The sequence below is a fragment of the Pseudomonas sp. PDM17 genome, assembly GCF_014851985.1.
GTDB lineage: Bacteria > Pseudomonadota > Gammaproteobacteria > Pseudomonadales > Pseudomonadaceae > Pseudomonas.
The window spans coordinates 112,145-226,757 of sequence record NZ_JACVAT010000005.1; the positions used below are offsets into that span (position 1 = coordinate 112,145).

The window sequence follows — 114,613 nt, forward strand, 5'->3', positions numbered from 1 at the left end:
GACGGGCGGTTGCGTTTTCGCCTTGCGGTGAGCGCCTGCTGTACAAGACTTTTTGCGTGGATCAATCCGCAGGAGGTGCAGCACATGAATCTGCAGGAACTGACCAGCCGCTCCGTCGCCGGCGACATCGACGAGATCAACCTGGTGTCGCTGGAAGGCGATATCTACGTGCTGGAGGCGCGGATGGGCGCGCGCTTCTATCCGGTCCAGGACGAGGCCGGGCATGTCATCAGCGTGCGTTCGGTCGCCCATGCGCGGGAGATGCTCAAGGCGCTGCCCAACGTCCCGTTCCATCTGGTGCATGCGGTGGTGCATGACGAGATGTGCGGCATGGACGACGAGCGCGACATCGGCGCCGGCGTGACCATCCCGTTGCACTGAGTCTGTTGCGCGGCGCGCTGCGCGGGGCTCGCGCGGTGGGGGAGGCGGTGCATCTGTGCTAGGCTGGCGGCCCTTTTTTGAACCCCCAGCGGAGCGCCGCCATGAGCGAACTCAACCTTTCCACCGACGAAGCCCGCGTCAGCTACGGCATCGGCCGTCAGCTGGGCGACCAGCTGCGCGAGAACCCGGTTCCGGGCATGACCCTGGACGCCATCGTGGCCGGCTTGTCCGACGCCTACGCCGGCGCTGAAAGCCGCGTTCCGGGCGAAGCCCTGTCCGCCAGCTTCCAGGTGATCCGCGAGCGCATGCAGGCCGAAGCCCAGGCGAAAGCCGAGGCCGCCGCAGCCGTAGGCCGCGAGTACCTGGTGGAAAACGCCAAGCGCGAAGGCGTGACCGTCCTGCCGTCCGGCCTGCAGTACGAAGTGCTGACCACCGGCGAAGGCGCCAAGCCGTCCCGCGAAGACACCGTGCGTACCCACTACCACGGCACCCTGGTCGACGGCACCGTCTTCGACAGCTCCTACGAGCGCGGCCAGCCGGCCGAATTCCCGGTGGGCGGTGTGATCGCCGGCTGGGTCGAGGCCCTGCAACTGATGAACGCCGGCAGCAAATGGCGCCTGCATGTGCCGAGCGAGCTGGCCTATGGTGGCCAGGCCGTCGGCAGCATTCCGCCGCACAGCGTGCTGGTGTTCGACGTCGAGCTGCTGGAAATCCTCTGATTCCCGAAGGTTCGCTGCGCAGTGCCATCCCTGGCAACTGCGCAGGAAAAGGGGCGCTCAGGCGCCCCTTTGTGCATCCGCCTCCCGGGCGGCGGAGCACCGATGGCGCTTCCTGCGCCATCGTAAAGTGCGTCTAGCGCAGCGCGCGGGCGTAACAGAACAGGAACAGGTTGCGCACCAGCTCCTTGAGCACCAGCGGTTCGCTGGTATTGAGCTCGGACAGCTCCAGGCCGCCCTGTTCGCGCAGTTCGTCCAGCGCTTCTTCTTCCAGCACTGCGCAGACTTCCCCGGTGTCCCGATGCAGGATGCGCAGGTAGGGATGCGGGCGATCCAGCCAGGCGTCGATCATGTAGGTCATGGCGTGTTCCTCCGTGCAGACCGTCTAATGAGAATAATTCTTATTATCTTAATAGCAAGCCTGAATTGGAAAAAATTTTACGCAGGCGACGATCTGTTGTTCCCGGTCAAAAGGCAGGCAACAAAAAGCCCGCCGCGGCGAACCGGGGCGGGCTTTGGTGAAGCGGCGGATCAGTGCGTGCGGGCGACGGCGAACTCGGCCAGTTCGATCAGCGCGGCGCGGTATTCGTTGTCCGGCAGCGCCTTCAGGCAGTCGATGGCGCGGGCAGCGTACTCGCGGGCCAGGTTGGCGGTGTAGTCCAGCGCGCCGGCGGCTTCCACGGCGGCGCGGATGCCTTCCAGATCCTGGCTGCCGCCCTGCTGGATGGCCTTGCGCACCAGTGCAGCCTGTTCCGGGGTGCCGTCGCGCATGGTGGCGATCAGCGGCAGGGTGGGCTTGCCTTCGGCGAGGTCGTCGCCGACGTTCTTGCCCAGGCTGGCGGCGTCGCCGCGGTAGTCGAGCAGGTCGTCCACCAGCTGGAAGGCGATCCCCAGGGCGTCACCGAACAGGCGCAGCGCCTCGGATTGCTCCGGCTGGGCGTTGGCCAGCGCGGCGGCGCTGTGGGTGGATGCTTCGAAGAGCATTGCGGTCTTGCCGCGGATGACTTCCATGTAGGTTTCTTCGGTGGTGCTGGCGTCGCGGACCTTGGACAGCTGCAGCACTTCGCCTTCGGCGATCACGCGGGTGGCCTGGGAGATGATGCGCATGACCGGCATGGAGCCCAGTTCGACCATCATTTCGAAGGAGCGCGCATAAAGGAAGTCGCCCACCAGCACGCTCGGCGCGTTGCCCCATTGGGCATTGGCGGTGGCGCGGCCGCGGCGCAGGCCGGAGGCGTCGACCACGTCGTCGTGCAGCAGGGTCGAGGTGTGCAGGAATTCGATGGTGGCGGCCAGCAGCTTCAGGTCATCGCCCGAATAGCCCAGGGCCTTGCCCGAGAGGAGCACCAGCAGCGGGCGAAGACGCTTGCCGCCGGCGGAGATGATGTAGTCGCCGATCTTTTCCACCAGGGGAACGCGGGAAGTGAGTTGGCGACGGATGATGCCGTCGACGGCGGTGAAGTCGTCCGCCACCACGCGATAGAAAGCCTGGGGTTGCATTAAAGACAGCGCTCCTCGTAGATTGCGCGGCATGCTAGGTGCCGCTGTTTGGGCTGTCAAGGCAAGGCCCCATGGGGCTTGATCCGCACCAGGGGTTTGCGTACAATCGCGGCCCCGAACTTCCCTGGCATATCCTGCCTTACGCAATTGCACGGGCGTCCTTTCCGGCCCCATGCAGCCATGCCGACCGATTCCTCTTTCTATAAAGCGTCGGGTGAGCAGGTCTAACGGAGACATCCAGATGTACGCAGTAATTGTTACTGGTGGCAAGCAATACAAAGTCACCGAAGGCGAATTCCTCAAGGTCGAGAAGCTCGACGTTGCCACCGGCGAAGCGATCAACCTGGATCGCATCCTGCTGGTCGCCAATGGCGATGACGTCAAGATCGGCCTGCCGGTGGTAGAAGGCGCGAAAGTGACCGCAGAAGTGGTTTCCCACGGTCGTCACGACAAAGTGCGCATCATCAAGTTCCGCCGCCGCAAGCACCACATGAAGCGTCAGGGCCACCGCCAGTGGTTCACTGAAATCAAAATCACCGGCATCCAGGCCTAATTCCTTTTTAGGGCTGCTTCCTGTTTTAGGAGAATTGACTCATGGCACACAAAAAAGCTGGCGGTAGTACCCGCAACGGCCGCGACTCAGAAAGCAAACGCCTTGGCGTGAAGCTGTTCGGTAGCCAGGCTGTGAAAGCAGGCAACATCATCGTGCGTCAGCGCGGTACCCAGTTCCACGCTGGCTACGGCGTTGGCATGGGCAAGGATCACACCCTGTTCGCTAAAGTCGACGGCGTGATCAAGTTCGAAGTGAAAGGCGCCTTTGGCCGTCGCTATGTAAGCGTCGTCGCTGCCTAAGCGAGCTCTCACTGAAAAAGCCCTGTCTCGCGACGGGGCTTTTTTGTTTCTGGCGTTTCCAGGCGAGGTGCTGCCGGTTCGGGCGTTTGCGCGGACTTGGCTGTATCCTATGCTCCTTTTCTTATTTTCAACCCGCAGCTGCTGCGGGAGGCGTTCGCAATGAAATTCGTCGACGAAGTATCCATCCACGTGAAAGCCGGTGACGGCGGCAACGGCCTCATGAGCTTCCGCCGCGAGAAGTTCATCGAGAAAGGCGGTCCCAACGGCGGTGACGGTGGTGACGGCGGCTCGGTGTACCTCGAGGCCGACGAGAACCTGAACACCCTGGTGGACTATCGCTACACCCGTCGTTTCGACGCCCAGCGTGGCGAGAACGGCGGCAGCAAGGACTGCACCGGCGCCAAGGGTGACGATCTCGTCCTGCCCGTACCGGTCGGTACCACCATCATCGATGCCAATACCCAGGAGATCATCGGTGACCTGACCACTGCCGGTCAGCGCATCATGGTTGCCCAGGGCGGCTGGCACGGCCTGGGTAATACCCGCTTCAAGTCCAGCACCAACCGTGCGCCGCGCCAGACCACGCCGGGCAAGCCCGGTGATGCGCGTGACCTCAAGCTGGAGCTGAAGGTCCTGGCGGACGTCGGTCTGCTCGGTCTGCCGAACGCGGGCAAGAGCACCTTCATCCGTGCGGTGTCCGCCGCCAAGCCGAAGGTCGCCGACTATCCCTTCACCACCCTGGTGCCGAACCTGGGCGTGGTCAGTGTGGGGCGCTTCAAGAGCTTCGTGGTCGCCGACATCCCCGGCCTGATCGAGGGTGCCGCCGAAGGCGCCGGCCTGGGTATCCGCTTCCTCAAGCACCTGGCGCGCACCCGTCTGCTGCTGCACATCGTCGACATGGCGCCGCTGGATGAGAGTGATCCTGCCGATGCCGCGGAAACCATCGTCCATGAGCTGGAAAAATTCAGCCCGGCGCTGACCGAGCGTGATCGCTGGCTGGTGCTGAACAAGATGGATCAGATCCTTGAGCCTGAGGAGCAGGAGCGTCGCAAGCAGGCCGTGGTCGAGCGTCTGGGCTGGGAAGGTCCGGTCTATGTGATCTCCGCCCTGGAGCGTGAAGGCACCGAGAAGCTGAGCCAGGACATCATGAAGTACCTCGACGAGCGCACCCTGCGCATCGAGGAGGAGCCGGCCTATGGCGAAGCCCTGGCGGCCCTGGATCAGCGCATCGAAGACGAGGCCCGTGCCCGTCTGCAGGCCCTGGACGATGCTCGTGCACTGCGTCGCTCCGGTCTGAAGAATGTCGATGATGCGGATGACGATGATTTCGAGGATGACGAAGACGACGGCGATGGGCCGGAAATCTTCTACGTGCCTTGATCGGAACGGCGCCCGCCGGTCCGGATGAAACGTGTGAAGCCTGACTTCTAAGGTTGAGGGTATGCGTGAGAAGGTCACTGGCGCCAAGCGCTGGGTAGTCAAGATTGGCAGTGCGTTGCTGACCGCCGATGGTCGCGGTCTGGATCGTGATGCCATGGCGGTATGGGTCGAGCAGATGGTCGCGCTGCATTGCGCGGGCGTTGAGCTGGTTCTTGTGTCCTCGGGCGCCGTCGCGGCGGGCATGAGCCGCCTGGGTTGGGTTTCCCGACCTAGTGACATGCACGAGCTGCAGGCGGCCGCCGCGGTGGGGCAGATGGGTCTGGTCCAGGCCTGGGAGTCCAGCTTCGGCGTACACGGCCTGCAGACCGCGCAGGTGCTGCTGACTCATGACGACCTGTCCGACCGCAAGCGCTACCTGAACGGGCGCAACACCCTGCGCACGCTGGTCGATCTCGGCGTGATCCCGGTGATCAACGAGAACGATACCGTCGTTACCGATGAGATCCGCTTCGGCGACAACGACACCCTGGCGGCGCTGGTGGCCAACCTGGTCGAGGCTGATCTGCTGGTGATCCTCACTGATCGCGATGGCATGTTCGACGCTGACCCGCGCAACAACCCCGATGCCGAGCTGATTTTCGAAGCTCGCGCCGATGATCCCGCCCTGGACGCGGTTGCTGGCGGTACCGGTGGTGCGCTGGGTCGTGGCGGCATGCAGACCAAGCTGCGCGCGGCTCGTCTGGCGGCGCGTTCTGGTGCGCATACCGTCATCGTTGGTGGTCGTATCGAGCGTGTGCTGGATCGCCTGCGTGTCGGTGAGCGGCTCGGCACGCTGCTGACTCCCGAGCAGAGTCGCAAGGCGGCGCGCAAACAGTGGCTGGCTGGTCACCTGCAGATGCGCGGCACGCTGGTGCTGGACGATGGTGCAGTGAAGGCCCTGTCGCAGGATCACAAGAGTCTGTTGCCGGTCGGCGTGAAGGCCGTGCAGGGCAGTTTCCGTCGCGGAGAGATGGTGGTCTGTGTGGATCAGCAGGGTCGCGAGATCGCTCGCGGTCTGGCGAACTACAGCGCTCTCGAGGCGCAGAAGATCATCGGCCAGCCGACCGATGCCATCGAAGGCATGCTTGGCTATGTCGATGGTCCGGAGCTGGTGCACCGCGACAACCTGGTGCTCGTCTGAGGAGATTCTTCATGCGCAAGGGATTGATGGCGGCGCTGATGCTGCTGCCGGCGCTGGCCCGGGCCGACGTGGTCGGTGAGGTGTCCACCGTCTTCAAATGGGTCGGGCCGAACGACAAGATCGTCGTCGAGGCTTTCGATGATCCGAAGGTGCAGGGTGTCAGTTGCTACCTGTCTCGCGCCAAGACGGGTGGCGTGAAGGGTGGGCTGGGGCTGGCGGAGGATCGTGCCGAGGCGTCGATCTCCTGTCGTCAGGTCGGGCCGATCCGTTTTGCCGGTGAGTTGAAGGATGGCGAGGTAGTCTTCCAGCAGCGCACTTCGCTGGTATTCAAGACCATGCAGGTGGTGCGCTTCTTCGACAAGAAGCGCAATGCGCTGGTCTATCTGGTCTACAGCGACCGGGTGATCGAAGGCAGTCCGCAGAATGCGGTGACGGCGATTCCGATCATGTCGTGGCCTGAGAAGTAAGAAAGAAAAGGGCGGGTGACCGCCCTTTCTTTTTGCCTGTGCAAAAGTGAGCGTGTGGATAACGCTGTGCTGAACAAATCGCAGGCAATAAAAAACCGGCCCTGAGGCCGGTTTTTCAAGAACGGAACGCTTACGCGGTGGCCAGGGCCTTCACGTGGGCGTTCAGGCGGCTCTTGTGGCGAGCGGCCTTGTTCTTGTGGATGATGCCTTTGTCGGCCATACGGTCGATGACCGGTACAGCGGCAACCAGAGCGGCCTGGGCCTTCGGCAGGTCCTTGGCGTCGACTGCTTTGACTACGTTCTTGATGTAGGTACGAACCATGGAACGCAGGCTGGCGTTGTGGCTGCGACGCTTCTCAGCCTGTTTGGCGCGTTTTTTGGCGGAAGGTGTGTTGGCCACCGTCGAGCTCCTCGAAAAAAACTTGGGATGTTGCGAATAAATTAAGGCCGCGAATAATGCCGTTGCATCAGGGCCTTGTCAAGGGTATGCGCGGCCTCCGACGAGTGGTGCGACGAGCGCACGCTGTCCGGCGGATGGGGTGATTTATTCCCCTCACGGCCCTACACTGCTGCGCTTCGCCTGACGGTCGAGCAATCGCTCTAGGCCAGGGCTGCACCCCGCAGGGGCGGCCATTCTACCAGTTCTGGACATTATGAACCTACTCAAGTCGCTGGCCGCGGTCAGCTCGATGACCATGATCTCGCGGGTGCTCGGCTTCGTGCGCGACACAATCGTTGCGCGCATGTTCGGTGCCGGCATGGCGACCGACGCTTTCTTCGTCGCCTTCAAACTGCCCAACCTGCTGCGCCGCATCTTCGCCGAGGGGGCGTTCTCCCAGGCGTTCGTGCCGATCCTGGCCGAGTACAAGACCCAGCAGGGCGAGGAGGCGACCCGTACCTTCATCGCCTATGTGTCCGGCCTGCTGACCCTGATCCTGGCGCTGGTCACCGCGCTGGGCATGCTCGCCGCGCCCTGGGTGATCTGGGTGACGGCGCCCGGCTTCGTCGATTCGCCGGAGAAATTCGAGCTCACCAGCGCCCTGCTGCGGGTGACCTTCCCTTATATCCTGCTGATCTCGCTGGCCTCGTTGGCGGGGGCGATCCTCAATACCTGGAATCGCTTCTCGGTGCCGGCCTTCGTGCCGACCCTGCTGAACGTCAGCATGATCCTCTTCGCGCTGTTCCTGACGCCGTACTTCGATCCGCCGATCATGGCGCTGGGCTGGGCGGTGCTGGCCGGCGGGCTGGCGCAGCTGCTTTACCAGCTGCCGCACCTGAAGAAGATCGGCATGCTCGTGCTGCCGCGCATCAATCTGCGCGATTCCGGCGTCTGGCGCGTGCTCAAGCAGATGGGGCCGGCGATCCTCGGTGTCTCGGTCAGCCAGATTTCGCTGATCATCAACACCATCTTCGCGTCCTTCCTGGTTGCCGGTTCCGTGTCCTGGATGTACTACGCAGACCGCCTGATGGAGCTGCCCTCCGGTGTGCTCGGCGTTGCGCTGGGCACCATCCTGCTGCCGTCGCTGGCCAAGACCTACGCCAGCGACGACCGTCACGAGTATTCGCGGCTGATGGACTGGGGTCTGCGCCTGTGCTTCCTGCTGGTGCTGCCGTGCTCCCTGGCGCTGGCGGTGATCGCCGAGCCGCTGACCGTCGCGCTGTTCCAGTACGGCAAGTTCAGCGCCCATGACGCCCAGATGACCCAGCATGCGCTGATCGCCTACGCGGTTGGCCTGCTCGGCATCATCCTGGTGAAGGTGCTGGCGCCGGGGTTTTATGCGCGGCAGAACATCAAGACACCGGTGAAAATCGCGCTGTTTACCCTGGTGTCCACCCAGCTGATGAACCTGGTGTTCATCGGCCCGCTCAAGCATGCGGGTCTGGCGCTGGCGATCAGCCTGGCGGCCTGTCTGAATGCGGGCCTGCTGTTCTGGCAACTGCGCAAGCAACAGTTGTTCGAGCCGCAGGCGGGCTGGGGCAAATTCATCGCCAAATTAGTCGTAGCTGTACTGGTGATGTGCGCGGTGCTGTTCGGCATGATGCATTTCATGCCGGCCTGGGATCAGGGCGGCATGCCGATCCGCCTGGCGCGCCTGGGCGCGCTGGTGGTGGCCGGTGTGGTCGCCTATTTCGGTATGCTGGCGATCCTCGGCTTCCGCTTGCGGGACTTCTCCCGCCGCGCGGTGCTGTAACCTTCGCGGGGCAAAGCATTGCATCGGTTTGCGGCGACGGCATTTTGCCTGTCGCATGGCAACGGGTGCAGGTATAATCGACCACTTTCTGAGCAATACGCGCGCTATGCAGCTGCTTCGAGGCCTTCACAACCTGCGGCCCCTGTCCGGGGGCTGTGTCGCCACCATCGGTAACTTCGACGGCGTCCATCTCGGCCACCAGGCGATCCTGGGGCGTCTGCGCGAGCGTTCGCTGGAGCTGGGTGTGCCCAGTTGCGTAGTGATCTTCGAGCCGCAGCCGCGCGAGTACTTCGCTCCCGATGCCGCTCCGGTGCGCCTGACGCGCCTGCGCGAGAAGCTCGAACTGCTGCGCCAGTACGGCGTCGACTTCGTGCTCTGCCTGGCCTTCAACCGCCGCCTGCGCGAGCTGTCGGCCGCCGAGTTCGTCCGCCAGGTGCTGGTCGAGGGTCTGCGGGTCCGCCATCTGGAAGTCGGCGACGATTTCCGCTTCGGCTGCGATCGTTCCGGTGACTTCGCCTTCCTGGTCAACGCCAGCGCGGAGCAGGGCTTCACCGTCGAAGCCGCGACCACCGTGGAAGTCGATGGCATGCGCGTGAGCAGCTCGCGTATCCGCAAGGACCTGGCCGACGGTGACCTGCACATGGTCGAGCGCCTGCTGGGTCGTCCGTACAGCCTGAGCGGCCGCGTGCTGCACGGGCAGAAGCTGGGTCGCACGCTGGGCTCGCCCACCGCGAATATCCAGCTCAAGCGCCGCAAGGCGCCGCTCAACGGCGTTTACCTGGTCAGCACGATGGTGGCTGGTCAGCGCCGCAACGGGGTTGCCAACATCGGCACCCGACCGTCTGTGAATGGCGACGGCCGGCCCCACCTGGAAGTGCATCTGCTGGATTTCGCTGGCGATCTCTACGGCCAGCATCTGGACATCACTTTCCACCAGAAGCTGCGTGATGAGCAGCGTTTCGCCTCGCTCGAGGCACTCAAGGCGGCCATCCTCGCCGACATCGCCGCCGCCCGGGCCTACTGGCTGGGCCAACCGCTTGATTGAAGATCCTGAACAGGCCCTGAGATGACCGATTACAAAGCCACTCTGAACCTTCCCGAAACCGACTTCCCGATGAAAGCCGGCCTGCCGCAGCGCGAGCCGCAGACCCTGAAACTCTGGAACGACATTGGCCTGTACCAGAAGCTGCGGAAGATTGGCGAAGGTCGCCCGAAATTCATCCTGCACGATGGCCCGCCCTACGCCAACGGCAGCATCCACATCGGTCACGCGGTCAACAAGATCCTCAAGGACATCATTGTCCGCTCCAAGACCCTGGCCGGCTATGACGCCCCCTATGTGCCGGGCTGGGACTGCCATGGCCTGCCGATCGAGCACAAGGTCGAGACCACCCACGGCAAGAACCTGCCGGCGGACAAGACCCGCGAACTGTGCCGCGAGTACGCCGCCGAACAGATCGAGGGGCAGAAGGCCGACTTCATCCGTCTGGGCGTGCTGGGCGAATGGGACAATCCCTACAAGACCATGAACTTCTCCAACGAGGCCGGGGAAATCCGCGCGCTCGCCGAGATGGTCAAGCAAGGCTTCGTGTTCAAGGGCCTGAAGCCGGTGAACTGGTGCTTCGACTGCGGCTCGGCCCTGGCCGAGGCGGAAGTCGAGTACGCCGACAAGAAATCCGACGCCATCGACGTCGCCTTCCCGGTGGAAGACGCTGACAAGCTGGCCGCCGCCTTCGGTCTGGCCAGCCTGCCCAAGCCGACTGCCATCGTCATCTGGACCACCACCCCCTGGACCATCCCGGCCAACCAGGCGCTGAACGTCCATCCCGAATTCACCTACGCACTGGTGGATGTCGGCGATCGCCTGCTGGTGCTGGCCGAGGAACTGGTCGAGTCGAGCCTGGCGCGCTACGGCCTGGAAGGCAAGGTCATCGCCACCGCCCAGGGCGAGGCGCTGGACCTGATCCGTTTCCGCCACCCGTTCTACGAGCGCTTCTCGCCGGTCTACCTGGCCGAGTACGTCGAGCTGGGCGCCGGCACCGGCGTGGTTCACTCCGCCCCGGCCTACGGCGAGGACGACTTCCGTACCTGCAAGCAGTACGGCATGAGCAACGACGACATCCTCAGCCCGGTGCAGAGCAATGGCGTCTATGTGGCCGACCTGCCGTTCTTCGGCGGCCAGTTCATCTGGAAGGCCAACCCGGCCATTGTCGCCAAGCTCGATGAAGTCGGCGCACTGCTCAAGCACGCCAGCATCAGCCACAGCTACATGCACTGCTGGCGCCACAAGACCCCGCTGATCTACCGCGCCACTGCGCAGTGGTTCGTCGGCATGGACAAGCAGCCGCAGACCGGCGCCACCCTGCGCGAGCGCGCACTGGAAGCCATCACCGAAACCGAGTTCGTGCCCAACTGGGGCCAGGCGCGCCTGCACGGCATGATCGCTGGCCGTCCGGACTGGTGCATCTCGCGTCAGCGCAACTGGGGCGTGCCGATCCCGTTCTTCCTGCACAAGGCCACCGGTGAGCTGCACCCGCGCACCGTCGAGCTGATGGAAGCCGTCGCCCAGCGCGTCGAGAAGGAAGGTATCGAGGCCTGGTTCAAGCTCGACGCTGCCGAACTGCTGGGCGACGAAGCCGCGCAGTACGACAAGATCAACGACACTCTGGACGTCTGGTTCGACTCCGGCACCACCCACTGGCACGTGCTGCGCGGCTCCCATGCCGAGTTGGGCCATGCCAGCGGTCCGGCCGCCGACCTCTATCTGGAAGGCTCCGACCAGCACCGCGGCTGGTTCCATTCCTCGCTGCTGACCGGCTGCGCCATCGACGGCCACGCGCCGTACCGTCAGCTGCTGACCCACGGCTTCACCGTGGACGAGTCCGGCCGCAAGATGTCCAAGTCCCTGGGCAACACCGTGGTGCCGCAGACCGTGATCGACAGCATGGGTGCTGACATCCTGCGCCTGTGGGTCGCGTCCACCGACTACTCCGGCGAGATCGCCGTTTCCCAGCAGATCCTCCAGCGCAGCGCCGACGCCTACCGTCGTATCCGCAATACCACGCGCTTCCTGCTGTCCAACCTGTCCGGCTTCGACCCGGCCAAGGACCTGCTGCCCAACGACCAGCTGCTGGCCCTGGACCGCTGGGCCATCGACCGCGCCCTGCAACTGCAGCGCGAGCTGGAAGAGGCCTACCGCGACTACCGCTTCTGGAACGTCTACTCCAAGGTGCACAACTTCTGCGTGCAGGAGCTGGGTGGCTTCTACCTGGACATCATCAAGGACCGCCAGTACACCACCCAGGAGAACAGCGTCGCCCGCCGTTCCTGCCAGACCGCGCTGTTCCACATCGCCGAGGCCCTGGTGCGCTGGATCGCGCCGATCATGGCCTTCACCGCCGAAGAGATCTGGAGCTTCATGCCGGGCGAGCGCGCCGAATCGGTCATGCTGAGCACCTGGTACGACGGTCTCTCCGAGCTGCCGGCCGACGCCGAGCTGGACCGCGCCTACTGGGATGAAATCATGGCTGCCAAGGCTGCCGTGAACAAGGAACTGGAGAACCTGCGCAGCGCCAAGACCATCGGCGGCAACCTGCAGGCCGAGATCACCCTCTACGCCGAAGACTCCCTGGCCAAGCGCCTGGAGAAACTGGGCAACGAGCTGCGCTTTGTGCTGATCACCTCCGCCGCTACCGTTGCGCCGCTGGCGGACGCGCCGGCTGATGCGGTCGAAAGCGAACTGCCCGGCCTGAAGCTGAAGGTGGTCAAGTCCGCCCATGCCAAGTGCGGCCGTTGCTGGCACTTCCGCGCCGACGTGGGCAGCCACGCCGCGCACCCGGAACTGTGTGGTCGCTGCGTCGAGAACATCGATGGCGCGGGCGAGGTGCGTCACTATGCCTAATGCCGATCGTTTCGGCCGCCTGCCCTGGCTGTGGATCACCGTGGTAGTGTTCGTCCTGGATCAGGTCACCAAGGCCTTCTTCCAGTCTGAGCTGACCATGTACCAGCAGATCGTGGTCATTCCCGACCTGTTCAGCTGGACCCTGGCCTACAACACCGGCGCCGCGTTCAGCTTCCTGGCCGACAGCTCGGGCTGGCAGCGCTGGCTGTTTGCGCTGATCGCCATCGTGGTCAGCGTCGTGCTGGTGGTCTGGCTCAAACGCTTGAAGCGCGGCGAGACCTGGCTGGCCATTGCCCTGGCCCTGGTGCTGGGCGGCGCGCTGGGCAACCTGTACGACCGCATGGTCCTGGGGCACGTGGTGGACTTCATCCTCGTGCACTGGCAGGACCGCTGGCGCTTCCCGGCCTTCAACCTGGCCGACAGCGCCATCACCGTCGGCGCCATCATGCTGGCGCTGGACATGTTCAAATCGAAGAATTCCGGAGAGACCGCCAATGGTTGATTCCTCTGACACCATTCAGCGCATCGGCGGCGACTCGAAGGTCACCCTGCATTTCGCCCTGAAGCTCGACGACGGCAACATCGTCGACAGTACCTTCGACAAGCAGCCGGCCACTTTCAAGGTCGGCGACGGCAACCTGCTGCCGGGCTTCGAGCAGGCGCTGTTCGGTCTCAAGGCTGGCGACAAGCGTACCCTGAGCATCGAGCCGGAGCAGGGCTTCGGCCAGCCGAACCCGGCCAACGTGCAGGTGATGCCGCGCGACCAGTTCGAAGGCATGGAATTGGCCGAGGGCCTGCTGGTGATCTTCAACGATGCCGCCAAGACCGAACTGCCGGGCGTCGTGAAAGAGTTCGACGAGCAGCACGTCACCATCGACTTCAACCATCCGCTGGCCGGTAAAACGCTGGCGTTCGAAGTGGATATCATCGACGTACAACCAGCCTGATTGGCTGCACGGCCCGCCGCTGGCGGGCCGTTGCGCTTCAGGCGAAGTATTCCTACCGGCCCCTTGTGGGCCGGCTTGCGTAGCACCCGAGGCCACCATGCAAATCAAACTCGCCAATCCCCGCGGCTTCTGTGCCGGCGTCGACCGGGCGATCGAGATCGTCAACCGCGCCCTCGACGTCTTCGGCCCGCCGATCTACGTGCGCCATGAAGTGGTGCACAACAAGTTCGTGGTGGAGAACCTGCGCAACCGCGGCGCCGTGTTCGTCGAGGAACTCGACCAGGTGCCGGACGACACCATCGTCATCTTCAGCGCCCACGGTGTTTCCCAGGCCGTCCGCAAGGAAGCCGAGAGCCGTGGCCTGAAAGTCTTCGACGCCACCTGCCCGCTGGTGACCAAGGTGCACCTGGAAGTTGTGCGCTACAGCCGCGACGGCCACGAATGCATCCTGATCGGCCACGAAGGCCATCCGGAAGTGGAAGGCACCATGGGCCAGTACGACGCCTCCAATGGTGGCGCCATCTACCTGGTGGAGGACGAGGAAGATGTGGCCGCACTGGCAGTGCGCAATCCTGAAGCGCTGCACTTCGTCACCCAGACCACTCTGTCGATGGACGACACCTCCAAGGTGATCGATGCCCTGCGCGAAAAATTCCCCGCGATCATGGGCCCGCGCAAGAACGACATCTGCTACGCCACCCAGAATCGCCAGGATGCGGTAAAGGACCTGGCCGATCAGTGCGACCTGGTGCTGGTGGTCGGCAGCCCGAACAGCTCCAACTCCAACCGTCTGCGCGAGCTGGCCGAGCGCATGGGCACCCCCGGCTACCTGATCGACGGCGCCGAGGACATGCAGAAGGAGTGGTTCGACGGCGTGCAGCGCATCGGCATTACCGCTGGCGCTTCGGCCCCGGAAGTACTGGTGCGCGGCGTGATCCAGCAACTGCGTGACTGGGGCGCGGAGCCCGAGGTGGAGCTGGATGGGAGGGAGGAGAACATCACCTTCTCGATGCCCAAGGAATTGCGGGTGAAGGCGATTTAACCGCGCCTGCTGGCCGACAATAAAAAACCCGCCTTGGCGGGTTTTTTATTGTCGGCATTCGGCCTAGAGACCTCGGCAGCTGCCCCAGGCGCCGGCCAGGTCTCCGGAGCCTCCACGCACACCGTTGGAGCTGAGGGTGATAGTGCCGCGACCTGCCAATACGCCTCCATTCACCGGCGTTGCGGTCAGGCCGTAGCTGGTGCCGGAACCGTCGATGGCGACGGCGATTGTGAAGATCGCGCCTCCGTCCACGGGGCTCTGGGCATAGGCTCCCAGCGTTGCGTTGCTGTAAGTGTTTCGTTGGGCGCGGAATCTTTCCAGTATCCCGGCGGCGCCGGTCAGGGTGCCTTTGGCATCTTCACATGCCGTTCGGCGTACGTAGCCCGTGTAGGAGGGAAGTGCAATGGCGGCGAGTATCCCCACCACCATGACGGCGATCATCAGTTCCAGCAGGGTGAAACCCTGCTGGGATTTGCGGGCCTTGGTGCTCAAAGGTTGTCCTCGTCAATCCAGTAGTACTCGTTGAGGTTCAGCTGCGGCGGCTTGCTCACCTGGGTGCCGTTGATCACGAAGCTGGTGCCGCCGATGCTGACCAGGGTCGGGTCTGGCAGCAGGCCGGTGGTTTTGACCACGTTATAGCGGGCCGAAGGCGAGGTGGAGTTGCCGGTGGTGCTGACCGGGGTCGCATCCGCCAGGTGCACGACGTAGGAACGGTTTACACCGACGCTGGCCTGGCAGGAGTTGGCGGCCGCCGTCGGTTCGTAGGTGTTGAAGTACAGATAGCCGTTCACTGTCAGGGAGCGGGTGAGGACCTTTTCCCCGCCGGCGCTGTTCATCTTGATCATCCAGCCGCCGGTGGTGGCGCTGAAGGCGGTAGTGGCATCGGCTTTCTCTGTGGCGGTGCCGGCCTGAATCAGGTTGGCGGTAGCGTCGTAGAGGCTGCTCTCGGTCAGGGTGCTCTCGCTGGTGGACGGTTTGGTCAGCACCGGGGTGCGGAAGGAGTAGAAGCGATCCTCCGTGAGCTTGTTGAGCGGGTGACCACGGTAGCCGGAGCCGATGTTGACTGTCAGTACCAGGGTGCCGTTGACGTTGACGATGGCCACGTCCGGTTCGTTGTAGAACCGGCGAATCTTGGCCTTGCGCTGGGCATCGGTGGTGTCGGCCGTGTCGGCCGGAACCACGTTGGCGAACACACCGTCGTTGCTGCTGCCGGCGGCAGTCACCAGGCCGGAACCGCTGCTGCCGTTGTTGATGTAGAAGCGCCAGACCTGGCCGCCCATGTCACCGACGAAGAACTGGTCGGCCAGTTGGTTTTCGTCGTTGGCCAGGGTGCCGTCGGTGTTCTGCTGCAGGTCGATGACGCGTACGGCGGACGGCATGCTGTAGTTCATCTTGCTCAGACGCAGGGTGCCGGTGGTCTTGCTGGCAGACCAGAGGCGTTCACCGGTACGAGCGTTGACGATGTAGATGGCATTGCCCATGGTGTCGGCGGTCTGGGTGCTGACGTTGTCCTGGTTCGGGTCGTAGCCGCCAGCGAAGATCAGTACGTCGGTGATGGTGCCGTTGACGTTGATGCGGGTCTTGATCGGTGCAGACCAGGTCTGACCCAACTGCTCAAAGCCCGTGGTGGTGCCGCCCTTGATCAGCCACAGCAGTTTCGGGTTGGAGCGGTCGGTAAGATCCAGCGCGTAGATGTCGCGCCCACCGCGACCCATGGTGCCGTAGGCGTAGACGAATTCGCCGGTGTTGAGCCCGGTGAGCAGGGTCGGCGTGGCGGCGCTGGGGTTGAGGCCACCGTAGAGCACGCCGTTCTTGTTGGCGTCGTTTACCCACAGGGTGACGGTGTTATCCATGCCGTAGGAGCGCGGCTTGGCACTGGTCGACTTCTGGTTGGCGGCCAACTGCGGGACATGCGCCAGCAGGGGTTCGGGCATGAAGGCCATCTGTTCCTGGCCGTTGCTGGTGTTGAACAGGTGCAGGTAGCCCTCATTGGTCGACATGACCACGCTCTGGTCTTCGCTGCTGCAGTTCTTGTAGGTGCTGTCGGTATAGGTGTTGCACGCGTAGGTGACCAGGCGCGGGGATGAGTGCAGCGGGTCGCCCACGCCCTTGCGCTGTGCGCCGGCAGCGGTGAGGCCGCGGATATAGTTGATCGCCGCGGTACGAGCTGCAGTGTCGTTGGCGTCACTGATGCCCAGCTTGGCGTTGGTGATGGTGGTGTTCGCCGAGTTGAGCAGGTAGTTGTTCTGGTTCAGGTTCACCGCAGCACTGGGCGAGGAGCCAATGAAGGTATAGAGCGAGCGAGTCGCCGCATCCGGCAGGTTGGATGCCGCACCACCATTGGCGGTGTTGTTGCCGTCGGCGCTGGAACTCCAGAAGCTGCGGGCAGAGCTTTTGAAGAAGCCGGTGAGCGGATCCACGGCGGCGGTGTTATCCGCATCGACGATCTGTGCGGTGGCGGTGTCCAGGCGATAGCGCTTCAGGTTGCCCGGCCAGGTGTCGGTCTCCTGCGGTTTGAATACCGAGAAGTAGAGCTCGTCCTTGTTGTCCTGGCGGTTGAAGGTGTTCACCGGGGCACTGGCGCTGACGAAGGTGCTGTCGGTAGCGAGGACCTGCTGGATGATGTCGTTGAACGCCTTGGACAGGTCGCCTGCGGTGGTGGCGGTGTAGGTCGAGCCGCCGCCGCGCGAAGCCAGGTCGGCGAGGAACTTCTTGATATTGGCACTATCGCTTGCGCTACTGGCATCCAGGGCGAAGCCCACGGTGTGGGTGGTTACCTGGTTGTCGCCATCGATGCTGGAGGCCTGGTCGTTGGCGGCGATCCAGCCGGCGAGGGTACGGGCGCACTTTTCGCCGTCATCGCTGGCGTCGCTGGTACAGGCGCCGGTCAGTGCGGCGATGCCATTCTTGGCGGCCGTGGTGTTCTGGTTGGCTTGACCGTCGGTCAACAACACCATGTGGGTGGTCTGGCAGGCGCTGTTGATGGGGCTGGCATAGCCGTCTGCACCGTTGCGCAGGTACTGCACTGCGTCATACAGGGTCGGCACGATGGGCGTGTTGCCCGTTGGCGTCATGGTTTGCGCCAGGCTGTTGAGCTGGTTGCGCACGGTGAACGGACTGGTGGTCATGCCGCCGTTGGCCAGCTTGATGCGCAGACGCAGGGACTGCGCCGGGTTGCTTTCGTAGGCCTGGGCATTGAGGCTGGAGTTCGCGCTCTGGGTCATGAACACCGTCAGTGCATTGCCGGGTGCCCAGCCGCTGCGGTTGAACACTGTCTGCAAGGAGGAAGCAAGGCCGCCACAGGCGAAGCTGGTGCCGGCGGTCCAGCCACCATTGGTGTTGTTGATGGTGCAACTGACTCCGGAGGTGCTGCTACGCGAACCGATGTTGCCGCTGCTCGCCTGCATGGCCGGTGAGCTGTCGGTGTTCTCGAAGCTGATCGAAGTGCTGACGTTCGGGCCGGTGACCGTGTTGTTCGGCGTGATGAACAGCTTGGCATCCAGCACGGTAGCGCCCTGGATGATGGGCAGGTTTTCGTAGCGGGCGGCGATGGAGCCCGAGTTCAGCGGCAGTGTGCTGTCGCCCAGGGTTGGCGTGTAGTAGTTGCGTCCCGGGGCGGTTTCGAAGCCGTCATTCTTCGCGTCGGTGACACGGGTTTCGATGATCGGGTTCAGGCAGCCGCCGCTGCCGCCAGTGTAGGTCACTGTCAGCGATGGCTGCAGGCCGATACCGCCCTCGATGCTGGTAGCAGTACGTGAGCCGGAGCCACTCTGCGGCGTGAGGATGATCGCAGCGGAGTTGTTGCCACACCAGCCGCCCTGGTTGACGATCTGCTGCACCACGTTCTTGATGTCCGGTCCTTCGACTGGAACGGGTGGGTTCTGTGCCGTCCATTCGGGAGCGGCCCAGTCGAGGTAGGCCGAGGTGGTGGCTCGCGCCGGGAGGTTTTCGGTGGCAGTGAAAGTGGTGGCGTCACTCGCCAGCTGGCCTTTGATCCGGAAGGTCACGGGGTCGCTGTTGGAGGTCGCCGGAACGAAGGACAACACGGCCTTGGTGACGGTCGCTCCTTGCGGAATGCCCAGGTTCTGGAAGCGCAGGGCGCCAATCCGGGTCTGCGCCACGGTGGAGGTGCTGGAGTAGTTCACCACCAGCGCCGGGGCGCTGTTGCCGCAGCTACGGGCGCAGAAGGTGTAGTCGGCCGCCTGGGTTGCGCGGAAACTCATCACCACGTCACCAATGTCACTGGTGGCGGGTGCTGTTCTCTGCAATGTCCTCAACTGGTTGGTGATGTCGATCTGCGCCGTGTTGCCGTTGATCCAGCTGGAAGCGGTGGATGTCGCGCTGCTGAATGTTCTGGTGCCTACCGGGCTGTTGTCGTTCAGGGCTGCCGGTGTTTTCGACAGCTCCATCTTCACATTCATTGTCGGCGGCGCGGTCCTGTTGGTGTTGGTAGGCACCAGCACCAGGTAGGCGCTCTGGATGGTCGCGTTGGCCGGGACGCCCAGTGAGCGGAAGTCGAACAGCGCCGTCTGGTAGTTGCTGTTATTGGTCGCGTTGACGTTCAGCTCGGTCATATTGCCGTTGGTGCAGACCGGTTTGCTCGGGCGGTTGAGGCCGGAAGTACGCATCCGGCACGCGTAGTCGGTGTTGCTCTGGGTGACGATGAAGAAGGCATCGTTCTGGACCAGCGTCGAGTTCGGCGTGCCAACCACCGTCGTGGTCGTGCTGGTATAGCCCATGGGCAGGCTGGATTCACCGATATCGCCGGTGCTGTTGGTGATGTTCTGGGTGGCGTCGTCGCTACCCTGACCGATTTCCGGGCTGCCGGCGTACTGGGTCGCGGAGCTCGGTATCACCGAGTCGATGTTGGTTACCGGATACAGCAGACGGTTGTCACCGTTGAGCACCATCAGGCCGGCGTTGATGCCGCTGGTGTTCTGGATGATGTCGGAGAACGCCTGCTTGAGCAGGGTCATACGCGATTGCTGGCCGCGCGAAGGGTTGCTGTTGCTGTCGGTGCGCCAGGCCATGGAGCCGGAGTTGTCCAGCACGAACAGCACGTTGGGGCGTACGTTCTGGTCGATGGACTGGCCGCCGAAGAAGATCTCGGTGTCGTCGGCATAGCTGAGGGTCGCGCAGGCTATGCCCGAGGTCAGCAGGGCACCACTCATCAGGCTGCGGAGGAAGGACTGTGGACGATTCATTCTGTGCACCTGATGCGTTAGAGGTGGGTGGCCTGGATGTAGCTGCGGCGATGCAGGGCACGCGCCTGGCCGTCCGAGCTGGTGACATCGCAGCTGCTCAGGTTCTTGCAAGCCTTGGCCTGGCTGCTCACCTGGTAGCAGGTGTATGTCAGGGTGCCGGCAGCGACGCTCAGGCTCTGCGCTGGAATGAACTTGGCGCATTCGATGAAGCTGGCATTCAGGTTCACCTGCGCCGAACCAGAGTTGCCCGACGTTGGTTCCACCGCGATGGAGGTGCCGTTGGTGGGGGCGACACCGCTCTGGGCGAACCGGTTCACCCAGAACTGCAGGCCGCTCTCCGCCGCCTGGAAGGCGATGTTCTGTTGCTGGGCGTTGGCCGAGACGCGCTGCTGCAGGGTCGAGTTACTGGCCATGGCAATCGCCAGCACGGTGAGAATCAGCAGTAGTACGAGGCTGACCAGCAGTGCCATGCCGCGTTGGGTCTTGGATGAAGTCATAGCCGGTTCCTCAGCTCGACGGTGCCGGTGAAATTGCGGGAAATGTTCTGCGCAGAATCGATGGCGGTGATGCTCAGTTGCACGCGATCGGCGCTCTGGGCTTCTGCGGTGCTGATGCTGCCTGCGGTTTTCCAGACGATCTTGCCTCCCGATTCGAAGCCCAGGGTGATGGCGGTGATGGTGGCGTTATCGACTATCGTCTGGTCGCCACCACTGGTGCTGGAGTTCATGCAGATCGAGGTGCCGTTGGCGCAGTTGCTGTAGGTGACGGAGTAGAGGTACAGCGTCTGGTTAGTGCAGGTTTTGTTGATGCCGGGCATGGCCACCGAGGTGGTGGTGGTCGTGGCGTAGTTGAAACGCACGCTGGTGTTCACACCGTTGGTGGTGGTGACCGCGTCGCGAGGGAACTGAACTCCATTGCTGACGGTCACGACGCTGCTGGGCAACTGGCAGCCCTGATAGCCCGCACGGCGGGCATCCATAGACACAAGGTCGAGGACGACCCGGCCACTGTCCTGCACACGGGTCAGCGCGCTGCTGGTCTTGTCCGACGCAGAACTGTTGCTGAACATCTGTAGTACGCCGAGCAGCAACAGCGAGCTGAGGAGCAGCGCCACCATCAGTTCGATCATCGACAGCCCTTGCTGCCGGTAGGAGTATTGCCTGGTAGTCATAGGTTCACCCGCAGCGTGAAGTTCTGAGCCTGAGAGCCGGTGCTGTGTTGCTGCGCGTCGGACTCGGTCCAGCTGATGACGACCTGGTACTCATTGGTGTTCGCTTTGGTGACGGTGACGCCGGAGCCGGGGATCGCGGCCTGCAGGTTGCCCCACCAGTCAAAGATGTCCTGGTTGGCCAGTTCCGAAGCCGTGCAACCAGCGGTCTTGGTGCGGCAGTCCGGGTTGGTCCGGGTCGCGCCGGAGGTCAGGCTGATCACATAGGGGGAGGTGGCCAGCAGCGCTTGAGCCGAGTTGCCACGCATCCGCTCCACATAGTCATAGGCAAGCATGCTGGCCTGGCCGCGCAGGTAGGCGCCCTGGTTGCTTTGCAGGCTGGTCATGGTCAGCGAGGCCATGCCCAGCAGCCCGATGGCCAGGACCAGAAGGGCGATGAGCACTTCGATGAGGGTGAAGCCACCCTCGCGACGTTGGGTCATGGGCATGTTCCGTTTGCTCCGCTGGTGGCAACGCCAGCGATGTTCAGGGTGACGGCGCGCGAGCTTTCAGTGCCTCGTGAGTCGCAGACCCGAAGCGTTGCAGCGGTGGTCAGGGTCCCGTTCGGATTGAAGGTCAGGGTGCCGCTGCTGCGCAGGGTCAGGCCGCTGGTGTTGGGTGGCAGTACACGGATCACGGCGGCCCGCGCGACTGACGTCGTTGTGGCGTCCGGGCTGCGGAAAACGATCGCGCCGGCCTCCCAGCTGTTGCTGTTGCAGCTAAAGATGTCCGGGTTGGTTCCTGCGTCGCTGCTACCGCAGGCGCGCACGATGCTGCGCTGGGTAATGGCTTCGCTACGCGCCGATTGCAGCAACCCGATCACCATGTTGGTCTGGCTGGAGATCTGGTTGTTCAGCATCAAGGTACGGAAACTGGGTATGGCGATGGTCGCCAGAATGGTGGCGACCGCCACCACGACCATCAACTCGATCAGCGTAAATCCCGCTGATGCCCTGGGGCGCGACATGGACGCATTCCTCACATTTTCGATAGCGGCGATGTTGCCTAGTCGTGTGGGAAATGTCTTTTTTCTATAGATGACCGTTCGTATTGGGGGGACGTTCGGTCATGCCTTCCGAGGTTATGTGAAACCCGTCGCGCAAGGTGTGAGAAGTCGGTCAGCGGGGGCAGTAGTCCTCGGTATTTCCGGACTCGGTGCGTATGCGCCCCGCCTTGTTGAACACGATGTGATAACTCGCTCGGCCCGCGCCGCAGAGCGTCAGCGTGCCGGAGTGGAAGGCGCCGTTGGGTTGGATGGCATTGCCGAGCGGGGTGAAGTGGAGGTAGCGCCGCGAGGTGCTGTCGGTGTGGATGTGGATACCGCTCAGGGGGCCGTGGGCTGCGAGTGGAAGTTGTTGTGGGGCGCGGACGCCGCTATTACCGGCATCGGCGAAAATTTCCCAGCCGGCGGCCCAGTCGCCGCCGGTTGCTGCGATGCTGATCGATTGTCCGCTGTGCGCGGCCGATTCACGAGCGAAGTCCAGGGCGTTGCGCAGTTCGTGGGTGGCCGTGCTTGCCCGCTGGTTCTGCAGCAGTTCGCTGAAGTTGGGGGCTGCGATGGAGAGTGCGATCGCCAGTATCGCGAGGGTGAACAGCAGTTCAACGAGGGTGAAGCCCATCTCCCTGATATTGGGTCGTTCCCTGGCCATGGTTCGCTTCCGGGTAGTTGAGGAGCGACAAGTATTGGGCGCCGGCTACGGTGTGCCTGTCAGCGAGTGGGGTAGGGGCTGTAGGAGCGGTCCGATGCCGCACCGACTTCCGTCTTGCTCCCTCGAAGGTTCATGCCCGGTATAGTGTGCGGCCGGCAATGGGCCGTTGATTTTCCTGTGATGTGGGGCGTGGTATGCCGGACATGATCGTGGTGGGCGGTGGAGTAGTGGGCATGCTGACTGCCTGGACTCTGGGGCAGGCGGGCGCCGAGGTGGTGCTGCTGGAAAAGGGCGAGACCGGGCGTGAAGCGTCCTGGGCCGGCGGCGGCATCGTCTCGCCGCTCTATCCGTGGCGCTACAGTGCTGCGGTCGCCAACCTGGCCCACTGGTCACAGGATTTCTATCCGCAACTGGGCGAGCAACTGCTCGCGGATACCGGCCTCGATCCGGAAGTGCACGTCACTGGCCTTTACTGGCTGGACCTGGACGACCAGGCCGAAGCCCTGGCGTGGGCCAGGACCCATGGTCGCCCGCTTTCGGAAGTGGATATAGGCGCTGTGCAGGAGGCTGTCCCGGTACTGGGACAGGGCTTCGAGCGCGCGGTGTACATGTCCGGCGTGGCCAATGTGCGCAACCCGCGCCTGGCCAAGTCGCTTCGCCAGGCGCTGGTTCAGCTGCCGAATGTGATCGTGCAGGAGCAGGTCGAGGTAACTGGTTTCCTGAAGCAGGGCGATAACGTGACGGGCGTCCGCACGGCGCAGGGTGACTTCACTGCCGACTCGGTGGTGCTGGCGGCCGGCGCCTGGAGCGGTGAGTTGCTGGCAAAGCTGGGGCTCGAGCTACCGGTTGAGCCGGTGAAGGGACAGATGATTCTTTATCGCTGCGCCCCGGACTTCCTTTCCAGCATGGTGCTGGCCAAAGGTCGTTACGCGATTCCGCGTCGCGATGGGCACATTCTGGTGGGCAGTACGCTGGAGTTTGCCGGCTTCGACAAGACTCCGTCGGCCGAGGCCCTGAGCAGCCTGCGTGCATCGGCGGAAGCGCTGATTCCCGCACTGTCAGGCATGGAGCCGGTAAATCACTGGGCGGGGCTGCGTCCGGGCTCGCCGCAGGGCATTCCCTTCATTGGCGAGGTTCCCGGTCACCCGGGGCTGTGGCTGAACACCGGTCATTACCGCAACGGCCTGGTGCTGGCGCCAGCGTCCTGCCAGTTGCTGGCGGACCTGATACAGAAGCGGCAGCCGATCATCGAAGCGGCGCCCTACGCGCCGGCAGGGCGTCTGGTCGCGACGCCCATCGTCTGAGACCGGTCGGGGATCAGTCGATCCCCAGTTTCTTCAGGCGGTAGCGCATGGAGCGGAAGGTCAGCCCCAGGCGCTGCGCCGCCGCGGTACGGTTCCAGCGCGTCTCTTCCAGAGCCTGCATGATCAGCTTGCGCTCGATGTCTTCGAGGTAATCCTCGAGGTTGTCGATCTGCGCCAGGCTCGCGTCACCACCGCTGTCCGCCGTGCTGGTTTCGGCCAGGCGCAGGTCATGAGGCTGGATGACATCGTCCTCGCAGAGCGTATAGGCGCGCTCCAGCATGTTTTCCAGTTCCCGCACGTTGCCGGGGAAGCGGTAGCTCTTGAGTTTCTCCAGCGCATCGGCGCTGACCGCCGCGGCGGCCAGTCCGCTGTCTCCGGCCAGGCGCTTGAGGACACGGTCGGTCAGCAGCGGGATGTCTTCGCGGCGCTCGCGCAGCGGCGGAACCCGCAGTTCGATGACGTTCAGGCGGTAGTAGAGGTCCTGACGGAATCGGCCAGCCGCCACTTCGGCGGCCAGGTCCTTGTGGGTCGCGCAGAGGACGCGCACGTCAACCGCGACCTCCTGCTGGCCGCCCACGGCGCGCACGGCCTTCTCCTGGATGACGCGCAGCAGCTTGACCTGCATCGGCAGTGGCAGGTCGGCGACTTCGTCGAGGAACAGCGTGCCACCGTTGGCCGCCTGGAACAGCCCTAGCTTGTCTTCCACGGCACCGGTGAAGCTGCCTTTCTTGTGGCCGAAGAACTCGCTTTCCATCAGCTCGGAGGGAATGGCGCCGCAGTTGACCGGTACGAAGGTCTGGGTCTCGCGCGGTCCTTGCTCGTGGATCAGTCGGGCCACCAGCTCCTTGCCGCTGCCGGATTCGCCGCTGATGTACACCGGCGCCTGGCTGCGGGCGAGCTTGGCCACCTGGTTGCGCAGGGTGCGCATGGGCGGCGAATCACCCAGCAGACGGCTATCCACCGGCGCCTCCTCGGCCTCCGGCGAGCGCAGGCGCAGGGCTGAATTCACCAGCTCGCGCAGGCGGGCAAGGTCCACCGGTTTGGTCAGGAAGTCGAAGGCGCCGGCCTTGAGGGCCTGCACCGCGGTGTCGAGGCTGCCGAAGGCGGTGATCATCGCCACCGGCATCTGCGGATGGCGCTGCTGGATGTACTGCACCAGGTCCAGGCCGGTGCCATCGGGCAGGCGCATGTCGGTGAGGCAGAAGTCGAAGGGCTCGCGGGCCAGGAAGTCGCGGGCTTCCTTGACGTTGCGGGCGCTGCGGGTGTCCAGCTTCATGCGGCCGAGGGTGATCTCCAGCAGCTCGCGGATGTCGGGTTCGTCGTCGACGATCAGGGCTTTTTGACGGCTCATGCTCTTTGCGTCTTCTTAGCTTTGTTTGCGCGGGTGAGCGAAGGTGAGGCGGAAGCAGCTGCCGCCTTCGTCACGCGTCTTGTAGTCCAGTCGGGCCTGGTTGCTTTCGCACAGCTCGCGAGAGATGTACAGGCCAAGGCCGGTGCCCTTGCTTTCGGTGGTGAAGAACGGCTCGAACAGCTTCCCCCGCTGATCGGCAGCGATGCCGGGACCGTCATCGAGCACTTCCAGAACAGGCAGGTCGGTCTCGCTGTCGCGGAACAGGCGCAGCCACACCTGGCCGGTGCCGTTCTTCTGCGTGCTGTACCGTAACCCATTCTGCACGAGGTTGGTCAGTACCTGCGTCAACTGATGCGGGTCCATGCGTGTCTGCACGGTGCCCGGGCCGGTTTCCACATGGATCTGCTGGTCCTCGCGCAGGCTCTCGCGCATCTCGCCGGCGTAGCGGTGTAGCCAGTATTTGAGGTCCAGCAGTTGCGGCTCAGCCTGGCGCCGGCGCGACAGCTGGAGGACGTTCTCGATGACCAGGTTCATGCGCCGCGACTGATCCTGAATGATCTGCGTCAGGCGCCGGTCGGGCTTGTCCAGTTCTTCGGACTCCAGCAGCAACTGCGCTGCATGGCTGATGGCGCCCAGCGGGTTGCGGATCTCATGGGCAATGCCCGCGGTCAGTCGGCCCAAGGCGGCGAGCTTGAGCTGCTGGGCCTGCTGGGCGATCTGCGAGATGTCCTCGAGGAACATCAGGATGTGCTGTTCGTTGTCGCGGCGAAGGGGGATGAAGCTTGGCTGCACGGTCGGGCCGGACTCCATGGGCTGCAGGCTCGGTGGGCGCAGGGCGGGATTCTGTTGCCACTGCTGCAGGCTGGAGACCAGTTGCGGGCTGTACTCGGCCAGTGAGTGGCCGGGAAGGTCATGCCCGCCCAGCAGGGTGGTGGCGCTCTGGTTGGCCAGCAGCACTCGGTGGCGATCGCCCAGCACCAGGATGCCGGTACGCATGCGCTGGAGGATCAGTGCGTTCAGCTCTTCGAGGTTGGCCACCGTGGTGGCGCGCTGCTCGGCAATGCTTTCGACGACCTGCTGGCGCCGTGCCAGGGCCTGGATCAGCAGGGCTGAGGCGAAGCTCAGGGCGCCGAGTCCGCCTGCCTGCACGTAATGGTTGATGGCCGTGGGTTGGCTAAGGCTCAGGTAGAAGGTCAGGTAGATCAGGCCGATGGCGGCGATGGCGGCGATGAGCAGGCCGATGCGGCCTCGCAGCAGGACATTGGCGATGGCCACGGCGACCACCATCAGGTTGCCGATGCCGCTGGGAATGCCGCCCGCAGTATAGAACAGGGCGCTGAGCAGGAGTATGTCCAGCGCCGCCAGGAGGAAGATCGGCAAGAGATGGCGCGGTGTTGGCATCAGCACCGCGATCAGGATGTTGAGGACCAGGTAGATCCAGCAGCCGACGTGGAACAGTTCGGGGTGAGCCAGTTTCAGCAGCTCATCGTCCAGGCTGCTGGAGATCAGCAGCACCAGCACCAGCCCGATGGTCAGGCGGTACAGGTGGTACAGGCGCAGGACCCGCAGGCCCTGCCCCGTGAGGGAGATGCCTTCAGCGACCACGGTCGTTGCGGTCCTGTTCGAGGTGCGCGCGGCTGCAGTACCACTGGCTCTCGTCCTGCAGGGCGTGGGTCTGCGGCACATGCACACCGCACTGCGCACAGCGGACCATCGGTGCGGCGGGGTCGTCGCCCTTGGGCTTCTTGACAGGGCGGGCCGGCCGGGTAGCTTTGCGCCACAACCACCAGCCGAAGGCGAAGAGGGCGATCCAGAACAGCAGACGGGTCATGGCAATCCCTTGTGCGTAAAGAGCGGCAGTTTATCCAAGCCACGCGGCGCCGCACAGTGAGCCCGTGCGCGCACCCGCCAGATCATGGGGCAGAGGCGCCGGTGCTTTGCCCGAATGAAAAAGGGAGGCCGAAGCCTCCCTTTTACTCGTATCTGCCGGTATCAGTCGAAGATGCCGAAGGTCATGTAGCTGAACCAGGAGCGGTCGCTGCTGCCGGCGTTGCCTTCGGACTCTTGCTGTTCTTCCTGCACGTCGCTCTGGTTCTCGGGCTTGAGTTCGGCCGGAATCTGCTGTTCGGCGTCTTCGTACTGCTTGATCACGTCCTTGGATGCCTGGGTTTCCATGTGCGGCGGGGCATCGTTGGTCTCGATCAGGCCCAGGGTGGCCTTGGCCAGCCAGGAGCGGTTGTCGGCTTCGTCTTCACGGGGAACGAACTGGCCATCCTTGAGGCTGGCGTTGTCCGGGTAGTTCGCCTTCAGGGTTTCCAGGCTGGAATCGGCCAGGTCGTTCAGGCCCAGGCGCTGATAGGCCTCGACCATGATCGCCAGACCATCGCCGACGGCCGGGGTTTCCTGGAAGTTCTCGACCACGTAGCGGCCACGGTTGGCGGCGGCGACATAGGCCTGGCGCTTGAGGTAGTAGTGACCGACGTGCACTTCGTAGGCCGCCAGCAGGTTGCGCAGGTAGATCATGCGCGCCTTGGCGTCCGGGGCGTAGCGGCTGTTCGGGTAGCGGCTGACCAGCTGGGCGAACTCGTTGAAGGAGTCGCGGGCGGCGCCCGGGTCGCGCTTGGTCATGTCCAGCGGCAGGAAGCGCGCCAGCAGGCCTCGGTCCTGGTCAAAGGAAGCCAGGCCCTTGAGGTAGTAGGCGTAGTCGACGTTCGGGTGCTGCGGGTGCAGGCGGATGAAGCGCTCGGCGGAGGCGCGGGCGGCCTCGGGCTCCATGTTCTTGTAGTTGGCGTAGATCAGCTCCAACTGCGCCTGCTCGGCATAGCGGCCGAACGGATAGCGGGACTCCAGCGCCTTCAGCTTGGCGACGGCGTTGGTGTAGCTCTTGTTGTTGAGGTCGTCCTGTGCCTGCTGGTACAGCTGGCTTTCGCTCAGGTTCTCATCCACCTTCTCGCCCTTGGAGGAGCAGGCGGTGACGAAGGCGAGGATGGCGATCAGCAGCAGGTGTTTCACTTGCATGGCGAGTTGCGTCCCTGGACGGTCGGCTGTCGCGGCCGCAACCGTCTGTTATGATTGGCGCCCCAGGGATACCCCTGGGACAAAGGCCCCGTATTTAACCACAGCGTGCTGCCGAACCAAAAGGCCGCGCGCCCTTCGTGTCCCGTCATGTCCAATATCATCCAACTCGCGGCAGAAGTGCCGTTCGACCTCGGTGGTCAGCGTCTCGACCAGGTCGCCGCCCAGCTCTTCTCCGACCACTCCCGCTCCCGCCTGGCTGGCTGGATCAAGGACGGCTGTCTCAAGGTCGACGGCGCCGTGCTGCGTCCACGCGACATCGTCCACGCCGGCTCGCGCCTTGAACTGGACGTCGAGCTGGAGGCCCAGGGCGAATGGGTTGCCCAGGACATCGAGCTGGACATCGTCTACGAAGACGACCACATCCTGGTCATCGACAAGCCGACCGGCCTGGTGGTTCACCCCGCCGCCGGCCACCAGGACGGCACCCTGCTCAACGCGCTGCTGCACCACGTGCCGCATCTGGCCAACGTGCCGCGCGCCGGCATCGTGCATCGCCTCGACAAGGACACCACCGGCCTGATGGTGGTGGCCAAGACTCTCGAAGCGCATACCAACCTGGTCGCCCAGTTGCAGGCGCGCAGCGTCAGCCGCATCTATGAAGCCATCGTCACCGGCGTGATCGTAGCCGGCGGCACCGTCGACGCACCCATCGGTCGTCATGGCGTGCAGCGCCAGAAGATGGCGGTGATCGAGACCGGCAAGGTCGCCATCAGCCATTATCGCGTGCTGGAGCGCTTCCGGGCGCACACCCACACGCGGGTGAAGCTGGAAACCGGGCGTACTCACCAGATCCGCGTCCATATGACGCACATCGGCCACCCGCTGGTGGGCGACCCCACCTACGGCGGGCGTTTCCGCATTCCGCCGGGGGCCAGCCCGACCCTCGTCGAGTCGCTGCGCGATTTCCCGCGCCAGGCACTGCACGCGCGCTTCCTGGAGCTGGATCACCCGGCCACCAACGTACGCATGAAGTGGGAGTCGCCGCTGCCGGATGACTTCACCTGGCTGCTGAGCCTGCTGCGGCAGGACAACGAGTCCTTCGTATGACCCCCTGGCTGACGCCTGACTGGCCGGCTCCGGCGAACGTCCGCGCCTGCGTGACTACCCGTGCCGGCGGCGTCAGCGTCGAGCCTTTCGACCGCTTCAACCTCGGTGACCACGTCGGCGACGAGCCGGCTGCGGTGGCCGAGAACCGTCGCCGGCTGACCGCCGAACTGGGCTGCCAGCCGGCCTGGTTGAGCCAGGTACATGGTATCGATGTGGTCGAGGCCGACCCGTCTGCCGTTGCCACCGCGGATGCCAGCTGGAGCGCCACGCGGGGAATCGCCTGCACCATCATGACTGCCGATTGTCTGCCGGCGCTGTTCTGCGACCGCGCGGGGACCCGTGTCGGTGCTGCCCATGCCGGCTGGCGCGGGCTGGCGAGCGGCGTGCTGGAGGCGACCGTGGACGCGATGGCCGTCGCACCGGCTGAGCTGCTGGTCTGGCTCGGCCCGTCCATCGGCCCGCAGGCCTTCGAAGTCGGCCCCGAAGTGCGTGAAGCCTTCCTGGCAGACCACGCCGAAGCTGCGCGCGCCTTCGTGCCCAGCGCCAACGCCGGCAAATTCATGGCCGACATCTACGAGCTGGCGCGCATCCGCCTCGCGGCGAAGGGGGTGACTGCCGTCTACGGTGGGGATTTCTGCACCTTCACTGATATCGAGCGTTTCTATTCCTACCGCCGCAGCCCGCGTACCGGCCGCCTGGCCAGCCTGATCTGGCTGGCCTGACAGTCTGTCTGTAGGAGCGAGCTTGCTCGCGAACAGCCGGATACCTTTGTGTCAGGCGAGGTTCACGACCAAGCTCGCTCCTGCCGGTTCAACTCCGTTCCGGAGGTCCTTTCGAAGGCACTAACTGACGGGTGTCATGGCCAAATGGCTTGAACCGACCAAAATCGTCCTTATCTATCTGGCATCCCGGCGGGTTAGTCGTGACCAGGGGCACTCATCGCTCCGGCCCGCTCTAGAAAGGAAGGACGACCCTCATGCGAATCGACCGTTTGACCAGCAAGCTCCAGCTTGCACTCTCCGATGCCCAGTCCCTGGCCGTCGGACATGACCACCCGGCCATCGAGCCGGTGCACCTGCTGTCCGCGCTCATCGAGCAGCAGGGCGGCTCCATCAAGCCCCTGTTGATGCAGGTCGGCTTCGATATCCCGGCGCTGCGTTCCTCTCTCAATAAGGAGATGGACACGCTGCCGAAGATCCAGAACCCCACCGGCGACGTGAACCTGTCGCAGGACCTGGCGCGCCTGCTCAACCAGGCCGACCGCCTGGCCCAGCAGAAGGGCGACCAGTTCATCTCCAGCGAGCTCGTGCTGCTCGCCGCCATGGACGACAGCACCAAGCTCGGCAAGCTTTTGACCAGCCAGGGCGTCTCCAAGAAGGCCCTGGAGAATGCCGTGGCCAACCTGCGCGGCGGCGAAGCGGTCAACGACCCGAACGCCGAGGACTCGCGCCAGGCGCTGGACAAGTACACCGTCGACATGACCAAGCGCGCCGAAGACGGCAAGCTCGATCCGGTGATCGGTCGTGACGACGAAATCCGCCGGACCATCCAGGTCCTGCAGCGCCGTACCAAGAACAACCCCGTGCTGATCGGCGAACCCGGCGTCGGCAAGACCGCCATCGTCGAAGGCCTGGCCCAGCGGATCGTCAACGGCGAAGTGCCCGACGGCCTGAAGGACAAGCGCCTGCTGGCGCTGGACATGGGCTCGCTGATCGCCGGCGCCAAGTTCCGCGGCGAGTTCGAGGAGCGCCTGAAAGCCGTCCTCAACGAACTGTCCAAGCAGGAAGGCCGGATCATCCTGTTCATCGACGAACTGCACACCATGGTCGGCGCCGGCAAGGCCGAAGGCGCCATGGACGCCGGCAACATGCTCAAACCGGCCCTGGCCCGTGGCGAGCTGCACTGCGTGGGCGCCACCACTCTGGACGAGTACCGTCAGTACATCGAGAAGGACGCGGCCCTGGAGCGCCGCTTCCAGAAAGTCCTGGTGGATGAGCCGAGCGAGGAAGACACCATCGCCATCCTGCGTGGCCTGAAAGAGCGCTACGAAGTACACCACGGCGTGACCATCACCGACGGCGCGATCATCGCCGCGGCCAAGCTCAGCCACCGCTACATCACCGACCGCCAGCTGCCGGACAAGGCCATCGACCTGATCGACGAAGCCGCCAGCCGCATCCGCATGGAGATTGATTCCAAGCCGGAGGAACTCGATCGCCTGGATCGCCGCTTGATCCAGCTGAAAATCGAGCGTGAGGCGCTGAAGAAGGAAGACGACGAGGCCACCCGGAAGCGCCTCGCCAAGCTGGAAGAAGACATCGCCAAGCTCGAGCGCGAGTACGCCGATCTCGAGGAAATCTGGAAATCGGAGAAAGCCGAGGTCCAGGGTTCCGCGCAGATCCAGCAGAAGATTGAGCAGGCCAAGCAGGAAATGGAAACCGCGCGGCGCAAGGGCGACCTGGAAACCATGGCGCGCATCCAGTACCAGACCATTCCGGACCTGGAGCGCAGCCTGCAGATGGTCGACCAGCATGGCCAGACCGAGAAGCAGCTGCTGCGCAACAAGGTGACCGACGAGGAAATCGCCGAAGTCGTCGCCAAGTGGACCGGCATTCCGGTGCCCAAGATGCTCGAAGGCGAGCGCGAGAAGCTGCTGCGCATGGAAGACGAGCTGCACAAGCGCGTCATCGGCCAGCACGAGGCCGTGGTGGCCGTCTCCAACGCCGTGCGCCGTTCCCGTGCCGGCCTGGCGGACCCCAATCGACCCAGTGGCTCGTTCCTCTTCCTCGGCCCGACCGGGGTGGGCAAGACCGAGCTGTGCAAGGCCCTGGCCGAATTCCTCTTCGATACCGAGGAAGCGCTGGTGCGCATCGACATGTCCGAGTTCATGGAGAAACACTCCGTGGCTCGTCTGATCGGCGCACCTCCGGGCTACGTCGGCTATGAAGAAGGCGGTTACCTGACCGAGGCCGTGCGCCGCAAGCCGTACTCCGTGGTGCTGCTCGACGAAGTCGAGAAAGCCCACCCGGATGTCTTCAACGTGCTGCTGCAGGTGCTCGAAGACGGGCGCCTGACCGACAGCCACGGGCGTACCGTGGACTTCCGCAACACCGTGGTAGTGATGACCTCGAACCTCGGTTCGGCGCAGATCCAGGAGCTGGTCGGCGACCGAGAAGCCCAGCATGCGGCGGTCATGGATGCGGTGAATTCGCACTTCCGTCCGGAATTCATCAACCGGATCGACGAAGTGGTGGTCTTCGAGCCGCTGGCCCGCGAGCAGATCGCCGGCATCGCCCGTATCCAGATGGGCCGCCTGCGCAAGCGCCTTGCCGAGCGCGAGCTGAGCCTGGAGCTGAGCGACGAAGCCATGGACAAGCTGATCGCCGTGGGCTTCGACCCGGTGTATGGCGCGCGGCCGCTCAAGCGCGCGATCCAGCGCTGGATCGAGAACCCGCTGGCGCAGCTGATCCTGGCCGGCAAGTTCAACCCTGGCACGCAGATCCACGCCAAGGTCGAGAACGACGAGATCGTCTTCTCCTGATCCATGCTCCACGAAAAAGCCCGCCAATTGGCGGGCTTTTTCTTTGGCTCTACTGTAGGTGCGAGCTTGCTCGCGAGCCGGGGGGCGCGCTCCTGCAGGTGGACTCCGGCAATCAGCCCGTCTCGCGGGCGCCGCCGAGCAGGACCAGTAGTTGCTCGATCAGCTCCGCCTGATCCTCGGCAATATCGATGATGTGGAAACCCGCCCAGCCCAGTTGGCCGTCAGTACCGGCGCGACTCCACAGGCAATCGGCGCCGAGCTGGATTTCGCCGATCTCGTCCAGCGGCGGCGCCGGCACCAGGTGGCACTCCCAGACCGAATCGGCCTCCGGCACGTCCACCCCGCAGAGCATGAACCCTTCGGCGGACAGGTCGGCGAGCCGGCCCAGGCTGCGCCCGGAGTGCCGGTCGAAGACTTCCACGGTCAGCCCGGTCTGCTGCCGGCTATGCTGGCGACGTTCACTCATCGACTGCTCCTTCAGGTCTGTGCCGGGCTGCGCCCGGAAGTAAAGCGTTGCAGGACGCGGTAGATCGCACTCAGCGCACGATCCATCAGCGGGGCGGACTGTTCCGTCGGTACCAGGCGGACCTTGCCGGCTTCCATCTCCTGGGCCAACTGCACTATCGGTTTGACCGCCACCCGCTGCCCGGTGTGGTCGACGAACATGTAGTTGCGCGTGGTCGGGCTGAACCACGACAGCTTGAGCCGGCGCGCCGGTGTGGTGTCGCTGAATTCGAACCAGGTGCCGAACTCCAGGTGGCTCAGCTCCTTCATCAAGACCCGCACGCGCTCGGACAGCGCCTCGCCGTTGGGCTTGATCAGGGCATGACCCTCGGCTCCGAGCATGGCGCCCAGCGGGCTCTCCGGCAGCTCCTGTTTCAGTTGCGCGGCGATCTGCGGCTGCTGCGCCTGGATCGCGTGCTGGCAGGCAACCAGATCCTGCAGTAGCCGGCGGATGCCGTCCTCGTGGTAACCGCCCAGCACTTCCAGGCCCTTGCGCAGCTCCTCCAGGAGGGCCAGGCGGATCGCTTGCAGATGATCGCGGCCGGCAGCATCCAGCGGCGTCACGCTCCAGGCCAGCTGTTCTCCTACTTCGCAGGCGCGCTTCCATTCGTCGCTGTGCTCGCCACTGCGTAGCACGATGAAGGTCAGAGCATCGCACCAGCTCATTTCCAGGAAGTTGCGTACCAGCTCTGGCAGGTCGCGCTCCTGTGTCACCTTGGCGATGGCGTCCAGCGCGTGCTCGCGGGCGGCCAGCAGGCGGTCGCGGCCACGGGCAGCCTCCATGGCGCGGCGTTCGCGTAGTTCGACCTTCTGTCGCAGGTTGGTGATGTACTCGTTGAACTCGCCCAGCAGGTTGTCGAACAACGACAGGTCGCCAACGAAATCCTGGATCACCCGCTCGACCACCCAGTGCATCTTCGCCAGCAGGGCGCGCTCCTCGCCCTCGCCGCCATACAGCACGCCGGCCTGGGCCATGGCGTTGAGCAGCTTGCGCGCAGGGTGGTGATGCTGGGTGAACAGCTGCTTGTCCAGTAGCGCCACCTTGAGGAAGGGCGTGTGCAGGTGGGAAAGGGTGGTCTTGCAGCTGTCGGGCAGGTTCTCATCATCGAGGATGAAGTCGAACACCATGCCCACCAGGTCGATGACGTCTGCTTCCTGGTCGGTCAGTCGGGTGTTGCTCGGTTGCGCGCTGCCGGCTTCCAGCTGGCGCTGCAGGTCGGCCTTCAGCGCATCGACCGGCTGCGGCTGGCGCAACCGGTGGGCCAATTCGTGGGCAGACTCGCGCTGCAGGCGGTTCAGCGCCTCCAGCAGTTCGTTGGCGCTATAGGTCGTAGTGGCCGAGCTCGGACCGAAGCTGACGATGCTCTGGGTGTTACCGAACAGCGTGGCCTTGTCGCCGCGCCGGCGGTGCTCGGCGAGCAGCACCGCGAGGCCGCCGAACAGGGCGTTGCGGTCGCCCGGAGGCATATCCGGCAGGTCACCGGCGGTGTAGGGCGATGGTGTTGCACTGCCGCCTTCCGTCGCCGCGGTGATTTTTTCGGTCGCTGCCGGGCGGTGAGTGGGCGGGGATGCCTGGCGCTGGCCCTGCGGCCGGTACTTCAGGTTCGGTAGTACGCCGCCGTCGGCCAGGCGCTTGTTCAGCTGTTCATATAAAGGTTGCAGGTGCTGCATGACCTGTTGATCGAACAGCACATAAAGGATGGTTTTGATCCGCAGCGGGAAAACGCTGCGCGCCAGGGTGTCTCGGAACGCTTGGGCGATGGCCTGCGGGCCGAAGGGGTTGCGGTCCTCGCCCAGCTTGCTGCCGTTGTTGAGCAGCGCCAGGCGCTGATCCAGCGCGAACAGCTGCTGGGCGCAGTGGGCGCGAACCTGGTTGACCATGTTGGTCACCAGCAGCGTCTCTTCATATTCGTCGTTGCCGACCAGGGTCAGCTGGTCCACGTCCAGTTCTTCCAGCGGCTCCACGAGGGGCAGCTTGCCTTCGAGGAAGTCGCTGAGGCCCTGGGCGATTCGCTGGTGGTAGGAGCGCTCGAGGTTCGGCCGCTCGCGGCGGACTTCGCGCATGGCGTCGAAGAACAGGGCCTGAACCTGATTGTTCTCGGCTTTCTCGGCGCACTCGAAGAGCGTGTCGTCCACCTGGGCGAAGACACAACCCAGGAGCTCGGCAAGATGATTCATCGCCAACTGACGACAGCCCTGCACCAGTTCGCCGAAGCGCGGCTGGATCATGCGGCTGGCGATGGGGGAGGGTGGTGGGGTGTCCTTGTTGCTCATGGCCATCCTGTGCGTGATCGTTCCGTTAGCACCCGCGGTGGATCACTCGTGTTTTTCCATGCAGATATAGCAATCAGCCCGGTCCCCTGCAAAGCAGAGAAAAACTTTTTGGATCAGAGTGTTGACAGACGTTTCGATATACGTAAAATGGCGCGCCTCTGATACGGGAAACCGGTGAAGCCGGAAGAAAGTAGAGGAGATTGAAAGGCTCGTCGTTCCGCGATAGCTCAGTCGGTAGAGCAAATGACTGTTAATCATTGGGTCCCTGGTTCGAGTCCAGGTCGCGGAGCCAACTTTCAAACGGGGTATAGCGCAGTCCGGTAGCGCGCTTGCTTTGGGAGCAAGATGTCGGGAGTTCGAATCCCCCTACCCCGACCAACATTTGGGTCGTTAGCTCAGTCGGTAGAGCAGTTGGCTTTTAACCAATTGGTCGTAGGTTCGAATCCTACACGACCCACCATATTAAAGGCGCCGGACAGCCCGGATGCCTGAAGCGGGATACCGCTTCACAGAAAAGGCCCACCCTTCAGGTGGGCCTTTTCATTTCTGCCTTTTCTTGATTCGCTCCGGTGCCATGCCATGCCATGCCATGCTCGCTCCCTTCCTTTTGCCCTAAAGCGGGGCCTTGACGGTCGTTGACCGGCACTTCCTACTGTCGAATTGGCGCAATCAGAAACCTCGCTCATCTAGTTGGATTGTTCCGACCTTATTGATTGTGGAAGAAAATTAATCTCACCCCCTCGAAAAAGTGTTCTTCTCGAGGTGGGTTGAAATGGCAATTGAAAGTATCGGTCTTGTAGCCGTCACCGAGAACGCAGCGAAGAAGCTGGCAGTCAAGGCCAGTGGGAAAATCAAGGCGCATACAGGTACCAAGTACCTGCTGCAAGTCGAAAACAGCGACGTCGCGCCGGAGATCGTAACAGTCAAGCGTGTCGGCAAGGATCTGCTGGTTCAGTTTGAGGGTAGCGACAAGCCCGACCTGACCATCGAGGATTTCTTCGCCGACGACATGGGCGGCCAGCTTTACGGCGTGGCTGAAGACGGCCAGCTCTATGCGTATGTGCGCACTGATGGTGAAGGCTTCGGCGGCCCGCTGTTGCTCGCCGACGGCGATGCCGCCCCAATCGCCGTGGGCGGGGATGTCCTGGCGAACGGCTCACCCTATCTGGCATCCAGATTTGACGATGCTACAGGTTTCGTCGTCTGGCCTTGGTTGATCGGTCTGGCTGGTATTGGCACCGCAGCCGCGATCATCCGTCACAACCAGGACAGTGGTCACCACGGCCAGTCGACCAGTCCTGCCCCGACCAACATGAGGGCAACAGACGACATAGGTCCGATCCAGGGGCGGCTGCAAAACGGTGACGTGACCGATGACACGCACCCGGAAATCACCGGTAACGGCGTACCCGGCTCGGTCATACATGTCTTCGACAACGGTAAGGAAATCGCTTCCACCACTGTGGCGGCAGATGGCACCTGGTCGTTCACTCTCGAATTCGGCAATGGTGCACATAGCATAGGCATCACTCAGGAAGCGCCTGGTCACAAGCCCAGCACTCCGGTCGACGTCGTCGACATCGTTGTCGATACCCCTCCGCTGACTGTACCGATCGCCGAGATCGAAGGCGCCAGGACCGACGACTCGATCCTGACCCTGTCCGGCGAGGCCGAAGTCGGTACCATCGTGACCGTCTACGACAACGGTGACAAACTCGGCAGCGCCACAGCCGACAAGAACGTCGACTGGAGCTACGCCCCCACCACGCCGCTGGGCGAGGGCGAGCAGAAGTTCACCGTCGACGCGACTGACCAGGCCAGCAGCACCCGCGCCAAGTCCGACCCGTTCCCCATCATCACCGACTACTCGGGGCCGGATGACAAGTCGATCCAGCTGACGATCGACAGCGTTACCAGTGACAACACCATCAGTTCGGTCGAGTCCAAGGGCAACGTCACCATCAGCGGCAAGGTCACCGGTGAGTTCGTCGTTGGCGACAAGGTGAGCTTCAAGCTCGACCGTTCCACCTACAGTGCCGTTGTGGATACCGGTGCACCCAGCGCGGCCTTCCCGATCCAGGGACAGAGTTGGACCAAGCTGGCGATCAATGACCTGAATCGTAACGTGACCAATTTCGGCAACGACCCGGTGTACCGGGGCGGCGGGGTGACCATTACCTCCAATACCACGCTCGCCCATTCAGACGCAGTCTCTTGCCGGAGTGCCCGTCTGCTCATGGACGGCGATATCAATCACTGCAAGCAGCTCAACTTCACCGTGCCGGTGTCGGATGTCGCGTTCAACATCAGTGCACTCCAGGGTGATCCGGGAGCCGCGCGCGTGGTGATTTACGACATCAGCGGCAACGTACTCTTCGATGAGAAGATTCCGGCGGATGGCAGCGCCGGGGTACCGGATTCAGCGAAGTTCAGTTATAGGGTCCCCATTGGCACGGACATCGGAAAAGTGCAGGTCTACGGCGATGGCGTCGGTGCGGGTACCGCTCTCGATACTCTGAAACTCCAGCAGATCCACCATGCGCCTGGATACGACGACACCCTCACCAACGATGTGGGCAAGACCGGCGCCTTCCACAGTGACGAAGGTCACTTCACGCTGTCGTCGAAAGGCACGATCTCCATCCGCAGCGCAACGCAGCACAACCTGGGCAGTCCGTACCTGTACATCGATCCGGTCGACAGCCCGATGAGCAATTCGGCGGCGATCTTCACCTTCGGCCAGCCGATGCAGTCCATCGCCTACCACCTATGGGACCTGGAAACCCAGAAAGCCATTGCCGAAAACGGCTCCTGGCTGGAGGCGTTTGACACCAATGGCAACCTGATCTTCAACCGCTTCGTGAGCAACAATGGCGGCAGTACCTACAGCTACGAGCAGATTTCCTGTGCAGTATCGGAAGGCACGAGTGTCGGCAAGGCAGTGGTCTATCGGGGTACCAACAACACGCTGCTGGATAACTTCATTACCACGCTCGCATCCAGCACCCCGTCGGGTCAGAAGCTGATCGACCACAACTGGGAAACCTTCTTCGACGAGGCCAGCGCTGCCAAGGCGGTTGAGTGGCATGGGCAGAGCTTTAGTACCCGCGCCTTCGATGACAAAGCGTCAATGGTTGGTTATCACAGCGCTGACGGTGGTTTCACCATTTCAGGACGTGCAACCAAGACTGCAGCCGGTAGCATTTGGGTCAATGCCATGCAGGGCTCGATGTGCGTGGGCGATGGCAAGACTGCTGTTGCAACTTTTGACACGGCTCGTTCGAAGGTCGAGGTGAGCGCCACTGGTATCGAGAAAGGCAATGCCGCGATCCTCAAGGTGTTTGATACCGACGGAAAACTGCTGGATTCGCTCAGTATCACCAACCCTTACGGGCAGACCGATATCCAGAGGGTCTACTACGAGACGGATGGCAACAAGATCGGTCGCATCGAGATCACCGGCGAGTCCGGGGGGACGCACGTTACGAGCATCTCCTCTGCGGAAACGCAGGTGACCGTGGAGCACGACGTCATCTCCATGGTCGTCGACCCGGTCGCCTACTTCGCCCAGGACTCGGCGCACATCCACGGCAGTTCCGGCCTGGATACGCTCGGGCTCATCGGCGCGGGCCAGGTCCTGAACCTGACCCAGCTCATCGGCGACAACGACCAGGCGAAGATCAGCAGCGTCGAGAAGTTCGACATCACCGGCACCGGCAACAACACGTTGAAGATCTCCCTCAACGACGTGCTGTACCTGGGCGAGACCGACCTGTTCCGCAAGGGCGGCAAGGTTCAGGTGATGGTCGATGGCGATGCCGGCGACAAGGTCCAGCTGGCCAACCTGCACGACCACGGCACCGCGCCGGGTGCCTGGCAGGCTGTCGGCACCACCTCCATCGGTGGCTCGACCTACCCGGTGTACAGCTACAGCAACCCGGATGCCGAAGTCCTGATCCAGCAGGCCGTGACTGTCGCCATCGTCTAACGCAGCCCCTGGAAAGGCAGGCGGGATGCTTATCCCGCCTCCCGCACCGCACCCTATTGCTCGCTCCGCCGCCAGCGGCGGAGCCAACCAGAGACACTCCAAATGACTTCTATCACTTGTGCAAAGGCCAAGGCGAAAGCCAAACGCCAGTGGCCCCTGGCCTTCGCGGCCCTGCCCGTCCTCACCAGCTTCCACACTCCGCTGAGCCTGGCCGCCACCGCCGCCGGCGACCGCGACATCTACGCCGAGACCTACCAGAAGGTGGAATCCATCGTTAAACAGCAGGCCCAGATCGTCATGTTCCGTGGCAAGGACGCCGGCAAAGAAGCCGCCCACGTGTACATCGACGGCCAACTGCACAGCGCCCTGATGCCCGGCGGCTACACCGTGTTCTGCATCCCCGCGGGAGAACACTCGGTGGAGTCCTACATTGGCGATGCGCCGCTGTACACCGGCAAGCGCAACCCGCAGAGCTACGCCAAGCTCGACGGCGGCCAGACCTACGTCCTGGAGGCCTCGCTCACCGGCAGCACCCCGATCGTACACACCGGCCGTGACGCCGAGCAGAGCCTGGAAGGTGTGCGCCAGCAGATTCACGTCATCAGCCGCTCCGGCTCCGTGGTGCCGTGCCTGACTGACCCTTCGCAGCGACATGCTGTTCAGGTTCGGCAAGAGTGACTACAACGACCGCACCGCTGAGGGCCATGCGCAACTGCGCCAGGTGGTGCAGGAGATCAAGGGCAAGAGCCAGAATGTCACCGGCATCGAGGTCGTCGGCCATGCCGACCCGATCGGCAAGGCCCAGGCCAACCCGTTGCTGTCGCAGCGCCGCGCCGAAACTGTCCGCAAGGTCCTGTTGGAGCTGGGCCTCCAGAGCCTGCTGGTCCACATCAGTGGCCGCAGCAGCTCCGAGCCGGTGGTGAGCTGCGGTACCACCCGAAATGCCGCGAACATCGCCTGCAATTCGCCCAACCGTCGTGTCGAGCTGGTGATTCAGGGGCAGCAGGGTGACTGGCAAGCCCTTCGCTAACTATTCCAACCTGTCCTTCTCGCCGGGGCCGCGCTTGTGATACGCGGCCCCGGCGATGTTTTTTCGCCCCCTGTCACCGTCTTCCTATAGTGGTGCAATGCGGCTAATCCGGTGTGGGAAGCGTAAGTCAAGCCAATCAGGCTTTTCTGATGCCGCACGGAAGGGCGCATTTCTAACATGCGCACAACTTCTCCCATGAAGGTGTGCTCATGAATCCCACTACTGCGCCCGCGACTGCCGAAGTCGATCTCGGCGTTTCTTCCCAAAGTGACAGCCTGCTGGCAGGGGTGCGCTGGTTGTGCGATCACTTCGAGCGCCCGACCACGCTCGAGTCGCTCTACGCCGGCCTGCCGCGTGACCACAAACTGCGTCCCAGCCTGGTGACGCGCATGCTTGAGCAGGCCGGCATCGGCGCTGGCTGGGTCAAGCGCCGTCCCGCCGAGCTGTCTTCCTATCTGTTCCCCCTGATGCTGCTGTTCCGTAATGGCGAGGCGCGCATCCTGGTCGCCCGCCATGGCGAGGAGTTCGAACTGGTGGTGCCGGAGGCCGGTGGCGGCAGCATCACCATGAGTGCGGCGGAGCTGCAGGAGAACTACCTGGGCTACGCGCTGCTGGCTCGCCCGAAGTCAGCGCCCGATGCGCGCACCGAGATCCCCAGGGCAGAAGAGGGCAAGGGTCACTGGTTGTTCTCCACCCTCTGGAACTACCGTCGCTTCTATTACAGCGCGGCACTCTCGACTGTCCTGATCAACATCCTGGCGCTGGCCAGCACCTTCTTCATCATGAACGTGTACGACCGGGTCGTGCCGAACCAGGCCTACGTCACCCTGTGGTCGCTGACGGCCGGCGTGGTCCTGGCGATCGCCTTCGAGTTCACCTCGCGGCAGGTCCGGGCTTACCTGATCGACAACGCCGGCAAGAAGGCCGACCTGATCCTGGGATCGATCCTGTTCCGCCAGTTGATGGAGGTTCGGCTCGAGCACAAGCCGCCATCGGCAGGGTCCTTCGCCAACCAGTTCCGCGAGTTCGAGTCGGTCCGTGACTTCATCACCTCGGCATCGCTGGCGACGCTGGCCGACCTTCCTTTCTGCCTGCTGTTCGTTTTCGTGCTGTTCGTGATTGGCGGGCCGCTGGCGCAGGTGCCTCTGGGCGCGATGATCGTCCTGCTCGGGCTGTGCGCCTACATCCAATGGCCGCTGTCCAGGCTCATGAAGGAGAACCTTCGCGAAGCCTCGCAGAAGCACGGCCTGCTGATCGAAGCCATCGAAGGCGTCGAGACGCTCAAGGCGGTCCGCGCCGAGGGCAGCATGCTGCGTCGCTGGGAAGACTTCAGCGCGCAATTGGCCGCCTCGGGGATCAAGACCAAGGCGCTGTCGAACATGGCCGCGAACTCGGTCTCGCTGATCACCCAGCTGACCACGGTGATCACCGTGCTCTGGGGCGTTTATCGGATTGGCGATGGCGACATGACCCAGGGGGCACTGGTCGGCATGGTGCTGCTCAGCGGCCGTGCACTGGCGCCCCTGGGCAGCTCGGTGGGCCTCGCGGTGCGTTACCAGCAGGCGAAGACGGCGCTGCACTCGCTGAACCAGTTGATGGAAATCCCCACGGTGCGTGACAACAGCCGCCGTTACCTGGATGCCCCGAAGAACGCGACGCTGTCACTGCGCAAGCTGAAGTTCTCCTACCCCGCGCCGCCGATGCAGCCGCGCCCCACGGTGCTGAACAACATCAACCTGAGCATCAAGCACGGCGAGCGCGTGGCCATCGTCGGCAGCATCGGCAGCGGCAAATCGACCCTGCTGCGCGTGATGGCCCGCCTTTACCTGCCGGGGGAAGGTCAGCTGCTCATCAACGGCATCGACGCCGAACAGATCGACCCGGCGGACTGGAGCTCCACGGTGGGCTTCGTCGGCCAGGATGCGCGGCTGTTCTTCGGCTCGTTGCGCGAGAACCTGATGATCGGCAACCCGGCGGCGAGCAGTGAAGAACTACTGCATGTGGTACGCCTGACTGGTCTGGACGCCGTGGTCGCCAACCATCCGCTGGGCTTCGACCGCCCGGTGGGCGAAATGGGTCAGGCCCTGTCCGGCGGTCAGCGCCAACTGGTCGCCCTGGCTCGCACGCTGTTGCTGCATCCGCAAGTGCTGCTGCTGGACGAGCCCACCAGCGGCATGGACATGCAGACCGAGCGCCTGTTCCTGCAGCGCCTGGAGGCGGCCACCCGGGACTGCACCGTCGTGGTGGTCACCCATCGCTTCTCGGTGCTGGAGCAGCTCGAGCGCCTGATTGTCGTGGACGCTGGGCAAGTCGTCGCCGACGGCCCGAAGGACGAAGTGCTGCGAGCCCTGCAAGCCAACAACTCCCCCGCGCCCGGCAAAGCGCCGGCCACTAACCGGTGAGCAGATCATGACTGATACCCCCAACACGGAAGCGGCGGTTCCGGCCGTCGTGGAACCGACCGCGGCACTGGTGCCGGCCAAGGTCTCGCCCTATGCGAAGGAAGTGGCGCGGCTGCGCGACAACGACATCGCCTATGTCTCGGACCTGCAGGCAGCACTGATTTCCCAGAAAACCACGGCGAGCACGGTGGTGCTGCTGCTGATCGCCGCGGTGGTCTCCGGCCTCATCACCTGGGCCTACTTCGCCCGCGTGGAAGAGATCACCAAGGGCGAGGGCAAGGTGATTCCCTCCAGCCGCGAGCAGGTCATCCAGAGCCTGGAGGGCGGCATTCTCGAGCAGATGAACGTCAAGGAAGGCGACGTGGTTGAGGCCGGTCAGGTCCTCCTGAAGATCGACCCGACCCGCGCCGGCGCAAGCTTCCGCGAAGCGCAGTCCAAGGCCCTGGCACTCAAGGGGCAGCTGGTACGCCTGCGTTCGGAGGCCTATGGCAAGCCGCTGGTGTTCCCGGACGACGTGAAAGCCATGCCGTCGATCGTCGAGGCCGAGACCGAGGCCTACAACGCCCGCAAGCACGCACTGGATGAAGCCGTCTCCGGCTTGCAGAAGAGCCTGTCGCTGGCCCAGGGCGAGCTGACCGTTTCCGAACGGCTGGCCAAGCAGGGGTTGATCTCCGATGTCGAGATCCTGCGCATGCGTCGGCAGGTCAACGAATTCAATTTGCAGATCAGCGAGCGGCGCAACAAGTACCGCTCCGACGCCAACGCTGAGCTGACCCGAGTGGAAAGCGAACTTGCCCAGTCGGTGGAGAACGCCGCGGGCCGTGAGGACGTGATGAAGCGCACCACCCTCACGGCGCCGCTCAAGGGCATCGTGAAGAACGTCCGCGTCAACACCATCGGCGGGGTGATCCAGCAGGGGCAGGACATCATGGAGATCGTCCCGCTGGAGGACCAGTTGCTGGTCGAGGCCAAGATCCGCCCGGCCGATGTGGCCTTCCTACGGCCTGGCCTGGCCGCCACGGTGAAGATTTCCGCCTACGACTTCGCCATCTACGGCGGCCTCAAGGGCGAGGTCGAGCTGATCAGCCCCGACACCATCAAGGACGACGAGTTGGCCCGCGCAGGCCGGCCGGATACCTCCTTCTATCGCGTGCTGATCCGCACCGATGAGGCCGAGCTGATCAAGGGCGACAAGCACTTCCCGATCATTCCCGGCATGACCGCGACCGCGGAAATCCGTACCGGGGAAAAAACCATCCTGGATTACTTACTCAAGCCCGCGCTGAAAGCGCGTGAGGCCTTCCGCGAGAGATGATTGAAATGAACAACCGTAGACTTTCCACAAGCAACAAACGTTGGCGGTTCTGCCACTCGGCATGGGTACTGGCCATGGCTTCACTGGGCTCCATGGCACAAGCCGATGACCTGGGCGGAGCCCTGAGCTTCTACTCCAAGCCCAGGCAGGCTTCTGCCGCATCGCTGACCGGTGGTGCATTGCAGGGTGAACTGGTGGTATCGACGAGCGCGCCGACCGTGCCCGTGGCGAAGGCGGCTCCGGCGCAGCCCGCTGCGATGCTGCAGGCTGCGCCGGCTGCCAAGATGCCAGCGGTGAAGCTGGCTCCCAAGCTGGACCTGAGCCTGCCGGCAGCGTTGAAGGCCGGTGCCGCGGCATCGGGCCTGGCCCCGGCGGAATCTTCCCTGGCCTACATCCGCGAAATGGTGAACACGGCGCTGCGCATCAGCCCGGAGATGAAACAGGCCGATGCCAACTGGCAGGCCGCCAAGGGGGATGTCGACCAGGCCAAGGGGGCGCGCTGGCCGCAGGTTCAGGTCAGCGCCACCTCCAGGCAATTGCAGAGTGGCAAGAGCGACTACGATAACGGCGGCACCACCACCGTACAGATGGTCACGCCGGTGTATGACTTCGGCGCCATCAGGAACAACATCGATAGCCGCAGCAAGACCGCGAACGCGCAGGAGGAGGCCAAGGGCCAGGCCGAGGTGTCGGTTGCCTACAATACGGCGTCGGGCCTCGTTGAGCTGGCTCACCAGCAGGAGGCGCTGGAGATCAGCGACCGCTACGTGGCGCGGATGCGCGAGCTGGTGAACATGCTGGGGCAGATCGCCGAGGTGGACCCTGGTCGCCGCAGCGAAGTGACCCAGGCGCGTGCGCGTCTGCTGCAGGCGGAAACCGCCCGCGACATGGTGCAGTCGAAGCTGCAGGAGCAGAAGACCACCCTGGCCAAGCTGGTCGGCACGGATGTGACGGTGCCGCAGAACGCCAAGTGGGACTGGTCGCCCATCGGCCTGGACCAGGCGCTGGAGCAGATGGGCGACCAGCCCGCCCTGCGCCAGGCCAAGTGGGAGAAGGAGGCGGCCCTGGCCAGCGCCGAGTCGGTGAAGTCCTCGCGCATGCCGAGGCTGAACTGGGTGGTGGGGCGCAACACCGGCAACAACATGCTCGACAACAAGGAGCCCTGGTCGACCGGCCTGGCTGTGGAGTGGCAGGCGTTCTCCGGCGGTTCGGCTTCAGCGGCTCAGCGTGCGGCCTATGCTCGCGCCGATGCGGCGGAGCAGAAGATGGAGGCGACCCGTCGTGAGTCGGAGTACCGCATCCGCAACCTGGTCGAGCAACGTGACCTGTCGGCTTCCCGCGTGGGCGACTACAAGGAGCTGCTGGCGGAGTCTGATCGCGTACGCAAGATGTTCTATGACCAGTGGTACCACCTGGGCAAGCGCACTCTGCTCGATGTGCTGATCGCCGAGAACGACTACTACTCGCAGCAGATCGCAGCTTCTGACACCTACTACAGCGCCAAGGCCTCGGACCTGCGCGTCCGTGCTGAAACCAGCGGCCTGCTGGCCTGGCTGGCGCCGGGCAGCGAAGCCGCCAGCCGCTGATCAAACGGTCGTCGCAACGACCTTCCCGCCTGTCCCTTTCTATCCTCCCGGCATGTCCGCCTCGGTGGCCATGGAGGCTCGTAACGTCTCTGCATTGAGACGGATATGCCGAGGAGAGAACTCTGGTCGTCCCGCACGATCGTCATAATTTGAATGACTTTGCCCCTTGCTAAAGTCGCTGTGCGTCGATGTGTCGCAGGGTGCGCAGGGGGAGTTCGCGACTTTCGCAAAGGTTCTTGATTGCCGTCATGGCAAGGTCTTTGCCAAAGGCGTTGAGGCGTTTTCGAAACCCTGGGAAAGCGTGCTGAAAGGCCCGTCCTTCATGGTTCTGACACATTCCCATGGCACGCCCGTGCAAGCCCCTGGCAGGGAGGGAATAACCCTGCACAACTCCTGTGAATTGGTTGTTTTGTGAGCGATTTTGTCCGGGACTGTTTCTCTGGCTGAGAAAATATCTTGTTAAAAATGGGCAGAATGGGCCTTGAAAGGGGTTTCTGAAATGCTTTGTAATACCCGCCGTCCATTTCCTACCCCCAAATCGCTGAGTCGCACTGACGTAGATCAAAGCCAGTGCTCACCCTTCGGTGCAGCGGCATAACAACAGGGGGCTGCCATCGGTGGGCTCCTGTCATCAAGACGAGTCGGGCAATCCGCTCGTGCATCCGGTGTGCGACGCGCGCGCTTCAACGAGCCGCCAGTCCAGACACCACACGCTGAATAACACGGAACGAATCAGCTGACGAAATCGGTTTCGCATCGCGAAGACCGGGCGAGCTCCCTTTGCCTGGAATCCGTGCGGCCGCGTTCGTGAATCCATGACAGCCCTGGCAGGCGGCTTGGAAAAGTCGCGGGTAACGAGTCGTCGAGCAATGCGTGGCGAAGGCTCGTGGGCGGTGAAGCGATTTTCATCCACTAAGGCCGCAAGATGAAAAAAGAGCAGTACACAGGAATTTTGAAGAGACTTGCGCTGCTGCCGATGCTGATGCTCGGTGGTTGCAACATGGCGCTGTTCGACCCGAAAGGGCAGGTCGGCGCTGACGAGAAGTCCCTGATCATCACGGCAACCCTGCTGATGCTGATCGTGGTGGTGCCGGTCATCCTGATGACCTTCGGGTTCGCCTGGAAATACCGGGCTTCGAACACCAAGGCCACCTACATGCCGGACTGGTCTCACTCGACCAAGATCGAGCTGGTGGTATGGCTGGTTCCCTGCGTGATCATCGCCATCCTCGGCTGGATCACCTGGGAGAGCACCCACAAGCTGGACCCGTATCGTCCGCTGGACTCCGAGGTCAAGCCGGTGACCATCCAGGCCATCTCGCTGGACTGGAAGTGGCTGTTCATCTACCCGGAACAGGGTATCGCCACCGTCAACGAAATCGCCTTCCCGAAAGACACCCCGGTGAACTTCCAGATCACCTCGGATTCGGTGATGAACTCCTTCTTCATTCCGCAGCTGGGCAGCCAGATCTACTCCATGGCCGGAATGATGACCAAGCTGCACCTGATCGCCAACGAAGAAGGCGTGTTCGACGGCATCTCCGCGAACTACAGCGGCGGCGGCTTCTCGGGCATGAAGTTCAAGGCCATTTCCACCTCCGAGCAGGGCTTCCAGGATTGGGTCGCGAAGGTCAAGGCCTCGCAGCAGACCCTGAACCTGGATCAGTACCCGGAGCTGGTCAAGCCGACCGAGAACGTCCCGGCGACCTACTTCGCAACCGTCAGCCCCGAGCTGTTCTCCCACGTGCTGAACAAGTGGGAACACGCCGGCCACGCGATGGCAAAAGCCCACGAAGCCAAAGAACAGGCCGAGAAGGGCGAGCACGGCGAAGCGGCACATGACGAGACCGCCATGGCGGGCCACGACATGAGCAACATGCAAGGCATGCCTGGCATGCAAACGAATCCGAGCCAGGAGTAACCGCAGATGTTCGGGAAACTGACACTGTCGGCCGTGCCGTATCACGAGCCGATCATCGTCATCACGCTGGCTGTCGTCGCCCTGTTGGGCCTCGGCGTGTTCGGCGCGATCACCTACTACCGCAAGTGGACCTACCTGTGGACCGAATGGCTGACGTCCATCGACCACAAGAAGATCGGCGTGATGTACATCATCGTCGCCCTGGTCATGCTCCTGCGCGGCTTCGCCGACGCCATCATGATGCGCGGCCAGCTCGCGCTGGCTGAAGGCGCCAACCACGGCTACCTGCCGCCGGAACACTACGACCAGATCTTCACCGCTCACGGCGTGATCATGATCATCTTCATGGCCATGCCCTTCATGACCGGTCTGATGAACCTGGCCGTGCCGCTGCAGATCGGCGCGCGCGACGTGGCGTTCCCCTTCCTGAACTCCCTGAGCTTCTGGCTGCTGGTCGTCAGCGCCATGCTGGTGAACGTCTCGCTGGGCCTGGGCGAGTTCGCCCGTACCGGCTGGGTCGCGTACCCGCCGCTGTCCGAGCTGGCCTACAGCCCGGGCGTGGGTGTGGACTACTACATCTGGGCTCTACAGATATCGGGTATGGGTACCTTGCTCACGGGTATCAACTTCCTGGTGACCGTGTTCAAGATGCGTACCCCCGGCATGAAGCTGATGCAGATGCCGATCTTCACCTGGACCTGCACCTTCGCCAACATCCTGATCGTTGCGTCGTTCCCGATCCTGACCGCGGCCCTGGGCCTGCTGTCGCTGGACCGTTACTTCGACATGCACTTCTTCACCAACGAGCTGGGCGGCAACGCCATGATGTACATCAACCTCTTCTGGGCCTGGGGCCATCCTGAGGTGTACATCCTGATCCTGCCGGCTTTCGGTATCTTCTCCGAAGTCACCGCGACCTTCGCTGGCAAGCGCATGTTCGGCTACACCTCGATGGTGTGGGCGAGCGCCGCGATCACCTTCCTCGGCTTCACCGTGTGGCTGCACCACTTCTTCACCATGGGGTCGGGCGGCGACGTCAACGGCTTCTTCGGCGTTGCGACCATGCTGATCTCCATCCCGACCGGGGTGAAACTGTTCAACTGGCTGTTCACCATCTACCGTGGCCGCCTGCGCTTCGACACCCCGATCCTGTGGACCCTGGGCTTCATCGTCACCTTCACCATCGGTGGCATGACCGGCGTTCTGCTGGCCATTCCGGGTGCTGACTACCTGCTGCACAACAGCCTGTTCCTGATCGCTCACTTCCACAACACCATCATCGGTGGTGCGGTGTTCGGCTACCTGGCCGGCTTCGTCTTCTGGTTCCCGAAAGCCTTCGGCTTCAAGCTGGACGAGAAGTGGGGCAAGCGTTCCTTCTGGTGCTGGCTGGTCGGCTTCTACATGGCCTTCATGCCGCTGTACATCCTCGGCTTCATGGGCATGACCCGTCGCCTGAACCACTACGAAAACCCGATGTGGCAGCCGTACATGGTGGTGGCGTTCTGCGGCGCCGTGCTGATCTTCTTCGGTATCGCCTGCCAACTGATCCAGCTGTTCGTCTCGATCAAGAACCGCGAGAAGCTGGCCGACCTGACTGGCGACCCGTGGGGTGGCCGTACCCTGGAATGGTCCACTTCCTCGCCGCCGCCGTACTACAACTTCGCCGAACTGCCGAAGGTCAACGACATCGACGCGTTCCACGACATGAAGCAGACCGGTACCGCGTACCGCAAGCTGCCGGCCTACGCGCCGATCCACATGCCGAAGAACACCGCCGCTGGCTTCTCCATCGCCGTGTTCGCCTTCATCTTCGGCTTCGCTGCCATCTGGCACATCTGGTGGCTGGTAGGTGTTGGCTTCGTCGGCATGATCGCTTCGGTCATCGCGCGCAGCTACGTCACCGACGTGGACTACTACGTCCAGCCGGATGAGATCGAGCGCATCGAGAACGCCAACTTCCAGAAACTCGCCACCGCGCAGCAGGTATAAAACCATGTCGACGGCAGTACTGAATCAACACGTGGTTGATGCGCACCAAGCGGCGCAAGACCATGCTCACCATGACGAGCACGCCCACGACAGCGGCGGCATGACGGTCTTCGGCTTCTGGCTGTACCTGATGACCGACTGCATCCTGTTCGCGAGCGTCTTCGCCACCTACGCCGTGCTGGTCAACCACACGGCCGGCGGCCCGAGCGGCAAGGACATCTTCGAACTGCCCTACGTGGCTGTCGAAACCGCGATCCTGCTGATCTCCTCCTGCACCTACGGCCTGGCCATGCTGGCTGCGCACAAGGGTGCCAAGGGCAAGGCCATCGCCTGGCTGGGCGTGACCTTCCTCTGCGGTGCCGCGTTCATCGGCATGGAACTCAACGAGTTCCATCACCTGATCGTCGAAGGCTTCGGCCCGAGCCGCAGCGCCTTCCTGTCGTCCTTCTTCACCCTGGTCGGCATGCACGGCCTGCACGTAAGTGCCGGCCTGCTGTGGATGCTGGTGCTGATGGCGCAGATCGGCACCCGTGGCCTGACCGCGCAGAACAACACCCGCATGATGTGCCTGAGCCTGTTCTGGCACTTCCTGGACATCGTCTGGATCTGCGTCTTCACCGTCGTCTACCTGATGGGGGCTCTGTAATGACCGCTGCTGCACATCATCACGACTCCCACGGTGCCGGCCACGGCGATCACGGCGCCGGTCACGGCAGCCTGGGCTCGTACGCCATCGGCTTCGTGCTCTCGGTGATCCTGACTGCGATCCCGTTCTACATGGTCATCGACGGTGGCTTCTCGCGTCACGCCACCCTGCTGACCATGGTGATCCTGGGCCTGGTTCAGGTCGTCGTGCACCTGATCTGCTTCCTGCACATGAACTTCAGCTCCGAAGGTCGCTGGAACGTCATGGCATTCATCTTCACCGCCATCATCATCCTGCTGGTGGTCGGTCTGTCGCTGTGGATCATCTACACCGCAGACACCCTGATGATGCCGATGCCCTGAGGGCCGATGCCGTGAAACTCAAGCGTTATCTCCTGGTCGCCAAGCCGGGCATCATCTTCGGAAACCTGATCGCGGTAGCGGGGGGATACTTCCTCGCCGCCCGCGGCAGCGTTGACCCGATGCTGCTGCTGGCCACCGTGATCGGCCTGTCCCTGGTCGTTGCCAGCGGTTGTGTGTTCAACAACTGCATCGACCGCGACATCGATCGCTTCATGGAGCGTACCCGCAGCCGTGTCACCGTGACCGGGCAGATCTCGCTGAAGGCCGCCCTGGCCCACGGCGTGGTCCTCGGCGCGGCAGGCTTCGGCCTGCTGGCGTGGAAGACCAACGTGCAGGCGACCCTGCTCGCCGCGTTCGGCTTCTTCGTCTATGTCGTGCTCTACAGCCTCTGGCTCAAGCGCAGTTCGGTCTACGGCACGCTGGTCGGCAGTCTCTCCGGAGCCATGCCGCCGGTGGTGGGCTACTGCGCCGCCAGCGGTCACTTCGACATGGGCGCGGCGGTGCTGCTGCTGATCTTCTGCCTCTGGCAGATGCCGCACAGCTACGCCATCGCGATCTTCCGCCTCAACGACTACCGCGCCGCCGGGATTCCCGTGCTGCCGGTGGAGCGCGGCATCGAAGCGACCAAGAAGCAGATCCTCTACTACGTCGTGGCCTTTGGTCTTGCGACCCTGCTGCTGACCGTGACCGGCTTCGCCGGCTACGGGTACCTGGTGGTGGCGCTGGCCGTCAGCGCCTGGTGGCTGTTCATCGCGGTGAAAGGCTTCAGTGCCGAAGACGACCGCCGTTGGGCCCGCCAGCTGTTCGCTTTCTCCATCATCGCGATCAGCGTGCTGAGCCTGATGATGTCCATCGACTTCCAGGCCATCCCGGCCCAGTCGATGCTGGCGGCGCTGTAAGGCTGCTCTGCTGCAACGAAAAAGCCGCCCTTCGGGGCGGCTTTTTTATTGGCTGTTCGCAGGAGCGAGCTGAACGGTACTGGGCAGGCCCGTAAGACGGCGTGGAGCGAAGCGATAGCCATCATGGCGGATAGCGCTGCATGTCTTGCGCCCTGCACCGGGATCCGCCCTGGCGTGGGGCGGATAACGGCGAAGGCGTTATACGCCGATGGGTTCAAGCCTCAGTGCAGCTTCAAGCGCGGCTCGGTGCTGCGCCCGATCCGATCCGCAATCATCAGCAGCGCCGTGCGGAACGGTCCGTACAACGCCATCTGGTGCATGCGGTACAGCGACACGTAGAACATCCGCGCCAGCCAGCCTTCGAGCTTCACGCTACCCATCAGGTTACCCATCAGGTTACCCACTGCACTGAAGCGCGACAGCGAGATCAGTGAGCCGTAGTCGGTGTAGCGGTACTCCGGCAGCGGCTTGCCCTCCAGGCGCGCGACAATGGCCTTGGCCAGCAGCGAGGCCTGTTGGTGCGCTGCCTGGGCGCGCGGCGGTACGGTGCGTTCGCTGCCATCGCCCATGGGGCAGGCGGCACAGTCACCGAAGGCGAAGACGTTGTCGTCGCGGGTGGTCTGCAGGGTAGGGCGGACCACCAGCTGGTTGATGCGGTTGGTCTCCAGGCCGTCGATCTCCTTGAGCAGGCTCGGCGCGCGGATACCCGCCGCCCAGACCTTCAGGCTCGCCGGAATGAACTCGCCCACCGCCGTACGCAGGCCTTCTGCGGTGACTTCCTGCACGGCCGAACCGGTGAGCACGCGCACGCCGAGCTTCTCCAGCGTCTGGTGCACCGGGCGACTGATGCGTTCGGGAAGGGCCGGCAGCACGCGCGGGCCGGCCTCGATCAGGGTGATACGCATGTTCTGTGGCTGGATGCCGGTCAGGCCGTAGGCCGCCAGTTCCTGCGCGGCGTGGTGCAGCTCGGCGGATAGCTCGACGCCGGTGGCGCCGGCGCCAACGATGGCGACGCTGATCTGGTCGTCCTTGTCCTGCCCGGCGTGGGCGCGCAGGTAGTGGGTCAGCAGCTGCTTGTGGAAGCGCTCGGCCTGCTCGCGGGTATCCAGGAAGATGCAGTGGTCCGCGGCGCCCTGGGTGCCGAAGTCATTGGTGGTGCTGCCGACGGCCAGGACCAGGGTGTCGTACTCCAGGGCGCGCGCCGGCACCAGCTCCTCGCCCTGCTCGTCGAGCGTGGCGGCGAGCTGGATGCGCTTGCCCGCGCGGTCCAGGCCGCAGAGGCGGCCGAGCTGGAATTCGAAGTGGTTCCATTTCGCCTGGGCGACGTAGTTCAGCTCATCCTCGGAGGAGTTGAGCGAGCCGGCGGCGACTTCGTGCAGCAGGGGTTTCCAGATATGGGTGAGGTTGGCGTCGACGAGCGTAATACGCGCCTTGCCTTTTTTACCCAGGGTGCGGCCGAGACGGGTCGCGAGCTCCAGCCCGCCGGCGCCGCCGCCGACGATCACGATACGATGGGACATGTTGCATTCTCATAGCTTAAGGAATCCTGTATCGGCCCGTGGCGGCACGGCGCTCACGCAAGGTAGGCCAGGAGGCGGCTCAGCAAACCCAGGGCGATGACCACAGCGAGCAAGGCTCCCATCATCAGCCAGGGTTTGAACGGCGCGCGTTGGACCTGGTGAACGGGAGAGCTGAGGTACTGATCGACCTTTTGCTGGTCTTCGGGGCTCAGGCGACTGGGCATGGGCGGCCTCCGTTTATAATGCCAAGCATTCTAGTAGGGCTTGGGCGGCCTCTCAATGCGCCGCCGATCAATGCAGCTTTGCGTCGGCGCCTATTTACAGGCCGACCCCCATGTCGAAAAGGATGCTGCGGCCCAGGCTGCCGCGCAGGAAATCCGGCGCGTCACTGTGGGCGAAAAGCACGCGGGCGAAGGTCGGGCCGACCACCGACAACGAGCGCCAACCCTGGCGCAGGTACTCGGTGGGTGGTGGAAAAGGGGTGTTGAAGTCCGGCGTTTCACGCTTGAGGCTGACGAAGGCCAGCAGGTCCAGCTCGCGTGGGTCGATGCCGCGCTCGGTGTAGTTGTGCGCCTTCTTGCGCAGTGTCGGCGCCAGGCGCGCCTGCAGTTCTGCGCAGGGAATCCGTCGCGGCCGCTGCTCACGGCGGATCAGCTGGTTGAGGCTCTGGGCCATGCGCCGGCGCAGCAGTTCTTCCTTCCATTCCTCGTTGAGCCTGCGGCCCTGGTCGAGCACGAAGAACACCTCGAAGGTGGCATCGCGGAACAGCACATCCGGCGGCTGTTGCGTGGGCGCGATAAAGTCTTCCTGGCGATACGGCACCTTCAGCGCCTGCAGCAGGCGCTGGCAGGCCCAGCACTCCCGCTCCCATTTGCGGGCGTTGGAGAGAAAGTCGTTGGCTTGTTCCGCCTGGCGCGTCAGCAGGCGCAGATAGTCGGACTCGTTCATGCCTCAAGCATAGTTGCTGGCAACCGCAGGCGGGCGACGATGGCGGTGTAGACTGTTGCCAATCATTGGCGATTCCGGGCAAGGAGGAAGCGTGAGACGAGTGCTGGGCGGGATGCTGTTGATGGTGCTGGCGAGCGTGGCGTTGGCGCAGGAGTCACCGGCCACCGGCTGGACGCTGCTGGATCAGTTCGATAGCCCCTACACCGCGAACGCCGACCTCAAGGTGCTGCTGGTCGCCCACGACATGGCCGGCTCGAAGCTGGTGAAAGCGGCATTGGCCAAGCGCCCGTCAGGCTATCTCGAGGCTCGCAAGGCGGCCTTCGTTGCCGACATCAGCCGCATGCCCGCGCCCATCTCGAAGCTGTTCGCCATTCCCGCCATGCGCGACTACTCCTACCGTGTGCTGCTCGACCGCGAGCCACGCGTGGCCAACCGCTTCCCGGCCCAGGCCGATGCGGTGACTTGGCTGCAACTCGAACAGGGCAAGGTCGTCTCGACCCATCAGCTCGACTCGGCTGAAGCGCTGCGTCAGGCGCTGGAGCGGGGCGCGCCGTGATCGCCGCGCAGTTGCTGTCCGCAGAAACCCTGGAGATAGGCTGGGCGATCTACCTGCCCATCGTCGCCTGGGCCATCTGGCGCGCACCTTGGCTGGAGCTGGTCAGCGACTTCCGCCGCCAGCACCTGGTGTTCGGCACCATGCTCGGGTTGTTCCTGCTCTGGCTGGTGCGGCGCGACTTCGCTTCCGGGGTGTCCTTCCACTTCATCGGCATGACCGCGGTGACGCTGCTGCTGGACTGGCCGCTGGCGGTGCTGGTCGGCCTGGTCGCGCAACTGGGGTTGTGCGCCATCGGCCGGCAGGACTGGGCCGCCCTCGGCGTCAACGGCATCCTGCTGGTGCTGATCCCAGTGGTTATCACCGAGCTGGCGGCGATCTTCGTCGAGCGCCGGCAGCCGCGGAACCTGTTCGTCTACATCTTCTGCTCGGGTTTCTTCCCGGCGGCGCTGGCGGCGGTGTGCAGCCTGCTGCTGGGCCTTGGCCTGCTGTGGATGGACGGGCTGTTCCCGATGCCGCCATGGATCGAGGACTTCATCGGTTACCTCTGGCTGATCATGTTCCCTGAAGCCTTCATCAACGGCACCATCGTCACCGGGCTGGTGGTCTTCTATCCGGACTGGCTGGAGACCTTCAACCGCACGCGGTACCTGCAGGCGCCGTGGAAGGATGACGATGAACCGCGCTGATGTTCGGCCATCTGCGAGGCCCATGGCCGCTGCGGTTTGATCCAGGTCAGTTCGGTAACCTCCCAGGATCAGGGAAGCTTGGCCCCCCATTCGCAAGGAGATTGCCGATGAGCATTCACAGCTGGGCCGAACAACGCCTCCACGAACTGCTGATCGAAGCCGAAGCGGCAGGCCAGGACCCGCAACTGGTCGTGCGTGCTCTGCTCAGCGCAGTCGTGCAGGCCAACGCGCAAGTCCGCACGCAGGAAGACCTGGGGCATGAGCTGCATTTCCTCGCCGATAACCTGGACGAGGAGCGGGACTACAGCTTCATGCGCCCCTGAACGAAAAAGGCCCGCAGAGGCGGGCCTTTTTACTGGTTTGGGGGCGCCGCTTCAATGTCCGCGCGGATTCTCCAGATCGCCGGAAAACAGCTCGTCCTCGAGATTGTCGCCGGGGATGGCGTGATCTTCCGCCGCCCAGGCGCCGAGGTCGATCAGCTTGCAGCGATGCGAACAGAAGGGGCGGAACTCGCTCTTGGCGCTCCACTCCACGGGGGCGCCGCAGGTGGGGCATTCCACGGTCAGGGGTTGGCTCATGGTTGTCCTCCACGCAGGCCTAGATAGAACTGATGCAGACGCTCGACCTGCTGGTGCAGGTGGCCGAGGTCGCCATCGTTGAGCAGCACGTCGTCCGCGTGCTTGAGTCGGTCGTCGCGCAAGGCCTGGGCCTTGAGAATCGAGCGGACCTGTTCTTCGGACACCTGGTCGCGGCGCATGGTGCGCTCCAGTTGCAGGTGTTCGGGGGTATCCACCACCAGCACGCGCTGGGTCATGCGGTGCTGCCCGGACTCCACCAGCAGCGGCGAGACCAGGATGGCGTAGGGCGATTGCGCCTGCGCCAGGTTGCTGGCGATCTCCTGGCCGATCAGCGGGTGCAGCAGCTGTTCCAGCCAGCGGCGCTCGTCTTCGGCCTTGAAGATGCGCTCGCGCAGAGCGGCGCGGTTGAGCTGGCCGTCCGGCAGCAACATGGCTTCGCCGAAGCGCTCGACGATCTTCGCCAGGGCAGGACGGCCGGGTTCCACCACCCAGCGCGCAGCGTGGTCGGCGTCGACCATGTGTATGCCCAGTGAGGCGAAGTGCTCGGCGGCGGCACTTTTGCCGCTGCCGATACCGCCGGTGAGGCCCAGGATCCAGGGTTTCATGGTTCTCCTTTCAGCCGGCCCGGTGGCCGTCCAGATGCGCCGAGGAGACTCGGCGCAGGAGAAGGCTAGCGGAAACCGGCGAACTGCAGATAGGTCGCGGTTATTTGATCACCCCAGAGCAGCGCAATCCAGCCGGCGATGGCCAGATAGGGTCCGAAGGGGATGGGCGTACTGGTTTCGGCATTGCGCAGACGCAGCATGATCACGCCCAGCACCGCGCCCACCAGCGACGAGAGCAGGATGGTCAACGGCAGCACCTGCCAGCCACCCCAGGCTCCGAGCATGGCCAGCAGCTTGAAGTCGCCGTAGCCCATGCCTTCCTTGCCGGTGATCAGCTTGAACAGCCAGTACACCGACCACAGGCTCAGATAGCCGAACACCGCGCCCCAGAGCGCGTCGCCCAGGTTGGTAAAGAGTCCGAAGTGATTGACGATCAACCCCAGCCAGAGCAGCGGCAGCACCAGGGCGTCCGGCAGCAACTGGTGATCGACGTCGATCATGCTCATAGCCAGCAGGCCCCAGGTCAGCAGCAGCATCGCGCCGGCCTGCCAGCCGAAGCCGTAATGCCAGGCGATGAAGGCCGACAGCACGCCACAGGCCAGCTCGACCAGCGGGTAACGCTTGCTGATTGGCGCCTTGCACGACGAACACTTGCCGCCCAGCGCCAGCCAACTGACCACCGGGATGTTCTCCCACGGTTTGATCTCGTGGGCGCACTGCGGGCACTGGGAGTTGGGCAGGACCAGATTGTAGGTCGGGAGCTTCTCGCCCTCCGGCAGGCCCAGGGTTTCCCGTGCCTGCTGCTGCCAGTCGCGCGCCATCATCCGCGGCAGGCGATGGATCACCACGTTGAGGAAGCTGCCAACCAGCAGGCCGAGGAGGGTGACGCACAAAACAAAGGCCAGCGGGGTGCTGGCCAGGAAGTCGAGAACAGGCATGAGTTAGACGACGTTGCCCAGTTGGAAGATCGGCAGGTACATGGCGATGATCAGGCCGCCGACCAGTACACCCAGGACGGCCATGATCATGGGTTCCATCAGGGTGGTCAGGTTGTCGACGGCATTATCGACTTCCTCTTCGTAGTAGCTGGCCACTTTGTCGAGCATGGCATCCAGCGAGCCGGATTCCTCACCGATCGCGGCCATCTGGATGGCCATGCTCGGGAATACGCCGGTGGTGCGCATGGAGAAGTTCAGCTGTGTACCGGAGGAAACGTCCTGCTTGATCTTGTTCACTGCGTTGCGGAAGACGACGTTGCCCGTGGCGCCAGATACGGAATCGAGGGCCTCCACCAGTGGCACACCGGCAGCGAAGGTCGTAGACAGGGTCCGAGCATAGCGGGCGACGGCGGACTTGAAGATGATATCGCCGACAATGGGCGTCTTGAGCAATCCCCGATCCACCGAGTCTCTGAATTTTTCTGAGCGTTGATGGGCTGCGCGAATGATGAACGCCACAGCGAACATGCCTATCAACACCACGAACCACCAGGCCTGAAGTACCTCTGACAGGGAGATGACCATCTTGGTGAAGGCCGGAAGCTCCGCGCCGAAGTTGGCAAACACCGACTGGAACTGCGGCACCACTTTAATCAGCAAAATTGCGGAAACGACGATGGCAACGACCACGACCGCAATTGGGTAGGTCATGGCCTTCTTGATCTTGGCCTTGAGCGACTCGGTCTTTTCCTTGTAGGTGGCTACTCGGTCCAGCAGGGTCTCCAGCGCGCCAGACTGCTCACCCGCGTCTACCAGGTTGCAGTAGAGATCGTCGAAATACAGCGGCTTCTTTCGCAGCGAATTAGCCAAGCTGTTGCCGGAGGCAACCTCTTGTTTAATCTCGTCGACGAGCTTGCGCATGTTGGCGTTGTCGAAGCCTTCGCCAATGATGTCAAAAGACTGCAGCAACGGAACACCCGACCCCATCATGGTCGCCATCTGCCGGGTGAACAGAGCGATGTCCATTGGCTTGATCTTCTTGCCCCGACCCAGCAACGAGATGCTTTTCTTGCGCACCTTGGTCGGATTGATGCCCTGCTTGCGCAGTTGCGCCTTTACCAGCGCAGTATTGGTGCCAGAAAGCTCCCCTTTGACTTTCCCACCCTTGCGGTCAGTGCCTTCCCAGGTAAAGACACTGGACTTCAATGCTTTTTCCGCCATGGATTAATCCTTGGTCACGCGGTTGACTTCCTCGAGGCTGGTAATGCCTTGCATGGCTTTCAGCAGGCCCGAGTTGCGCAGATCGTTGAAGCCTTCTTTGCGGGCCTGTTCGGCGATCTGAATGGAATTGCCTTCTTCCATGATAATCCGCTGCAGGGCTGGCGTGATTTTAACCACTTCATAAATACCTACACGTCCTTTGTAGCCGTTCTTGCAATTTTCACACCCTACCGGCGAATAAAGCTTGAAGGTACCGATTCTTTCTGCAGGGAAGCCTTCATGCAGAAGGGCCTCGTGCGGGACGTCATGTTCCTTCTTGCAGTGCGAGCAAAGCTTACGGGCCAGGCGCTGGGCGATGATCAGGTTGGTGGAAGTGGCCAGGTTGAAGGAGGCAACGCCCATGTTGAGCAGGCGTGTCAGGGTTTCCGCGGCACTGTTGGTGTGTAGGGTGGACATCACCATGTGGCCGGTTTGCGCCGCTTTGATGGCGATCTCGGCGGTTTCCAGGTCGCGGATCTCGCCGACCATGATCACGTCGGGGTCCTGCCGCAGGAACGCGCGCAGCGCCTGGGCGAAGTCCATGCCCTGCTTGGGGTTGACGTTGACCTGGTTGATCCCTTCCAGGTTGATCTCTACCGGGTCTTCCGCTGTGGAAATGTTGATATCCGGGGTGTTGAGAATGTTGATGCCGGTGTAAAGCGACACGGTCTTGCCCGAGCCGGTCGGGCCTGTCACCAGGATCATGCCCTGCGGTTGTTTGAGTGCCTCCAGGTAAAGTTGCTTCTGCGCTTCTTCATAGCCCAGGGCATCAATGCCCATCTGTGCACTGGACGAATCGAGGATCCGCATCACGATTTTCTCGCCCCACAAGGTCGGCAGGGTGTTGACGCGGAAGTCGATGGATTTGGTCTTGGAGACGCGCATCTTGATGCGACCGTCCTGGGGCTTGCGGCGCTCGGAGATGTCCAGGCCGGCCATCACCTTCAGGCGCGCCGATATGCGGCTGGCCAGCTGGATCGGAGGCTTCGCTACTTCATGGAGCATGCCGTCAGTACGAAAGCGCACACGATAGATCTTCTCGTAAGGCTCGAAGTGCAGGTCCGATGAGCCACCCTTGATGGCATCGAGCAGCATTTTGTTGACGAATCGAACAACCGGGGCGTCATCGGCATCGCCTCCGACAGCCTCATCCTTCTGTTCGGAGTTGCCGCTTTCGATGTCCAGACCGTCCAGATCGATGTCACCCAGGTCGTCCAGCCCACCGGTAACGCTCTCGAACAGTTTCTCGATGGCTTCACCCAGTCTGTCGTCGTCGACCAGGATGGCTTCGGTGGTCAGGCCGGTGCTGAACTGCACGTCGGTGATGGCCTGGTGGTTGGTGGGGTCGGAAAGGCCTACGAAAAGCTTGTTGCCACGTCGCCAGAGGGGGAGGACGCGATGCTGGCGGACCAGCTTCTCGCTGACCAGTTCCTTGGGAATTGACTCCTTGTCCAGGCTCGCGAGATCGAAAAAGGCTACCCCGAACTGTTCGGCTGCCAGCTCCGTCAGAGGGCGCGACTTCACCAGCTTGTTCTGCACCAGGTAGGTCACCAGTGGCAGCTTATTTCTCTGGGCTTGCTGCTGTGCCTGCTGTGCGCTCTTTTCATCGAGCAGTTCAGCGATAACCAATTGGCGGGCAAGTCCGGAAAGGATGACTTGGTCGTTCATGAGCATCAGGGCCTGGAGTAGATATAGGCAGCCTTATAACGCAGTTGCCGTGGGCTGCCAAATTGACACCTGTCAGGTGTCGTTTTTTGTCACTTCCTGCTGAAACCGCTCAGTTCAATCTTTGAAGTTTCCTTTTTTATAGCAGGAAACACAGTGCCTTTTATGTTGGCACGGATGATGCTTTTGTCAGATCAGGTCATAGGACCTCCATTACTGACTCTAGGAGTTCAAGCATGAATGCTCAGAAAGGTTTTACTCTGATCGAACTGATGATCGTGGTTGCGATCATCGGTATTCTGGCCGCCATCGCCCTGCCGGCCTACCAGGACTACACCGTCCGCGCTCGCGTTTCCGAAGGTCTGGTCATCGCCAGCGGCGCCAAAGCCACTGTTGCTGAAAACCTGGCTGCCGCTGCTGCCGACGAGTGCGCCGGTGTTAACACTGGTGTCACTGGTCGTACTACTCTGGCCTGCAACGCCGGCACCCTGTCGGTAGCGGTGGATGCCGGTAACAGCATCACCGTCAACCTGGCTCTGGCTCCCACTGCCAGCAGCACCGGTGTGACCTGGGCTTGCACCACCTCTTCCGATCTGAAATACGTTCCGGCCGAGTGCCGCAACGCCGCTACTCCGTAATCCGATGTCTCGAAAATGCGCCGCTTGCGGCGCATTTTTTTTGAGGTCACGAAAATGATGGTTCAACCAGCGCGCTGCTTCTTTTCTCCCATTGTCGACTTCATGATGATTGGCGGGTTGTCGCTGCTGGTACTGGCTCTGGTAGTTGCGCTGAATTTACAGGTATCTACTTTTGATATTTCCTTGCTGGCGTGGTACCTGGCGTTCTTCGTCAACGGCCCGCACTTTCTGATCAGCTACCTGATGCTCTATGGGGGGCATCGTGGGCGCCTGCTGAAGGACATTCGTTTTTTCTGGGCCGGCGTGCTCGCACCGCTTTTGTTGCTTGGTGCAGTGGGTTACGCGCTTATGACCGCGCGAATCGACGTACTTCGGGGCCTGCTGTACCTCATGCTCTTTACGGTGGGCTGGCATTACATCAAACAGTCCTACGGCTGTTTCATTGTCTATTCAGCGGGCCAGGGCGCTTTTTTCAGTCGCTCCGAACAGCTGATTATTCGCTATTCGCTGTTCCCGCTTTGGTGGGCGTCGTTTCTGCGTCTTTTCACTGGGCGCTATGACAATAATTTTGCGGGACTTCCGTATTCATTGCCGTCCGTTTTGAGCGACTGGATGCGAGAGTTGCATCTGCTCTCTTTGCTGGGAGTCCTCCCCGCTCTGGCGGTGTTTCTGTGTCGCTGGAAGCGCAAGGAGAAGTGGCCAGGGCTGATTGCGGTTACGCCCTTGCTGATGATCTACCTCTGGCTCTCACCGCTGCTGCGTAATGAATTCTTCCTGGTGCTCATTCCGCTGTTCCACTCCCTCCAGTACATGCTGTTCAGCGGCGCTTACACGCGAAGCAAGGTGCGGCGTTCCGGGCGCACCTGGCTGGGATATGCGGCTTGGTGGGGCAGCGCGTTCGTGTTGGCTGCCTTGTTGTTCAATTATTTACCGGTCTATCTGGATCAGTTGAGACTTCTGCCGCTGGCAATGCCGATCAATACCTTCATGCTTTGCTTCGTCCTCTTCATCAATGTCCACCATTACTTCATCGATAACGTAATGTGGCGAGGGGGAAATCAGGAGGTCCGAGAGAACATTGGTATGCGGACCTTGGGGCGAACTGCCGAGTCTGCCGGTCGTTCAGCCATTTAGAATGCTGGCCCTGCGGCCTTGGGGGCAGAAGCTCCCGATGATCAATGGTTTGATGGTTGCCATCCGGAGTTGATGAGCTCGTGATCCTCCTCTAGATGGCGATTTCTTCAGAGTGCTTATGACCAAGTTAGTACGGGTACTGCTTTCCCTGGCATTCTTGCTGCTCTACTGGGCTCCGTTGCTTCTGGAGCCTCGCGTATTGCCCATGGATGATAGGCACATCTATGCCTTGCTTCGCCAGGCCTGGATGTCAGGAACGGTGCGTGAGGGGGCGTCGCTGTTCATTGCCAGCAGTCTGGTGCTGTGCGCCGTGACCCTGTGGTTTTTCAGTTGGCTGGGAAGGTGGGTGGCGCGCCTGTTTGGCATTTCGCCCACGATTGGCCATGCACTGGCCCTGCTGTTCGGTTGGATGCTGTTGGTCTCGGTGAACCGCTGGTGGTTCCCTTACTCCAACTACTCCTATGCGCTTTCGCTGCTGGACTCGGTCATTCTGGGTAAGGTAGCGCTGAGCCTGCTGGCGATTCTGCTGCTAGTCATTCTTTATCGCGCGATTCCTGTAATGACTCGAGCGCAGCGCCTGGCGGGTATCTGTGTAGCCCTGGGGGGGCTGGGACTCTGGGCTATCAGCGGGGCCGCGCATGTAGAACCTCGCTCTGGGCGCAGCATTGTCATAGTCGGAGTGGACTCGCTCTCGGCGCATGCCTTTGCCTCGACCGCAGAGCAAACCCCGGTCCTCCATGGTCTGTATGCCCAAAGCATGAAGTACACTCGGGCTTACGTTCCCCTGGGCAGGACTTACCCTTCCTGGACCAGCATCCTGTCGGGCCAATATCCCCAGCAGCATGGTGCTGTTTTCAATCTGCGTGGTCTGGCGCATGTGGCCCCAGAGACGCTCCTTAGCACTCAATTGCAGAAGCGAGGCTATCGGACTGTTTTTGCCATCGACGAGCGCCGTTTCAACAATATGGATAAAGGCTTCGGATTCGACGTCATAGTTGGACCCAAGGCTGGCGTGTTGGACGTCGCCCTACAGAGCTTTGCCGATACACCACTGACTAATCTGTTGATGCAGACGCCGCTGGCCGGGTGGTTGTTTCCCTACGCCTTTGTCAACACGGCCATTCACGTAAATTACTCGGATACGGACTTCGTCCAGGCGATCCTGGATTCAGTGGGTGGCGGTGGTGATGTATTTCTTGCCACGCATTTTGAGTCCGCACACTTCCCCTACAAGACCCGGCACGCCCATGTGAAGGTGAAAACTGACAACCCTTTCTGGGATGCGCATGTTGAGGCGCTCAGTGTCGTCGATCACCAGGTCGATCTTCTGATGGATGGGCTCCGGCAAAAAGGAGTGCTGAACGATGCCTTGGTGGTGCTGCTCTCCGACCATGGCGAAGGGGTGGGGGAGATTGAGAGCGTTGTCGCTGTCGATGGTCAGCCCTTCGAAGTCACAGGCTACGGGCATGGCGCCAATGTCTTGAGTGATCGGCAGAACCGCGTGCTGCTGGCAACTCTGGTCTACAAGAACGGCAGAGTGGTCAGTGCTCCGGGAGAAGTGAGTGCCCAGGTTGGGCTGACGGATGTTCGAGCGGCCATGGAGCGCTATCTTGCAGGGCAAGAGCCACAGATCAGGGCGAAGGACGACTGCATGATGGTCGAGACAGGGATTCGTTTCTTTGCTGCGGAAAACTACAAGACACTCGATGAGGCCGCCCTTGCACAACAGGGGGCGGGATACTACGAGGTCACTGCTCAGGGCTTGATGCAACTGCGGGAAGACCGGATAGCGGAATTGGTGGCGACGAAGGATATTGGTGTGCGCTGTCTGGGACGCATCAGCTATTACGTTGCCGCCTCAGGGCGGGTCTATGGTTTCGCCCTCGACGCACAGGGGGTGCCGATCAGGCAGATCGTCCCGCCGGTCGATGACATCGCAAGGATCGAGGCATACAGAAATGCCTACCGGAGCCAGTTCCCTGCTTCATCTGCGGCGCCCGGGGTGGGTCACTGAGCAAGCTTTGCTTTGCGGCGTATGGTGCCGTCGCCCGTTGCCTCGAACCGGTGCCGGGCGGATTGCCATGTCGCCGGCCTAGTGCTAGCTTACGCCCGCCGCCGGTGTAGCTCAGTCGGTAGAGCAGCTCATTCGTAATGAGAAGGTCGGGGGTTCGATTCCTCTTACCGGCACCAGTTTCAACAAAAAGCCCCGCTTTCGAGCGGGGCTTTTTGTTTTCCGATTCAAGGAAAATTCAGGCGTAGCCGCTGGGGTTCTGGCTCTGCCAGTTCCAGGCGTCGCGGCACATGTCTTCGATGTCGCGGGCGGCGCTCCAGCGCAGTTCTGCGCCGGCCAGGGCCGGGTCGGCGTGGTAGCTGGCGATGTCGCCGTCGCGGCGGGGCAGGAACTGGAAGGGCAGTTCACGGCCGCAGGCCTTTTCGTAGGCACGGATGATCTCCAGCACGCTGTAGCCGCGGCCGGTGCCGATGTTGAAGGTCTTCGCGCCGCTGGCGCTATCGAGCCAGCGCAGTGCGCTGAGGTGGGCGTTGGCCAGGTCGACGACGTGCAGGTAGTCGCGTACGCCGGTGCCGTCCGGGGTGGGGTAGTCGTTGCCGAACACGCGAATGAATGGTCGTTTGCCGGTGGCGACCTGGGACACATAAGGCATCAGGTTGTTGGGGATGCCGTTGGGGTCTTCGCCGATGCGTCCGCTGGCGTGGGCGCCCACCGGGTTGAAGTAGCGCAGGATGGCCATGGTCCACTGCGGATCGGCGTGGGCGATGTCGCGCAGGGCGATTTCCGCCATCAGCTTGGACTGGCCATAGGGACTGGCCGGGCCGGTGGGAGCGTCTTCGCGGATCGGGCTTTCGGCCGCCAGGCCGTAAACCGTCGCCGAAGAGCTATAGATGAAGCGCTTCACGCCATGGCGCTGCATGACCTGGCAGAGCGTGACGGTGCCGGTGAAATTGATCTGGTAGTAGGCGATGGGGTCGGCCACCGATTCGGCGACGGACTTGACGCCGGCAAGGTGGATCGCCGCGTCGATGCTGTATTCGCTGAACAACCGGTCGAGGATGGCTTCGTCGCGGACGTCGCCCTTGACGAAGGGAATGCTCTGGCCGGTCAGCTGCTCGATGCGCTGCAGCGGGATGGGCGAGCTGTTGCTCAGGTTGTCGAGCACGACGGGCTGATAGCCCTGCTCGATCAGTTCCAGACAGATGTGGGAGCCGATATAGCCGCAGCCCCCGGTCAGCAGAATCTTGCCCGCCATTGCGCCAGTGCCTCCTTTCGCCAGCTGTAGGAAAACGCCTGAGGGAATTCAGGCGCTTGGCTGAAAGCGTAGGCAATGGAGGACAGGCGCGCCTGTCAGGGTGATTACAGGCTCAGGCGCATCGACAGATCCAGCGCCTTGACGTCCTTGGTCAGGGTTCCGATGGAGATGTAGTCCACGCCGGTCTCGGCGATGGTGCGCAGGGTGCTTTCGGTGATGCCGCCCGAGGCCTCCAGCTTGGCGCGTCCGGCGGTGAGGGCGACGGCGGTGCGCATGTCATCCAGGCTCAGCTCGTCGAGCATGACGATATCGGCACCGGCTTCCAGCGCCTGGCGCAGCTCGCCGAGGTCTTCCACTTCGATCTCCACGGGTTTGCCGGGAGCGATCCGCTGGGCCGCCGCGATGGCCTGGGCGATACCCCCGCAAGCGGCGATATGGTTTTCCTTGATCAGGAAGGCGTCGTACAGGCCGATACGGTGGTTATGGCAGCCGCCGCAGGTGATCGCGTACTTCTGCGCCAGGCGCAGGCCGGGCAGGGTCTTGCGGGTGTCGAGCAGCTTCACGCCGGTACCGTCCACCAGGTTGGCATAGTGACGGGCACGGGTGGCGGTGCCGGAGAGCAGCTGGAGGAAGTTCAGCGCACTGCGCTCGCCGGTGAGCAGGGCGCGGGCCGGGCCTTCCAGGGTGAACAGGGTCTGGTCGGCCCTGACCTGCTCGCCGTCGCGGACCTGCCATTTCACCTGCACGTGCGGGTCGACCTGGCGGAATACCTCGTCGACCCAGGCGGTGCCGGCGAGGGTGGCGTTCTCGCGGGTGATGATGCGGGCGCTGGCGTCGCGCTCGGCGGGGATCAACTGGGCGGTGATGTCGCCGCTGCCGACGTCTTCGGCCAGTGCGGCGCGGACGTTGGCCTGGATTTCCCCGGAAAGCTCGGCGAGGGTGAGGTTCGGCATGGAAGGCTCCTGTTCGCAGTGGCGCGATTATACGGGCGCCAGCGCGCAGCGTGCAGGGCGGGTTGTTTTTTGGACCGCCGTACAATCTGTCGGACGGACGGCGGGCGCTTCAGTGTGAATTTCTTCAAGAATGCGTGAAATGTCTCTTGGTTGTGTAAGAAGCTTCCCTATAATGACGATGAACCTTTCCGCTTTTTGACGCCACTAAATTGACGTTACGGATGACGCTTCGATGACTGTTGGTGCCGCCAGACGGGTCTGACGGCAGGAGACTTGCGATGCAGAACGACGCGAACGTAGTGCCGCTGAACAAGTCGGCCACGGAAACCTCGCAGACTTCGTTCGCTGGACGTGTTCCGGCGGGGCTCGTCGCTGTCCGCGATAAGGTCGCTGTTCAGCTGCGTCACGCCATGCAGGCCCTGTTCGACAACGCCGACGACACCCTGTTCGAGATGGCCGATCGCGCCGCCAACAATGCCGAGCAGAGTGCGTACTTCGAAGCCATGCGCGACCTGCGCCTCAAGCGCAAGGGCATTGAGCGCGGCTTCCTGCAGAAGGTCTTCGAGAATTTTGCCAACCTGAACCAGTATGAAATCGGCCGCGCGCCGGTGCTGGATACGGTTTCCTACGAAAATCTCACCCTGGTGCAGAACGACGAGCTGGAAGAGTCCGTCGCCCTGGACGCCATGGTTGCCAAGGTGATGAGCCGCGACGGTGTCGCGCTCACGCACCTCACCACGCGTATCAATACCCTGGTCAGCAAGAAGGTCGAGGACAAGAGCAACCCGCTCGGTCCGCGCCAGTTGTGCGAGGCTTTTCTCGATGCCTGCCGTGGGTTGGGCGTGGAGATCAAGGTCAAGCTGATCATCCTCAAGCTCTTCGAGAAGTACGTGCTGGCCGACGCCGAGCACCTGTACGCCGAAGCCAACCAGACGTTGATCGCCCTGGGCGTGCTGCCCGAGCTTAAGTCCGTCCCGCTGCGCCGCCCGCCGCAACGTACCGTGGCCAGCAGCCAGGGGGGCGCGCCGGCTTCAGTCGCCGCCGAAGCGGGCGAGCAGGTCGCCGGCCAGTATATGGACGCCGACAGTCAGGCCGCCTTTGCCGCCTTGCGTGATCTGCTGTCCGAAGTCCGCGGCAGTGCCGCCCCGGCACGCCCGATGCCGGCCGATGCGGTGCCGATCTCCAGTAACGACCTGATGCGCCTGCTGTCCCACCTGCAGTCGCACCTGCCGGCGCAGAGCATCGACGAGATCGACGTGCGCCAGCACCTGGATCACCTGCTGACCCGCGTCAGCAGCAAGAGCGGCCGTTCCCGTGTGGTCGGCCAGGTGGACGAGGACGTCATCAACCTCGTCTCCATGCTCTTCGAATTCATCCTCGATGACCGCACCCTGCCGGATTCGCTCAAGGCCCTGATCGGCCGCATGCAGATCCCGATGCTGAAGGTTGCGGTTCTCGACAAGAACTTCTTCAGCCGTGGTAGCCACCCGGCGCGTCGCCTGCTCAATGAGATCGCCTCGGCCGCCCTGGGCTGGGCCGAGCAGTCCGACGGCCAGCGTGACCACCTGTACCAGAAGATCGAGCAGGTGGTGATGCGCCTGCTGAACGACTTCGTCGACGACCCGGCGATCTTCTCCGAGCTGCTCGACGAGTTCATCTCCTTCACCGGCGACGAGCGCCGCCGCAGCGACCTGCTGGAGCAACGCACCCGCGATGCCGAGGAAGGCCGCGCGCGCGCCGAACTGGCCCGCCAGGACGTGGAAGGCGTGCTCAATGAGCGCCTGCTGGGTCGCACCCTGCCCGAAGTGGTGGTGCGCCTGCTGCAGGAGGCCTGGAGCCAGGTCCTGCTGCTCACCTGCCTGAAGCACGGTACTCACTCCGGCGAATGGGAAGCCGCGCTGGCGACCATGGACGACCTGATCTGGAGCGTGGAGCCCCACGAAGATCCGGATTCCCGTCTGCGCCTGCTGGAAATGGTCCCGCAACTGCTCAAGTCGCTGCGCGAAGGCCTGGCCTCGGCTGCCTTCGATCCGTTCTCCACCGGTGAATTCTTCAGTCGCCTGGAGGGGCTGCATGTGCAGGCCTTCCAGCGCTACAAGCAGGTCGAGGAAGCGCCGCTGCTCGATCTGGAAGACGGCCTGCCGCTACTCGACGATCCGCTGGATGCACCGGCTGCCGTCGCACCTGCCGCGGCACAGCCGGCCATGGTGGCGGTGGTCGAGGAGATTGTCCTGGCCTCGCCGGAACAGAGCCGTGCCGTAGAGCCCGAAGAGGCCTTTGCCGACGACGACGAGTCGCTGCGCAAGGTCGACGATCTGCGCGTCGGCAGCTGGGTGGAAATCCAGGAAGACGAAGAGCACAAGCTGCGCTGCAAGCTGGCCGCCGTGATCCGTCCGAGTGGTCGCTACATCTTCGTCAACCGCACGGGCATGAAGGTGCTGGAAAAGACCCGCATGAGCCTGGCCGTCGAGTTCCGCCGCAACGCCGTGCGCCTGCTCGACGATGCGCTGCTGTTCGACCGCGCCCTCGAGTCGGTGATCGGCAACCTGCGCCGCCTGAAGAACGCCTGAGCCCGCTGGCCGCGTGCCAGCGAGTTCATTTCCCCCGTCGCCTGCTTTAGAGTGGGGCTCTGCCAAGGAGTCTCCATGCAGATCGACCCCGAATCCGGCTGGTGCCTCGACGCCCAGCGCTGCCCTTCGCCGAACTTCAATGCGCGACCCGATGGCGAGCAAGTCTCGCTGCTGGTCATCCACAACATCAGCCTGCCGCCCGGCCAGTTCGGTACCTGCAAGGTGCAGGAGTTCTTCCAGAACCGCCTGGACGCCGATGAGCATCCGTACTTCGCCAGCATCTGCAGCCTGACGGTGTCTGCGCATTTCCTCATCGAGCGCGATGGCTCGCTGTTCCAGTTCGTCTCCTGCAACTCGCGCGCCTGGCACGCCGGCGTGTCGCGCTTCGACGGCCGGGAGAACTGCAACGACTTTTCCATCGGCATCGAGCTCGAAGGCACCGATACCGAACCCTACAGCGAGCGTCAGTACGAGGTGCTTGCGCAACTGACACGACAGTTGCGCAAGGCGTACCCGGCCATCACCCCGGGACGTATCCAGGGCCACTGCGATATCGCGCCGGAGCGCAAGACCGATCCGGGCGAGGCGTTCGACTGGACGCGCTACTTTGCCGATATTGGCGCCGGCCTGAAGAAGGAGCCGACATGAGTTTCCTGGTGCTGTTGCTGGTCCTGCTGGTCGAGAAGTTCTCCGGTTGGCGTGCAAAGGTTCAGCGTGATGGCTGGTGGCTTGGCTGGCTGGATACCGTGGGCGGCGTGAAGTCGCTGGTGGCGCAACCCTGGCTCGGCCTGCTGGTGGCGGTCCTGCCTCCGCTGCTGTTGCTGGCGCTGCTGCTGACCCTGCTCGAACCGGTCGCCTATGGCCTGCTGGCGCTGCCGGTGCAGATGCTGGTGGTGGTCTGGAGCCTGGGGCGTGGTGATGTGCTGCGCGCCATCGGGCCGTTCCGCGATGCCTGGCGCCGCGAGGATGCCCAGGCCGCCTATCACGTCGCCGAGCGCGATCTGGGCGTGCAGGTCCAGGCCGATGGCGACGACGACCTGCTGGCCGTGGTGCAGGGCACCCTGGTGTGGGAGGCCTACCAGGCGTTTTTCGCCGTGATCTTCTGGTACGCGCTGCTCGGCCCGGTGGCTGCGCTGGCCTACCGCCTGCTCGCCATCGCCGCCGAGCAGGCGCGCCAGCCGGAACTGCGCGAACGCGCCGCGCAACTGCGGCATGCCTTCGACTGGCTGCCGTCGCGCGCGCTGGTGCTGAGTTTCGCCCTGGTGGGCAACTTCGTCGCGGTGACCCGCACCCTGCTGCATGACCTGCTGGCCTGGGACGTACCTGCCGCTCGTCTGCTGGCCCGCGCCGGCTACGTCGCCGAAGACTTCAACGAAGGCGGCCTGGGTGCCAAGGGCGTCGCCAGTCTGGATGCGCTGTGGCAGCTGCTGGTGCGCTCTGCCGTGCTCTGGTACGCCATCTTCGCGATCTGGACGCTGCTGCTCTGAGCCCGCGAATCGGGCCGGCGTCCGCCGGTCCGATGATGGCATTTTAACCTTAAGTTACAGAACTCCCCGCCGATATCAGGTACACATCGAAACCAAAGCGTGAGGTGACGGCCGCTGCAGGACAGTGACCGGCCGGTGAGCGCTCGTGGCGACGGCCCGTCCAGGGGCGCGCCGTACCATCCCCGACAAGCGACATAACAATAACGGGAACAGGAGACGTCTTTCGTGAGGACCGTGCTCTATCCGGCCATCGCGCTGATGAACCGTCTGAGCTTCGGCATGAAGTTCAGCCTGATCAGTGTGCTGTTCTTTCTGCCGATGCTGATTACCAACTTCTACCTGGTGCGCGACTCCTACGGGCAGTTCGTCAGTACCCGCGCCGAACTGGAAAGCCTGTCGCTGATCAGCGACGGCCTGAAGGTTCGCCGCCACCTCGAGTCCTACAACGACCTGTTGCAGATCAACGGGATTCTTGGCCAGTCCAGCAAGACCGCCGGCCTCGACTCGCGCATCAGCCAGTTGCACAAGGACCTGCAGGCGCAGATCGGTGGCCTGCAACCGGTCACCCAGGATGCCGAGCAGATCACCGAGTTCAACGCCAAGCGCGACGAACTGCTGGCCAGCCTGAAAGGTGTCGACGCCGAGGGCTCGCTGCAGAGCAAGGCGGCTATGGCCGCGCGCCTGCTCAGCGAAGTCCAGGTGTTCAACAAGCTGCTGGTGTCCCAGGCCGGCCTGAGCCAGGACGACGCCCGCGACCTGCGCCAGCTCGCCGAACTGATCACCTCCGGTACCCCCCAGGTCACCGAGACGCTCAGTCATGGCCGGACCATGGGTTCCGGCGCGCTGGGGCAGGGGTTCCTCAACTCCTCCACCAGCAGCAAGCTGGACGACCTGCTGCAGGACCTGGAAAAGCTCCACGCCGAGTACGGCCTCAAGCTGCAGGACGCCCTGGGCGCCAGCCCGGCCGCGCAGAGCGCATTGTCCGCCGATGCCCAGGCCAGCCGCGAAACGATCAAGAGCATGGGCAAGCTGTTCGAGGACAAGGTCGTGATGGCCGATACCCTCGATACGCCCTGGTCCGAGTTCTATGAGCAGGTCAGCAAGGCGATGGAGCAGACCTACCGCCTCGACGACCAGGTGCTGCAGTTCGTCGATGGCGCCCTGCAGGCGCGCCTGGCCAGCAAGCAGCGGCAGATGGTGCTGCTGGTCGTCGCGCTGCTGGTGGTGTTCGTCTCCATCGTCTACCTCTACGGCGGCTTCTACGTTTCCACCCGCACCACCCTGAAGAGCCTGGGCAAGATGATGGAGCGCGTCGCTTCCGGCGACATGACCGTCAACTTCCAGGCCCAGAGCCGCGACGAGCTGGGTGAGCTGGGCGATGCCTTCAACCAGACCGTGTCGAAGATCCACGACCTGATCGAGCAGGTTGGCCGCACCGTCAGCGAAGTGGAGCGGCAGACCGTGCGCGTGGAGTCGGTGTCCGCCGAGAGCAACCAGGCGGTAGCCGGTCAGCGCAACCAGATCGAGCAGGTCGCCACGGCGATGAACCAGATGGCCGCGACCGCCCAGGAAGTCGCACGCAGCGCCGCTGTGGCAGTGGGCAGCGCGCACAACGTGAACCAGGAAACCACCAGCGGCCGCGCCCTGGTGGAATCCCAGGTGGGCAGCATCCAGCGCCTGGCCGGCGAGATCGACGAGTCGGTGGCGGTGATCAACCAGCTGGCCGCCGACAGCTCCTCCATCAGCCGCGTACTCGACGTGATCAAGGGCATCGCCGAGCAGACCAACCTGCTGGCGCTCAATGCGGCCATCGAGGCTGCGCGTGCCGGTGAGCAGGGCAGGGGCTTCGCGGTCGTGGCCGACGAAGTACGCACCCTGGCCAAGCGCACCCAGCAGTCCACCGAAGAGATCGAGCAGATGATCGCGCGCCTGCAGAACGGCGTGGGCGCGGCGGTGAAGGCCATGGGCAGCAGTCACCAGACAGCCGACGGCACCGTCAGCCAGTCGGCCCAGGTGCAGCAGGCGCTGGAGAACATCCTCCAGGCGGTGGGCGCGATCGTCGACCAGAACCAGCAGATCGCCGCCGCCGCCGAGCAGCAGACTGCCGTGGCCCATGACATCGACCAGAACATCGTCGAGATCAACCAGGCCGGCGAGCGTACCTCCGAAGGCGCCAGCGAGACCGAGCGCGCCAGCCGCGAACTGGCCGGGCAGGTGGTGGAGCTCAAGCGACTGATCGGCGCGTTCCGCGTCTGATCTGACAGATCCGGGGCGGACGTGGCGGTCCGCTTCGCAACGAGGTTTTCGCCAGCAGACCGATGTCCGTGGGTCGCACGGATGCACCCCATCTCACGGGCATCGGTTTGTCGGTGAATCCGGGATTACTGTGATCGGTTTCGATCCCCCTGGTTGTTCACTCTGACGCGTCCCCTCACCCCAGCCCTCTCCCGGTGGGAGAGGGAGCCGTCGGTACCGGCTGATGCCATGGATTCATCCTGCGCCGAACGGTCCCCTCTCCCGCTTGCGGGAGAGGGTTAGGGTGAGGGGCTCTTGTTCCTGCAGGAAGGGACGGTTCAGCTCCAGCCGAACAACTCCATCGCATTGCGCGTGCTGGCGCTGGCCAGCTCTTCCGGGCTGATGCCTTTCAGCTCCGCCAGTGCCGCGCAGATGTCCGGCAGGTGCTCCGGGCTGTTGCGCACGCCGGGGTACATCGACGGCGCCATGTCCGGCGAATCGGTTTCCAGCACGATGGACTCCAGCGGAATCTCCGGCACCACCTTGCGCAGGCGGTTGGCTTGCGGCCAGGTCGGCGCGCCGCCCAGGCCCAGGCGGAAACCCAGCTTGAGGTATTCGCGGGCTTCTTCGCGGCTGCCGGCAAAGGCATGGATGATGCCCTGGCGTGCGGGCTTGTAGCGCTTGAGCGTGGCGATCATCGCCGCATGGCCGCGGCGTACGTGGAGCAGCACCGGCAGCTCGAAATCGATGGCGATGCGCAGCTGTTCCTCGAAGATGGCCTGCTGGCCATCCCGGTCGAGGTCCTCCAGGTAATAGTCCAGGCCGATCTCGCCGACCGCGCAGAGCTTCGGGTGTCCGGCCAGGCGCTGCAGCCACTCGCGCAGTGCTGTCAGATGTTCCGGCCGGTGCCGCGTCAGGTAGATCGGGTGCAGTCCGAGAGCGGCGTACAGGTCCGGCTCGGTGTCCACCAGTGCCCAGACGTCCTCCCAGTTCTCGCGGAACACCCCCAGCAGCACCTGCCGCTCCACACCCCGCTCGCGGCTGCGTTGCAGCACGGCGGCGCGGTCCTGCTCGAAGTCCGGGCAGTCGAGGTGGTTGTGGGTGTCGATCAGGCGCATCGGCTCACTCCGTGCGTAGCTTGAGGTTACGCGGGATCGGGTGGACGCCGGGTGTGTAGCTGTTCTGTTCGATGGCGGCCAGCGCCAGGTCCAGCGCGCGCTCGGCGATCAGCGCGTGCTGCTGGGAAATGGCGTTGACCTTCAGCGGCACGAAGTCCAGCAGTTGGGTATCGCCGAAGGTGGCGATGCGCAAGTCCGCCGGCCAGCCGTTGGGCAGGGCCTGGAGCACGTCGAAGACGCCCTCGAGCAGCACGTAGGAGGTGGTGATCAGCGCGTCGGGCAACTGCCCCTGGCTGGCCAGCAGTTCTTCCATCAGGCGGCGGCCGCAGGGGCGGCTGAAGGTCTCGCCGTGCTCGATCAGCACCTGGCCCTGGTAGTCGCGCAGCGCGCTGCGGAACCCTGCGGCGCGCTCCTGGGAGATGATCAGCTCCGGTCGTGCGCCGAGCAGGGCGATGCTGCGCGGCGCCGGCTTGAGCAGGCTGGCGGTGAGGCGCTGGCTGGCGTCGCGGTCGTCGCTGACCACCGAGCAGAAGCGTTGCGGGTCGAGCTGGCGGTCCACCGCGATGATCGGCACACCGTCGCCTTGCAGGCGTGCGTGACTTTCGTCGCCGACGGGCAGGCAGCTGGCGACTATCAGTGCGTCGCAGCGTCGCGCGCGGAACAGGTTGAGCACCTGGCGCTCGGTGTCCGGCTCGTCGTCGGAGCAGGCGATCAGCAGCTGGTAGCCGCGCGCCCGCGCGCCCTGTTCGAGCAGCTTGGCGAGCTTGGCGTAGCTGGGGTTCTCCAGGTCTGGCAGGACGAAGCCCAGGGTGCGGGTCTGCCCGCGGCGCAAGCTGGCGGCCTGCTGGTCCGGGTGGTAGCCGTGCTCCTCGATCACCGCGCGCACGCGCTCCACCGTGGCGGCGCTGATGCGGCGCTGGACGGCCTTGCCATTGATCACATAGCTGGCGGTGGTGACCGAAACACCGGCCAGGCGGGCGATATCACTGAGTTTCAACGCGGGATGCTGCCGACAATTGGGGGCTTCAAGGATCACGCATTATCGAGTAACGTGCCAGTCTCAATAGGTGAAACGATTCAGCATTGCGCACGCAGTATTGCCTGAACCTTGTTCCTGCGCCGCAACCTCTAAGCTGATCACCGTACAAGCGGATAACCGCCCCAGCGCCGGCGCACGCGAACGCCGGTGAGGAGACAAGCGATGCTCGAATTCAACGCGCAGCAGGTCCGCATGGGCCAGCGCGCTGCCGACAAGCAGGCCGCCCTGGCCATGCTCGGCTCCGCCCTCGAAGACGATGGGCTGGTCGCTCCGGGCTACCTCGCCGGAATACAGGCTCGCGAGGCACAGGGCTCCACCTACCTCGGACAGGGCATCGCCATCCCCCACGGCACCCCGGAAACCCGCCACCTGGTGCAGCGCACCGGCGTGCGCCTGATGCACTTCCCTGAGGGCGTACACTGGGGTGAAGGGCAGACCGTGCACCTCGCCATCGCCATTGCCGCCAAGTCCGACGAACACCTGCGCCTGCTGCAACTGCTCACCCGTGCGCTGGGCGACGGAGAGGTGGGCGTGGCGTTGCGTGCAGCGCAGAAGCCCGAAGACTTGCTGCAGTTGCTGCAGGGTGGAGCGCCACAGCCGCTGCTGTTCGATGAGCATCTGGTCGGGCTTGGCGTCGCGGCCGAGGATTTCGACGAACTGGTGCTGGCCGGCGCCCGCCGTCTGAAGAAGGCCGGCTGCGTTGTCCCCGGCTTCGCCGCCGCGCTGCATGACCAGGAAGCCTTGCCACTTGGCGCCGGGCTCTGGTGGCAGGACAGCGAGCAATGTGTCACGCGCCCCGGGCTCGTCTTCGTTACTCCCACGCGCGAGCTGAGCCACGCCGGCCAGCCGGTGCGGGGCCTGTTCTGCCTGGCCCGCCAGGGCAACGCCCATGATGCGGTGTTCGCGCGTCTGTGCGACCTGCTGGTGGATGGTCGTGCCGCCGAGTTGGCGAGCGCCAGTTCTGTTCGCGCGGTGCTGGAAGCGCTGGGTGGCGAATTGCCCGTGGACTGGCCGAGCATCCGCGTGCCGCTGGCCAACCTCCATGGTCTTCACGCGCGCCCGGCGCAGGTATTGATGTTGCTCGCGCGGGAATTCAGCGGGGAAATCCGCGTGCGTATCGCCGAGGGCGACAGCGCCCCGGTGTCGATCCGCAGCCTGAGCAAGTTGCTCAGCCTCGGCGCGCGACGCGGGCAGATGCTGGAGTTCTTCGCCGAGCCGGAGATCGCCGAAGCCGCGCTGGCCGCTGTCCGTGTGGCGGTGGAGCAGGGCCTGGGCGAAGAGGTCGAACCGCTGCCGGAAACTCTCGAACTGATCGTCGAAAGCATCCAGGTGGACGAGCAGCAATTGCAGGCCGTGCGGGTTCCCGAAGCGGGAGCGCAGCTCCAGGCCATCCCTGCGTCGCCGGGTATTGCCCATGGGCCGGCCTACGTGCAGGTCGCCCGGGCCTTCGAGTTCGCCGCGCGCGGTGAGTCGGCGGAGGTCGAGCGCCAGCGACTGGGCGAGGCGCGAACGGCCATCAGCCGGGAGATCGAAACCCTGATGGAGCGCAGCCAGGTCAAAGCGATCCGCGACATCTTCGTCACCCACCAGGCCCTGCTGGAGGATCCCGAACTGCTCGACGAGGTGCAGGCACGCCTGGTCGAAGGCGCCAGCGCCGAAGCGGCCTGGAGCCAGGTGATCGAACGCGTGGCCGGCCAGCAGGAGGCCCTGCGCGACGCGCTGCTCGCCGAGCGTGCCGCGGACCTGCGTGACGTTGGCCGGCGAGTGCTGGCGCGCCTGTGCGGCGTCGAGAGCGCCGTGGAGCCCAGCGAGCCGTACATCCTGGTGATGGATGAAGTCGGCCCGTCCGACGTGGCGCGGCTGGATCCGGAACGCGTGGCCGGCATCGTCACCGCGCGCGGTGGTGCGACTTCGCACAGCGCGATCATCGCTCGCGCGCTGGGCATTCCCGCATTGGTGGGCGCCGGGGCAAGCGTGCTGGCGCTGGAGTCCGGCACCAGCTTGCTGCTGGATGGCGAGAAGGGCGAGCTGACGATTGCACCGGACACACAGACGCTGCATGTCGCCGAAGCCCAGCGTGACCTGCGCCAGCGTCGCGCCGCGCAAGCCCAAGCGCGCCGTCATGAGCCAGCAGTCACCCGTGACGGCCATGCCGTGGAAGTCTGTGCCAACCTCGGTGACACCGCCGGTGCGGCGAAAGCCGTGGAGCTGGGTGCGGAAGGCGTGGGCCTGCTGCGCACCGAATTCGTCTTCATGGACAATCCCCAGGCGCCGGACCAGGCGACCCAGGAGCTCGAATACCGCCGCGTCCTCGACGCCCTCGAAGGCCGCCCGCTGGTGGCGCGCACCCTCGATGTGGGCGGCGACAAGCCACTGCCTTACTGGCCGATCCCCGAGGAAACCAACCCCTATCTGGGCATCCGTGGCGTGCGCCTCACGCTGCAGCGCCCGCAGATTTTCCGTACCCAGCTGCGCGCCCTGCTGACTGCCGCCGCCGGTCGCCCGCTGCGCATCATGTTCCCCATGGTCGGGCAGGTGGAGGAGTGGCGCCAGGCCCGCGACCTCACCCTCGAACTCTGCGCGGAGCTGGGCGGCGAGCACGACCTGCAACTCGGCATCATGGTCGAGGTGCCGTCCGCCGCGCTGCTGGCGCCGGTGCTGGCGCGCGAGGTGGACTTCTTCAGCGTCGGCACCAATGACCTGACCCAATACGCATTGGCCATCGACCGTGGCCACCCGAGCCTGTCTGCCCAGGCCGACGGCCTGCATCCGGCGGTGCTGCAACTGATCGACATGACCGTGCGCGCCGCCCATGCCCACGGCAAGTGGGTGGGCGTGTGCGGCGAACTGGCCGCCGACCCGCTGGCGGTGCCTTTGCTGGTTGGATTGGGAGTGGACGAGCTGAGCGTCTCGGCGCGCAGCATTCCCCTGGTGAAGGCGCGGGTCCGCGAGCTGGACTTGCCGACTTCCCGTGAGCTGGCGCAAGCCGCGCTGACCTTTTGCTCGGCGGCAGACGTTCGCCAGAGTGTCGCCCTTGCGCTGCCGGAGGTTCACTGATGGCCCGCATCCTCACCCTGACCCTGAACCCCGCGCTGGACCTCACCGTGCGCCTGCCACGGCTGGAGCCGGGCGAGGTCAATCGCAGCGAGTCGGTGCTCAGCCAGGCCGCCGGCAAAGGCGTGAACGTCGCCCAGGTGCTGGCCGACCTTGGGCATTGCCTGACCGTCGCCGGCTTCCTCGGTGCGGACAACGCGCAGCCCTTCGAAGCTCTCTTTCGCCGTCGCGGTTTCATCGACGCTTTCGTCCGTGTGCCGGGCGAAACCCGCAGCAACATCAAGCTTGCCGAGGGCACCGGGCGCATCACCGATATCAACGGGCCAGGCCCCGAGGTGGGGGAGGCGCAGCAGGACGCGCTGCTGGATCGCCTCGACCTGATCGCCGCCGACTTCGAGATCGCCGTGGTTGCCGGCAGCCTGCCGCGCGGCGTCGATCCGCAGTGGTTGCGCGAGCTGCTGCTGCGGCTGCAGGGGCATGGCCTGAAGGTCGCCTTCGATTGCAGCGGCGCAGCCCTGCGCGCGGGCATCGAGGCCGCGCCCTGGCTGATCAAGCCCAACGACCAGGAGCTGGGCGAGGCCTGTGGACAACTCGCCGGCAGCGCCTTGGAGTTGACCGCCCAGGTCGAATCGCTGCGCGCCCGCGGGATCGAGCAGGTAGTGCTTTCCCAGGGCGCCGAGGGCGTGCGCTGGTTCGGCCCGCAGGGCGTCTGGCAGGCGGTGCCGCCGAAGGTGGAAGTGGCCAGCACGGTGGGTGCCGGTGATTCCCTGCTGGCCGGTATGGTCCACGGCCTGCTCGCCGGCTGGCCGGCCGAGCGCGTGTTGCGCCAGGCCACAGCGGTCGCCGCGCTGGCGGTCACCCAGTTTCAGTTCGGCATCGGCGATGTGCAGCGGCTCAAGCGCATCGAAGACGCGGTGCAGGTTCAGGCGCTGGCCTGAGCGATAGAACAACAAGAGGTATGACGATGAACCTTGCCCTGATCACGGCCTGCCCCAACGGCCAGATTTCCAGCGTGCTCAGCGCTCGCCTGCTGCGTGCGGCGGCCGAGCGCCTGGGCTGGTCGGTGTGTGTCGAACAATGCGACCCGCAGCATCCGGAGCGCCAGTTGAGCGACGGCCAGATCGCCGCCGCCGACTGGGTGCTGGTGGTCACTACGCAGCCGCTGGAGCTTTCGCGCTTCGCCGGCAAACGTCTGGTCCAGACCCGGCCTGCCGAGGCGCTGGCCGAGCCTGCCAGCTTTCTACAGCGAGCGCAGGAAGAGGCGCAGGTCTGGCAGCCCGGTGAGCCTTCGAGCGTGCGTGTCCCAGTGGAGCGCGCGGCGAAGGTCGTTGCGGTGACCGCCTGCCCGACCGGCGTGGCGCACACCTTCATGGCGGCCGAGGCGTTGCAGCAGACGGCGCAGCAGATGGGCGTCGAACTGCGGGTGGAAACCCAGGGCTCGGTGGGCGCGCGCAATCCGCTGAGTGCGGAAGAAATCGCTGCTGCCGATGTGGTCCTGCTGGCAGCGGATATCGAGGTCAACTCCGAGCGTTTCGCCGGCAAGCGCATCTTCCGCTGCGGCACCGGCGTGGCGCTGAAGCAGCCGCAGGCGACTATCGAGCGTGCGCTGCAGGAGGCGACGGTGGAGTCCGCGTCGTCCGCCGGCAGCCAGGCGGCACCGGCCAAGAATGAGGCGCGTGGCGTCTACAAGCACCTGCTCACCGGCGTGTCGTTCATGCTGCCGATGGTGGTGGCCGGCGGCCTCTTGATCGCGCTGTCCTTCGTCTTCGGCATCGAGGCGTTCAAGCAGGAGGGCACCCTGGCAGCGGCGCTGATGCAGATCGGCGGCGACGCGGCGTTCAAGCTGATGGTGCCGATGCTCGCCGGCTACATCGCCTGGTCCATCGCCGACCGGCCGGGCCTGGCGCCCGGGATGATCGGCGGGCTGCTGGCGAGCACGCTGGGCGCGGGCTTCCTCGGCGGCATAGTCGCCGGCCTGCTCGCGGGCTATTCGGCGCGCGCGATTGCCCGGTGGATTCCGTTGCCGGCCAGCGTCGCGGCGCTCAAGCCGATCCTGATCATTCCCTTGCTGGCCAGCCTGTTCACCGGGCTGGTGATGATCTACGTGGTGGGTTCGCCGGTAGCCGCGATGATGCGTTCGCTCACCGACTTCCTTGCCGGCATGGGCACCACCAACGCCATCCTGCTCGGCCTGCTGCTGGGCGGGATGATGTGCGTCGACCTGGGCGGGCCGATCAACAAGGCGGCCTATGCGTTCTCGGTCGGCCTGCTCGCCTCGCAGAGCTACGCGCCGATGGCGGCGGTCATGGCCGGCGGCATGGTCCCGCCCATCGGCATGGGCATCGCCACACTGCTGGCGCGGCGCAAGTTTGCCCAGAGCGAGCGCGAGGCGGGCAAGGCCGCGCTGGTGCTGGGGTTATGCTTCATCTCCGAGGGGGCGATTCCCTTCGCGGCGAAGGACCCGCTGCGGGTGATCCCGGCGAGCATTGCTGGCGGCGCGCTGACCGGTGCGCTGTCGATGCTGTTCGGCTGCAAGCTGCTCGCGCCCCATGGCGGGCTGTTCGTGCTGCTGATCCCCAACGCGATGAACCATGCGTTGCTCTACTTGCTGGCAATTGCCGCAGGCAGCGTGGTGACCGGGGTGCTTTATGCGCTGCTCAAGCGCGGCGAGGCGGCGCCGATGATGGTGATGGGGCAGGTGTAGCGGAGCTTGCCTTCACGCAGGAACGTCAGCGCCGTGTTCCCCTGTAGGAGCGGGCCATGCCCGCGCTTACGCGCATGGCGCTCCTGCCAGTTGGGTGTGGGGTTCAGGCGCTGCGTCGGTTTCGTTGCTCGACGGCCTGCGCCGGAACCGGCAGACGGTGCGAGTCGCCACGGCCCATGGGGAAGTACTCGAAGCCGTAACGTGCCACGCGCTCGGGATCGAACAGGTTGCGCCCGTCGAAGATCACCGGGGCTTTCAGGCGGCTGGCCAGCAGCTCGAAGTCCGGCGCCTTGAACTGTCGCCATTCGGTGCAGATCACCAGCGCGTCCGAGCCGCCCAGGGTGGCTTCCGGAGTGCCCATCAGGGTCAGGCGCTCATCGTGTCCGTAGAGTCGCTGCGCTTCGGGCATGGCTTCGGGGTCGAAGGCGCGGACCTTGGCGCCGGCCTCCCACAGGGCCTCCATCAGGGTGCGGCTGGGAGCGTCGCGCATGTCGTCGGTGTTGGGCTTGAACGACAGGCCCCAGAGCGCGAAGGTGCGTCCCTTGAGCTTGCCGCCGTAGTAGCTGCGGATGCGCTCGAACAGCTTGCTCTTCTGCCGCTGGTTAACCGCTTCCACGGCGCGCAGCAGGTCGCTGGAGCAGTGGGCTTCCTCGGCGCTCTGGATCAGGGCCTGGACGTCCTTGGGGAAGCACGAGCCGCCGTAGCCGCAGCCGGGGTAGATGAAGTGGTAGCCGATGCGCGGGTCGGCGCCCATGCCCTGGCGCACCGCCTCGATGTCGGCGCCCAGGTGTTCGGCCAGCTCGGCGATCTGGTTGATGAAGCTGATCTTGGTGGCGAGCATGCAGTTGGCGGCGTACTTGGTCAGTTCCGCACTGCGCAGGTTCATGGTCAGGATGCGGTCGTGGTTGCGGTTGAACGGCTCGTAGATTTCGCGCATCACGTCCAGCACCTCGGCACTTTCGCAGCCGATGACGATCCGGTCGGGTTTGCGGCAGTCGGCCAGCGCTGAGCCTTCCTTGAGGAACTCGGGGTTGGAGACGATCTCGAAGTCCAGGCTGCGGCTTTCTTCGGCGAGCACTTCCTGGATGCGGGCCTTGACCCGGTCGCCAGTGCCCACCGGTACGGTGGATTTCTCCACGATGATCACCGGCTGGGTGCGGTTGCGGGCGATGCCTTCGGCCACCGCCAGCACGGCGCGCAAATCGGCCGAGCCATCGGGCAACGGCGGTGTGCCCACGGCGATGAACTGCACCCGGCCATGGGCGGCGGCCTCGGCGACGTCGCTGGTGAAGCGCAGGCGTCCGGCTTCCAGGTTGTCCTTCACCAGCTCGGCGAGGCCCGGTTCGAAGATGCTGATCTGGCCGCGCTTGAGCTTGGCGATCTTGTCCTCGTCGATGTCCATGCACAGGACGTCATGGCCCACTTCGGCCATGACGGCAGCCTGCACCAGGCCCACATAACCGATTCCGAATACGCTGATTTTCATGTTGTGCTCTCCCGGATAGGAACTCGAAGCGGGATTGGGGTCAGTCGAACTGCGTGCGCTCGGAGCGAGCGTCGCTGGGTTTGATGACGGTTATTCTGTCATGACGGCGTGGCGAGTTGATCGCGATCACGCCAGCGATCACCAGGGCGACGCCCAGAGTGCGAGGCAGGCTCAGGGGTTCGCCGAGGCCTGGCAGCACGGCGGCGCCGAGGTAGACGAAGGCATAGCTCAGGCTCAGCAGCGAATAGGCGCGGCTCAGCGGCAGGTGCTTGAGGGCGAGCAGCCAGCAGAGCATCGACAGCGCGTAGGCCAGAACCGCGCCGGCCAGCGCCGACAGGGCGGCAAGGTCCAGTTGCGCGAGATCGAACGGCCAGTGCGAGGGCAGGCGCGTCATGCTCCAGCGCATGCCCAGCTGCGCGCCACTTACCAGCACCACGCTGCCCAGGGCGAAGGCGATGCCGCGCTTCACGAGTGCATCCCCAGCAGGGCGACGCCGCCAACGATCAGCGCGACGCCGAACCAGTGGCGCGCATCGATATGCTCGCCGAACTGACGGCTCGCCAGGAGCGTCACCAGCACGAAGTTCAGGCTCAGCATGGGGTAGGCGACGCCGACCTCCAGACGCTGCAGGACCAGCAGCCAGAGTAGCAGGCCGAATCCCAGGCAGGCGATGGCCAGCAAAAGCCAGGGCGAGAAAAGCTTCGCCGCCACGCTCAAGGGGGCATCGCGCCAGCTTTCCACGGCGTGCTTCTGCGCCAGCTGGCCCATGCAGGTGAGCAGGCAGACACCGGCCAGCAGCAGGGCGGTCATGGCGTGGCCTGCGGAATCAGCAAGACCACCAGATGGTTCTGCCGGTAGCTGATGGCGTCGCTGGGCAGCATGGCCAGTTCGGCTTCGTCGCTGGCGCTGTTGACCCGCATGATCACGCCGATGGGGCCTTCGGCGCGGGCGCGCTCGATCCAGGCGTGGATGTCTTCGGGGGCAATGCTGCGGCCCTGGCCTTCGGGATAGCCCAGGCCGAACTTCAGCTCGCCTTCGGTGTTGAACAGCGTGATGTCGTTGCGCTGGGTACGCCAGGCGAGGGCGGTGGCCGCGCCGAGGTCATTGCTCAGCAGGCTGCGCGCGCTCTTGAGCTGGTCCAGGTGCTCGGCGATGAACTGATCGGGCATCTTGCTGTTGACCATCTTGTTCGGCATCGCATTGGGTATCAGTGCCACCAGTAGCCAGGCCGCGAAGGCCGGCGCCGCCCAGTAGCGATTGGGCCGCATCAGCTGCAGCAGGCCGGTCAGCAGCCAGACGACGCAGACCAGGGCAACCATCAGCACGCTGGGCAGTTCGTCGTGGTACTGCGGGTGGCGGGCCTGCATGAACACCAGGCCGGCCAGCGCGCTGCTGCCCAGCAGCAGGTTGAGCGCGCCGTTGAGTTTCAGCGCGATCAGCCTGCGTTGCTGCAGTGCACGGCCGATGGCGTCGGCCATCAACAGGGCCAGCGGGGCGAAGCAGGGCATGATGTAGGTCGGCAGCTTGCCCTTGGCCAGGCTGAAGAACAGGAAGGGCATGACGAACCACAGCAGCAGGAATACCAGCCTGGAGTCACGCCAGCCCTGCAGGCCGTTGCGAAGCGCCGGGAAGATCAGCACCGCCCAGGGCAGTGCGCTGGCGAACAGCAATGGCACGAAGAACCAGATCGGCCGACCGTGCTGCGCGTCCGCGCCGGCGAAGCGGCGGATGTGCTCGTGCCAGAAGAAGAAGTCCCAGAAGTCCTGTTCACGGGCGTGGATCAGCAGCGCCCAGGGCGCGGCGACCAGTGCGGCGACCAGCACCGCCAGGGGCCCGTAGCGCAGCAGTTCGCTGAAGCGCTTCTGCAGCAGGGCATAGGGCAGGCCGACGAGCACCGGCAACAGGAAGGCGAGGAAGCCTTTGGTCATGAAGCCGAAGGCGCAGGCGGCGCCCAGCAGGCTCCAGGCGGCGAAGCGTCCGCGCGTGGTTCTGGCGTCGAAGGCGAACCACAGGGCGCCGAGGCTGAGGTTCACGCAGAAGGTGAACTGCGGGTCGAGGTTGGCGTAGCCGGCTTGGCCCGCGATCAGCCCGAAACTCAGGTAGAGCAGGCCCGCAGCCCAGGTGCGGCGAGGGTCGTTCCACAACCGGCGGGCGACCAGGATGACCAGCAGGGTGCTCAGTGCGGTGACCAGCGCCGAGCCGAAACGCACGCCGAACAGGTTCTGCCCGAACACGGCCTGGCTGACGGCGGTCAGCCAGTAGCCGCCAGTGGGCTTCTCGAAGTAGCGCAGGCCGAGCAGGTGCGGGGAAACCCAGTCGCCGGTCTGCAGCATGGACTGGCTGATCTGCGCGTTGCGCGACTCGTCGGGAATCCACAGCCCGTGGAAGGCCATCGGCAGCAGGATGCACAGCACGAAGGCGGCTAGCAGCGTCGGGTAGGCCAGGCGCTTCATGCGTGCTGAACCCCCAGCCAGCCTTCGCGGCCGGCCAGTTCGCCGCGCACGAGGCTGGCAATGGGCAGGGTGGTCGGGTCGTCCGGCAGCAGCCGGCCCAGCGGAACGAAGCGGATGCCGCCAGCCCGTGCCTGGGCCAGCAAGCGGCGGAAGTCGTGGGCCATGAGAATGCCCTCGACCTCGGCGTGAATGGTGTACACGTTCAAGGCGTCCACGTCGAAGCGGGAAAGGATGTAGTCATTGAAGGCGGACGGCGCCACCTGCGGGCCGACGACTTCGTCGAAGGTCGGCATGTCCACCGGAATCTGCGGGGTGCCGGCGCGGCCGTCGGCCAGGCGCGGGCGGAACAGGGAGTTGCCCCGGCAATCGCTGTTGTAGCGAAAACCGAAGCGCTCCTTGGCTTCCACGGTGCGCTCGTCGGCGCGCCAGCCGGCCACCGCCGAGCACTCCACCGGGTTGCCGAGGATGTCGGCGAGGGTGTCCACGCCCCGGCGGATCTGCTGCTCCAGTTGCTGTGAGCTCCAGCGCCCGGCGTTGGCCTGCCAGCCGTGGTGGTCCCAGGCATGCAGGCCGACTTCGTGGCCGGCGTCCTGGGCGCGCCGCATCAGGTGGCCCAGGTCGCGGCCGATCGGCTTGCCCGGCCAGGCGGTGCCGGCCAGGAGGATGTCCCAGCCGTAGAGGCCGGCGGCGTTGGAGCGCAGCATCTTCCACAGGAACTGCGGACGGATCAGGCGCCACAGGTGCCGCCCCATGTTGTCGGGGCCGACGCTGAAGAAGAAGGTCGCCTTGACGTCGGCTTCCTCGAGCATGTCCAGCAACCGTGGCACGCCGTCACGGGTGCCACGGTAGGTGTCGACGTCGATGCGTAGTCCTGCCCGCATCAGGCGATGCTTTTCAGCGGAAAGGCGTGGGGAGCACCGCCGGTGCGCTCGGCGAGGGCTTCGCGGAGGAAGAAGTCCAGGGTCTTGCCGATGGTGGCCGACAGCTCCACGCTCGGCTGCCAGTCCAGCAGGCGACGGGCGTTCTCGATGCTCGGCTTGCGGTGCGACACGTCCTGGTAGCCGTCGCCGTAGAAGCTGCGGCTTTCCACTTCGCGGAAGCCGGCGAAGGGCGGGAACTGGTCGCGCAGCGGGTGGGCCTCGAACTGGCGCAGCAGCTCTTCGCCCAGCTGGCGGATGCTGGCTTCGTTGTCCGGGTTGCCGATGTTGACGATCTGCCCGTCGCAGCGGCCGCCTTCGTTGTCGATGATGCGCGCCAGCGCTTCGATGCCGTCGTCCACGTCGGTGAAGCAGCGCTTCTGCTCGCCGCCGTCGACCAGGCGGATCGGAGTACCTTCCACGAGGTGCAGGATCAGCTGGGTAATGGCGCGGGAGCTGCCGATTCGCGCGGAGTCCAGGCGGTCCAGGCGCGGGCCCATCCAGTTGAACGGACGGAATAGGCTGAACTTCAGGCCCTTCTGGCCGTAGGCCCAGATGACGCGGTCGAGCAGTTGCTTGGAGACCGAGTAGATCCAGCGCTGCTTGTTGATCGGGCCGACGATGAGGTTGGAGGTGTCCTCGTCGAAGTTGGCGTCGGTGCACATGCCGTACACCTCGGAGGTGGACGGGAAGATCACGCGCTTGTTGTATTTGACGCAGTAGCGGACCAGCTTGAGGTTTTCCTCGAAGTCCAGTTCGAACACGCGCAGCGGGTTGCGGGTGTATTCGATCGGTGTGGCGATGGCCACCAGCGGCAGGACCACGTCGCACTTCTTGATGTGGTACTCGATCCACTCGGTGTGGATGCTGATGTCGCCTTCGACGAAGTGGAAGTCCGGGTTGCCCTTCAGGCGCTCGATGGCATCGGAGCCGATGTCCAGGCCGTAGACCTCGTAGTTGCCGTCGCGCAGCAGGCGTTCGGAGAGGTGGTTGCCGATGAAGCCGTTGACGCCGAGGATCAGCACGCGGGTCTTGCGCTTGGGCTTTCCGACCGCGCCGTGCAGGCGCGAGCCGTCCACCAGGCCCATCTCGCGGGCCAGTTGCGGGCCGGCGAGGAACAGGCCGCTGTCATTCTGCTGGCCGGAGAGGATTTCCAGCGAGTCTTCGCCGCAGGCGATGCGCAGGGGATCGACCGAGAGCACCGAGCCGGGCGCCATACCGTTGTTGCCGGCTGCAACGCGCGAGCTCCAGACGATCAGCTTGCGATCGCCCACCGGGGCGAAGGCGCCGGGGTAGGGCTGGGTGACGGCGCGGACCAGGTTGTGCAGTTCGCGGGCCGGGCGTTTCCAGTCGAGCTGGCCGTCCGCCGGGGTGCGGCGACCGAAGTAGCTGGCGCGGGATTCGTCCTGGGCGACTTCCTGCAGCTCACCGCGCGCCAGGCGCGGCAGGGCGGAGGCGAGCAGCTCGCGGGTGGCTTCGCGCAACTTGCCGTGCAGCACCAGGGCGGTGTCGTCGGCGCCGATGGCGACGCGCTGCTGGGCGAGGATGCCGCCGGCATCGGCGCGCTTGACCATGCGGTGCAGGGTCACGCCGGTCTCGGTCTCGCCGTTGACCAGCACCCAGTTGGCTGGGGCGCGGCCACGGTAGCGCGGCAGCAGCGAGCCATGCAGGTTGTAGGCGCCCCTGGCGGCGCAGGCCAGCAACTCTTCGCTGAGCAGGTGGCGGTAATAGAAGGAGAAGATGTACTGCGGCTGCAGCTCGCGGATGCGGGCGACCCACAGCGGGTGGTTGACGTCTTCCGGGGCGTGCACGGGGATGCCCAGGCGAGCGCAAAGCTGCGCTACGGAGCCATAGAAGCGGTTCTCCTTGGGATCGTCGGCGTGGGTGAAGACGGCGTCGATCTGGTAACCGGAGGCGAGCAGCGCTTCGATGCCGGCGCAGCCGAAGTCGTGGTAGGCGAAGACGATGGTCTGCTGGGTCATGGCTGGATGGACTCGAAAGAAGGGGAAGAAGTGGTGATCGGGGCGCGCGGCGTCTCGGTGCGGACGGTGCGCTCGATGAAGAAGCGGGGGCGGGCGCGCACGTCGTTGTACATGCGCCCCAGGTACTCGCCGAGCAGGCCCATGCCGACCAGCTGCACGCCGGTGAACATGAACAGCACGGCGAACAGCACGAACACCCCGTGGCCGGCCCAGGCGGCGCCGAACAGCAGGCGCAGCACCAGCAGCATCAGGGCGAAGGCGAAGCCGGCCACCGCCATGCCGCCGCCGACGAAGGACAGCAGGCGCAGCGGCGAGGTGGTCATGCAGGTGACCAGGTCGAACATCAGGTTGATCAGACGCAGGAAGTCGTACTTCGACTCGCCGTGCTCGCGCTCGGCGTGGGCGACGAGGATCTCGCTGGTGTGGCGGGCAAAGCTGTTGGCCAGGATCGGGATGAAGGTGCTGCGCTCGCGGCAGGCGAGCATCGCCTTGACGATGCTCGAGCGATAAGCGCGCAGCATGCAGCCGTAGTCGTTCATCGCCACGCCGGTGGAGCGCTGCACGGCGAGGTTGATCACCTTCGACGGCCAGCGGCGCAGGGCGGAGTCCTGGCGTTGCTGGCGGACGCTGCCGACCACGTCATAGCCCTTGGCGGCTTCGGCCACCAGGCGCGGGATTTCTTCCGGCGGGTTCTGCAGGTCGGCGTCGAGGGTGATCACCAGGTCGCCCTGGCACTGCTCGAAACCGGCCATGATCGCGGCGTGCTGGCCGTAGTTGCGGTTGAGGATCACCGCCACCACATGGCTGCCCGGCGCCTGCGCGGCTTCCTGCAGCAGGTCGGCGGAGCTGTCGCGGCTGCCGTCGTCGATCAGCACGATCTCGTAGTCGCGGCCCAGCTGTTCGCAGGCGGCGGTGGTCCGGCGCAGCAGCTCGGGCAGGCTGGCCTCTTCGTTGTACACCGGGATGACGATGGACACGCGATGGATCGGATAGGGTTTCACGGTGGCGTTACCGAAGCAGGGTTTCGATGGCGTCGACCACACGGTCCTGGTCGGCCTGGGTCATGTCGGGGAACAGCGGGATGGAGACGATCCGCGAGGAGTTCCACTCGGTGTTGGGCAGTTGCACGCGCGGGTAGCGCTGGCGGTAGTAGCTGTGCAGGTGGCTGCCGATGAAGTGGATGCCGCTGCCGATGCCGCGCTGCTGCAGGCCCTGCATGAAGGCGTCGCGATCGATGCCGCAGCGCTCCTGGTCGATGCGCAGGACATACAGGTGCCAGGCGTGATGCTGCGGGTAGTCCGGCACCGCCAGCGGTTGCACGGGCAGGTGCGCCAGGCGCTCGGCGTAGCCGGCGGCCAGTTCGGCGCGGCGGGCGTTGATCGCTTCGAGCTTGGGCAGCTGGACCAGGGCAATGGCGGCGTTGATGTCGGTGAGGTTGTACTTGAAGCCCGGCTCCACCACCTGCGCCTGCGGCTTGCGGCCGTGGGTCAGGCGGTCGTAGGCGTCGACGCCCAGGCCGTGGAACTTCAGGGTGCGTACGCGGTTGGCCAGGACCTCGTCATCGGTGACGAACATGGCGCCCTCGGCGCAGGTGAGGTTCTTGATCGCGTGGAAGGAGAAGATCGCGGTGCCGCGCTGGCCTATCGCGCGGCCACGGTAGGAGGTGCCGGCGGCGTGGGCGGCGTCCTCGATCACGGGGATGCCGTGGCGCAGGGCGAGCTCGTCGATCGGGTCCATGTCGCAGGCGGCGCCGGCGTAGTGCACCGGGATGATGGCGCGGGTACGCGGAGTGATCGCGGCCTCGATGCGGGCGGCGTCGGTCATCAGAGTGTCACGGTCGACATCGACGAACACCGGGGTGGCGCCCAGCAGGCTGATCATGTTGACGGTGGAGACCCAGGTCTGCGACGGGGTAATCACCTCGTCACCCGGGCCGATGCCCAGGGCCAGCAGCGCCAGGTGCATGCCTCCGGTGGCGGAGGACAGCGCCACGGCGTGGCGGCAGCCGATCGACTGGGCAAAGCGTTGCTCCAGTTCGGCGTTCTTCGGCCCGGTGGTGATCCAGCCCGAGCGCAGCACTTCATTGACTGCCTGGATCTCCTCCTCGCCGATGCTGGGGCGGGAGAAGGGGAGGAAGGGCATTTCCATGTGGTGTTCCAAAGGCCGTCACGGCTCTGTCAGGGGGTGAGAGAACGCTACGGGGGAGTTCGTTAAGAAGCCGTTAAGTGGATGTCGTGATTCCGTTCGTCGGTCGAATTGCGACGTGTCGCACCTGAAGGTGAAGAGTCAGTTGAGTGAACGGTCTGAAAACGACATGGCTGATGTCGGAAAACGCTGTTGAACACTCGTTCATCCTTGGCTATGGTGGCCCAACGCTCCTGCGGACCCTTCTGCAGGACATTCCGTCATTCGGATGAGGCCCTTGCATGCGTTATTCGTCGCTTGTGGACAGGATGGTCGGACCCGGCGTCGCCGCCTGGGACATTCACTACGCCGCCATCGCCGCCCAGCGAGCCGGCCGCGACGTGATAGTGCTCAGCGTCGGCGACCCCGATTTCGCAACTCCGGACTTCATCACCGATGCCGCCGTTTCCGCGTTGCGCGACGGCGACACCCATTACAGTGACGTGGCCGGCAAGCCTGCACTGCGCCAGGCGATCGCGGCACTGCATGAGCGGCGTTTCGGCCAAAAGGCAGGGCCCGAGAACGTCATCGTCGTCGCCGGTGCTCAGAACGGCCTGTTTGCCGCCGCGATGTGCCTGCTGGAGAAGGGCGACGAGGTCATCACCTTCGACCCGGTCTACGTCACCTACGAAGCCACGCTGAAAGCCACCGGCGCGGTGCTGGTCGGGGTACCGACCCGTCCTGAAAACGGCTTCCGCCCGCTGGCCACCGATATCGCCACAGCGATCACCCCGCGCACGAAGGCGATCTTCCTCGCCAATCCGAGCAACCCTACCGGTGTCGTGCTGGACCGCGACGAGCTGTTGGCCATTGCCGCGCTGGCGGAGGCCCACGACCTCTGGGTGGTGGTGGACGAGGTGTACGAGGGCCTGACCTTCGAGCGCGAACACCAGAGCTTCGCTGCCCTGCCGGGCATGGCCGAGCGCACCCTGAGCATCGGCAGCCTGTCGAAATCCCACGCCATGACCGGCTGGCGCGCCGGCTGGATAGTCGCCAACCCGACGCTGGTCGGGCACCTGGAAAACCTCGCGCTGAACATGTTCTACGGCCTGCCGGGCTTCGTGCAGGAAGCCGCCCTTGCGGCGGTGGAGCGTCACGACGAGGTTGTCACGACAATGCGCGAGATCTACCGCCGCCGCCGCGACCTGGTGGTCGCCGCGCTGAGCGATTGCCCTCGGGTGAAGGTGCTGTCGCCCGAGGCCGGCATGTTCGTCATGGTCGACGTGCGCGACACCGGCCTCAGCTCGCTGGATTTCTCCTGGCAGCTGTTCCACGCCACTGGCGTCTCGGTGCTTGACGCAGCGGCCTTCGGCCCGCAGGCGAAGGGCTTCGTGCGGCTGTCCTTCGGGTTGAGCGACGAGAGCATGGCGGAGGCCTGTGCGCGGATCATTCGCTTTGTCGAATCCCTTCCGGCGAAGGCCAATTCCGTAGGAGCAGACTCCGTCCGTGATGTGCCGCGTGGCGAAGCGGGTCGCGGGCATGACTCGCTCCTACAAGAGCCGCAAGCGCAGTCCAGGCCGGTGATCGAAGTGCGCGATATCCACAAGCGCTTCGGCGACTTCGAGGTGCTCAAGGGTGTGTCGCTGTCGGCGCGCGAGGGTGAGGTGATCTCGCTGATTGGCGCCAGCGGCTCGGGCAAGAGCACCCTGCTGCGCTGTATCAACATGCTGGAAATTCCCAACCAGGGCTCGGTCACCGTCAACGGCGAGACCATCGGCCTGACCCAGAACCGCCACGGCGAGCCGATGGTGGCCGACCAGAAGCAGCTCACCCGCATCCGCTCGCAGCTGGGCATGGTGTTCCAGAGCTTCAACCTGTGGCCGCACCGCACCGTGCTTGAGAACCTGATCGAGGCGCCGACCTTCGTCCTCCACGAGAGCAAGGCCGAGGCCCGCCAACGTGCCGAGGCGCTGCTGGAGCGCGTCGGCCTGGCCGAGAAGCGCCACGAGTACCCAGCCTTCCTTTCCGGTGGTCAGCAGCAGCGCGTGGCCATTGCCCGCGCGCTGGCCGTGCGGCCGAAAGTGATGCTGTTCGACGAGCCGACCTCGGCGCTGGACCCGGAGCTCGTGGGTGAAGTGCTGAAGGTGATCCGCTCGCTGGCGGAGGAGGGGCGGACCATGATCCTGGTCACCCATGAGATGGCTTTCGCCCGTGACGTATCCAGCCACGTGGCTTTCCTCCACAAGGGTCTGATCGAGGAAGAAGGCACCGCCGAGGAGGTCTTCTCGCGGCCGCGCAGCGAGCGCTGCCGGCAGTTTGTCAACGCGCACCAGAATCGCTGACCGATGCCGCGCTGTCGGCGCATCGATGAGCGTGACCCAACACTAAGTAAAACAATGCAGGGGATCACGATGAACAAGAAAGGTCTGTGCAATCTGATGGTGGGTGCGGCGATGCTGGTGGCCGGCGTGGCAAGCGCTCAGGCCGAGACGATCCGCTTCGCCCTGGCCGCCGAACCCTATCCGCCGTTCTCGCAGAAGCAGCCCGATGGCAGCTGGGTCGGCTTCGAGCCGGATCTGATCCACAAGGTCTGCGCCGAGATGAAGGCGACCTGCGAGATCGACGAGGTGGCCTGGGACGGCATCATCCCGGCGCTGCTGGCGAAGAAGATCGACGTGATCTTCAACTCCCTGTCGATCACCGATGAGCGCGAGAAGCAGATCGCCTTCAGCCGTCCCTACTACGACACCCCGGTGGCCGTCGCCGCGCCGCAGGCGGTGGACGTGCAGATCAGCCCCGAGGGCCTGAAGGGCAAGACCATCGGCGTGCAGATCTCCACCGTCAGTTCCAACTACCTCAAGCAGTACTACGAGAAGATCGCCGACGTGCGCTACTACGACACCCAGGACTCGGTGAACGCCGACCTGGTAGCCGGGCGCATCGACCTGATGATGGCCGACGGCATCGCTGTGGCGTCCTTCGTCAAGTCGCCGGATGCCCAGGCGGCCGGCATCGTCAACAAGGGTGAAGTGAAGTACGACCCGCTGTTCGGCCGCGGCGTCGGTGCCGGCATGCGCAAGGGCGATACCGAGCTGAAGGCGAAGATGGACGAGGCCATCGGCAAGCTGCTCGCCAGCGATGACTACAAGGCGCTGTCGGACAAGTACTTCGGCATGAGTGTCGCGCCCAAGCAGTGATTCTGGCGTGAGCCGTCCCCGTGCCCGTTGCGGGCACGGGGACGGGGACGACCCTGAGCCTCCCACCCTGGAGACGGCCATGCAAAGCATCTTCGACCTGATCGGCTTCGGCCCAACCGGCTGGGGCCCGGCCCTGCTCAAGGGGCTGCTGGTCACCCTGCAGATTTCAGTCGGCGCCTTCCTCGTCGGCCTGCTGATCGGCCTGGCCGCGGCGAGCGCCAAGATCGGCGGACCGCGCCCTCTGGCGATGCTCGCGCGCGGCTATACCACGCTGTGCCGGGCGGTGCCGGAGCTGCTGCTGATCCTGCTGCTGTTCTACGTCGGCTCCATGGGCCTGAACCAGTTCTTCGAGTGGCTCGGCTACGGCCAGGTGAAGCTCAACGGCATGATGGTGGCCATCGTCGTGCTCGGCCTGGTGCAGGGTGCCTACGCCTCGGAGATCTTCCGTGGCGCCATCCAGTCGATTCCCTATGGCCAGATCGAAGCGGCGCGCGCCTACGGCATGCACGGCTTCGGCCTGTTCCGCCGGGTGACCCTGCCGATGATGGCGCCCAACGCGCTGGCCGGCATGGCCAACCTGTGGGTCAACCTGATCAAGGACAGCGCGCTGATCAGTGTGGTGGGTACCAACGAATTGCTCTACACCGCCAAGCAGGCCGCCGGTTCGACCCGTCACTACCTGACCTTCTACCTCACCGCGGCGGCGCTGTATTACGTGCTCACCGTGCTTTCCAACCTGTTCGCGGGCTACCTGGAGCGGCGCTTCCGCCGCTGGATTCCGGCGGTCTGAACGAGGCGCGGCGATGAACGAACACTGGCTATTCGTCTACGGGGCCCTGCTGCTCAAGGGCCTGGGCACCACCCTGGTGATCCTGCTGATTTCCGCCACGCTGGGCTTCGTGCTGGCGCTGGGCGTGGCGCTGGCGCGGATGTCGCGCAACTTCCTGGTCTCGCGCCTGGCGCTGGCGTACACCAGCGTGATTCGCGGTACCCCGCTGCTGGTGCAGATCTACATCTTCTACTACGGCCTGGGCAGTCTGTTCGCGCAGTTCCCGCTGATCCGCGGCAGCTTTCTCTGGCCGTACCTGCGCGACGGCTTCTGGTACATCGTGATCGCGCTGATCCTCTCGGTCGGGGCCTACGTCGGCGAGGTGGTTCGTGGCGGCCTGAAGGCCGTGCCGCGTGGCGAGCTGGAGGCCGCTTCGGCGTTCGGCATGAACCGCACGCTGGTGCTCTACCGCGTGTGGTTGCCGCGGGCGATTCGCCTGCTGCTGCCGACGCTGGCGGGGGAAAGTGTGATGCTGCTCAAGTCCACCGCGCTGGCTTCCACCATCGCCGTGGTCGACCTTCTCGGCGCCGCCAACGTGGTGCGTGCGCAGACCTTCCAGATCTATGAGCCGCTGCTGCTGGTGGCGGCGATCTATGTCTGCCTGACCTTCATCATCGAAGCGCTGTTTGCCGTGCTGGAGCGCGCCACGCCGGTTCGCCGCGAGCAGAAGACGACGCAGCGTTCATGGCTGGGCAAGCGCCGTGCAAGGACGGCAGTTTGAGTGATTACGCGTAGGCACCTCGGCGGAGTCCCTCTACCCAGCAACGGCTGAGTTCGAGACCGTCGGCGGCGGTGAAGGTCGAGGGGTTCAGGCACCACTCCAGCCACAGTCCGTCGAGCATGGCGGAGAGACCGATGGCGGCAAGTCGCGGGCGCGCCACGCTGAAACCCTCGGCGCTGGCGAGTTCGCTGATGAGCTTTTCGAGGATCGCGAGGTAGCTGTGGTAGCCGCGCTCGTGCGCCTCGTTCACCGGCGGCGAGTGACGGATCAGACTCCAGAACACTACCCAGGGGCTGAGCAGGTCGGGGTCGAGCACCTGGGGTGAGAAGGAGCCGGTGAGGAAGGCTTCCATGCGCACGGCCGGGTCGTGGCCGGCCGCGTCGACCTGCCGGTAGAGCGCCTGGGTCACCTCGCTGGCGAGGGTTTCGTAGGCCTGGGCGACCAGCGCGTCGATGCTGCCGAAGTGGTGGTTGACCAGACCCACGGCAACGCCGGCTTCCTTGGCGATGCGACGCACCGAGATGCCCGCATGGCCATCGGCGACCAGGCACTTGAGGCAGGCGCGCACGAGATGGTCGCGGCGTTCCTCGGGTGTGGCGCGCTGGGCTTTCTGGCGGGGGATATCCAAGGGCGGGCGTCCTGTGTTGCGTGGTGCCGGCAAGCGGCGAACGGTTTCGATACTAGGAGGCGACGAGGAAGATTTCCACGGGCCTTTTGGATAGAGAGCAGACAGAGGCGAGACAGAGGAGAGAAGGCAGATGATCGAGGACGTATCCTTCAGCGTACCCGGTGATTCAGGTGCCGAGCTGCGCGTGCGCGCCTGGCGTATCGATGGCGGCAGGCCGGGGCCGAAGGTGCACCTGCAGGCCGGTGTGCATGCCGATGAAATCGCCGGGATGCTGGTGCTTCACGAACTGCTGCCACGCCTGCGTGATGCCGCCGAACGCGGTGCGCTCAATGGCAGCGTGACGGTGGTGCCGCAGGCCAATCCCTTCGGCATCGCGCAGTTCCGCCAGGGACGGATTCTCGGTAGGAACCACGACGCGACCTCGCGCAACTTCAATCGTGGCTTCATCGCCTCGGCGGCCGCCAGTGGCACCCTGGATAACCTCACGCTGTGGCAGAAACGTGTGGCAGAACTGGCCGCGCCGGCGGATATCGTGCTCGACCTGCACACCGATGACGAGGCGCTGCAGTATGTCTACATCCACGAGTGCTTCTGGCCTGTCGCGCAGGACCTCGCTGCCGCCCTTCGCGCGGAGCTGGCGATCATCTGGGAAGGCGATGGCGATGGGGCGTTCGAAGAGGTGGTGATCGCCCCGTGGCTGGCCGAACAGCGCTTCGCCGGGCGATTGGTGGCAACCGTCGAACTGCGCGGCCAGGGTGACGTCAGCGACGCGCTGGCACAGCAGGATGCCGATGGTCTCTACCGTTTCCTGGGCGCCCGTGGCGTGGTGAGCGATGCCGGGCCGTTGCCGGAGTGGAAGGGAGTTGCCACGCCAATGGGCTTCATGGAAACCGTGTTCGCCCCGGCTGCCGGCGTGCTGGTTTTCGAACGCGAGCTAGGCGAGTACATCGAGGCGGGCGAGCGCTTCGCGCGCATCATTGCCCGCCCCGGCGACGCCAGCAGCGAGCACATCCTGCTCGCACCGCAGAGTGGGCTGCTTGCCACACGCTATCGCGACCGGCTGATCCCGCAGGGCGCCATCGCTGCCAAGCTGACCGGCAGCGCGACTTCCAGCACCTGGAGTTCGGGCGCACTTGATCCGTAACGCAGAATTGCTCCTGCGAGAATCCGATCGGCGCAAATGAAAACGCCCGCGCAAGGCGGGCGTTTTCGTGAGCGGCGAACTCAGTGGTGTTCGCGGGTGGCGCGGAAGGTGATGTCCGGCCAGCGCTCTTCCATCAGGCTCAGGTTCACGCGGGTCGGGGCCAGGTAGGTGAGGTGGCCGCCGCCGTCCACGGACAGGTTCTCGAAGGCCTTGTCCTTGAACTCCTTGAGCTTCTTCTCGTCCTTGCACTCGATCCAGCGCGCGGACCAGACGTTGATCTGCTCGTAGGCGCACTCGACCTTGTATTCCTCCTTCAGGCGGCTGGCGACGACGTCGAACTGCAGCACGCCGACGGCGCCGAGGATGATGTCGTTGTTGCGCTCGGGGAAGAACACCTGGGTGGCGCCTTCCTCGGCCAGTTCCTGCAGGCCCTGGCGCAGCTGCTTGGACTTGAGCGGGTCCTTCAGGCGCACGCGGCGGAACAGTTCCGGGGCGAAGTGCGGGATGCCGGTGAAGCCCAGCGCCTCGCCTTCGGTGAAGGTGTCGCCGATCTGGATGGTGCCGTGGTTGTGCAGGCCGATGATGTCGCCGGCGAAGGCCTCTTCCAGCTGCTCACGCTCGCTGGAGAAGAAAGTCAGCGCGTCGGCGATCTTCACGTCCTTGCCCAGGCGCACGTGGCGCATCTTCATGCCCTTCTCGTACTTGCCCGAGCAGATGCGCATGAAGGCGATGCGGTCGCGGTGTTTCGGGTCCATGTTCGCCTGGATCTTGAACACGAAGCCGGAGAATTTCTCCTCGGTCGGCGCCACGGTGCGTTCGTGGGCGCCACGCTCCAGCGGTTGCGGGGCCCAGTCGACGATGCAGTCGAGCACCTGGTCGACACCGAAGTTGCCCAGCGCGGTACCGAAGAACACCGGGGTCATCTCGCCCTTGAGGAACGCGTCCTTGTCGAACTCGTGGCAGGCGCCCTGCACCAGTTCCAGCTCTTCGAGGAAGTTGTCGTAGAGGTCGCCCAGGTGCGCGCGTGCTTCGTCCGAGTCGAGCTTGTCGATGACCTTGGTCTCGATGCGCTCGTGGCCGTGGCCCGGCACGTAGACGATGATCTTGTCCTGGGCGAGGTGATACACGCCCTTGAAGTCGCGGTAGCAACCGATCGGCCAGGTGATCGGCGCGGCCTTGATCTTCAGTACCGCTTCGATTTCGTCGAGCAGCTCGATCGGGTCGCGGATGTCGCGGTCGAGTTTGTTGATGAAGCTGACGATGGGCGTATCGCGCAGGCGGCAGACTTCCATCAGGGCGATGGTGCGCGGCTCTACACCCTTGCCGCCGTCGAGGACCATCAGCGCCGAGTCCACCGCGGTCAGGGTGCGGTAGGTGTCTTCGGAGAAGTCTTCGTGGCCGGGGGTGTCGAGCAGGTTGATCATGTGCTCGCGGTAGGGGAACTGCATCACCGAGGTGGTGATGGAGATGCCGCGCTGCTTCTCCATCTCCATCCAGTCGGAGGTGGCGTGGCGGTCGGACTTTCGCGACTTCACGGTACCGGCGACGGCAATCGCCTTGCCCATCAGCAGGAGCTTCTCGGTAATGGTGGTCTTACCGGCGTCGGGGTGGGAAATGATCGCGAACGTACGGCGCTTCGCGACTTCGGCGGCTTGGATGCTCATGGATGGGTGCCTGGTCGATTCGGTGAAGACGGGCGGCGAGCGGCCCGAAAAGCGCGGGATTATAGCCTGATTCGAGGCGTCGCCGGCAGACCCGGCGACGCAAGGCGCTTGGCCTTTGATGGGGCTTTCAGTGATGGCTGTCGGCGACGGTCTCGGCGCCCTTGTAGATGCGACGCACCAGCGGGCCGATGGACAGGCCCTGGAGCAGGATCGACACCAGCACCACCACGTAGGTCAGGCTGAGGATCAGGTCGCGCTGCTCGCCCAGCGGCAGGGAGAGCGCCAGGGCTACCGAGACGCCGCCACGCAGGCCACCCCAGACGAGGATGCGGATGGTGCCGGCAGGTACCTGGCGGCGGCCGTTTTCCCGCTGACGCAGCACGAGGATGGCCGGGGCCACGGTGAGCAGGCGCGAGATCAGCACCGCGCCGCCGAGGACGAAGGCGGCGACCACGTGCAGCCAGTTGAATGGCAGCAGGAGCAGCTCCAGGCCGATCAGGGCGAACAGCAGGGCGTTGAGGATCTCGTCGATCAGCTCCCAGAACTTGTCGATGTAGCGCCGCGTCTCGTCGGACATGGCGTACTGCCGCGCCTGGTTGCCGATGATCAGGCCGGCCACCACCATGGCGATCGGCGCCGACACGTGCAGCCGTGCCGCCAGCGCCGCGCCGCCGATCACCAGGGCGAGCGTCAGCATGACTTCCACCTGGTACTGGTCGATGCCACGCATCATCAGGAACACCCCGTAGCCCAGCGCCGCGCCGAACAGGATGCCGCCGATGGCCTCCTGCACGAACAGCCAGGCGATGGAGGACACGGTGGGTGTCTCGCCGGCCAGCAGGATGCCCAGCAGGATCGTGAAGACCACCACGGCGGTGCCGTCGTTGAACAGCGACTCGCCGACGATGGTGGTGGCCAGCGGCTTGGGCGCGCCGGCGGACCTGAGGATGCCCAGCACCGCGATGGGGTCGGTGGGCGAGATCAGGGCGCCGAACAGCAGGCAGTAGATGAAGTCCACGTGCCAGCCAAAGAGGGCGAAGGTGTAGTAGGCCAGGTAGCCGATCACCGTGGTGGCGATCAGCACGCCGAAGGTGGCCAGCAGGCCGATGGGCCACTTGTAGTTGCGCAGGTCGGCGAGGTTCACGTGCAGCGCGCCGGCGAACAGCAGGGCGGGCAGGAACCAGGTCATCAGCACGTCGGAGAAGTCGATGCGGCTGATGATCTGCTGCATCTCGACTTCAAGGACCGGATAGCCGAGCAGCGACATGCCCTGGGCTATGAAGGAGAACACCAGGGCGGTGGCCATGACACCGATGGTCGGCGGCAGGCGGATGAAGCGGTAGTTGACGTAGGTGAGCAGGGTGGTCAGCGCGATGAACGCCGCAGCCAGATCAAGCATGGTGAAGGATCTCCGTGGTAGGCAAGACGCCGGCCCCGAGTGACCTATCCATGGGTCGGGGGCACGCGAAAGGAACCCGATGATAACCGCTGAGCGAAACCGCGTGCGTGTTCGCCGGGCGCATCCGGCGTTGGGCAAGTGCACCGGGGCGATGGTTCAGCCGGTGCAGCGATTTTTTTTGAAAAAAACTTTGTCACCCACAGCCCCCGGACCATGGGGCCTGACGCCGATTTCGCCTGCGCGCGATGGCACAAAGATGGCAAATTTATTGAACGGATGGGCACGGACGGGGGTCCACCCCTTCGCGACGGTAATCCGCAAACGCATTCGCAAGTGCTTGATTCCCGTCGCGTTTAATTGCGGTCCCAGATGGGTTTCTGGACGGGATCGAGCGTCATGTGAGCGGGGCGATGCCAGTCGCCGCGCACCCGAAGGGAGTCCCCCAACCATGGTGAAAACCACCACGGGCAAGGCCCTGTTCGGCGTCTGCTTCGCAGTCGTTGTTCTGGCTTTGCTGATCCACTGGATCACCCCTGCTACCTTGTGGCAGTACCGCGAAGACCTGCTGTTCTACCTGCAGGCGCACCTGGTCCTGGTGTTCGCATCCATGCTGGCCGCCGTTGCGGTCGGTATTCCCGCCGGCATCCTGCTCAGCCGGCCCGCTCTGCAGGGGCAGGCCGAACGCCTGATGCAGGTGTTCAACGTCGGCAACACCATCCCGCCGCTGGCCGTATTGGCCATTGCCCTGGCGATTGTCGGGATCGGCAACGGTCCGGCGATCCTCGCGCTGTTCCTAGCATCCTTGCTGCCCATCGTGCGCAACACCTACGAAGGCCTGCGCGCCGTGCCGGCCTCGCTCAAGGAAGCGGCCACCGGTATTGGCATGACCCCGCGCCAGGTGCTGCTGCGGGTCGAGTTGCCCAACGCCGTGCCGCTGATCATGGGGGGCGTGCGCATCGCCCTGGCGCTGAACGTGGGTTCCGCTCCGCTGGCCTTCCTGATCGGCGCCAACAGCCTGGGCAGCCTGATCTTCCCCGGCATCGCCCTGGACGACCAGTCCAAGCTACTGCTCGGAGCCGTGTGCACCGCGCTGCTGGCGCTGGTGCTCGATGGCCTGGTGGTGCTGTTCAGCCGCACCGTGCTGGAACGGGGGCTGACGCAATGAAGGGACTCGATTTCAAAGGAGCCGGCATGAAACGTCTGCTTGGCGCGCTGGGCCTGCTGCTCGCCGCCGCCACGGGAGCGGCGCACGCGGCCGACGTGATCCGCATCGGCGGCAAGCCGTTCACCGAACAGCGCATCCTCACCGCCATCACCGCGCAGTACCTGCAGAGCAAGGGCTACGAGGTGAAGGTCACCAACGGCCTGGGCAGCACCCTGGCACGCAGCGCCCAGCAGAGCGGCCAGCTGGACCTGGTCTGGGAGTACACCGGCTCGTCGCTGATCGTCTACAACAAGATCAAGGACAAGCTGGATGCCCAGCAGTCGCTGGCCAAGGTCCGTGAGCTGGACGGCAAGAAGGGGCTGGTCTGGCCCAAGCCGGCGCCGTTCAACAACACCTACGCCCTGGCGATGCCCGAGGAGCAGGCCGAGCAACTCGGCGTGCGTACCCTCAGCGACCTGGCGCGGGTGATGAAGGAGCAGGGCGCGAAGAAGACCCACCTGTTCGCCATGGACCCGGAATTCGCCGGGCGCCCCGACGGCCTCGCGCCGATGAGCGAGCTGTACGGCTTGCACTTCACCCGCGACGACGTGCGGCAGATGGATGCCGGGCTGGTCTACACCGCGCTGAAGAACCGCCAGGTGTTCGTCGGCCTCGTCTACACCACCGATGGTCGCCTGAAGGACTTCAAGCTGCGCGTGCTGGAAGACGACAAGCACTTCTTCCCCTTCTACAACGCCGCCCCGGTGCTGCGCGCCGATGCGCTGCAGAAGCATCCGGAGCTGAAGACCCTGTTCGAGCCCATCTCCGACCTGCTCGACGACAAGACCATGCAGGCGCTCAACGCCCAGGTCGACATCGAACAGGAGCCGCCGCAGCGCGTGGCGCAGAAGTTCCTGCGCGCGCACGGCCTGCTGGGCGACAAGGCCAAGCCTGTCGAGGAACAACCCGCACAGGAGGAAAACTGACATGGACTTCATGACCGTGATTTCCCGCCTGGATTGGACCCAGGTCGGGCAACTGACCCTGCAACACCTGATGCTGGTGTCCATCGCCGTGGGCCTGGCGATCATCGTCGGCGTGCCGCTGGGCGTGCTGATGACGCGCTTCCGCTGGCTCGCCGGGCCGCTGCAGGGCGCCGCCACCGTGGTGCTGACCATCCCGTCCATCGCGCTGTTCGGCCTGATGCTGCCGCTCTACTCGAAGATCGGCCAGGGCCTCGGCCCGCTGCCGGCGATCACCGCGGTGTTCCTCTATTCGCTGCTGCCGATCCTGCGCAACACCTACCTCGCGCTGACCAATGTCGAACCCGGCATCCGCGAAGCCGGCAAGGGCATCGGCATGACCTTCTGGCAGCGCCTGCGGATGGTCGACATCCCCATCGCCGTACCGGTGATCCTCGCCGGCGTGCGCACCGCCGTGGTGATGAACATCGGCGTGATGACCATCGCCGCGGTGATCGGTGCCGGTGGCCTGGGCGTCCTCATCCTCAATTCCATCAGCCAATCCAACATGCCCATGCTGGTGGTCGGCGCCGTGCTGGTGAGCCTCTTGGCCATCGCCGCCGACCTGCTGCTGCAATGGTTGCAGCGTGCGCTCACCCCGAAGGGCCTGCGCCCGCAGACAGGAGACTGAACATGATCGAACTCGACCAACTGACCAAGACCTTCACCCTCAAGGACGGCAAGGAATTCCGTGCCGTGGACAAGGTCAGCCTGACTGTGGAGAAGGGTGAGATCTGCGTGTTCCTTGGCCCCTCTGGCTGCGGCAAGACCACCACGCTGAAGATGATCAACCGGATCATCCAGCCCACCTCCGGGCGCGTGCTGATCGACGGCCAGGACACCGCCGAACTGGACGAGGTGACCCTGCGCCGGCAGATCGGGTACGTGATCCAGCAGATCGGCCTGTTCCCCAACATGACCATCGAGGAAAACATCATGGTCGTGCCGCGCTTGCTCGGCTGGGACAAGCAGAAGTGCAAGGAGAAAGCGCGCGAGCTGATGGCCATGGTCAAGCTCGAGCCCAAGCAGTATCTGTCGCGCTACCCGCGTGAATTGTCCGGTGGGCAGCAACAGCGTATCGGCGTGATCCGCGCACTGGCGGCCGACGCGCCGCTGCTGCTGATGGACGAGCCGTTCGGCGCGGTGGACCCGATCAACCGCGAGTCGATCCAGAACGAGTTCTTCGAGTTGCAGCGCAAGCTGGGCATGACCGTCATCATGGTCAGCCACGACATCGACGAGGCGATCAAGCTGGGCGACAAGGTGGCGGTGTTCAAGAGCGGCCGGCTCCTCCAGTACGATCACCCGGACACCCTGCTGGCGCACCCGGCGGACGAGTTCGTCAGCGCCTTCACCGGCCAGGACAGTACCCTGAAGCGTCTGCTGCTGGTGCGTGCCGAGGATGCCGCCGACAGCAGCATCGTCACCGCCAACCCGCAGACCAGCGTCGCCGAAGCGCTGGAGAAGATGGAGGAAGACGACCGCCGCTACCTGGTGGTGGTCGACGCCAACGGCAAGGGGCTGGGCTACGTACGTCGCAAGGACATGCGCCGCAAGGAAGGCGCGTGCAGCGACTTCCTCAACGAATTCCGCGTGACCGCCAGCCACGACGAGCACCTGCGCATCCTGTTGTCGCGCATGTACGAGTTCAACAGCTCGTGGCTGCCGGTGCTGGATGCCGAGGGGCAGTTCCTCGGCGAGGTGACGCAGGAGTCGATCGCCGATTACCTGAGCTCGGGCCGCTCGCGTGGGCGCAAGACCAACATCGTGTCGCCGGCGGAGGTTGCTCAGGCTTCCTGATATTTCCAGCGGGCACGTGCCCCTCACCCTAACCCTCTCCCGGAGGGAGAGGGGACCGTCCGCGGTTTGATGCCAGGCCAGCGTCAGCCTGTCCATCTGCGACAAACTTCCGGACTGCTCGGATTACCCCCTCTCCCTTTGGGAGAGGGCAGGGGTGAGGGGATGGCCCCCGCTCCGAAATTCCCGAAAAATCCCCTCCCGCACCACCCATCCCAAACAGCTGAACTCCCCCCTCTGTCACCGGTCGTTAACTCAGTAGGACGATGATGCAGAAACGCGTCGAAAGCCCCGTTCTGTGCGGTATTCCGTGCATTTTGTTGAGTATCCAAAACAGTCAACCGGCAGTGCGACAAAGGGATGCGAAAAAGCGGCAATTCAGGGTTGAACTCAGGGACTTCAGGTCCTAAAGTTCGCGCCCGAACGTCCATGCTGGAAACGATCCATCCGGCTCAAGTACTGACGACGAGAGGCACCGGCTCCATTGACCGGTACCGGTGATACTCGGCGACATGCCTTGGGAAGTAGGCGAACCAAAGTGGGGAAACGGATTCGACGTTCAGCTTCACCCCTACGAATAACCTGTTCTGCCATTTGGAGTCCCAACCATGTCCATCAAGGTCGAGGATTACTTCGCCCCCGAAACCTTCCAGCGTATGAAGGCGTTTGCCGACAAGCAGGAAACCCCCTTCGTCGTCATCGACAAGCAGACCATCGCTGATGCCTACGACCAGCTGACCGGCTGCTTCCCGTTCGCCAAGATCTATTACGCGGTGAAGGCCAACCCGGCCACCGAGATCACCGAGTTGCTGCGCGACAAGGGTTCGAACTTCGACATCGCTTCCATCTATGAGCTGGACAAGGTGATGAAGACCGGCGTGCGCGCCGAGCAGATCAGCTACGGCAACACCATCAAGAAAGCCCGCGACATTCGCTACTTCTTTGATAAGGGCGTGCGCCTGTTCGCCACCGACTCCGAAGCTGACCTGCGCAACATCGCCAAGGCCGCGCCGGGCTCCAAGGTCTACGTGCGTATCCTCACCGAAGGCTCCACCTCGGCTGACTGGCCGCTGTCGCGCAAGTTCGGCTGCCAGTCGGACATGGCCATGGACCTGCTGGTACTGGCCCGCGACCTGGGCCTGGTGCCCTACGGCGTGTCCTTCCACGTCGGTTCGCAGCAGCGCGACATTGGTGTGTGGGACGCGGCGATTGCCAAGGTGAAGGTCATCTTCGAGCGCCTGAAGGAAGAGGACGGCATCGAGCTGAAGCTGATCAACATGGGCGGCGGGTTCCCGGCCAACTACATCGCCAAGACCAACAGCCTGGAAACCTACGCGGAAGAAATCATCCGTTTCCTCAAGGAAGACTTCGGCGACGAACTGCCGGAAATCATCCTGGAGCCGGGCCGCTCGCTGATCGCCAACGCCGGCATCCTGGTCAGTGAAGTCGTGCTGGTGGCGCGCAAGTCGCGTACCGCCGTCGAGCGCTGGGTGTTCACCGATGTGGGCAAGTTCTCCGGCCTGATTGAAACCATGGACGAGTCCATCAAGTTCCCGATCCACGTGGAGAAGGCGGGCGAGCTGGAGGAAGTGGTGATCGCTGGTCCGACCTGCGACAGCGCGGACATCATGTACGAGCACTACAAGTACGGCCTGCCCCTGAACCTGGCTGCTGGTGACCGCCTGTACTGGCTGTCCACCGGCGCCTACACCACCAGCTACAGTGCGGTGGAATTCAACGGCTTCCCGCCGCTGAAGGCCTTCTACCTGTAAGCCATGCTGCCCTGAAAGAGCCCCGCTGATGCGGGGCTTTTTCTTTTCTGACGGCGTGGACGGGCGATGGACTGAATCCGCTACGCACTGTTGTCGGAGCGAGCCATGTCAGCGATCGCGCCCATGGGGCGATCCTGCAGATTGAGTCCATGGGTGGGGCCGAATGAAAAACGCCCCGCAGGAGCGGGGCGTTTCATCGCATCACGGGAGACTCAACCCTCCTTGGGTTGCGTCTGCACCGGAGCCTGGGCCGTGGCGGGAGCCTTGGCGTCCTTGGCGATTTCCTGTTCCGGCGCGGCCTTGTCCTGCGGCAGCTTGTCGAACTCGTGCAGACCGTCCTTCTTGTACGGGTCGCCGATCCAGCGCGGGGCGGCGGCGAACTGCTCGTTCACCAGGCTCTTGGCCGGTTCGTAACGGTCGTAGCTCAGGCCGGCGAGGTCCGACAGGGTGTGGATCAGGTGCGAGCTGCTGTACGAGCGGTTGGCCACTGCCTGCAAGTCGCGCGGGTGTTCGGCCTGCCAGCTCGGCGAGGTCCAGACCATGAACGGAATGGTGTACATCGGCCGGGTCGGGTCCATCTCGTTGCGGCCCAGACGGTCGTGGTTGCCCGAACTGTAGACTTCCTCGCCGTGATCGGAGAGGTAAAGCATGAAGCCGTTGGCGTTGGCGGCCGAATAGCGCTTGATCAGGCTCGACACCACGAAGTCGTTGTAGCGCACCGCGTTGTCGTAGAAGTTGTAGGTCTCCACCTGGTCATCCGACAGCGCCGAAGGCACGCCCTGGCGGTCCTTGAAGTGGGCGAACTCTTCCGGGTAGCGGTAGCGGTAGTCCATGTGCGTGCCCAGCAGGTGGACCACGATGAACTTCTTCTGCGCCGGGTCCTTCAGGGCCTTCTCGAACGGGTCCAGCACCACGCCGTCGTACTGGCTGGCGTTCTGGTTGCGCTGGTTGTTCAGGTACGCCTGCTCGTCCGTCTGCTGGGAGAAGGTGGTGAGCATGGTGTTGCGCTTGGTCATCGTCTGCTGGTTGGTGATCCAGAAGGTCTTGTAGCCTGCCTGTTTCATCAGGTTGATCAGCGACGGATCGGTGAGGAACCTGTCGGGGTTCTGTTCATCACCGAAGGTGAGGATCTGCTGCATCACCTCGATGGTGTAGGGGCGCGGCGCGACCACATTCTGGAACACGGTCAGGCCCTGGCCGCTGGCGGCGAGGGCGTCGAGGTTCGGCGTGGTGTCGCGGCCGTAGCCGTACAGGTGCATGTGCTGGCGGGTGGTGGATTCGCCCAGCACGAGGACCAGGGTGCGCGGCTCGTTGCCGCTGCTGTCCTTGAGGTTCTGCAGGGGCGGCAGCGAGGCGTTCTGTTGCAGCAGTTTCTGCATGTTGTCCAGTTGCTGGCGGTACTGGACGTAGCCGACCACCAACTGCCACGGTACTGCCGGCTCCATGCGCGACTGCACCTTTTCCACCGCCTGGGCGAAGGTGCGCTCCTGGGTGACCATCTGCTTGTAGAAGGGGTAGAACAGGTTCAGCACGACCAGCAGCACGGCCAGCGGCACGCGGGCATAGGCCGGCATGCTGATCGGGCGGATGCGCTTCCACAGCACCACGGCGACCACGCTGTAGGCCAGCAGCGCCAGGCACAGCCAGAGGCTGAAGTACTGGCTGAAGTACTCGCCGGCTTCGGCGGTGTTCGACTCGAACATCACGAAGATGACGCTCTGCGAGAACTCCTGCTTGTAGATGCCGAAGTAGCTCAGGCCCACCAGCGAGGCGCCCCAGAGCACCAGGCCGATGACGGCGGCAATACCCCTGGTGAAGCGCGGCAGCAGCAGCGGCGGTGCGAGCCACAGGCTGCTGAGGAAGAACGCGTCGCGGAAGCCGGCAAAGCCAGTGGTGCCGCTGAACAGGATCAGCGCCTGGGTAACGCCGGAGAAGTACCAGAAGAACAGCAGGAGCCAGCCCAGGGCGGCCCAGTCCACGCGTTTGCGCGCTACGGGGGATGTGGTGTTCGACACTTGCGCCTCGTCGTTACGTGGCGGCTGCCGAACACTCCGGCAGCCAGGTTAGCCGGCAAAGCTAGCAGGGTTGGCGTGAAAATTACGTCAAGGAGCGTCAGGCGACGCCCATCTGCTCGGCGAGGTGATGCAGGTCCGACTCATCGCCCAGTTCGGCGGCGCGCTGGAAGTAGGCCAGGGTCAGCTCGCGCAGGCTGGGCGGCATGGAGGCGGCGAGCTGGTGGCGGGCCACGCGCAGGAAGTTGAGGTTGCCGCCTTCCAGTGCGCGCTCCAGCCAGATGCGCGCGGCGGGCAGGTCGCCGCGTTCGGCGAGCACCGAAGCGTGGCTGAACTGACCACGGAAGTCACCGGCCTCGGCCGACCGGCGGTACCACTGGCGCGCGGTATCCAGGTCGCGCGGCACCACCAGGCCCTCCTCGTGGAAGCGCCCGACCAGGTTCATCGACTTGGCGTGACCCAGCGTCGCTGCGCTCTGGTACAGCGCCAGTGCGCGGGCGCCGTCGCGTTCCACGCCACGGCCGGTGGAGAGCAGGTTGGCGAGGTTGTACATCGCCCAATCGAGTTTCTGCTGCGCAGCGATGGCGTAATGACGGGCGGCGCCGGCCTCGTCCTTCGCGCAGCCCCAACCATGCTCCAGGCAGCGCCCGAGCATGTTGCGCGCCATGGCGTGGCCGCGCTCGGCGGCAATGCCGAACCAGGTCAGGGCGAGGTCGACATCCTGCTCGATGCCGTGGCCGTCGAGGAGGATCTGCCCGAGCAGCGCCTGGGCTTCGAGGTCACCCTCGCGGGCACCGGTCACGATGAGGCGGGCGGTCTGTCGCGGGTCATCGGCGAGCTGGCCGGTGAGGTCTTCGACGTTGATTTCTTCAGTGCGACGCAGGATGAAACTCATGGCGGGTCAGACGTCCACCCAACGGCGCAGCAGGTTGTGGTAGGTGCCGGTCAGCTCGATCAGCGCCGGATGGTCCGGCACGTCGCGGGTCAGCGCCTGGATCGACTGGTCCATCTGGAACAGCAGGGCGCGCTGGCTGTCCTCGCGCACCAGGCTCTGGGTCCAGAAGAACGAGGCGATGCGCGCCCCACGGGTCACCGGGTTGACCTTGTGCAGGCTGGTGGCGGGGTAGAGCACCAGGTCGCCGGCCGGCAGCTTGACCTGCTGGGTGCCGTAGGTGTCCTGAATCACCAGTTCGCCGCCGTCGTAGTCCTCCGGGTCGCTGAAGAACAGCGTCGAGGACACGTCGGTGCGCACTCGCTCGCGGCCGCCCTGGGTGTCGCGCACGGCGTTGTCGATGTGGAAGTCGAACGAGCCGCCGCTGGTATAGCAGTTGAACAGCGGCGGGAACACCTTGCTCGGCAGCGCGGCCGACTGGAACAGCGGGTTGCTCCACAGGCGCTGCAGCATGGCTTCGCCGATCTCGCGGGCCAGCGGGTGGTCCTGCGGCAGTTGCAGGTTGTGCTTGGCGCGGGACGACTGGTAACCGGCGGTGACCTTGCCGTCGGCCCACTCGGCCTGTTCCAGGGCGGCGCGAATGCGCGTCACCTCATCGCGGGAGAACACGCCGGGAATGTGCAGCAGCATGGGCCGGTTCCATCAGTTTCGATAATTTGCCAATGATAATGATTTGCAACATATCGGTACAACCGGCATACCCCTGCTTCCGACAGGGAGAAAGTGTAAAAGTTGTAAATCATGTGCGTATGGTAATGAGTGTGAATTGATACAAATTCTCAGTTGCAATAAATTGCGCGGCCTTCATGAACCCCTGGGGAGGGAGTTTCGATGTCGCGTCAATCCACCGAGTTCGCCGGCAGCAAGCCGCGCCTTCTAGTCAGCGCTGTCGGCGTGGCGATCACCGCCATGTCCGGCGCTCAACTGGCCCATGCTGACGAAGCGCCGAAGAAGTCCGGCCAGGACGTGCTGTCCCTGGACGCCGACACCGTCGTCGGCACGCAGCAGCAGGACCCGACCACCTACAACGTCGAGAAGTCCTCCAACGAGAAGTACACCGCGCCGCTGCTGGATACGCCGCGCTCGGTGACCGTGGTGCCGCAGCAGGTGATCAAGGACACCGGCGCACTGACCCTGCAGGATGCCTTGCGCACCGTGCCGGGCATCACGTTCGGCGCCGGCGAGGGTGGCAACCCCACCGGTGACCGTCCGTTCATCCGTGGCTTCGACGCGCAGAGCGACACCTATGTCGACGGTGTCCGCGACACCGGCGCGCAGTCCCGCGAGGTCTTCAACCTCGAGCAGATCGAAGTCAGCAAGGGCCCGAACTCGGCGTTCGGTGGCCGCGGCTCGGCCGGTGGCAGCCTGAACCTGATCAGCAAGCAGGCCAAAGCCGGCAACTTCACCGACGGCAGCTTCACCTACGGTTCCGACCAAACCCGTCGCTACACCCTCGACACCAACCAGGAATTCCTCGACGGCAACGCCGCCTTCCGCCTGAACCTGATGACCCACGACCAGAACGTCGCCGGTCGCCAGGCGGTGGACGCCAGCCGCTGGGGTATCGCGCCGTCCCTGACCTTCGGCCTCAACGGTCCGACCCGCGTCACCGTCAGCCATTACCACCTGGAAAGCGACGACACTCCTGACTCGGGCATCCCGTACGCCAAGAGCGCCGACCGCAGCAAGCACAACCCCGACAAGCCGGTGAACGTCGACCGCGACAACTACTACGGCCTCGAGGATCGCGACTTCCAGAAGAGCCGCATCGACACCAGCACCCTCACTTTCGAGCACGACTTCAACGATGCCCTGAGCCTGCGCAACACCCTGCGCTACGGCACCGCGCACCAGGACTACATCTGGACCCAGCCCGACGACAGCCAGGGCAACATCAACAACGGGACCGTCTGGCGCCGCAACAACAACCGCATCAGCACCACCACCACCGCGACCAACCAGACCGACCTGTTCGGCGAGTTCTACCTGGCCGGCTTCAAGAACAGCTTCACCACCGGCCTGGAATTCACCCGCGAAGACAGCAAGCGCGACGGCTACACGGTGAACACCAACACCGGTTCCAGCGCCGGCGCCAACAAGTGCCGTCCGGCCATCGTCGGCGCACCCAGCGGCTACAACTGCACCAGCCTGGAAAACCCCAACCCGCACGATCCGTGGAACGGCAGCATCGTCCGCAACTACAAGCCGCTGAACACCGTCGCCACCACCAAGGCGATCTACGGCTTCGACACGATTGACCTGAACGAGCAATGGCAAGTCAACGTCGGTGCGCGTTTCGACAGCTTCGAGACCACCGCGAAGAACCACGGCGTGAGCCCGACCACCAAGTTCGAGGACAGCTCCAGCTTCTGGAACTGGCAGGCCGGCGTGGTCTACAAACCGGCGCCCAACGGCAGCATCTACGCTTCCTACGCGACTTCGGCGACCCCGCCCGGCTCTATGCTGGACAACGGTGACACCGGCAACGCCGTGGATACCTTCGCGGTGAAGAACAACCTGGAGCCGGAAGAAACCACCAACTACGAAATCGGCACCAAGTGGAACTTCCTCGACGAGCGCCTGGAGCTGACCGCAGCGATTTTCCGCACCGACAAGGACAACGCCCGCGTACTGGTCTCCAACCAGACCTACGACAACGCCGGCCAGTCCCGCGTCGACGGCCTCGAGCTGTCCGCCAGCGGCAAGATCACCGACAAGTGGAAGGTATTCGCCGGCTACAGCTACCTCGACAGCGAACTGGTCAAGGCGGGTAAGTCCGGTCGTAGCGGCACGGTGAACGCCACCGCCGCCTCCAACGACGGCAACCAGATGCCCAACACTCCGGAAAACAGCTTCAGCCTGTGGACCACCTACGATGTACTGCCCAACGCCACCATCGGCGGCGGCACCTTCTACGTCGACAAGGTCTACGGCGACGTGGCCAACACCATGTACGTCCCGGACTACTGGCGCTACGACGCGATGGCCGCCTACAAGCTGAGCAAGAACGTCGACTTCCAGCTCAACGTGCAGAACGTCTTCGACAAGAAGTACTTCGACAAGGCCTACGCCTCGCACTACGCGTCGCAGGCGGCCGGCCGCACCGTGCTGCTGTCCACCAACTTCCACTTCTAAGGCCGCGCGTCTCTGGCGACCTGCCCCGGCCGATGCTCCTCGGCCGGGGCTTTTCTTTGTCCGGGGCTGGCTCCCGTTCGGCAAAGGTAAGGCCAGGGTAAAGATTGTTAAATCGGCTGCGCTTGCGAGCCATTCTCATTAAAATGCCCGCCCTGCGTGAAGGGTCTGCGAAGGTGAAGCCGCGGTGTTGAAGAAAGTCCTGTTCCAGTTGCATTGGCTGTTCGGTATCAGCGCAGGTCTGGTGCTGGCGCTGATGGGCATCACCGGGGCGATGCTGTCGTTCCAGGATGAAATCCTGCGCGCCATCAACCCCCAGAGCCTGGTGGTGGAAAAGCGCGCCGAAGCCGTGCTGCCGATGGACGAACTGATCCGCCGGGTGGAGAGCGCCGAGCCGGGCAAGAAGGTTTCCTTCCTCTGGCTGAAGACCGAAGGCGTGGAGTCCGCGCGCATCTTCTTCAGCCCGCCACCGGGCCAGCGCCGGGGCGAATCGCTCTATGTCGACCCGTACACCGCGCAAGCTCTGCCCGCGCCAGTGGGCGAGGGCGCCTTCATGTTCATCATGCAGCTGCACCGTTTCCTCGCCGCCGGCGAAGTCGGCCAGCGGATCACGGCCGCCTGCACCCTGATCCTGATCTTCTTCTGCCTCTCCGGCCTGTACCTGCGCTGGCCGCGCAAGGCGCTGAACTGGCGCACCTGGCTGACCTTCGACTGGCGCAAGAAGGGTCGCGCCTTCAACTGGGACCTGCACGCCGTCGCCGGCACCTGGTGCCTGGTGTTCTACCTCCTGGCCTCGCTGACCGGCCTGTACTGGTCCTACGAGTGGTACCGCAACGGCCTGTTCAAGCTGCTCGACGACGCCCCTTCCGGCCAGGCCAAGGGCGGCCAGCGCGGCGGCAAACGTGGCCCGGCGCCCGAGGGCCCGCCGCCGGTGGTGGATGCCACGGCCATCTGGAACACCGTCGCGCAGACCGGCGGCCCCAACATGACCGCCTACAACCTGCGCCTGCCGCCGGTGAAGGGCCAGCCGGCCACTGTGTTCTACCTCCTCGATGATGCCGCCCACGAACGCGCCTTCAACGAGATGACCATCGACCCGGCCAGCGGCAAGCTGCTCAAGCACCGCCGCTACAACGACAGCAGCGCCGGCAAGCAACTGCTCACCAGCGTCTACGCCCTGCACGTGGGCAGCTACTTCGGCCTTACCGGGCGCATCCTGATGATGCTCGCGAGCCTCGCCATGCCGCTGTTCTTCATCACCGGCTGGCTGCTCTACCTCGACCGCCGCCGCAAGAAGCGCGCCGCGCAGGCCGCCCGTGGTGAACTGGGCAGCAACGCCGCTGGCGCCGACTCCTGGCTGGTGGGCTATGCCAGCCAGAGCGGCTTCGCCGAGCAACTGGCGTGGCAGAGCGCCGGCCAGTTGCAGGCCGCCGGTTTGCCGGTGCGTGTCGAGCCACTGGGCAAGCTGGACCGCGCGCAGCTGGAGCAGACCCGCAACGCACTGTTCGTGGTCAGCACCTTCGGCGAAGGCGAGGCGCCGGACAGCGCCCGTGGCTTCGAACGCCAACTGCTGGGCCAGACCCTCGGTCTCAATGACCTGCGCTTCGCCATCCTCGCCCTGGGCGACCGCCAGTACGAGCACTTCTGCGGCTTCGCCCGGCGCATGCAGGGCTGGCTGCAAGGGCAGGGTGCGCGCCCGCTGTTCGACGGCGTGGAAGTCGACAACGGTGATGCCGCTGCGCTGCACGACTGGCAGGTGCGTCTGGCGCAGCTTTCCGGCGCCGCGCCGCAAGTGGCTTTCACTGCGCCGGCCTTCGAAGTCTGGACGCTGAGCGATCGCGAACACCTCAACCCCGGCAGCCAGGGCGAATCCACCTGGCTGCTGCGCCTCACCGCGCCGAGCGATTCGCAGATCGACTGGGCCGCCGGCGACCTGGTGGAAATCGTCCCGCGCCAACCGGACTTCCTCGTCGCCCGCTGGCTCGAGCGCCTCGGCCTCGATGGTGCTGCCAAGGTGCAAGTGGATGGCCTGGCCCTGCCGCTGAAGGACGCCCTGGCCGGCTGCCTGCTGCCGGGCAACCTCGAGCACCTGGTCGGCCAGCATGGCCAGGCGGTTTACGACGCGCTGATCAAGCTCTCGGTGCGCCAGTACTCCATCGCCTCGTTGCGCAGCGCAGGCGCCCTGGAGCTGATCGTCCGCCAGGAGCAGCACGCCGACGGCTCGCTGGGCATCTGTTCCGGCTGGCTGACCGAGTACCTGCCCGAGGGCGGCAGCCTGCTGCTGCGCCTGCGGCGCAACCGCAGCTTCCACCTGACCGAGGAGGATCGCCCGCTGATCCTGATCGGCAACGGCACCGGTATCGCCGGCCTGCGCGCACTGCTGCAGGCGAGCGTGGCCGAGGGCCGGTCGCGTAACTGGTTGTTGTTCGGCGAGCGCAACATCGCCCACGACTTCTACTGCCGCGAGGAACTGGAAGGCCTGCTGGCGCGCGGCGAACTGCAACGCCTGGATGTCGCCTTCTCCCGCGACCAGGCCGAAAAGCTCTACGTGCAGGACCGCCTGCGTGCTAGCGGCGAAGTCCTCGCCCAGTGGCTCGACGACGGCGCGGCGATCTACGTCTGCGGTAGCCTGCAGGGCATGGCCGAAGGCGTCGACCGCACCCTGCGCGAGATGCTGGGTGACGCCGAGGTCGAGGCTCTGCTGGAGAGCGGGCGCTACCGCCGCGATGTTTACTGAGCCGAAGCGAGCCCCGACCGGCTCTTCGTAGGAGTGGGTCATGCCCGCGCCACCGGCAAGGCCCGCAGGGCGTACAACTGAACGGTTGTACGCCCTGCGAAGTCATCAGCTCAAGCGAAAAGGCCCCCGCGAATGCGGAGGCCTTTTTGATTTCAGACGCAGCTCATAGCCACAAGCGGCTCATATCCACAAGAACAATGCCAGCACCGCTGCGAAGAAGCCCCACTTCTGCAGGTAGTACAGCTTGCGGTTGCGCTTCTTCAGGGCCTTGCCATGCAGGCGGATCTTGTACAGCGAAGCGAAAGCGCGGTTGATGCCCCCGGTCTTGTCGCCCGCGTCGTTGGGCGAGGCCGCTGCGGCCATCACGTTGCGACTGAACCAGCGATTGAACGCCGTCACCCAGCCGTATTTCAGCGGCCGCTCGATATCGCAGAAGAGGATCACCCGGTCGTGATCCGTGGTGTTCTCGGCGTAGTGGATATAGGTCTCATCGAACACCACCGCCTCGCCGTCGCGCCAGTGGTAGCGCTCGCCGTCCACCTCGATGAAGCAGCCCGGGTCATTCGGCGTCAGCAGGCCCAGGTGGTAGCGCAGCGAACCGGCATAGGGGTCGCGGTGGCGCACCAGGCGGGAGCCCGGCGGCAGCTCGGCGAACATCGCTGCCTTCACCGACGGAATCTGCCGCAGCAGCT

At 64.3% G+C, this 114,613-nt stretch carries 96 protein-coding genes, 4 tRNA genes and 1 pseudogene (1 of these 101 only partly in view); 58 read left to right on the plus strand and 43 right to left on the minus strand.

Going from position 1 to position 114,613, the window contains the following annotated elements:
• The first annotated feature begins 84 nt into the window (after window positions 1–84).
• Together IB256_RS18770 and IB256_RS18775 are read left to right on the plus strand one after the other, a co-directional pair.
• Entirely contained in the window at window positions 85–381 is a 297-nt protein-coding gene (locus tag IB256_RS18770) for a DUF6482 family protein (RefSeq protein ID WP_192403647.1), read from the plus strand.
• 101 nt (window positions 382–482) lie between these two features.
• A complete protein-coding gene (locus IB256_RS18775; protein ID WP_045217227.1) occupies window positions 483–1,100 on the plus strand; it encodes an FKBP-type peptidyl-prolyl cis-trans isomerase in 618 nt (205 codons plus the stop codon).
• A 133-nt stretch (window positions 1,101–1,233) separates the two neighbouring features.
• On the opposite strand, the gene IB256_RS18780 is transcribed toward IB256_RS18775, so the two are convergent.
• Window positions 1,234–1,458, minus strand: coding sequence for a hypothetical protein (locus IB256_RS18780; protein WP_045217230.1), 225 nt, complete (start codon window positions 1,456–1,458; stop codon window positions 1,234–1,236).
• A gap of 170 nt (window positions 1,459–1,628) precedes the next feature.
• A complete protein-coding gene (locus IB256_RS18785) occupies window positions 1,629–2,597 on the minus strand; it encodes a polyprenyl synthetase family protein (RefSeq protein WP_081517332.1) in 969 nt (322 codons plus the stop codon).
• 241 nt (window positions 2,598–2,838) lie between these two features.
• On the opposite strand from IB256_RS18785, the gene rplU reads away from it, so the two are divergent.
• The 5 genes from rplU to IB256_RS18810 all read left to right on the plus strand — a co-directional run bounded on the left by rplU (window position 2,839) and on the right by IB256_RS18810 (window position 6,476).
• Window positions 2,839–3,150, plus strand: a complete 312-nt coding sequence (gene rplU, locus IB256_RS18790; RefSeq protein ID WP_015475683.1) for a 50S ribosomal protein L21 — start codon at window positions 2,839–2,841, stop codon at window positions 3,148–3,150.
• A 41-nt stretch (window positions 3,151–3,191) separates the two neighbouring features.
• Window positions 3,192–3,449 (plus strand): 50S ribosomal protein L27, encoded by a 258-nt coding sequence (gene rpmA / locus IB256_RS18795; RefSeq protein WP_017521622.1) that lies wholly within the window; start codon window positions 3,192–3,194, stop codon window positions 3,447–3,449.
• 159 nt (window positions 3,450–3,608) lie between these two features.
• The gene (gene cgtA / locus IB256_RS18800) at window positions 3,609–4,829 is read left to right on the plus strand and encodes an Obg family GTPase CgtA (RefSeq protein WP_151189396.1); all 1,221 of its coding nucleotides are present in this window, start codon (window positions 3,609–3,611) and stop codon (window positions 4,827–4,829) included.
• Between the two features lie 61 nt (window positions 4,830–4,890).
• On the plus strand, window positions 4,891–6,009 hold the full coding sequence (proB, locus tag IB256_RS18805) for a glutamate 5-kinase (protein WP_081517334.1): 1,119 nt from the start codon (window positions 4,891–4,893) through the stop codon (window positions 6,007–6,009).
• Between the two features lie 11 nt (window positions 6,010–6,020).
• Window positions 6,021–6,476 carry a CreA family protein gene (locus IB256_RS18810; RefSeq protein ID WP_192403649.1) on the plus strand — a complete coding sequence of 152 codons (456 nt, stop codon included), beginning with the start codon at window positions 6,021–6,023 and terminating at the stop codon, window positions 6,474–6,476.
• Window positions 6,477–6,606: 130 nt separating this feature from the next.
• On the opposite strand, the gene rpsT is transcribed toward IB256_RS18810, so the two are convergent.
• Entirely contained in the window at window positions 6,607–6,876 is a 270-nt protein-coding gene (gene rpsT, locus IB256_RS18815; protein ID WP_009617555.1) for a 30S ribosomal protein S20, read from the minus strand.
• A gap of 253 nt (window positions 6,877–7,129) precedes the next feature.
• Here rpsT and murJ point away from each other — a divergent pair, with 253 nt between their 5' ends.
• From murJ to ispH, 6 genes are all read left to right on the plus strand, one after another.
• The gene (murJ, locus tag IB256_RS18820; RefSeq protein ID WP_192290214.1) at window positions 7,130–8,668 is read left to right on the plus strand and encodes a murein biosynthesis integral membrane protein MurJ; all 1,539 of its coding nucleotides are present in this window, start codon (window positions 7,130–7,132) and stop codon (window positions 8,666–8,668) included.
• Between the two features lie 106 nt (window positions 8,669–8,774).
• Entirely contained in the window at window positions 8,775–9,713 is a 939-nt protein-coding gene (gene ribF / locus IB256_RS18825) for a bifunctional riboflavin kinase/FAD synthetase (protein WP_192290212.1), read from the plus strand.
• 21 nt (window positions 9,714–9,734) lie between these two features.
• Entirely contained in the window at window positions 9,735–12,569 is a 2,835-nt protein-coding gene (gene ileS, locus IB256_RS18830; RefSeq protein WP_192403651.1) for an isoleucine--tRNA ligase, read from the plus strand.
• Entirely contained in the window at window positions 12,562–13,071 is a 510-nt protein-coding gene (gene lspA, locus IB256_RS18835) for a signal peptidase II (RefSeq protein WP_081517339.1), read from the plus strand. Before ileS ends, lspA begins: the two co-directional genes overlap by 8 nt.
• Complete coding sequence (gene fkpB, locus IB256_RS18840) at window positions 13,064–13,516, plus strand: FKBP-type peptidyl-prolyl cis-trans isomerase (protein WP_192290207.1); 453 nt, start codon at window positions 13,064–13,066, stop codon at window positions 13,514–13,516. The genes lspA and fkpB overlap by 8 nt, the downstream gene beginning before the upstream one ends.
• Window positions 13,517–13,613: 97 nt before the next feature.
• The gene (ispH, locus tag IB256_RS18845) at window positions 13,614–14,558 is read left to right on the plus strand and encodes a 4-hydroxy-3-methylbut-2-enyl diphosphate reductase (RefSeq protein ID WP_192403653.1); all 945 of its coding nucleotides are present in this window, start codon (window positions 13,614–13,616) and stop codon (window positions 14,556–14,558) included.
• Window positions 14,559–14,621: 63 nt separating this feature from the next.
• Here ispH and IB256_RS18850 read toward each other — a convergent pair whose 3' ends face one another.
• From IB256_RS18850 to IB256_RS18880, 7 genes are all read right to left on the minus strand, one after another.
• Entirely contained in the window at window positions 14,622–15,050 is a 429-nt protein-coding gene (locus IB256_RS18850; protein WP_318652549.1) for a type IV pilin protein, read from the minus strand.
• Complete coding sequence (locus IB256_RS18855; RefSeq protein WP_192290203.1) at window positions 15,047–19,762, minus strand: pilus assembly protein PilY; 4,716 nt, start codon at window positions 19,760–19,762, stop codon at window positions 15,047–15,049. The genes IB256_RS18850 and IB256_RS18855 overlap by 4 nt, the downstream gene beginning before the upstream one ends.
• Before the next feature lie 17 nt (window positions 19,763–19,779).
• Window positions 19,780–20,259 (minus strand): PilX N-terminal domain-containing pilus assembly protein, encoded by a 480-nt coding sequence (locus tag IB256_RS18860; protein ID WP_192290201.1) that lies wholly within the window; start codon window positions 20,257–20,259, stop codon window positions 19,780–19,782.
• Window positions 20,256–20,933, minus strand: coding sequence for a PilW family protein (locus IB256_RS18865; protein WP_192290199.1), 678 nt, complete (start codon window positions 20,931–20,933; stop codon window positions 20,256–20,258). The genes IB256_RS18860 and IB256_RS18865 overlap by 4 nt, the downstream gene beginning before the upstream one ends.
• Window positions 20,930–21,412 carry a type IV pilus modification protein PilV gene (gene pilV, locus IB256_RS18870; RefSeq protein WP_192290197.1) on the minus strand — a complete coding sequence of 161 codons (483 nt, stop codon included), beginning with the start codon at window positions 21,410–21,412 and terminating at the stop codon, window positions 20,930–20,932. Before pilV ends, IB256_RS18865 begins: the two co-directional genes overlap by 4 nt.
• On the minus strand, window positions 21,409–21,936 hold the full coding sequence (locus IB256_RS18875) for a GspH/FimT family pseudopilin (protein ID WP_192290195.1): 528 nt from the start codon (window positions 21,934–21,936) through the stop codon (window positions 21,409–21,411). Before IB256_RS18875 ends, pilV begins: the two co-directional genes overlap by 4 nt.
• A gap of 151 nt (window positions 21,937–22,087) precedes the next feature.
• The gene (locus IB256_RS18880; protein ID WP_192403655.1) at window positions 22,088–22,618 is read right to left on the minus strand and encodes a GspH/FimT family pseudopilin; all 531 of its coding nucleotides are present in this window, start codon (window positions 22,616–22,618) and stop codon (window positions 22,088–22,090) included.
• Between the two features lie 194 nt (window positions 22,619–22,812).
• Between IB256_RS18880 and thiO the strand changes: the two genes are divergently transcribed.
• Window positions 22,813–23,922, plus strand: coding sequence for a glycine oxidase ThiO (thiO, locus tag IB256_RS18885; RefSeq protein ID WP_192403657.1), 1,110 nt, complete (start codon window positions 22,813–22,815; stop codon window positions 23,920–23,922).
• 13 nt (window positions 23,923–23,935) lie between these two features.
• On the opposite strand, the gene IB256_RS18890 is transcribed toward thiO, so the two are convergent.
• The 4 genes from IB256_RS18890 to IB256_RS18905 form a co-directional block, all read right to left on the minus strand.
• The gene (locus IB256_RS18890; protein WP_192290191.1) at window positions 23,936–25,273 is read right to left on the minus strand and encodes a sigma-54-dependent transcriptional regulator; all 1,338 of its coding nucleotides are present in this window, start codon (window positions 25,271–25,273) and stop codon (window positions 23,936–23,938) included.
• Window positions 25,274–25,288: 15 nt separating this feature from the next.
• The gene (locus IB256_RS18895; RefSeq protein ID WP_192403659.1) at window positions 25,289–26,878 is read right to left on the minus strand and encodes a sensor histidine kinase; all 1,590 of its coding nucleotides are present in this window, start codon (window positions 26,876–26,878) and stop codon (window positions 25,289–25,291) included.
• Window positions 26,868–27,110: a PP0621 family protein gene (locus tag IB256_RS18900; protein WP_285886784.1), complete on the minus strand. Its 243-nt coding sequence runs from the start codon at window positions 27,108–27,110 to the stop codon at window positions 26,868–26,870. The genes IB256_RS18895 and IB256_RS18900 overlap by 11 nt, the downstream gene beginning before the upstream one ends.
• Before the next feature lie 155 nt (window positions 27,111–27,265).
• Window positions 27,266–28,291, minus strand: coding sequence for an outer membrane protein assembly factor BamD (locus IB256_RS18905; RefSeq protein WP_192290185.1), 1,026 nt, complete (start codon window positions 28,289–28,291; stop codon window positions 27,266–27,268).
• 147 nt (window positions 28,292–28,438) lie between these two features.
• Here IB256_RS18905 and rluD point away from each other — a divergent pair, with 147 nt between their 5' ends.
• From rluD to clpB, 3 genes are all read left to right on the plus strand, one after another.
• Window positions 28,439–29,398 (plus strand): 23S rRNA pseudouridine(1911/1915/1917) synthase RluD, encoded by a 960-nt coding sequence (gene rluD / locus IB256_RS18910; RefSeq protein ID WP_192290183.1) that lies wholly within the window; start codon window positions 28,439–28,441, stop codon window positions 29,396–29,398.
• Window positions 29,395–30,120: a peptidoglycan editing factor PgeF gene (pgeF, locus tag IB256_RS18915; protein ID WP_192403661.1), complete on the plus strand. Its 726-nt coding sequence runs from the start codon at window positions 29,395–29,397 to the stop codon at window positions 30,118–30,120. Before rluD ends, pgeF begins: the two co-directional genes overlap by 4 nt.
• Window positions 30,121–30,374: 254 nt before the next feature.
• Window positions 30,375–32,939 (plus strand): ATP-dependent chaperone ClpB, encoded by a 2,565-nt coding sequence (gene clpB / locus IB256_RS18920; protein WP_192403663.1) that lies wholly within the window; start codon window positions 30,375–30,377, stop codon window positions 32,937–32,939.
• Between the two features lie 112 nt (window positions 32,940–33,051).
• Here the strand turns inward: clpB and IB256_RS18925 are convergent, their stop codons facing one another.
• Complete coding sequence (locus tag IB256_RS18925) at window positions 33,052–33,405, minus strand: PilZ domain-containing protein (RefSeq protein ID WP_045217284.1); 354 nt, start codon at window positions 33,403–33,405, stop codon at window positions 33,052–33,054.
• Window positions 33,406–33,416: 11 nt separating this feature from the next.
• Window positions 33,417–35,717 (minus strand): DUF1631 domain-containing protein, encoded by a 2,301-nt coding sequence (locus IB256_RS18930; protein ID WP_192290178.1) that lies wholly within the window; start codon window positions 35,715–35,717, stop codon window positions 33,417–33,419.
• 216 nt (window positions 35,718–35,933) lie between these two features.
• Between IB256_RS18930 and IB256_RS18935 the strand changes: the two genes are divergently transcribed.
• The 14 genes from IB256_RS18935 (at window position 35,934) to cyoE (ending at window position 51,855) form a co-directional block, all read left to right on the plus strand.
• Window positions 35,934–36,009: transfer RNA gene (locus IB256_RS18935), tRNA-Asn, on the plus strand.
• A 9-nt stretch (window positions 36,010–36,018) separates the two neighbouring features.
• Window positions 36,019–36,095 (plus strand) — tRNA-Pro (locus IB256_RS18940).
• 6 nt (window positions 36,096–36,101) lie between these two features.
• Window positions 36,102–36,177, plus strand: a tRNA-Lys gene (locus tag IB256_RS18945).
• Window positions 36,178–36,489: 312 nt separating this feature from the next.
• Window positions 36,490–39,705, plus strand: coding sequence for an Ig-like domain-containing protein (locus IB256_RS18950; protein WP_192403665.1), 3,216 nt, complete (start codon window positions 36,490–36,492; stop codon window positions 39,703–39,705).
• 102 nt (window positions 39,706–39,807) lie between these two features.
• Window positions 39,808–40,383, plus strand: a complete 576-nt coding sequence (locus IB256_RS18955; protein WP_192290174.1) for a hypothetical protein — start codon at window positions 39,808–39,810, stop codon at window positions 40,381–40,383.
• Window positions 40,358–40,735, plus strand: a complete 378-nt coding sequence (locus IB256_RS18960; RefSeq protein WP_192290172.1) for an OmpA family protein — start codon at window positions 40,358–40,360, stop codon at window positions 40,733–40,735. Before IB256_RS18955 ends, IB256_RS18960 begins: the two co-directional genes overlap by 26 nt.
• Before the next feature lie 209 nt (window positions 40,736–40,944).
• Window positions 40,945–43,137: a type I secretion system permease/ATPase gene (locus tag IB256_RS18965; RefSeq protein WP_192403667.1), complete on the plus strand. Its 2,193-nt coding sequence runs from the start codon at window positions 40,945–40,947 to the stop codon at window positions 43,135–43,137.
• Between the two features lie 7 nt (window positions 43,138–43,144).
• On the plus strand, window positions 43,145–44,452 hold the full coding sequence (locus tag IB256_RS18970) for an HlyD family type I secretion periplasmic adaptor subunit (protein ID WP_318653568.1): 1,308 nt from the start codon (window positions 43,145–43,147) through the stop codon (window positions 44,450–44,452).
• A 74-nt stretch (window positions 44,453–44,526) separates the two neighbouring features.
• The gene (locus IB256_RS18975; RefSeq protein WP_192403669.1) at window positions 44,527–46,038 is read left to right on the plus strand and encodes a TolC family protein; all 1,512 of its coding nucleotides are present in this window, start codon (window positions 44,527–44,529) and stop codon (window positions 46,036–46,038) included.
• A gap of 925 nt (window positions 46,039–46,963) precedes the next feature.
• The gene (cyoA, locus tag IB256_RS18980; RefSeq protein WP_081517362.1) at window positions 46,964–47,959 is read left to right on the plus strand and encodes a ubiquinol oxidase subunit II; all 996 of its coding nucleotides are present in this window, start codon (window positions 46,964–46,966) and stop codon (window positions 47,957–47,959) included.
• Between the two features lie 6 nt (window positions 47,960–47,965).
• Window positions 47,966–49,948: a cytochrome o ubiquinol oxidase subunit I gene (cyoB, locus tag IB256_RS18985; protein WP_192290166.1), complete on the plus strand. Its 1,983-nt coding sequence runs from the start codon at window positions 47,966–47,968 to the stop codon at window positions 49,946–49,948.
• A 4-nt stretch (window positions 49,949–49,952) separates the two neighbouring features.
• Window positions 49,953–50,594 (plus strand): cytochrome o ubiquinol oxidase subunit III, encoded by a 642-nt coding sequence (gene cyoC, locus IB256_RS18990; protein WP_081517364.1) that lies wholly within the window; start codon window positions 49,953–49,955, stop codon window positions 50,592–50,594.
• Complete coding sequence (gene cyoD / locus IB256_RS18995) at window positions 50,594–50,956, plus strand: cytochrome o ubiquinol oxidase subunit IV (protein WP_081517365.1); 363 nt, start codon at window positions 50,594–50,596, stop codon at window positions 50,954–50,956. The genes cyoC and cyoD overlap by 1 nt, the downstream gene beginning before the upstream one ends.
• 11 nt (window positions 50,957–50,967) lie before the next feature.
• Window positions 50,968–51,855, plus strand: coding sequence for a heme o synthase (gene cyoE, locus IB256_RS19000; protein WP_081517366.1), 888 nt, complete (start codon window positions 50,968–50,970; stop codon window positions 51,853–51,855).
• 221 nt (window positions 51,856–52,076) lie between these two features.
• Here the strand turns inward: cyoE and IB256_RS19005 are convergent, their stop codons facing one another.
• The 3 genes from IB256_RS19005 to IB256_RS19015 all read right to left on the minus strand — a co-directional run bounded on the left by IB256_RS19005 (window position 52,077) and on the right by IB256_RS19015 (window position 54,323).
• Window positions 52,077–53,375, minus strand: coding sequence for an NAD(P)/FAD-dependent oxidoreductase (locus IB256_RS19005; protein ID WP_192403671.1), 1,299 nt, complete (start codon window positions 53,373–53,375; stop codon window positions 52,077–52,079).
• Window positions 53,376–53,428: 53 nt separating this feature from the next.
• Window positions 53,429–53,599 (minus strand): DUF3094 domain-containing protein, encoded by a 171-nt coding sequence (locus IB256_RS19010; RefSeq protein WP_017516731.1) that lies wholly within the window; start codon window positions 53,597–53,599, stop codon window positions 53,429–53,431.
• Window positions 53,600–53,693: 94 nt separating this feature from the next.
• Window positions 53,694–54,323, minus strand: coding sequence for a DUF1780 domain-containing protein (locus IB256_RS19015; protein ID WP_138526812.1), 630 nt, complete (start codon window positions 54,321–54,323; stop codon window positions 53,694–53,696).
• A gap of 121 nt (window positions 54,324–54,444) precedes the next feature.
• Between IB256_RS19015 and IB256_RS19020 the strand changes: the two genes are divergently transcribed.
• The 3 genes from IB256_RS19020 (at window position 54,445) to IB256_RS19030 (ending at window position 55,888) form a co-directional block, all read left to right on the plus strand.
• Window positions 54,445–54,879: an FAD/FMN-containing dehydrogenase gene (locus IB256_RS19020; RefSeq protein WP_412547968.1), complete on the plus strand. Its 435-nt coding sequence runs from the start codon at window positions 54,445–54,447 to the stop codon at window positions 54,877–54,879.
• Window positions 54,876–55,565, plus strand: a complete 690-nt coding sequence (locus IB256_RS19025; protein WP_138212197.1) for an energy-coupling factor ABC transporter permease — start codon at window positions 54,876–54,878, stop codon at window positions 55,563–55,565. Before IB256_RS19020 ends, IB256_RS19025 begins: the two co-directional genes overlap by 4 nt.
• A gap of 107 nt (window positions 55,566–55,672) precedes the next feature.
• Window positions 55,673–55,888, plus strand: coding sequence for a hypothetical protein (locus IB256_RS19030; RefSeq protein WP_192290162.1), 216 nt, complete (start codon window positions 55,673–55,675; stop codon window positions 55,886–55,888).
• A 51-nt stretch (window positions 55,889–55,939) separates the two neighbouring features.
• Here IB256_RS19030 and yacG read toward each other — a convergent pair whose 3' ends face one another.
• The 5 genes from yacG to pilB all read right to left on the minus strand — a co-directional run bounded on the left by yacG (window position 55,940) and on the right by pilB (window position 60,614).
• Window positions 55,940–56,143, minus strand: coding sequence for a DNA gyrase inhibitor YacG (gene yacG / locus IB256_RS19035; protein ID WP_138212199.1), 204 nt, complete (start codon window positions 56,141–56,143; stop codon window positions 55,940–55,942).
• Entirely contained in the window at window positions 56,140–56,748 is a 609-nt protein-coding gene (coaE, locus tag IB256_RS19040; protein WP_081517370.1) for a dephospho-CoA kinase, read from the minus strand. The genes yacG and coaE overlap by 4 nt, the downstream gene beginning before the upstream one ends.
• 65 nt (window positions 56,749–56,813) lie before the next feature.
• On the minus strand, window positions 56,814–57,686 hold the full coding sequence (locus IB256_RS19045; RefSeq protein WP_192403673.1) for a prepilin peptidase: 873 nt from the start codon (window positions 57,684–57,686) through the stop codon (window positions 56,814–56,816).
• 3 nt (window positions 57,687–57,689) lie between these two features.
• Complete coding sequence (locus IB256_RS19050; RefSeq protein WP_192290158.1) at window positions 57,690–58,907, minus strand: type II secretion system F family protein; 1,218 nt, start codon at window positions 58,905–58,907, stop codon at window positions 57,690–57,692.
• 3 nt (window positions 58,908–58,910) lie between these two features.
• On the minus strand, window positions 58,911–60,614 hold the full coding sequence (pilB, locus tag IB256_RS19055; RefSeq protein ID WP_192290157.1) for a type IV-A pilus assembly ATPase PilB: 1,704 nt from the start codon (window positions 60,612–60,614) through the stop codon (window positions 58,911–58,913).
• Window positions 60,615–60,847: 233 nt separating this feature from the next.
• On the opposite strand from pilB, the gene IB256_RS19060 reads away from it, so the two are divergent.
• The 4 genes from IB256_RS19060 to IB256_RS19075 all read left to right on the plus strand — a co-directional run bounded on the left by IB256_RS19060 (window position 60,848) and on the right by IB256_RS19075 (window position 64,573).
• Window positions 60,848–61,249, plus strand: coding sequence for a pilin (locus IB256_RS19060; protein WP_192403675.1), 402 nt, complete (start codon window positions 60,848–60,850; stop codon window positions 61,247–61,249).
• 15 nt (window positions 61,250–61,264) lie between these two features.
• The gene (locus tag IB256_RS19065; RefSeq protein WP_192403677.1) at window positions 61,265–62,383 is read left to right on the plus strand and encodes a hypothetical protein; all 1,119 of its coding nucleotides are present in this window, start codon (window positions 61,265–61,267) and stop codon (window positions 62,381–62,383) included.
• 118 nt (window positions 62,384–62,501) lie between these two features.
• Complete coding sequence (locus tag IB256_RS19070; RefSeq protein ID WP_192290151.1) at window positions 62,502–64,397, plus strand: sulfatase-like hydrolase/transferase; 1,896 nt, start codon at window positions 62,502–62,504, stop codon at window positions 64,395–64,397.
• Window positions 64,398–64,497: 100 nt separating this feature from the next.
• Window positions 64,498–64,573 (plus strand) — tRNA-Thr (locus IB256_RS19075).
• A gap of 59 nt (window positions 64,574–64,632) precedes the next feature.
• Here the strand turns inward: IB256_RS19075 and galE are convergent.
• Entirely contained in the window at window positions 64,633–65,649 is a 1,017-nt protein-coding gene (gene galE / locus IB256_RS19080) for a UDP-glucose 4-epimerase GalE (RefSeq protein WP_192403679.1), read from the minus strand.
• 104 nt (window positions 65,650–65,753) lie between these two features.
• The gene (gene nadC / locus IB256_RS19085) at window positions 65,754–66,602 is read right to left on the minus strand and encodes a carboxylating nicotinate-nucleotide diphosphorylase (protein WP_192403681.1); all 849 of its coding nucleotides are present in this window, start codon (window positions 66,600–66,602) and stop codon (window positions 65,754–65,756) included.
• Between the two features lie 278 nt (window positions 66,603–66,880).
• Here nadC and IB256_RS19090 point away from each other — a divergent pair, with 278 nt between their 5' ends.
• The 5 genes and pseudogenes from IB256_RS19090 to IB256_RS31015 all read left to right on the plus strand — a co-directional run bounded on the left by IB256_RS19090 (window position 66,881) and on the right by IB256_RS31015 (window position 72,915).
• Window positions 66,881–69,172, plus strand: coding sequence for a DUF1631 domain-containing protein (locus IB256_RS19090; protein ID WP_192403683.1), 2,292 nt, complete (start codon window positions 66,881–66,883; stop codon window positions 69,170–69,172).
• Between the two features lie 75 nt (window positions 69,173–69,247).
• Window positions 69,248–69,820, plus strand: coding sequence for a 1,6-anhydro-N-acetylmuramyl-L-alanine amidase AmpD (gene ampD / locus IB256_RS19095; RefSeq protein ID WP_192403685.1), 573 nt, complete (start codon window positions 69,248–69,250; stop codon window positions 69,818–69,820).
• On the plus strand, window positions 69,817–70,659 hold the full coding sequence (gene ampE / locus IB256_RS19100) for a regulatory signaling modulator protein AmpE (protein ID WP_192403687.1): 843 nt from the start codon (window positions 69,817–69,819) through the stop codon (window positions 70,657–70,659). The genes ampD and ampE overlap by 4 nt, the downstream gene beginning before the upstream one ends.
• Before the next feature lie 1,194 nt (window positions 70,660–71,853).
• Window positions 71,854–72,057 (plus strand): annotated as a pseudogene (locus IB256_RS31010) (HAMP domain-containing protein); the annotation flags it as partial.
• 153 nt (window positions 72,058–72,210) lie between these two features.
• Complete coding sequence (locus tag IB256_RS31015; protein WP_412547969.1) at window positions 72,211–72,915, plus strand: methyl-accepting chemotaxis protein; 705 nt, start codon at window positions 72,211–72,213, stop codon at window positions 72,913–72,915.
• Window positions 72,916–73,232: 317 nt separating this feature from the next.
• Here the strand turns inward: IB256_RS31015 and IB256_RS19110 are convergent, their stop codons facing one another.
• Window positions 73,233–74,012: a TatD family hydrolase gene (locus IB256_RS19110; RefSeq protein ID WP_192403689.1), complete on the minus strand. Its 780-nt coding sequence runs from the start codon at window positions 74,010–74,012 to the stop codon at window positions 73,233–73,235.
• 4 nt (window positions 74,013–74,016) lie between these two features.
• Window positions 74,017–75,009 carry a catabolite repressor/activator gene (gene cra, locus IB256_RS19115; RefSeq protein ID WP_192290135.1) on the minus strand — a complete coding sequence of 331 codons (993 nt, stop codon included), beginning with the start codon at window positions 75,007–75,009 and terminating at the stop codon, window positions 74,017–74,019.
• A 204-nt stretch (window positions 75,010–75,213) separates the two neighbouring features.
• On the opposite strand from cra, the gene ptsP reads away from it, so the two are divergent.
• The 3 genes from ptsP to IB256_RS19130 are packed head-to-tail and all read left to right on the plus strand — an operon-like array spanning window position 75,214 to window position 80,809.
• Complete coding sequence (gene ptsP / locus IB256_RS19120) at window positions 75,214–78,108, plus strand: phosphoenolpyruvate--protein phosphotransferase (RefSeq protein WP_192403691.1); 2,895 nt, start codon at window positions 75,214–75,216, stop codon at window positions 78,106–78,108.
• A complete protein-coding gene (gene pfkB / locus IB256_RS19125; protein WP_192403693.1) occupies window positions 78,108–79,043 on the plus strand; it encodes a 1-phosphofructokinase in 936 nt (311 codons plus the stop codon). The genes ptsP and pfkB overlap by 1 nt, the downstream gene beginning before the upstream one ends.
• A 26-nt stretch (window positions 79,044–79,069) precedes the next feature.
• The gene (locus IB256_RS19130) at window positions 79,070–80,809 is read left to right on the plus strand and encodes a PTS fructose-like transporter subunit IIB (protein WP_192403695.1); all 1,740 of its coding nucleotides are present in this window, start codon (window positions 79,070–79,072) and stop codon (window positions 80,807–80,809) included.
• A 103-nt stretch (window positions 80,810–80,912) separates the two neighbouring features.
• Here IB256_RS19130 and IB256_RS19135 read toward each other — a convergent pair whose 3' ends face one another.
• From IB256_RS19135 to arnB, 8 genes are read right to left on the minus strand one after another with little or no spacing between them, the layout of a single operon-like run.
• Window positions 80,913–82,295 carry a UDP-glucose dehydrogenase family protein gene (locus tag IB256_RS19135; RefSeq protein WP_192290127.1) on the minus strand — a complete coding sequence of 461 codons (1,383 nt, stop codon included), beginning with the start codon at window positions 82,293–82,295 and terminating at the stop codon, window positions 80,913–80,915.
• Window positions 82,296–82,335: 40 nt separating this feature from the next.
• Window positions 82,336–82,764 (minus strand): 4-amino-4-deoxy-L-arabinose-phosphoundecaprenol flippase subunit ArnF, encoded by a 429-nt coding sequence (arnF, locus tag IB256_RS19140; RefSeq protein ID WP_192290125.1) that lies wholly within the window; start codon window positions 82,762–82,764, stop codon window positions 82,336–82,338.
• Window positions 82,761–83,105, minus strand: a complete 345-nt coding sequence (arnE, locus tag IB256_RS19145) for a 4-amino-4-deoxy-L-arabinose-phosphoundecaprenol flippase subunit ArnE (protein ID WP_192290123.1) — start codon at window positions 83,103–83,105, stop codon at window positions 82,761–82,763. Before arnE ends, arnF begins: the two co-directional genes overlap by 4 nt.
• A complete protein-coding gene (arnT, locus tag IB256_RS19150; RefSeq protein ID WP_192403697.1) occupies window positions 83,102–84,748 on the minus strand; it encodes a lipid IV(A) 4-amino-4-deoxy-L-arabinosyltransferase in 1,647 nt (548 codons plus the stop codon). Before arnT ends, arnE begins: the two co-directional genes overlap by 4 nt.
• Complete coding sequence (gene arnD / locus IB256_RS19155; RefSeq protein ID WP_412547970.1) at window positions 84,745–85,632, minus strand: 4-deoxy-4-formamido-L-arabinose-phosphoundecaprenol deformylase; 888 nt, start codon at window positions 85,630–85,632, stop codon at window positions 84,745–84,747. Before arnD ends, arnT begins: the two co-directional genes overlap by 4 nt.
• On the minus strand, window positions 85,629–87,647 hold the full coding sequence (gene arnA, locus IB256_RS19160; RefSeq protein ID WP_192403701.1) for a bifunctional UDP-4-amino-4-deoxy-L-arabinose formyltransferase/UDP-glucuronic acid oxidase ArnA: 2,019 nt from the start codon (window positions 87,645–87,647) through the stop codon (window positions 85,629–85,631). Before arnA ends, arnD begins: the two co-directional genes overlap by 4 nt.
• Complete coding sequence (arnC, locus tag IB256_RS19165) at window positions 87,644–88,648, minus strand: undecaprenyl-phosphate 4-deoxy-4-formamido-L-arabinose transferase (protein ID WP_192403703.1); 1,005 nt, start codon at window positions 88,646–88,648, stop codon at window positions 87,644–87,646. Before arnC ends, arnA begins: the two co-directional genes overlap by 4 nt.
• A 7-nt stretch (window positions 88,649–88,655) precedes the next feature.
• Entirely contained in the window at window positions 88,656–89,795 is a 1,140-nt protein-coding gene (arnB, locus tag IB256_RS19170; RefSeq protein WP_192403704.1) for a UDP-4-amino-4-deoxy-L-arabinose aminotransferase, read from the minus strand.
• 278 nt (window positions 89,796–90,073) lie between these two features.
• Here arnB and IB256_RS30875 point away from each other — a divergent pair, with 278 nt between their 5' ends.
• From IB256_RS30875 to IB256_RS19190, 4 genes are all read left to right on the plus strand, one after another.
• Window positions 90,074–92,113: an aminotransferase class I/II-fold pyridoxal phosphate-dependent enzyme gene (locus tag IB256_RS30875; RefSeq protein WP_192403705.1), complete on the plus strand. Its 2,040-nt coding sequence runs from the start codon at window positions 90,074–90,076 to the stop codon at window positions 92,111–92,113.
• A gap of 69 nt (window positions 92,114–92,182) precedes the next feature.
• Window positions 92,183–92,968, plus strand: a complete 786-nt coding sequence (locus IB256_RS19180; protein ID WP_138212225.1) for a transporter substrate-binding domain-containing protein — start codon at window positions 92,183–92,185, stop codon at window positions 92,966–92,968.
• Window positions 92,969–93,047: 79 nt separating this feature from the next.
• The gene (locus tag IB256_RS19185; RefSeq protein ID WP_015475765.1) at window positions 93,048–93,758 is read left to right on the plus strand and encodes an ABC transporter permease; all 711 of its coding nucleotides are present in this window, start codon (window positions 93,048–93,050) and stop codon (window positions 93,756–93,758) included.
• A 13-nt stretch (window positions 93,759–93,771) separates the two neighbouring features.
• Window positions 93,772–94,518, plus strand: a complete 747-nt coding sequence (locus IB256_RS19190; RefSeq protein WP_192290109.1) for an ABC transporter permease — start codon at window positions 93,772–93,774, stop codon at window positions 94,516–94,518.
• Window positions 94,519–94,522: 4 nt separating this feature from the next.
• Here the strand turns inward: IB256_RS19190 and IB256_RS19195 are convergent, their stop codons facing one another.
• The gene (locus tag IB256_RS19195; RefSeq protein ID WP_192290108.1) at window positions 94,523–95,146 is read right to left on the minus strand and encodes a TetR/AcrR family transcriptional regulator; all 624 of its coding nucleotides are present in this window, start codon (window positions 95,144–95,146) and stop codon (window positions 94,523–94,525) included.
• 130 nt (window positions 95,147–95,276) lie between these two features.
• Here IB256_RS19195 and IB256_RS19200 point away from each other — a divergent pair, with 130 nt between their 5' ends.
• The gene (locus IB256_RS19200; protein WP_192290106.1) at window positions 95,277–96,290 is read left to right on the plus strand and encodes a succinylglutamate desuccinylase/aspartoacylase family protein; all 1,014 of its coding nucleotides are present in this window, start codon (window positions 95,277–95,279) and stop codon (window positions 96,288–96,290) included.
• Window positions 96,291–96,370: 80 nt separating this feature from the next.
• On the opposite strand, the gene IB256_RS19205 is transcribed toward IB256_RS19200, so the two are convergent.
• Window positions 96,371–97,954, minus strand: a complete 1,584-nt coding sequence (locus IB256_RS19205) for a peptide chain release factor 3 (RefSeq protein WP_054906664.1) — start codon at window positions 97,952–97,954, stop codon at window positions 96,371–96,373.
• Between the two features lie 127 nt (window positions 97,955–98,081).
• Complete coding sequence (locus IB256_RS19210; RefSeq protein ID WP_192290104.1) at window positions 98,082–99,353, minus strand: cation:proton antiporter; 1,272 nt, start codon at window positions 99,351–99,353, stop codon at window positions 98,082–98,084.
• Window positions 99,354–99,801: 448 nt separating this feature from the next.
• Between IB256_RS19210 and IB256_RS19215 the strand changes: the two genes are divergently transcribed.
• The 5 genes from IB256_RS19215 to IB256_RS19235 all read left to right on the plus strand — a co-directional run bounded on the left by IB256_RS19215 (window position 99,802) and on the right by IB256_RS19235 (window position 105,088).
• Window positions 99,802–100,518 (plus strand): ABC transporter permease, encoded by a 717-nt coding sequence (locus IB256_RS19215; protein WP_192290102.1) that lies wholly within the window; start codon window positions 99,802–99,804, stop codon window positions 100,516–100,518.
• Window positions 100,519–100,544: 26 nt separating this feature from the next.
• A complete protein-coding gene (locus tag IB256_RS19220) occupies window positions 100,545–101,483 on the plus strand; it encodes a glycine betaine ABC transporter substrate-binding protein (RefSeq protein ID WP_192403706.1) in 939 nt (312 codons plus the stop codon).
• A 1-nt stretch (window position 101,484) separates the two neighbouring features.
• Window positions 101,485–102,150: an ABC transporter permease gene (locus IB256_RS19225; protein ID WP_081517409.1), complete on the plus strand. Its 666-nt coding sequence runs from the start codon at window positions 101,485–101,487 to the stop codon at window positions 102,148–102,150.
• A gap of 2 nt (window positions 102,151–102,152) precedes the next feature.
• The gene (locus tag IB256_RS19230) at window positions 102,153–103,319 is read left to right on the plus strand and encodes a betaine/proline/choline family ABC transporter ATP-binding protein (protein WP_138212232.1); all 1,167 of its coding nucleotides are present in this window, start codon (window positions 102,153–102,155) and stop codon (window positions 103,317–103,319) included.
• Between the two features lie 605 nt (window positions 103,320–103,924).
• Window positions 103,925–105,088, plus strand: a complete 1,164-nt coding sequence (locus IB256_RS19235; protein WP_192290098.1) for a type III PLP-dependent enzyme — start codon at window positions 103,925–103,927, stop codon at window positions 105,086–105,088.
• 212 nt (window positions 105,089–105,300) lie between these two features.
• Here the strand turns inward: IB256_RS19235 and IB256_RS19240 are convergent, their stop codons facing one another.
• The 3 genes from IB256_RS19240 to IB256_RS19250 form a co-directional block, all read right to left on the minus strand.
• Window positions 105,301–107,103 carry a phosphoethanolamine transferase CptA gene (locus IB256_RS19240; RefSeq protein WP_192403707.1) on the minus strand — a complete coding sequence of 601 codons (1,803 nt, stop codon included), beginning with the start codon at window positions 107,101–107,103 and terminating at the stop codon, window positions 105,301–105,303.
• A 97-nt stretch (window positions 107,104–107,200) separates the two neighbouring features.
• Window positions 107,201–107,995, minus strand: a complete 795-nt coding sequence (locus IB256_RS19245; RefSeq protein ID WP_192403708.1) for a tetratricopeptide repeat protein — start codon at window positions 107,993–107,995, stop codon at window positions 107,201–107,203.
• 6 nt (window positions 107,996–108,001) lie between these two features.
• Window positions 108,002–108,682, minus strand: a complete 681-nt coding sequence (locus IB256_RS19250; protein ID WP_192403709.1) for a Fe2+-dependent dioxygenase — start codon at window positions 108,680–108,682, stop codon at window positions 108,002–108,004.
• A 201-nt stretch (window positions 108,683–108,883) separates the two neighbouring features.
• Here IB256_RS19250 and IB256_RS19255 point away from each other — a divergent pair, with 201 nt between their 5' ends.
• Window positions 108,884–111,187, plus strand: a complete 2,304-nt coding sequence (locus IB256_RS19255) for a TonB-dependent receptor (protein WP_192403710.1) — start codon at window positions 108,884–108,886, stop codon at window positions 111,185–111,187.
• A gap of 187 nt (window positions 111,188–111,374) precedes the next feature.
• Entirely contained in the window at window positions 111,375–113,921 is a 2,547-nt protein-coding gene (locus tag IB256_RS19260) for a sulfite reductase flavoprotein subunit alpha (protein ID WP_225601866.1), read from the plus strand.
• A gap of 180 nt (window positions 113,922–114,101) precedes the next feature.
• On the opposite strand, the gene lpxO is transcribed toward IB256_RS19260, so the two are convergent.
• Window positions 114,102–114,613, minus strand: the 3' portion of a protein-coding gene (lpxO, locus tag IB256_RS19265; RefSeq protein WP_138212927.1) for a lipid A hydroxylase LpxO. The gene runs 388 nt beyond the window's last position; the window shows 512 of its 900 coding nt (coding positions 389–900); its start codon lies beyond the right edge, outside the window; its stop codon occupies window positions 114,102–114,104.

What these genes read in the sequence shown, in the direction of transcription:
- IB256_RS18770 (WP_192403647.1), top strand. Translation starts at nt 85, where the DNA reads ATGAATCTGCAGGAACTGACCAGCCGCTCCGTCGCCGGCGACATCGAC.
- IB256_RS18775 (WP_045217227.1), top strand. Translation starts at nt 483, where the DNA reads ATGAGCGAACTCAACCTTTCCACCGACGAAGCCCGCGTCAGCTACGGC.
- IB256_RS18780 (WP_045217230.1), bottom strand. Translation starts at nt 1,458, where the DNA reads ATGACCTACATGATCGACGCCTGGCTGGATCGCCCGCATCCCTACCTG.
- IB256_RS18785 (WP_081517332.1), bottom strand. Translation starts at nt 2,597, where the DNA reads ATGCAACCCCAGGCTTTCTATCGCGTGGTGGCGGACGACTTCACCGCC.
- rplU (WP_015475683.1), top strand. Translation starts at nt 2,839, where the DNA reads ATGTACGCAGTAATTGTTACTGGTGGCAAGCAATACAAAGTCACCGAA.
- rpmA (WP_017521622.1), top strand. Translation starts at nt 3,192, where the DNA reads ATGGCACACAAAAAAGCTGGCGGTAGTACCCGCAACGGCCGCGACTCA.
- cgtA (WP_151189396.1), top strand. Translation starts at nt 3,609, where the DNA reads ATGAAATTCGTCGACGAAGTATCCATCCACGTGAAAGCCGGTGACGGC.
- proB (WP_081517334.1), top strand. Translation starts at nt 4,891, where the DNA reads ATGCGTGAGAAGGTCACTGGCGCCAAGCGCTGGGTAGTCAAGATTGGC.
- IB256_RS18810 (WP_192403649.1), top strand. Translation starts at nt 6,021, where the DNA reads ATGCGCAAGGGATTGATGGCGGCGCTGATGCTGCTGCCGGCGCTGGCC.
- murJ (WP_192290214.1), top strand. Translation starts at nt 7,130, where the DNA reads ATGAACCTACTCAAGTCGCTGGCCGCGGTCAGCTCGATGACCATGATC.
- ribF (WP_192290212.1), top strand. Translation starts at nt 8,775, where the DNA reads ATGCAGCTGCTTCGAGGCCTTCACAACCTGCGGCCCCTGTCCGGGGGC.
- ileS (WP_192403651.1), top strand. Translation starts at nt 9,735, where the DNA reads ATGACCGATTACAAAGCCACTCTGAACCTTCCCGAAACCGACTTCCCG.
- lspA (WP_081517339.1), top strand. Translation starts at nt 12,562, where the DNA reads ATGCCTAATGCCGATCGTTTCGGCCGCCTGCCCTGGCTGTGGATCACC.
- fkpB (WP_192290207.1), top strand. Translation starts at nt 13,064, where the DNA reads ATGGTTGATTCCTCTGACACCATTCAGCGCATCGGCGGCGACTCGAAG.
- ispH (WP_192403653.1), top strand. Translation starts at nt 13,614, where the DNA reads ATGCAAATCAAACTCGCCAATCCCCGCGGCTTCTGTGCCGGCGTCGAC.
- IB256_RS18855 (WP_192290203.1), bottom strand. Translation starts at nt 19,762, where the DNA reads ATGAATCGTCCACAGTCCTTCCTCCGCAGCCTGATGAGTGGTGCCCTG.
- IB256_RS18860 (WP_192290201.1), bottom strand. Translation starts at nt 20,259, where the DNA reads ATGACTTCATCCAAGACCCAACGCGGCATGGCACTGCTGGTCAGCCTC.
- IB256_RS18865 (WP_192290199.1), bottom strand. Translation starts at nt 20,933, where the DNA reads ATGACTACCAGGCAATACTCCTACCGGCAGCAAGGGCTGTCGATGATC.
- pilV (WP_192290197.1), bottom strand. Translation starts at nt 21,412, where the DNA reads ATGACCCAACGTCGCGAGGGTGGCTTCACCCTCATCGAAGTGCTCATC.
- IB256_RS18875 (WP_192290195.1), bottom strand. Translation starts at nt 21,936, where the DNA reads ATGTCGCGCCCCAGGGCATCAGCGGGATTTACGCTGATCGAGTTGATG.
- IB256_RS18880 (WP_192403655.1), bottom strand. Translation starts at nt 22,618, where the DNA reads ATGGCCAGGGAACGACCCAATATCAGGGAGATGGGCTTCACCCTCGTT.
- thiO (WP_192403657.1), top strand. Translation starts at nt 22,813, where the DNA reads ATGCCGGACATGATCGTGGTGGGCGGTGGAGTAGTGGGCATGCTGACT.
- IB256_RS18890 (WP_192290191.1), bottom strand. Translation starts at nt 25,273, where the DNA reads ATGAGCCGTCAAAAAGCCCTGATCGTCGACGACGAACCCGACATCCGC.
- IB256_RS18905 (WP_192290185.1), bottom strand. Translation starts at nt 28,291, where the DNA reads ATGCAAGTGAAACACCTGCTGCTGATCGCCATCCTCGCCTTCGTCACC.
- rluD (WP_192290183.1), top strand. Translation starts at nt 28,439, where the DNA reads ATGTCCAATATCATCCAACTCGCGGCAGAAGTGCCGTTCGACCTCGGT.
- pgeF (WP_192403661.1), top strand. Translation starts at nt 29,395, where the DNA reads ATGACCCCCTGGCTGACGCCTGACTGGCCGGCTCCGGCGAACGTCCGC.
- clpB (WP_192403663.1), top strand. Translation starts at nt 30,375, where the DNA reads ATGCGAATCGACCGTTTGACCAGCAAGCTCCAGCTTGCACTCTCCGAT.
- IB256_RS18925 (WP_045217284.1), bottom strand. Translation starts at nt 33,405, where the DNA reads ATGAGTGAACGTCGCCAGCATAGCCGGCAGCAGACCGGGCTGACCGTG.
- IB256_RS18930 (WP_192290178.1), bottom strand. Translation starts at nt 35,717, where the DNA reads ATGAGCAACAAGGACACCCCACCACCCTCCCCCATCGCCAGCCGCATG.
- IB256_RS18950 (WP_192403665.1), top strand. Translation starts at nt 36,490, where the DNA reads ATGGCAATTGAAAGTATCGGTCTTGTAGCCGTCACCGAGAACGCAGCG.
- IB256_RS18955 (WP_192290174.1), top strand. Translation starts at nt 39,808, where the DNA reads ATGACTTCTATCACTTGTGCAAAGGCCAAGGCGAAAGCCAAACGCCAG.
- IB256_RS18960 (WP_192290172.1), top strand. Translation starts at nt 40,358, where the DNA reads ATGCTGTTCAGGTTCGGCAAGAGTGACTACAACGACCGCACCGCTGAG.
- IB256_RS18965 (WP_192403667.1), top strand. Translation starts at nt 40,945, where the DNA reads ATGAATCCCACTACTGCGCCCGCGACTGCCGAAGTCGATCTCGGCGTT.
- IB256_RS18970 (WP_318653568.1), top strand. Translation starts at nt 43,145, where the DNA reads ATGACTGATACCCCCAACACGGAAGCGGCGGTTCCGGCCGTCGTGGAA.
- IB256_RS18975 (WP_192403669.1), top strand. Translation starts at nt 44,527, where the DNA reads ATGGCTTCACTGGGCTCCATGGCACAAGCCGATGACCTGGGCGGAGCC.
- cyoA (WP_081517362.1), top strand. Translation starts at nt 46,964, where the DNA reads ATGAAAAAAGAGCAGTACACAGGAATTTTGAAGAGACTTGCGCTGCTG.
- cyoB (WP_192290166.1), top strand. Translation starts at nt 47,966, where the DNA reads ATGTTCGGGAAACTGACACTGTCGGCCGTGCCGTATCACGAGCCGATC.
- cyoC (WP_081517364.1), top strand. Translation starts at nt 49,953, where the DNA reads ATGTCGACGGCAGTACTGAATCAACACGTGGTTGATGCGCACCAAGCG.
- cyoD (WP_081517365.1), top strand. Translation starts at nt 50,594, where the DNA reads ATGACCGCTGCTGCACATCATCACGACTCCCACGGTGCCGGCCACGGC.
- IB256_RS19005 (WP_192403671.1), bottom strand. Translation starts at nt 53,375, where the DNA reads ATGTCCCATCGTATCGTGATCGTCGGCGGCGGCGCCGGCGGGCTGGAG.
- IB256_RS19010 (WP_017516731.1), bottom strand. Translation starts at nt 53,599, where the DNA reads ATGCCCAGTCGCCTGAGCCCCGAAGACCAGCAAAAGGTCGATCAGTAC.
- IB256_RS19015 (WP_138526812.1), bottom strand. Translation starts at nt 54,323, where the DNA reads ATGAACGAGTCCGACTATCTGCGCCTGCTGACGCGCCAGGCGGAACAA.
- IB256_RS19020 (WP_412547968.1), top strand. Translation starts at nt 54,445, where the DNA reads ATGGTGCTGGCGAGCGTGGCGTTGGCGCAGGAGTCACCGGCCACCGGC.
- IB256_RS19030 (WP_192290162.1), top strand. Translation starts at nt 55,673, where the DNA reads ATGAGCATTCACAGCTGGGCCGAACAACGCCTCCACGAACTGCTGATC.
- yacG (WP_138212199.1), bottom strand. Translation starts at nt 56,143, where the DNA reads ATGAGCCAACCCCTGACCGTGGAATGCCCCACCTGCGGCGCCCCCGTG.
- coaE (WP_081517370.1), bottom strand. Translation starts at nt 56,748, where the DNA reads ATGAAACCCTGGATCCTGGGCCTCACCGGCGGTATCGGCAGCGGCAAA.
- IB256_RS19045 (WP_192403673.1), bottom strand. Translation starts at nt 57,686, where the DNA reads ATGCCTGTTCTCGACTTCCTGGCCAGCACCCCGCTGGCCTTTGTTTTG.
- IB256_RS19050 (WP_192290158.1), bottom strand. Translation starts at nt 58,907, where the DNA reads ATGGCGGAAAAAGCATTGAAGTCCAGTGTCTTTACCTGGGAAGGCACT.
- pilB (WP_192290157.1), bottom strand. Translation starts at nt 60,614, where the DNA reads ATGAACGACCAAGTCATCCTTTCCGGACTTGCCCGCCAATTGGTTATC.
- IB256_RS19060 (WP_192403675.1), top strand. Translation starts at nt 60,848, where the DNA reads ATGAATGCTCAGAAAGGTTTTACTCTGATCGAACTGATGATCGTGGTT.
- IB256_RS19065 (WP_192403677.1), top strand. Translation starts at nt 61,265, where the DNA reads ATGCGCCGCTTGCGGCGCATTTTTTTTGAGGTCACGAAAATGATGGTT.
- IB256_RS19070 (WP_192290151.1), top strand. Translation starts at nt 62,502, where the DNA reads ATGACCAAGTTAGTACGGGTACTGCTTTCCCTGGCATTCTTGCTGCTC.
- galE (WP_192403679.1), bottom strand. Translation starts at nt 65,649, where the DNA reads ATGGCGGGCAAGATTCTGCTGACCGGGGGCTGCGGCTATATCGGCTCC.
- nadC (WP_192403681.1), bottom strand. Translation starts at nt 66,602, where the DNA reads ATGCCGAACCTCACCCTCGCCGAGCTTTCCGGGGAAATCCAGGCCAAC.
- IB256_RS19090 (WP_192403683.1), top strand. Translation starts at nt 66,881, where the DNA reads ATGCAGAACGACGCGAACGTAGTGCCGCTGAACAAGTCGGCCACGGAA.
- ampD (WP_192403685.1), top strand. Translation starts at nt 69,248, where the DNA reads ATGCAGATCGACCCCGAATCCGGCTGGTGCCTCGACGCCCAGCGCTGC.
- ampE (WP_192403687.1), top strand. Translation starts at nt 69,817, where the DNA reads ATGAGTTTCCTGGTGCTGTTGCTGGTCCTGCTGGTCGAGAAGTTCTCC.
- IB256_RS31015 (WP_412547969.1), top strand. Translation starts at nt 72,211, where the DNA reads ATGGCCGCGACCGCCCAGGAAGTCGCACGCAGCGCCGCTGTGGCAGTG.
- IB256_RS19110 (WP_192403689.1), bottom strand. Translation starts at nt 74,012, where the DNA reads ATGCGCCTGATCGACACCCACAACCACCTCGACTGCCCGGACTTCGAG.
- ptsP (WP_192403691.1), top strand. Translation starts at nt 75,214, where the DNA reads ATGCTCGAATTCAACGCGCAGCAGGTCCGCATGGGCCAGCGCGCTGCC.
- pfkB (WP_192403693.1), top strand. Translation starts at nt 78,108, where the DNA reads ATGGCCCGCATCCTCACCCTGACCCTGAACCCCGCGCTGGACCTCACC.
- IB256_RS19130 (WP_192403695.1), top strand. Translation starts at nt 79,070, where the DNA reads ATGAACCTTGCCCTGATCACGGCCTGCCCCAACGGCCAGATTTCCAGC.
- IB256_RS19135 (WP_192290127.1), bottom strand. Translation starts at nt 82,295, where the DNA reads ATGAAAATCAGCGTATTCGGAATCGGTTATGTGGGCCTGGTGCAGGCT.
- arnE (WP_192290123.1), bottom strand. Translation starts at nt 83,105, where the DNA reads ATGACCGCCCTGCTGCTGGCCGGTGTCTGCCTGCTCACCTGCATGGGC.
- arnT (WP_192403697.1), bottom strand. Translation starts at nt 84,748, where the DNA reads ATGAAGCGCCTGGCCTACCCGACGCTGCTAGCCGCCTTCGTGCTGTGC.
- arnA (WP_192403701.1), bottom strand. Translation starts at nt 87,647, where the DNA reads ATGACCCAGCAGACCATCGTCTTCGCCTACCACGACTTCGGCTGCGCC.
- arnB (WP_192403704.1), bottom strand. Translation starts at nt 89,795, where the DNA reads ATGGAAATGCCCTTCCTCCCCTTCTCCCGCCCCAGCATCGGCGAGGAG.
- IB256_RS30875 (WP_192403705.1), top strand. Translation starts at nt 90,074, where the DNA reads ATGCGTTATTCGTCGCTTGTGGACAGGATGGTCGGACCCGGCGTCGCC.
- IB256_RS19180 (WP_138212225.1), top strand. Translation starts at nt 92,183, where the DNA reads ATGAACAAGAAAGGTCTGTGCAATCTGATGGTGGGTGCGGCGATGCTG.
- IB256_RS19185 (WP_015475765.1), top strand. Translation starts at nt 93,048, where the DNA reads ATGCAAAGCATCTTCGACCTGATCGGCTTCGGCCCAACCGGCTGGGGC.
- IB256_RS19190 (WP_192290109.1), top strand. Translation starts at nt 93,772, where the DNA reads ATGAACGAACACTGGCTATTCGTCTACGGGGCCCTGCTGCTCAAGGGC.
- IB256_RS19200 (WP_192290106.1), top strand. Translation starts at nt 95,277, where the DNA reads ATGATCGAGGACGTATCCTTCAGCGTACCCGGTGATTCAGGTGCCGAG.
- IB256_RS19205 (WP_054906664.1), bottom strand. Translation starts at nt 97,954, where the DNA reads ATGAGCATCCAAGCCGCCGAAGTCGCGAAGCGCCGTACGTTCGCGATC.
- IB256_RS19210 (WP_192290104.1), bottom strand. Translation starts at nt 99,353, where the DNA reads ATGCTTGATCTGGCTGCGGCGTTCATCGCGCTGACCACCCTGCTCACC.
- IB256_RS19215 (WP_192290102.1), top strand. Translation starts at nt 99,802, where the DNA reads ATGGTGAAAACCACCACGGGCAAGGCCCTGTTCGGCGTCTGCTTCGCA.
- IB256_RS19220 (WP_192403706.1), top strand. Translation starts at nt 100,545, where the DNA reads ATGAAACGTCTGCTTGGCGCGCTGGGCCTGCTGCTCGCCGCCGCCACG.
- IB256_RS19225 (WP_081517409.1), top strand. Translation starts at nt 101,485, where the DNA reads ATGGACTTCATGACCGTGATTTCCCGCCTGGATTGGACCCAGGTCGGG.
- IB256_RS19230 (WP_138212232.1), top strand. Translation starts at nt 102,153, where the DNA reads ATGATCGAACTCGACCAACTGACCAAGACCTTCACCCTCAAGGACGGC.
- IB256_RS19235 (WP_192290098.1), top strand. Translation starts at nt 103,925, where the DNA reads ATGTCCATCAAGGTCGAGGATTACTTCGCCCCCGAAACCTTCCAGCGT.
- IB256_RS19245 (WP_192403708.1), bottom strand. Translation starts at nt 107,995, where the DNA reads ATGAGTTTCATCCTGCGTCGCACTGAAGAAATCAACGTCGAAGACCTC.
- IB256_RS19250 (WP_192403709.1), bottom strand. Translation starts at nt 108,682, where the DNA reads ATGCTGCTGCACATTCCCGGCGTGTTCTCCCGCGATGAGGTGACGCGC.
- IB256_RS19255 (WP_192403710.1), top strand. Translation starts at nt 108,884, where the DNA reads ATGTCGCGTCAATCCACCGAGTTCGCCGGCAGCAAGCCGCGCCTTCTA.